The sequence below is a fragment of the Adlercreutzia muris genome (genome assembly GCF_041223505.1).
Lineage (GTDB): Bacteria > Actinomycetota > Coriobacteriia > Coriobacteriales > Eggerthellaceae > Adlercreutzia > Adlercreutzia muris.
In genome coordinates, this window is record NZ_JBCLQK010000007.1 from 57,053 (window position 1) to 158,811 (window position 101,759).

Below are 101,759 nucleotides of genomic sequence, written 5' to 3' on the forward strand. Positions count from 1 at the left end.
GCGCTTCGGCGTGACCGACATCATGATCAACTGGGTGGACCCGGTCATCGGCGCCCATTCGGGCCCGGGCACCATGGCCCTGTTCTTCCTGGCAAGCCAGCGCTAGCCTTTCCTCGCCCGCTTCCACCGGCCCCGACGGCCCCGATCCGCTCCTCCCCAGGGAGCCGCGGATCGGGGCCGCTTCTTTTTCGCCATCCCCTTCACTAGAACGGCTGTTCGATGCTACAATGGGGCCATGGAAGATTTCGACGACATTCCCCTACCGCCCTGGGAGGGCCCGGCCATCCTGCTCGTGGATCTGGACGCCTTCTTCGCCTCGGTGGAGCAGCTCGACCACCCCGGCTGGCGGGGCAAGCCCGTCATCGTGGGCGGCGATCCGCACGCCCACGGAGTGGTGTCCACCTGCTCCTACGAGGCCCGGGCCTTCGGTGTGCGCTCGGCCATGGCCGCCTCGCTCGCGCGGTCGCTGTGCCCCGATGCCATCTGGACCCACGGCAGCTTCCACCGCTACCGCCAGGTGTCGGCGGCCATTATGGCCATCCTGCGCGACGAGACGCCCCATGTGCAGCAGGTGTCCATCGACGAGGCCTTCATGGACGTGACCCCCACCGCCGTGAACACCGAGCATCCCGTGCGCATAGCCCGCCGCATCCAAGAGCGGGTGGCGGCCCTCGGGGTCACCTGCTCCATCGGCGTGGGGGCCACCAAGTCCGTGGCGAAGATCGCCTCGGACCGTGACAAGCCCCGGGGGCTCACCGTGGTGTACCCGGGCACCGAGCGGGCTTTCCTGGGCCCGCTGCCCGTGCGCACCATGAGCGGCGTGGGGGCTGCGGCCGAGCAGGCCCTCCTCGCCGCCGGCGTGCGCACCCTGGGAGAGATGGGGGCCGCCGACGGGTCGCTGCTGCGGCGCGTGTTCGGGAAGAACGGCGAGATGATGCGCGATCGGGCCCTCGGGCGCGACTGCTCGCCCGTGGAAGAGGACGACACGGTGAAGTCGGTCTCCAACGAGGTCACCTTCGCCGAGGATCTCACCGAGCGCGCCGATATCGAGGCGGCCCTGGCCACCATCGCCGCCAAGGTGGGGCGCCGCCTGCGGCGCAAGAGGCTCGCCGGGCGCACCGTGGCCATCAAGGTGCGCTTCGCCGACCGCACCACCCACTCGGTGCAGCGGTCGCTGGCCGCCCCTACCGACGACGACATCGCCCTCATCCCCCTGCTCCATGCCATGATCGACGACATTTGGCTGCCCGGGGCCCGGGTGCGGCTGCTCGGCGTGGCCGTGAGCAACTTCCATGCGGACACGATGGTGCAGGAGAGCCTCTTCGATGGGAGCGCGTTCGGGGAGGACAGGGCCGAGGCCGCACCGCTCATCGGGGACGCGACCAAGCGCCGCGATCTTTTGCGGGCCACCGATGCCCTGCGCGACCGCTTCGGAGACGACACGGTGCGCTTCGGCTTCGAGCTGCGCAACGCCGGCAACACCACGGGCAGCTCGTCGAAGAACGTGGAAGATTACAAGTAAGCCCCCGCCCGCACGCCCCGAAAGCCCCGAGCGGGCGGCGAGATCGCCCACGAAGGGTCGCGAAGCGCCCCGCGGCGGCCCGACGCGGGGCGGCGCCTAGGAGCGGTTCAGGCCGTAGAGCTCCACAAGGCCGCGCAGGCCCAGGCTCTGGTCCACGGCCGCCTCGTGGGCCATGAGGACGGCGATGGCCTCGGCGCCGCGGCCCGTGAGCACCACCGGCGTGGTGTAGCCGGCCTCGGCCCAGATCATGTCGATGAGGCCGTCGATGCGGGCCACCTCCCCCATGACGATGCCCGACCGCATGGCCGCCTCGGTGGTGCGGCCCAGCAGCGTGCGGGGAGCGCGCAGTCCCACGGCGGGCAGCTGGGCCGCCCCCTGAGCCAGGGCCGCGGCCCCCAGGCCCATGCCCGGCGCGATGATGCCGCCCTTGAAGGACCCCTCGCGATCGAGCAGCTCGAAGGTGGTGGCGGTGCCCAGATCCACCACGAGCACCGGGGCGCCCCAGGCGGACTTCGCGGCCACCATCTCGGCCACGCGGTCGGCTCCCACGGAGGCCGGATCGGCGAAATCCATCTTCAGGCCGCTCTTCAGCCCGGGCCCTACGGTGAGGGGCCGCGTGCCCGTCAAGCGCCGAGCCGCCTCCACCCACACCTCGGTGAGGGCCGGGAACACCGAGGCGATGATGGCCCCGTCGGCCAGGGGCGCCCGCAACGGCAGGGCCGCTCCGTCGAGAACGGCTCCCGGCTCCATGGTCGCCAGGCCGCGGGTCACGGCATCGAAGAAGGCCGCCACGGAGGCCACGGCCTCGTCGGGGGTGTAGCCCGCATCGGTGCCGACCGACCACTGGGCCGCCAAATCCCCATCCACGGCCAACCCCAACCGCGTGCGGGTGTTGCGAATGTCGATGGCGAGCACGAGCGACGACATGGCCCGGAACCCTTAATTGAATTTGAAGATCTTCTGGGCGATCTGGTAGCCCTTAAGCCCGATCTTCTCGCCGGCCTCGGTGGGCAGGTTAGTGGCCAGGTTCAGCGCGTTGGAACGCACGCGACGGTACAGCGAGGGGTTCTGCTCCTTCAGGTAGGCCCAAATGCCCTTCAAGTCCTCCTCGTCCTGCTCGCCGCCGCGCATGCGCAGAAACACCGAGCAGATGCACATCATCATGGACAGGTAGTTGCGCAGGTAATGGCGCAGGTGGCGCTCGCGCACCGCCTGGGGATCCACGTTGTCAATCATCTGGCGGGTGACGCGCAGCTGCTGGTCCATGCGGCCCATCATCACCTTCTCGTTGACCGACTGGTCCTCCCGCCCGATGAAGTAACGGTAGGCGTCCACATTGAAGTAGCGGATGGTGCGCACGTGCACGAGGGGCTCGTAGACGAAGATGTTGTCCACGTAGAACGTGTGCTCCGGCAGGACGAGGCCCATCTTGCGCAGCATGTCGGTGCGGTAGTACACCGAGTGCATGAGCAGATACTGGGACGGCAGGAAGGTGCCCACCTCGTGCCAGCCGAACTCATAGCCCTCGGGCAGAACGTTGGCGTAGCCCATGACCTTCTGCACACCCTCGTCCACCTTCTCGTAGACGTAGTTGGCCACCACCATGTCGCAGGGCACCGGCGCCTCAACTTGGCTGCGCATGTACTCCATGAGCGGGAACATGGCGGCCGTATCGAGCCAGTCGTCGGAATCCACCACCTTGAAGTAGAAGCCCGTGGCCTTGGCGAGTCCCGTGTTCACCGCGCCGCCATGGCCCTTGTTGGGCTGATGGATGGCCCGCACGATGCCCGGGTGTTCCGCCTCCCAGCGATCGGCGATCTGGGCGGTGTCGTCCTTCGTGGAGCCGTCGTCCACCAGCAGAATCTCGATATCGTCGCCGCAGGTCAGAAGCGTCTCCACGCAATGATCCATATAGGCGGCGGAATTGTAGCAGGGAACGGCGAAGGTGATGGTCTTCACGGCGAAACCTCCTAGAGGGCGGGCGTGGCGGACGAGACGGCGTCGGGGACGGCCGCATCGGGATGGTCGAGGGACCACAGGATGCGGTCGGCGGCGGCCAGGGCGTCCACGACCACCTTGTCCATGTTGAAGTAGCGGTACTCGGCCAGACGACCCAGCGGATAGAAGTTTGGCAGGGCATCGGTCAGGCGGCGGTAGCGCCCGTAGAGGTCGGCGTTGTCGCCGTTGATGATGGCGTAGTAGGGAATCTGGGTCGCGGGATCCTCGTAGGCCCGGGAGTACTCCTTCATGATGGTGGTCTTCGAGCCCTTCTGCCCAGTGAGCCACTTGAACTCCGTGACCCGGGTGTAGTCCTCGGTCACCGTGTAGTTCACGGTGCCGGCGGGCAGATGGTAGTCTTCCTCGAAAGTCTCGTAGACGAAATCCAGGGAGCGGTAGGGCAGCCGTCCGAAGCGGGCCAGGAACAGCTCGTCGAGGGGACCGGTGTACACGATGGGACCCTCGAAGGCCTCGCCCTTGATGCGGATGGCGGTCAGGGGCGCGTCCTCGTCGCCGCTGGCGAACACGAGTTCGAAGACGGACTCGGCCTCGGTGCCCAGGCATACGGTGATGAGGTCGTGGCCGAGCATCGCCTCGAACAGGCGCGTGTAGCCGTCCACGGGCATGCCCTGGTAGGTGTCCTGGAAGTAGCGGTCGTCCCGGGAGATGAACACGGGCACCCGCGCCGTCACCGACGGGTCCACTTCCTCGGGGGTGAGGCCCCACTGCTTCTGGGTGTAGTAGAGGAACACGTTCTCGTACACGAAGTCGGCCACTTCCGCCAGTTCCGGATCCTCCTGGGCCCGCAGCTCGTTGATGGTCACCTTCCGCTCGTCGCCGAAGGTGGCGATGAGCTTCTCAATGAGGCGGGCGGCCTTCTCGGCGCCGAAGGCGATCTCCATGGAGTTCTTGTTGAAGGGCACGGGCATGTAGGTGCCGAACCAATCGGCGAGCACCTTGTGCTGGTAACCCGACCATTCCGTGAAGCGGGCCAGGTAATCGTAGGCCTCCTGGCTGTTGGTGTGGAAGATGTGCGGCCCATAGCGGTGCACGAGGATGCCGGCCTGGTCATACTCGTCGTAGGCGTTGCCGGCGATGTGATCGCGCTTCTCGATGACGAGCACGCGCAGCCCCCCTTGCTCGGCCAGCTGGCGAGCCGTCACGGCTCCGGCGAACCCGGAACCGACGACCACCGCGTCGAAGTCGGCGATGTCGATGGCGCGAAAATCGGCGTAGGTCACTGCCATGGGGGTAACTCCTCGCTCTGGATCGGTGGATGATGGCGCACCCGGCGCCCCATAGATTAGTTCGCCCGTTATTGTACTCAACCCCCCGCCATCGGCGGAAAGGTTCACATACAAACCGAATATATGAACCTCACGCCGGCCGGGCCGGCCCGCGGGCCGGCATGGGCACCCGACGGTGCCCTATGATGGGAGCCGTCACATTCCCCGGGGAGAAAGGACCCGCCGTGAGCGCATTCCTCGATACCATGATCGCCCAGGCCAAATCCGACAAGAAGACCATCGTGCTGCCCGAGGGCAACGATATCCGCACCCTGAAGGCCGCCGAGGCCATCCTCGCCGACGATATCGCCGACGTGATCATCCTCGGCAACCCGGCCGAGATCGCCGCCGCCGGCTGCAACCTGAATGGCGCCCGCATCGTGGACTTCCGCACCTCCGAGCTGCGGGCCCCCTACGCCGAGAAGCTCGCCGAGCTGCGGGCCAAGAAGGGTATGACCGTGGAGGCCGCCCTCGAGCTCATGGACAACGAGCTGTACTTCGGCATGATGATGGTGAAGATGGGCGAGGCCGACGGCCTGGTGTCCGGGGCCTGCCACTCCACCGGCGACGTGCTGCGCCCGGCTCTCCAGATCCTGAAGACCGCCCCCGGCGCACAGATGGTGAGCTCCTTCTTCGTCATGAACGTGCCCGACTGCGATTTGGGGCACGCCGGCACCTTCCTGTTCTCCGACTGCGGCCTGGAAGTGCAGCCCGATGCCGAGCGCCTCGCCCAGATCGCCATCAACGCCGAGGCTGCCTGGCGTTCGCTCATCGACGGTGCCGAGCCGGTGGTGGCCATGCTCTCCCACTCCTCCTACGGGTCGGCCAGAAACGATGATGCCGACAAGGTGGTGCGGGCCACGGCGCTGGTGAAGGAACTGGCGCCGGAGCTGGCCGTGGACGGCGAGCTGCAGCTGGATGCCGCCATCGTCCCCGAGATCGGTGCGGCGAAGGCCCCCGCCTCGCCCGTGGCCGGCCGCGCCAACGTGCTCGTGTTCCCCGACATCGATGCCGGCAACATCGGCTACAAGCTCGTGCAGCGCCTGGCCAAGGCCGAGGCCTACGGTCCCATCCTCCAGGGAATCGCCGCGCCAGTGAACGACCTCTCGCGCGGATGTACGGCCGAGGACATCGTGGGCGTGGTGGCCATCACCGCCGTCCAGGCCCAGGGCCGCTAGCCGCCGGGATCCCCCCCCCGCACCCCGCCGCCGCTCCAACATCGGAAGGCACCCGGTTCTCTTACGCCCCTTTTCTGCGTTGCGCACGGTCGAAGCGTGGAAAGGGGGCGCTCTGTCTTTCATTGTGCGTTCTCTCTGGGTACAAGAAGCCCCGAATCGCCGATGCGCACGGCCGCATCGCGAAAAAGGAGCAGGTTTCTTCCCCCACGCAGCCTTTTGAAGCGGCTCCGCGTCCCGAATCGCCGATGCGCACGGTCGCATCGTGAAAACGGGGCGCTCTGTCTTTTATTGTGCACCCTTTCTTGGTACAAGGAGCCCCGAATCGCCGATGCGCACGGCCGCATCGCGAAAAAGGGGCGCCTCACCTCTAGCGGCCCTCGTCCGCGTCGATGCCGAACAGGGCGAACAGCTCGGCGCGGCTGTGGACGTCGAGCTTCTTGTAGACGTGGCGGATATGGGACTTCGCTGTGCCGTTGGCAATGACGAGCTCGGCGGCCACGGCGCTGGCCGACTTGCGCTGGAGCAGCAGGACGAGCACCTCCTTCTCCCGCTCTCCCAAGTTCCGCGCAGCTGCCATGGCATCCACGGCATCACGGCAGGAGGCCCCCAGATCCCCGTCAGAACACCCGTCGTCACCGGCTCCGAACAGCTCCTCGGAGCGGCGGGGCGTGGCCCACCGGTCCTGCGGCCGCCGCCCGAAAAGTCCTCAGGCGCCCTGGGTCCGGACACATGAGAGCGCCCCCGCCAAGCCTGGGCCTGACGGGGGCGCGCGGGGTCAGCCTCAAAGCGGCGCGAGGCTACATCTCGGTGATCTCGAGAGAGCCTTCCTTCACGAGCTGATAGGTATCGCGGGCGATCATGTACTCCTCGTTGGTGGGGATGACCACGATGCGCACGGCCGAGTCGTCGGTGGAGATCTCGCGCTCATGGCCGCGCAGTTTGTTCTTCTCCGGGTCGATCTTGATGCCGAGAGGCTGCAGGCCCGCGAAGATCATGCGGCGCATCTTCTCGCAGTTCTCGCCCACGCCGGCAGTGAGTACGATGGCATCCACGCCGCCCATGACGGCGATGTACTGGCCGATGTATTTCTTCGCGGAGTTCGAATACATCTCATAGGCCAGCTGGGCCCGCTCGTCGCCGGCCTCGGAGGCCTCCTTCACGCTGCGCAGGTCGTTGGAGATGCCCGAGATGCCCAACAGCCCGCTCTTCTTGTTCATGAGATCGTTCACCTCTTGGGTGGTGAGGCTCTCCTTCTCCATGATGAAGGGCACGATGGCCGGGTCGATGGCGCCGCAGCGGGTGCCCATCATAAGGCCGTCCAGGGGCGTCAGGCCCATGGAGGTATCCACGGCCACGCCGTGGTCGATGGCGGAGATAGAGCAGCCGTTGCCGAGGTGGCAGGTGATGAGCTTCAAGTCCTCGATGGGCTCGTCCATGAAGACGGCGGCCCGCTCGGAGATGTAGCGGTGGGAGGTGCCATGGGCCCCGTACTTGCGGATGGCGTACTTCTCGTACAACTCGTAGGGCAGGGGGTACATGTAGGCCTTCGGCGGGATGGACTGGAAGAACGAGGTGTCGAACACGGCCACCATGGGCTTGCCGGGCATTTGGGCACGGCAGGCCTCGATGCCCATGAGCGCCGCCTTGTTGTGCAGGGGCGCCAGCTCAGCCAGCTCGTCGATCTTGGCGACGACGTCGTCGTCGATGACAACGGAGCGATCGAAGTACTTACCGCCCTGCACCACGCGATGCCCGATGGCGTCGATGTCGTCGAGGGAGTCGATAGCCTTGTTCGGACCGGAGGTGAGCGCCTCGAGTACGACGGCCATGGCGGCGTTGTGGTCTTCCATGGGCTCGTCGATGACGAGCTCGTTTTCATCGATGCCGTGCTTGTGGAAAGCCTCGGCGGAGCCGACCCGCTCGCAGATGCCCTTGGCGAGCACCTCATGGGTCTCGACATTGACGAGCTGGTACTTCAACGACGAGGAACCAGCGTTGATAACGAGGACGTTCAAGACTTACCTCCTAATCAATGGGTATTGACCTATTCTAGGAGTACGGGCAGGGCGCCCCGAGTGCGGGCGGGCCCTCATCGGCGAGCGGGCTGCCGCTGGCCGATTGCCCTAGGACAGAGTGGTGTCGCGCTCCTCGTCAGTGGGGGCGGCCACAAGCTCGCCCATGAGCACCTCCACCTGCTGCTCGGCGCCGGCCAGGCGCTTCTGGAGCGACCCCAAAAGCGCCACGCCGCGCTCGTAGGCGGTCAGGCTGTCCTCCAGCTCCAGAGTGTTGCTCTCTAGCACGGCCACAATGGACTCCAGCTCCGCCAGGGCCTCGCGAAACGTCAGCTCCCCGACGGCGCGGGGGGCGCCCTCCTCGGCGATCTTCTCGGTATCGGTCATCGTTCTTCCTTTCTGAGCGAAGGCTCTCTCGCCTCATCGCGGCCTCCGGGCGCGGGCCGGGGCGGCGAGTCGGTATCGGGCATCAGCGGGTTTTCTCCACCACGCAGTCGATGGCGCCGTCGGCCACGGTCACCGTGAGGGGTGCCCCGGGCTCCACCTGGGCCGTCGAGCGCACCACGGCCCCTTCCCCATCCCGGGCGATGGCGTAACCGCGGGCCAGCACCGTAAGCGGCGACAGGTCGTGCAGGCGGGCGGCGCTCACCGACAGGGCGCTGCGGAAGGGATCGGCCATATGCTCGGCCGCTCCTAAGAGGCGCTGGCGGTCCGCCGCAAGCTGCCCGGCGAAGCGGTCGGTCAGAGTGGCACCCCGCACGGCGAGGCGATCGCGGGAGGCGGCCACGGCGGCCTCGGGGGCGGCCAGGGCGCTGGGCAGCATGCGAGCGAGCCCCTCGGCCAGAAGCCCCACGCGATGGCGATCCTCCCGCAGCATCGCAGGCAGCGCCCGGGAGAGGCGGCCGGCCAGATCGTCCAGGGCCAGGGCCTCGCCGTCGAACAGGCGCTCCGGCTCGCGGAACAGCGAAAGGGCGGCGATGCGCTCCACCGAACGGGCCGCCCCGGTCAGGCGAAGCTCCATGCTGCGGCCGAGGCGCTGACCGAGGCCCGCGAGCCGGCCGTCGGTCTCCTGGCGGGTGGGAGCCACGGCCTCGGCTGCCGCCGTGGGCGTGCTCGCCCGCACGTCGGCCACCAAGTCGGCGATGGTGGTATCAGGCTCGTGGCCGATGCCCGTGACCACGGGCACGGGACAGGCGGCGATGGTGCGAGCGAGCCGCCGGTCGTTGAAGGGCATGAGGTCCTCGAAGGAGCCGCCGCCGCGACCCAGAAGCACCAACTCCGCACCGCCGAACACCACCTTCGCCAAGCCGTCCACCATGGCATCGGCGGCGCCAGGTCCCTCCACGGGCACGCCGGCCACGAGCACCTTCGCCAACGGGTACCGGCGGCGCAGGGTGCGCAGCATATCGTGGATGACGCTGCCCCGGGGCGAGGTGACGATGCCCACGGTCTGCGGATAGGCGGGCAGCGGCCGCTTGCGCTCGGGGGCCATGAGCCCCATGGCCTCCAGCTCCCGGGCCAGATTCGCCACCTGGAGGCGCAGCTGCCCCTCCCCGGCCAGGGCGATGGTGAACACGTCGAAGCTCATGCGCCCCTTGGCCGCGTACAGCGAGAAGCGCCCCGTCATCTCCACGAGCGAGCCCACGGCCACGGGCACGCCGGCGGCCTGGTAGCGGTTCATCCACATCATGCAGGGCAGGGCGGCCTTCTCGTCCTTCACCGTGAAGTAGACGGCCTTGTAGCCGGGCTTGTCGCTGAGCTCGGAGACCTCGCCCACCAGGCGCACGACGACCGACTCCAGGGCGCCCTTGGCAAGCCCCATGGCCGCCGATACCGACAAGGCGGCAGGGGCCTCCCCGCTCGGCCCCTCGGCACCCGGGACGTCCGTCGTATCCCGCTCAACCACGGCGATCCCCCAGGCCCGCTAGTCCTCGCGCTGGTTCAGCAACCAGAGCAGCTGGAGCACCGAGGTGAGGGCGGCGGCCAGGTAGGTGAAGGCGCAGGCGCGCAGCACGTCGAAGGCGCCCTTGCGCTCGGCGGCCGGCAGGCCGATCTGGCCCATGTACACCATGGCCCGCTGGGAGGCGTTGAACTCCACGGGCAGGGTAACCAGCTGGAAGAGCACCACCACGGCGTACATGATGATGGCAGCCGTGGTCAGCCCCGAGATGTGCAGGAAGATGCCGGCCATGAGCAGGAAGATCCAGGCATTGGAGGCCAGATTCACCGCCGGAACGATGGCGCCGCGAATCTTCATGGGGGTGTAGTCCTGGGCGAACTGGCAGGCATGGCCCACCTCGTGGCAGGCCGTGGCCGTCGCCGTGATGGTGCGGCCGTCGTAGGCCTCCGGCGACAGGGTCACCGAATTGCTGCGCGGGTCGAAGTAGTCCTGGCCCGGACCGCCGCGGAACACCTGCACATTGGTGATGCCGTAATAGGCGAGCATCTGGCGGGCGGCCTCGGAGCCGGTGAGCCCCGTGGAATTGGCCACGTGGTTGTAGGCCTTCAGCTTGTGGTTCACGTACCACTGGGCCCCTAAACCGATGATGAGGGTGACCACTACGAGCATGAGGTAGCTGCTGTTCATGGGCATTATAGGCATAGTCTCTCACTCCTTGGGAACATGCGTCCGAATTATTTGGAGGCTATTATAGGGAAGGAATCAGCCGGCGAGGCCCCTCGCGCCGAAATGTGTGAAACCTTCGTAACCGATGGCGCAAAGAGCCCCTACTCCCCTGCGCGGGTCACGACGAGGCCATCAGGACCCAGGGAAAGGGCGAGCTTGCCGGCGAGCAGGTCGAGCAGCTCCTCCCCGATGATGGCCCGGCGCCAGCCCTTGAGCACATCGACGTCGGTTCGGTACCCCCGAGCCACGCGGGCGAGCTCTCCGTGGCTCGCCAGGGTCTGCATGGCGATGTCGTTCTCACGGGCCCGCAGGCGCACGAGGGCCTCCATGAGGTCCAGCTCGGCATCCACGTTGGGCTCGCTCTTCAGGGACTTGTCCAGCTCGGGCCACTGCTCGGGCGGCGCGTCCAGGCCGCGCACGAGAGCGGCCACCACGGCCCGGGCATCGCGGGTGCACAGCTTCTCGCGCATGCCGCGCACCATGAACAGCTCGTCAATGGTGCGGGCCTCGCGGCGGCAGGACTCCACCACCTGCTCGTCGGTAAGCACCCACTTGCGGGGCAGATCGCGGGCCTGGGCCGTCAGCTCGCGCCAGGAAGCCACTTCCCGGGCGGCCGACAGCTGGCGGCGGCTCAACTGCCCCACCCGCTTGAGCCGCTTGAAGCGGGAGGCAACGTCGCAGACGTAATTGGCCGGGTCGGACAGGGCGGCGAAATCGTTGTCGAGCCAACCGAGGCGCCCCTTCGCCTCGAGGCGCTCCCGCATGACGCGGTACATCTTCGGCAGGTAGATCACATCGTCGGCCGCGTAGTCCAGCTGGGAGTCGGACAGGGGCCGCCGCGACCAATCGGTGAACGAGTCGCTCTTCTTCAGGCTCACCCCGCACAGACTGTGCACGAGGGGCCCGTAGCCGATCTGCTGGGTGTGGCCGAGCAGCGCCGCGGCCACCTGGGTGTCGAACACGGGGCTCGGCAGCACGCCGAGCTCGCGGTAGATGATCTCCAGATCCTGGCCGGCGGCATGGAAGAGCTTCACGATGGTGGGATCCTCCATAAGGGGCACGAGCACCGAGAGGTCCTCGATGGCGAAGGGGTCCACCACGGCCACCTCGGTATCGGTGGCCAGCTGCAGCAGGCACAGGTTCGCGTAGTAAGTCTTCTCGCGCAAGAATTCCGTATCGACGGCCAGCACCGCCGAAGAGCGGGCGCGGCGGACGAAGGCCTCGAGGTTTTCTTGGTTCGCAATGTATTCCACGTCGGTCCTTGTTCCTTGGGGTCTGCGTTGTAGTACCATCCCATGATAGCAAAGGGAAAGGAATTGTGTGAAACTGCTCATCGTTAACAATCTGTCCTCGGGCTTCCGCGACGGCGCCATCTACGACTTCATGCGCGCCTTCAGCGAGGACGGCGACGAGATCTGCGTGCGCTGCACGAGCGGCTGCACCGATCTGGCCGGGTTCCTCCACGATGCCGAGGACTTCGATGCCGTGGTGGCGGCCGGCGGCGACGGCACCGTGGCCACCGCAGCCTACCTCTTGGCCGAGACGGGCATTCCTCTTTTGCCCTTCCCCGCCGGCACCGCGAACCTGTTGGCGCTGAACCTCGCCTCTCCGGCCGAGCCCCATGCCCTGGCGAAGCTCATGCGCCAAAGCCTGCTCATGGACTTCGACATCGGCGAGATCGAACTGGCCGACGGCCAGCACTTCGGCTTCACCATGATCGCCGGGGCCGGCTACGACGCCACCATCATGCAGGGAGCCGAGGCCTCCAAGAAGCTGTTGGGACCCATGGCCTACTTCACCTCGGCCGTTGCCAACCCGGCCCCGCAGTTCTCCCGGATCACGCTGGCCATCGACGGAGAGACCATCGAGACCCAGGGCGTGGGCGTGCTCGTCGTGAACTTCTCGAAGATCCAGTTCGACATCTCCCTCATCCACGAGAACAAGCCCCGGGATGGCATGTTCGACATCGTGGTCATGAACACCCACGACGCCGTGGGGCTCATCCCCGCCCTGCTCAGCTGCATGCTCGACCGCGGCGGCGAGTTCCCCGCCCGACCGGGAAGCTTGGAGGTGCACCGCGGCCGCGAGGTGACCGTAGTCGCCGACCCTCCCCTGGCCGTGCAGTTCGACGGTGAGGTAACCGGCACCACGACCCCCTTCACCGCCCGGATGCTCCCCGAGGCCGCCCGCTTCGTCGTGAGCGAGGAGTGCCTCGCCCTTTACGGAGAAGAGAGCGCCGAGCCCCTGCGCCTGGACGACTAGGGTCGTCGGCCCCGCCCGGCCCCCGCAATCCCCTTGCGCAACCGCTACCGAACGCAAACGCGGCCCCGACGAGACATCGGGGCCGCGTTTCGTTGCACGCTGGAAGATGCGCCGAAGGCCTACACGAGACCCGGCGTGGTCGCGAGCAGGTAGATGGACAGGCAGGCGGCCAGCACCATGATGGCGAGCACCACCTTGTCGAGCGTGCTCTGGAAGTACTTCTCGCCGCGCTCCCGCTTTCCCCAGATGTACATGATGACGCCCGGGACGTAGAGCAGGCACATGAGAATGACGCCGAGCACACCGGCGGCCCAGGAGAGGAACAGGCTGTAGACAACGCCCACGCACCCCAGGATGCGCCACAGGAACAGCGGGCCGCTCAGGCGGCCGCGGAAGGCCTCGGGCTCCTTGAAGGCCACTTTCGCGAAGTAGGCCGCCGACAGCAGGTACGGCAGCAGGATCATGCCGGCCGACAGCGTGTAGAAGAACTGGTAGGTGGAATCGGTGAACAGCCAAGTGATGAGGAAGAGCTCGATGATGATGTTCGTCACCACGAGGGTCACCACCGGGGCGCCCTTCTCGTTGGTCTTGGTGAAGGCCTTAATGAACACGCCCTCCTCGGCCGCCTCGAAGGGCGACTCGCTGGCCAGCACGGTGTAGCCGAGCATGGCGCCGATGAGCGACAGGGACACGGCGAAGTTGATGAGGATGGCGCCCCAATCTCCCACGGCCGCCTGCATCACGTAGGCCAGGGCCGGGTTCTCCAGCGTGGCGAGCTCCGAGAGGGGCATGACGCCCATGGAGAGAATGGAGACGGTCAGATACAGGGCGAGCACGCAGCAGAAGGCGATGATGGTGGCCTTGCCCACGTCCTTGGCCTTCTTGGCGCGGCCGGAGATGGCCACGGCCCCCTCGATGCCGATGAACACCCAGATGGTGACCATCATGGCCGTCTGCACCTGATCGACGAAGGCCAGCGACGGGTCGGCGCCGGTCGTGAGGTTCGCGATGAAGATATCGGGCTTGAAGGCGCCGATGAAGATGATGGCGACGATGCCCACCAGAAGCGGCACGAACTTCGAGATGGTGATGATCGCGTTGATGAGGGTCACCTCGCTGATGCCGCGGCTCACGAGGAAGGCGTAGAACCAGATGATGCACGAGGCGCCGATGACGGCGTAGATGTTCGTGCCGTTGCCGAAGATGGGGAAGAAGTAGGACAGGGCCCCGAACAGCAGGGCCGAGAAGCTCACCGTGCACAGCAGGGCCGAGATCCAATAGCCCCAGGCGCTGCTGAAGCCGAGGAAGTCGCCGAATCCCGTGGCAGCGTAGGTGTAGATGCCGCCCTTCAGATCGGGCTTCACGCGGGACAGCGCGAAGAACGTCAGGACGAGGCAGAGCACGCCGACGGCGGAAATGCCCCAGGCCGTGAGAATGGCCCAGCCGCTCGCGCCCCCGGCCGCCGCATCGCCGGACAGCGAGAACACGCCGGCGCCGACGATGAGGGTGATAACGGTGGTGACCATGCGGAACAGGCCGATGCCGTTCGGGTTGGTCACGCCATCCTGGGATTGGGGCGCCTCGGCCCCGGCGGATACCACTGCTTCCTTGCTCATGGTGATGCAGCTCCTTGATAGGGGTAATCAGCATTGCCATCCATAATACCCGACCCTTCGGGCAAACGGAGGGGGATTTTCCCTCCGTAACAGCTGCGTTACAAATTGGGCAGCGAAAGGCGCCGTCGGCCCGCTTGAGCAAAAAAAGCCGGTGGCACAGTGCCACCGACTTCTGCATTCAATGGTGCGCGATACAAGATTTGAACTTGTGACCCCTACCGTGTCAAGGTAGTGCTCTCCCCCTGAGCTAATCGCGCATTCAGGGTGCGCTGCCCGTCTCCGTTGCAGCGAGTTAGTAGTTTATCAGAAACCACCGTGCCGTCAAAGGGAAATTTCGACGAATTCTCAGCGGGCATCCGTCTCCACAACTTCCCCAACTTCCTCCCCCGCCGCCAGCTCGGGAACGGAGGGAGCGATCTTGTCGTAGTTCCAGCCGTTAGCGTACTTGGGCGGCAGTGTGACCGCGTAACGGGCGCCGCACTTGCCGCAGACGACCACCTTCCCCCACTTGGGGCGCACCATCCACCATACGACGCCCGCCGTTGCCGCCGTGACGGCCACAGCCAGGAGCAGCAGCATATCCATGAAGCCGGCCTCGGCCTCGTTGCCAGTCGTGAGCCCCGCGAGGGCCACGAGCACCCACAGGCCCGCCACATAGATGGCGATGCCGGCGACGAGCACCTTGGCAATGCCCGCCGTAGGCAGCATCCCCTCGTACTGGGTCGCCCGCGTCTTGCACTCGCGGCACTTCACCTTGCTCGTCTCCATAGGGCACCGCCTCTCTCGGCCAATCGGTTCGTCTACCGCCATAGTACCACAGAGCCCCTCTCTTTTTTGTGCACGTGAGCAAGGGAGCCGAGCGCCGCCGCGTCCCAAAGCCCCCAGGGCCGTCGTCCCGCGCATCCGAGAGACGCAAAAGAAAAGCTCCCCGCAGGGAGCTTGGAAGTTCTGGAGCGGACAACGGGATTCGAACCCGCGACCCTCACCTTGGCAAGGTGATGCTCTACCAGCTGAGCCATGTCCGCATTGAGTGCAAGGTTGGAGGCGACGCCCGGATTCGAACCGGGGGTGAAGGCTTTGCAGGCCTCTGCCTTACCACTTGGCCACGTCGCCATTTCCTTGGCGGCTGTCATTGAAAAGGCCGGTCAAACAAGTGCCTGACCGGCCTTCTGATGACAATGGAGCGGACAACGGGATTCGAACCCGCGACCCTCACCTTGGCAAGGTGATGCTCTACCAGCTGAGCCATGTCCGCATCGCGAGGAGATACTATACGGTATCGCACCGGAGGATGCAAGCCCTTTTTTGAAAAAACTTTCAAGCGGGCCCAAGGGGCACCTATTCCACGCGCTCCCCCGTCTCGATGGCGGCATCCACGCAGCGCTTCGCCCGCTCGCCCACCTCGGCCGGGGCCTCTCCGGCCTCGGCCCGGGCCACAGCCGTATCGATGGCGGCGTCGGCGAGCTCCTTCTTCCAGCGATTCAGGTTGGAATTGAACCGCATCTGGATGAGCTCCAGCGCGACGGCGAAGATCATAGCGAAGTACACCATGAGCTTCTCCATGTGCATGTCGAGCACCTCGATGGAGGTGTGGATACCGGCGGAATCGAGGACGAGCAGCACGCCGATGGCGCAGATGAACACCAGGGCGAGGATCTTCATCTCGGGATGGGCGTTGATGAAGTTAGAGATGGGATCGATGAACACCATCATAATGATGACGGCGATCATCACGGCCAGGATCATGATGATGAGGTGCTCGGCCAGGCCCACAGCGGTGATGACCGAGTCGATGGAGAAGACGAGATCCATGACCATGATGGTGCCCACGGCCTGGGGCAGCGAGATAAGGTGGCGCGCCTTGTGCTCCTCGGAGGTCTCGGCTTTGATCTCGGTAAGGGCGAGCACATCGATGAGCTCGCGGATGCCCTTGTAGATGAGGTAGGCGCCGCCGATGAGCATCACGATATCGCGCACGGAGAAGCCGTGGCTGAAGAAGCCCCAATCCACGGTGAACAGCGGCGTGGTCATGTGCACGAGGTACGAGGCGAAACAGAGGAACAGGACGCGCATTACCAGGGCGCCAGCCAAACCGAGCTTGCGGCCGATGTGGCGCTTATCCTCGGGCAGGCGGTTCGTGGTGATGGAGATGAACACCAGGTTGTCCACCCCCAGCACGATCTCCAGAAAGATCAGGGTCAGCAGGCTGATCCAAGCCTCCGGGGTGGCGAAAATCGACAGGTCCACAGACATTCTCCTCGTCTCATCGGGGCCGCAAGGCCCGCTCTCGTCTCGGCGGGGTGCGCAAGGCGGCAACAAAAAAGACTCATGGTGCAGCCGGCTCCCTAACGGGTCAGTCTGCACCATGAGTCTCGCTATTTAAGGCTCGCCAGGCCACCGTTGCCGCCTGCGCGGAAAACTGTGACCACGATGTTGAACGAGCCGCGCACCGCGCCAGCTACTCCCCCATGGGGTTTCCCTATCCTATCAAAGGGCACAGGGCGGGGCAATGGTATAATCGGCAACGATACCGTGACTGCTCAGAAGCACCATAGGAGTACCATTCATGACCCGTGAATCCGCGAACCACGCGCTGCCCCCCGCCGATGGGCCCGAAGAGGCCCCTCGCCCCAGCTCGCCAGGGACCGGCCGCCGCTCCCACGCCCGCGCCGACGCGAGCCATTCGCGCTTGAATGCGGAAGACGTATGGGAGAGCATCAAGAACTCGCTGTTCCACCGCGAGAAGAGCACCGTGCGCATCGGCGACGTGCGCTACCACGATGGCGCCGAGCTCTCGCGTCCCCTGGAGATGCCGGTGCGCGTGAAGGCGGTCATGCTCGCGGCCATGGCCGTGGCGGCCGTGGCCGGCGGCCTGTTCCTATCGAAGTACTTCGACCAAGTGATGAACGAGCCTTTGCGCCAGCAAGAGGCCCTCCAAGAGAACCTTGCCCGCGAGGTTTCCTACGACCTGCCCTCCCTGGCCGCGCTCATGCCGTTGGACGACGAGGCCATGATGGCGTCTCTCACCGAGGCCGGCTACACCCTCTACGAGCGCACCCCCGTGGGCACCAATCCAGAGGGCGGCTTCGAGGTCATCAAGCTGCCGGCCGACCTCACCGTGGAGGAAGCGGGGCTCATGTACATGACCGGCATCGACAAACTGTCGGCCGCCGATGCCGTGCGGCTGCTCAAGGGCGCCTGGACCTTGGATGTGTCGCGCAAGGCCGGCGAGAGCATCCGTCTGCGCTACGCCGATTTCGACTCCGGCACTATCGAGAAGGCCGTTCAGGGCGCCATGCAGGCCGAGGGCCTCGAGAGCGCCGAGATCACCGACAACGGCGTGGACGATTCCGGCAACACCTTCCAGGCCGGCACCGTGGCCACCGACAGCGGCACCTACAACTGGCGCGTGTCGGCCATCGAGCTGTCTGAGATGTACGACATCTCGGGGCTGCCCAACACCGCCTTCTTCGTCGGCATCCGCTTCGGCGCCGCGGCCTAAGCCAGCGTCCGGCACCCCCCCGAACGACCAGGGACGCCCGCGGGCGTCCCTTTCTCTTCCACGGAAGGCTGCGACCGGAAGGCGCGGACGACCGGGATCTCGGAGGAGCCCGAAGACGACTCGGGGAGGAGCCCGGGCCCTAGGAGGCCTCGGGCTTCTCCCCTGCCCCGCGATGCTCCTCCGCCGCGCTCTCATCGGCCCCGGCGGGCTCGATGTGCACGAGCATCTCCTTCAGCTCAGGGAAGGCCTCCTGAAGCCGTCGCTCGATCTCGTCCCCGAGGCAATGGGCGGCCAGCACCGTCATGGCCGGGTCCACGAGGGCGTGCATGTCGCCGTACACCTCCCCCTCGGTACCGCGGGTGCGCACGCAGTGCACCTCCACAATGCCGGGAACCGCCTCGGCCACGGCCACGATGTCGGCGGCCGGGATGCGGGCGTGGTCGGACAGGGTGCGCAATCCCGTGCGGAATACCCCGGCGGCCGAGACCAGAATGGCCCCGGTCACGAGCAGGGCCATGATAGGATCGGCCATGGGAAAGCCCACGGCCACCAGGCCGAGACCGACAATGACGCCGATGGACACGAAGGCATCCGACAAAGTATGGGCGGCATCAGCGGCCAGGATCTCGCTCTTGAGGCGCCGGGCGGCGCGGCGCTCGCAGAAGGTCACGCCGAGGTTCACTATCAACGTGCCCACCATGACCACGAAGGAGACGGGTGTGACCTGGGCGGTGTAGTGCTGGCTCACGAGCTTCTCCACGGCCCCGGAGCCCACCTCGAAGGCGGCCAGGAGCAGCAGAACCCCGATGGCGAGCGACCCGTAGGTCTCGAACTTCGAATGGCCGTAGGGGTGCCCGTCATCGGCCGGCCGCGCCGCCAGGGAGATGCCGATAAGGCCGATGACATTGCCGAGGGAATCGAAGACCGAGTGGATGCCGTCGGCCTGCATGGAGGCCGATCCCGAGGCCAGGCCGTAGAAGTACTTCGCCGCGGCAACCATCAAATTCAAGACGAGGACGACCCAGAGGACCCGCTCCACCTGCCGCCCGTGGGCCTTCTTCGCCGTCATGGCCGTCATGGGAACCTCCTATACGAAAAGGGAGCCCTTAGGCTCCCTGTCTCTGTTCTGGTGTCGGAGGCGGGATTTGAACCCGCACACCCGGTAAATGGGCACTAGCACCTCAAGCTAGCGTGTCTGCCGTTCCACCACTCCGACATGCGATTTGCAGCGACGATTATTCTAACAGAACCGGCCGTCGATGCAAGGGGTAATTTTCCCTTATTGGGAAATGGTCCCGTGGGGGTACACGATCATGAGCACGACCAGGGAAAGGAGGAACACGATGGCGCAGCCGATGGTGATGCGGTCCAGGTTCTTCTCGATGATGCTCGTACCCGTCTGGGTGGAGTACATGGAGCTGGCGATCATGTCGGAGATGCCAGTTCCCTTGCCCGAGTGCATGAGGATGAAGATGATGAGGCCGATGCCCGAGAGCACCAGCAGAACCAAAAAGACGATTGCCAAAGGACTCACTATGTCACGCTTCTTTCGTAGGTGTGTCGGTGTACGCAAGTTATTCAGTATACCGTTCCCGCCCTCCTCGCGCAAGAAGGTTGCGGGAACGGTTCTCCTCGGACCCCGGGGCCCTAGGCCAGCAGGCTCTCGCCAGTCATTTCCACGGGCTGTGGCACGCCGATCATGGCCAGCAGCGTGGGGGCGATGTCGGCCAGGCGCCCCTCGGCCCCCGACAGGCGCAAGGCCGCCCCCGATGCGTCCACCAGCGCGAGGGGCACCGGAGCGGTCGTGTGGGCCGTGAAGGCGCCTCCGTCATCGGCGATCATCTTGTCGGCATTGCCGTGGTCGGCGGTCACGAGGGCCACGCCGCCCTTGGCCGCAATGGCCCCGAGCACCGCGCCCACGCCGGCGTCCACGGCCTCCACGGCGGCCCGGGCGGCATCCACCACGCCGGTGTGGCCCACCATGTCGCAGTTGGCGAAGTTCACGATGTACACGTCGGCCTCGTCGGCCTCGATGGCCGCCACCAGGGCGGCGGCCACCTCGGGCTCGCTCATCTCGGGCTGGAGGTCGTAGGTGGCCACCTTCGGGCTCGGAATGAGCTTGCGGCTCTCCCCCGGCCGCGGCGCCTCGACGCCGCCGTTGAAGAAGAACGTCACGTGGGCGTACTTCTCCGTCTCGGCGATGTGGTACTGGGCAAGCCCCGCCTCGGCCAGCACGTCGGCCAGCACATGATCGGGGAATTCCTTGGCAAAGGCCACCGGTGCGGGAATGGCCGGGTCGTACTCCGTGAGGCACACGAAATGCACTCTGGGGAAGCGCGGCCGCTCGAAGCCGTCGAAGGCGGGATCCACTAGGGCCCGGGTCAGCTCGCGGGCGCGATCGGGGCGGAAGTTGAAGAACACCACCGCATCGCCATCCTGCACGCCGCGCGGGCGCAGGGCCACAGGCTCCACGAACTCGTCGGTGACCCCGTCGGCGTAGGAAGACTCCATGGCGGCCACAGCCCCCAAATCGCGGCAGGGTTCGGCGTTCACGACCGCCTCCCAGGCGCGGCCCACGCGCTCCCAGCGGTTGTCGCGGTCCATGGCGTAGTAACGGCCGCATACCGAGGCCACCTCGATGGTGACTGGCGCGCCATCTGCGCGACCGGCGGCCCGTTCGATGTAATCGACGAGTTCGGCCATGTAGCCGGTACCGCTTGCGGGGGGCACGTCGCGACCGTCCATGAAGCAGTGGATCATGATATGGCCCACGCCGGCGGCCACGGCCGCATCCACCAGGGCGTAGAGGTGCTCGTTGGAGGAATGGACGCCCCCGTCCGACAGAAGCCCCATGAGGTGCAGGGCACATCCCGGCTTCCGGGCCGCGGCGAAGGCCTCGGACAGCACGGGATTGGCAGCCAGCTCGCCGGAGCGGCAGGCACGGTTGATGCGAGTGAGCTCCTGGAACACCACACGGCCGGCGCCGATGTTCAAATGCCCTACCTCGGAGTTGCCCATCTGCCCCTCGGGCAGGCCCACGGCCTCGCCGGACGCGGCCAGGCGCGTCGTGGAGGCCTCGGCGAACAGGCGATCGAGGTTCGGCGTGTCGGCCAGGGAGATGGCATTGCCCGCGCCGGGCGCCTCCAGGCCGAAGCCGTCCATGATAATGAGGCAGGCCGGCAGTCGCAGGGCCGCCTTCTCCGCCGCGCTAGCAGCGCGAAACGTCGCGGTCATCTACAGAGCCGCCTTCACGATCTCGGTAAAGGAGCCGGCCTTGAGGGCGGCGCCCCCGATGAGGCCGCCGTCGATGTCGGCCTCGGCCAGCAGAAGCGCCGCGTTGCCCTCGTTCATGGAGCCGCCGTAGAGCACGCGCACCGTATCGGCCGCCTCGGCGCCGAAGAGCTCCGCCAGGGTGGCGCGAATGGCAGCGCACACCTCCTCGGCCTGCTCCGGCGTGGCCGTGCGGCCCGTACCGATGGCCCACACCGGCTCATAGGCCACCACCGTGGCCAGGGCATCGTCGCCGTCGATGCCGGCGTAGGCGGCCCGCACCTGGGCGCAGACGAAGTCGAGGTAGGCACCCTCGTCGCGCACGGCCAGAGACTCGCCCACGCAGATGATGGGAGTGACGCCGGCCTCGATGAGGGCGCGGGCCTTGCGATTCACGTCCTCGTTGGTCTCGCCGAAGATATTCCGGCGCTCGGAATGGCCCACGATGCAGTAGGCGCAGCCGATCTCCTTGATCATGGGGATGGAGATCTCGCCGGTGAAGGCGCCGGCCGGCTCCCAGTACACGTTCTGGGCGCCCAGGGCGATATCGACGCGATCGAACTCGAAGACGGTCTTCACCGGCTTCAGATCCACGAAGGGCGGGCACACGGCCACATCCACCATCTCCAGCCAGTCGCGCTCCATGAGGTTGGAGATCTCCTGGGCCAGCACCACGGCCTCGGGGATGGTCTCGTTCATCTTCCAATTGCCGGCAATCAGATGCTTTCGGGTCATGGGACTTCCTTTCTTCCCGCTAGCGCAGGGCCTCGACGCCGGGCAGGGCCTCGCCCTGGACCAGCTCCATGGAGGCGCCGCCGCCCGTGGAGATGAAGGTCATGGCGTCCGCCAGATCGAACTTGTTCACCGCGGCCACGGAGTCGCCGCCGCCGATGATAGTGTCGGCCGCCTCGTTGGCCGCCACGGCCTCGGCCACGGTGCGCGTGCCGGCCTCGAAGGAGGGCATCTCGAATACGCCCATGGGGCCGTTCCAGAACACGGACTTCGCCTCGCCGATGGCCTGGGCGTAGGCGGCCGCGGTCTCGGGGCCGATGTCCAGCCCCATCATATCGGCGGGAATGTCGTCCACGGACACGATGGCGGTGCGGGCATCGTTGGCGAAGCTGTCGGCCGCCACCACGTCGGTGGGCAGCAGCAGGGCCACGCCGCGCTCGCGGGCCTTCTCGATCATGGCCGCCGCGCGCTCCACCCAATCCTCTTCCTTAAGCGAGGTGCCCACGGCCTTGCCCTGGGCCAGCAGGAAGGTGAAGCACATGCCGCCGCCGATGATGAGGGTGTCGGCCTTGTCGAGCAGGGCGTCGATCACCTTGATCTTGTCGGAGACCTTCGAGCCGCCGAGGATAGCGACGAAGGGGCGGCGCGGCTCGTCGAGCATGCCGGTGAGCGTGGCTACCTCGCGCTCCATGAGGTAGCCGGCGTAAGAGGGCAGGTAGGCCGCCACGCCGGCCGTGGAGGCGTGGGCGCGGTGCGCCGTGCCGAAGGCGTCGTTCACATAGACATCGGCCAGATCGGCCAGGGCACGGGCGAACGCGGGGTCGTTCTTCTTCTCGCGCGCGTCGAAGCGGATGTTCTCCAGCAGCAGCACATCGCCGTCTTCCAGGGCGTCTGCGACTTCCTGGGCATCGGGGCCGACAAGGGCGCGGGAGAGCACGATGTCGCGACCGAGCAGCTCCTGCAAGCGGCGGGCGATGGGGCCGAGGCTGAAGGACTCCTCGAAGCCCTCCCCCGCCGGACGGCCGCGGTGGCTCGCGAGGATCACCCGGGCGCCGTCGCCGATGAGCTTGTTGATGGTGGGCAGCGCCGCGCGGATGCGCGTATCGTCGGTCACGTTGCCCTCGGCATCTACCGGCGCGTTGAAATCGACGCGCACGAGCACCCGCTTGCCCGCGAAGTTCTCGTCGTCGATGGTCTTGATATCGGCCATGTCTCATCCTTTCCTTCTATACGGGAAAACCCAGCTCGAGATGGGAGCTGGGTTTTCGAAGTCAATGCCGGGTTGAACCTTAGGGCAGCAGAATCTTGACAAGATCCTTCACGCGGTTGGAATAGCCCCACTCGTTGTCGTACCAGCTGATGCACTTGACGAAGTTGCCCTCGCCGCCGAGCACCATGGTCAGCTGGGAGTCGAAGATGGAGGAATGGGCGTTGCCCACGATGTCGATGGACACGATGGGGTCCTCAGTGTACTCCAGGATGCCCTTCAAGGGGCCCTCGGCCGCGGCCTTCATGGCGGCGTTGATCTCCTCGGCGGTCACCGACTTCTCCAGCTCCACCGTGAGGTCCACCATGGACCCGTCGGGGGTGGGAACGCGGGTGGCGAAGCCGTCGAGACGGCCCTGCAGCTCGGGGAGCACGAGCGACACCGCGCGGGCGGCGCCGGTGGTGGTGGGGATCATGGACACGGCGGCAGCGCGGGCGCGGCGCAGGTCCTTGTGGGGAAGATCGAGAATCTTCTGGTCATTCGTATAGGAATGGATGGTGTTCATGTAGCCGCGTTTGATGCCGAAGTTCTCCAGCAGCACCTTGGCGAAGGGAGCCAGGCAGTTGGTGGTGCAGGAGGCGTTGGAGATGATGTTGTGCACCGCCGGATCGTACTGATCGTCGTTCACGCCCATGACGATGGTGATGTCCTCGTCCTTGGCCGGGCAGGTGATGACGACCTTCTTCGCGCCGGAATCGAGGTGCTTGCGCGCCAGCTCGCCGGTCTTAAAAATGCCCGTGGCCTCGACGACCACGTCCACCCCGAGCTCGCCCCAGGGCAGATTCGCCGGATCGCGGTCGGAGAGCATGGTCACATGCTTGCCGTCCACCACCAGACCGTCGTCCACCACTTCGATGTCGAAGTTGCGGATGCCGTGGATGGAGTCGTACTTCAGCAGGTGAGCAGCGGTGGCCTTCTCGCCCAGGTCGTTGACGGCGATCACCTCGATCTCGGGATCGTCGGCCATGGCGCGGAACACGAGGCGGCCGATGCGGCCGAATCCGTTGATGCCTACCTTGGTTGTCACGGGTATCTCCTTTCACAAGATGCCACAGATGCCGGAAAACTGGCGTTGATATGCCGTGAGGCCCTGCCAGTGTACTACGAACGTCACCCTTCCGTAACGATTCTCGGTCAGACGGCCCCTAAAAGCGTCGTACCTGCACAAAGCAAAAAGGCCTCATCGTCATTGACGGATTGACCGTTCACAGAGAAAGGGCCTCGTCATCGGTTTGGGTGCCCTCTGCGCGGCCATGCTCGCCGTCATTGCCGTGGCCACCGCCCTTACTTCCCCGCCTCGATCTCGGCGGCCATCTGCTCGATGCGGCGCACGCGGTGGTAGACGGCGCTCTTCGAGAGCGGCGGGTTCGCCCGCTCCCCTAGCTCCTTCAGGGAGGCCTCCGGGTAGGTGACGCGCAGGCGAATGAAGTCCTGCAGGGCCGGAGGCAGCTCCTCCATGCCGTAGTGCTCCACCACGGTGCGGATGGTGTGGATCTGGCCCACAGCGGCCCCGGCGGCCTTGGCCTGATTGGCCATCTCGGCGTTTATCATGCGGTTCACGTCGTTGCGCACGCTCTTCACCACCCGCTCCTCCTCCATGGACAGGGCCGCCTGATGGGCCCCGGTCCAGGCGAGGAACTCGAGGATGGAAGCGCCGCTCTTGAGGTAGACCATGTAGGAGTTGCGCCGCTGCATGATGCGGGCGCCGATGTCCTTGCGGGCCAGGAGCTCCACGAGCCCCGCAGCCAGGGACTCCGACTCCACGGTGATCTCGAAGTGGAAGTCGCTCTTGGGGTTCGAGATGAAGCCGCTGCCGAGGAAGGCCCCCCGCAGGTAGGCCGCGGCACAGCAGGGCCGGGCCACGAGGGACTCTTTGATGCCCATTTCCAGGCCGCCCTCAGCCGAGAGCACCCCCATGTCCCGCAGGGAGTCGGCCAGATGGGCCTGGGCCGGCACCTCGATAAGGTAGTTCGGGGTCTTGTGCAGCACGCTGCGGCGCATGGTGAGGTTCGTCTTCAGGCGGTAGATACTGTGCAGCAGGCGCACGACGAGCCGGGCGGCGGCCGGCGCGTCGGTGGCGATCTCCACCCGATAGCGGTCCGGACCGCTCACGAACAGCGTGCCCTCGATGCGCACGAGGGCCGCCAGCGTGGCCTTCTCGCAGGCGGCACACCCGGGAACAACCCGGGCCAGCTCGTCTTTCACCTGAGCCGTGAACGACATGGCCTATCCCCGCCGGGCCCGCGAGAGCTTGATGACGCTTTGGAAGGCATCGCGCAGGGCGAAGGGCGAATGCCACGTGGGACGCTCGGCATCGACGAGGTTGCGGCTGATGACGATGGGCCCGCGGGACTGGATGGCCAGCATATCCCCGTAGTTGATGGAGATGGGCCGCACGCCGCAGGTGAGCTGGCTGTCGTTCAGGTCCGATGTGGAAGCGTGCTCCAGCTCGGCCCCCGACAGAGCCGCGAAGCTGCCCGTGGCGGGGCTTTCGGCCCGCAGGGGCACCTTCGAGTGCACGAGCATGTAGTCGATGAGCCCCTCCATGCCGTGGGAGGCCAGGGCCTCGAAATGCTCTCGGGCCGTGAGCCCCCAGGTCTCTCCCTGCACGTCGGCCAGGGCGCACACGAACAGCACCCGCCCCCGGCTGGCGCGGATGGCGTCCACGATGCCGGGAATGAGCAGGTTCGGAATGATGGAGGTGAAGAGCGAGCCGGGCCCCAGCACGATGAGGTCGGCCTCGCGGATGGCCTGGCAGGCCGGCTCGTAGGGGGCCGGCGGACGGCCGTCCTCGGCGGCGAGCCGCACCGATTCCAGGGCCGTCTTGGAATGACACGCCACGGCCTGGCCATCGAGCACGCGGCCGTCGCACGTGCGGGCCGACAGCACCACGTGGTCCAGCGTGGAGGGGTACACGTGCCCCTGGGCGTTCACGAGCCGCTCGCAGATGGCGATGGCCTCGGGGAACGACCCGCAGGCATCTTCCAAGGCGGTGAGCAGGAGATTTCCCAGAGCATGGTCGCGGGCTACGGCAAAGCGGTACTTCAGCGCCCGCACGAGCGGGTCGGACGGATCCTGGGCGAAGGCCACGAGGCACTTGCGGATGTCGCCGGGGGGCGTGGCATCGGCCTCCTCCCGCAGCACGCCGGTGGAACCGCCGTCGTCGGCCATGGCCACCACAGCGCTCGTCTGCACGCCCAAGGACAGCAGGGTGCGGATGGACACCGGGGCCCCGGTGCCGCCGCCGATGACCACGGCGCGCAGGGCCCGGTCGTCCTCATCGAGCCCCCGCAGGTTCGGCAGGGCGCTCTTCAGGGCCGAGAAGGCCGCCGTGGCCGCCGGGTCCACGCGGAAGGCGTCGGTCTTGCGAATGCCCATCGCGACCTACGCTTCCTTCCCCGCGGCCGCCGCGGCGCCGTCGCCGCGCTCGGCCAGACGCAGATCGCGATGGGCCACGCTCACGCGGTAGCCCTTGGACTTCAGGTAGTCGCCCGTGGCCTCGGCCAAAGCGACGCTGCGGTGCTGGCCGCCGGTGCAGCCCACGCCGATGGCCAGCTGCTGCTTGCCCTCGGCCACATAGCCCGGCATCACCACGTCCAGCAGGTCGTGCCAGCGGCGCTCGAACTCGATGGTCTCCTCGCGCAGGCGCACGAAGTCGCGCACCGGGGCGTCCAGCCCCGTCAGAGGCCGCAGCTCCGGATCGTAGTAGGGGTTCGGCAGGAAACGCACGTCCATCACCAGATCGGCGTCGTAGGGCGCTCCGTGTTTGAAGCCGAAGGAGTACACGGTGACGGCCAGGCCCTTCCGCTCGCTGCCCGTGGAGAACAGGCCGCGGATGGTGCTGCGCAGCTTCTGGGGCAGCATGTCCGTGGTGTCGATGACGAAATCGGCCTTATCGCGCAGGCCCATGAGCAGGTGGCGCTCCCGTTGGATGCCCTGCCAGATGGTGGTGCCGTCGGTGCACAGGGGGTGCCGGCGCCGGCTCGACTTGTATCGGGCGATGAGCTTGTCATCGGCCGCATCCAAAAAGAGCGTCTTGTAGGAGATGCCCCGAGCCGCCATGGCGGACAGCTCGGCGTCCAAGTCGCCGAAGAAGTCGCCGTTGCGCGAGTCGCACACCACGGCCAGACGGCGCCGGCCGCCTGCGGCATCGGTCTCGTCGTTCACGCGCACGAGCTCGCCCAGCAGACTGGAGGGCAGATTGTCCACGCAGAAGTAGCCCAAGTCCTCGAAGACGTGCATGGCCTCGGTGCGCCCCGCCCCGGACATGCCGGTGACGATGACGAAGTCGGGCATCCGGTCGATCTCAGTTGGCTCCTCGGCCATCTTCGCTCCCTTCCGCGGCGTCGGCGTCACGCGCCCCCGCGTTCTCGTCGGTACGGGCGGCCCGGGCGAGCCGCGCCTCCTTGGCTTCTTTCTGCCCATTATACTGCGCCAGCACGGCCACCAGCTCCTCGGCCACCTCTTCGGGAACCACCCGGGCTGCCTTTATCTCGTCCAGGGTGGCCTCCTTCAGGTTCCTGAAGGACTTGAAGTGCGCGAGCAGGGCCTTCTTGCGCACGGGGCCCAGGCCGGCCACCTCGTCCAAAATGCTCGCCGTCATGCCCTTGCCGCGCAGCTCGCGGTGGAAGGTGATGGCGAAGCGGTGGGCCTCGTCGCGCACCTGCTTCACGAGGTACAGCGAGGCCGAGCCGCTCGGCAGTACCACAGGCCCCGTGTCCTGCCAGGGCACGAACAGCTCCTCGTCGCGCTTCGCGAGGCCGCAGATGGCGATGTCGTCGATACCCATCTCCTCGAACATGGCCAAGGCCGCCGTGAGCTGGGGCTTGCCGCCGTCCAGAATGATGAGGTCGGGCTTGCTGCCGAAGCGCTCGTCGTTCAAGCGCTCCGGGGCGTAGCGCCGCCGCATCACCTCCTGCATGGAGAGGAAGTCATTGGCCTCGGAAAGCGGCGTCTTTATCTTGAAGCGGCGGTACTGGTTCTTGTCCGGCTTGCCGCCGGTGAACACCACCATGGAGGCCACGGTGTAGGACCCGTGGATGGTGGAGATGTCGAAGCACTCGATGCGCATGGGCGGCGCGTCCAGGGCCAGGGCGCTCTCCAGCTGCAGAAGGGCGTTGTTGATGCGCTTGTCGTCGTAGTTGGTGCGCACCTTGTAGCGCATGAGGGCGTGGCGGGCGTTGGTCTCGGCCATGGCTAGAAGATCGGCCTTCTCCCCCTTCTGCGGGGCGGTGAAGCGCACCTTCGCGCCGTGAGCCGAGTCCAGCTTTGCCGTGAGCCACTCCCCCATGGCCTCGGCGTCCTCGGGCAGGGTGCGCACGATGACCTCGCGGGGAATGGTGGTGGTGGCGTCGTAGTAGCGCATGAGGAAGTTGCGTAGCAGGTCCTGGTCGGGCACGTCGGTGCCGCGGTTCAGCACGAACTCGTTGGAGTTCACGATGCGCCCCTCGCGGATGACGAGCACGTGCACCCCGGCCACGGTCTCCTCGCGGAAAAAGCCGATCACGTCGGCGTTCAGGTCGCGACAGCACACCGCATGCTGCTTGTCGGTGAGCGAGTTGATGGTGCCGATGCGGCTCTTCAAGCGGCCCGCGCGCTCGAAGTCGAGCTCCTCGGCGGCGGCGCGCATCTCGGCCGCGAGCTCATCGACGAACTCGCGGTGGCCGCCCGCCAGGAAGCGCTCGATGCGCCGGACGTTGACGGCGTACTCCTCCGGCGTGATGGCCCCGCAGCAGGCCCCGGGCCCCAGACCCACATGGGCGTCGAAGCAGGGGCGAACGTCCCGCTTCATGAAGGCGAGGGGGTCTTTCTCCAGAGCCCGCGCCAGCTGGCGCCAATCGGCGCAGGTGGCAGCGCACAAGGGCACCACCCGCCGGGCGATGTCGATCATCTCCCGGGCGGCCCGGGCATCGGTGAAGGGACCGAAGTATTTGGTGTCGGAGCGGTGCCTCTCCCGAGTGTATTTGATAGCCGGGAACACGTCGCCCTTGGTGAGCGCGATGAAGGGGTAGGACTTGCCGTCCTTGAAGTCGGCATTGAAGAAGGGGCTGTACTGGTTGATGAGGTTCTTCTCCAGCACGAGCGCCTCGTGCTCGTTGTCTACTACGATGTAGTCGAAGCTGTGGATGGCCTCCACGAGCAGGGGGATCTTCGCGCGGTCGTCCTGGAAGTTCACGTACTGGCGCATGCGGGCCCGCAGTTGCTTGGCCTTGCCCACGTAGATGACCTCGCCGGCTGCATCCTTCCACAAGTACACACCCGGCTCGGCGGGCACGGCCGCCAGCTCCCGCTTGATGCGCTCGATCTTCTCCTGTTGGGTCTCTTTTTCCATGGGAACAGTATAGCGAGCCTGTCCCGCCGATGGGACGCGGGGTCGGGGGCGTCCCCCAATCTACACGGCCCCCTGCCTCCGCAGGCGCCCCTCGGTCCGCACGGTTCCTGCCTCCGCGGGCGCGCGGGCGAATCACGGCTCCTCCGCACGATCCCCTTCCCGCGACGGATGCCACCCTAAAAAGTCTCAGATTTTGACGAGAAGGCCTATCTTGCTTGCACGAGCGCAGCCCGTGACCGCTCGGCTCGCGCGGACCGTCCCGGGACCATCCCGCGGCCGCACCGAGAGCGCCCAACGCCCGTCCCGCCGCCATCGCAAGGCCAGCCCGTGACCGCTCGGCTCGCGCGGGCCGTCTCGCGGCCGTACCGAGACTCTCGGGCCGCCATCAGCGGGGCAATCGCGCGGTTGGATCTGCCCGACGGTCATCGTCGAGCGGGGCTTCTTCTCACCCCAAACATGAAGAAGTGCTGGAAAATGGCCGGTACGCGGCCTATTCGCGCCTAATGGTGCCGACGATCGACTGTGGGCGTGCTATGTTGTGCAGCTGCAATGCTTTCAATACTCGGAGGGTCGATGGATACAGGGACAACGGCGGGCGGCGGCCGATCGCGCAAGCGAAACGATGCTACTCAAAAGCCGATCGGCGACGCAACTGGCAATCGGGACGACCGAGCCGAAGCCGCGGGCGACGCATCAACTGCCGGCAGCGCAGCCGATGCGACCCGCACGGTCGCCCATCGGCCGCGCGGGCCCTTTTCCGCATCGCTAGTTGGCACGAGAACCGCCTTTGCGCGCCTCGCCTTCTTCTGCGGTGCGGTACTACTCGGCTTCTGTCTGCTGGAAGCGCCTTGGAACGCCGAATTCCTTGCTATTCCCCGTTCCCACATGATACCGAATCTGCTGATCCTCGCCCTCGGCTGCGCCATCGTCTTCCTCGTCGGCCAGCGCACCCGCGCCTCCCTGGCGGTGTTCGTCGGGCTGTGCCTGGCCGCCGGCACGGCCAACTTCTTCCTCATCGAGTTCAAGGGCCAGCCCATCGTGCCAGCCGATCTGTTTGCCCTGTCCACAGCCGCCTCGGTGGCCGGCGGCTACAGCCTGTTCCTCACACCGCGCCTGGCCGCGTGCCTAGGGGCCTTCGCCGCCTTCTCCGTCGCGCTCGCCCTGGGCTGCCCCCAACGGAAGGTAACGCGGTGGGATGCGGCGGTGAACTGCCTCGGCGCCATACTGCTTGTCGTTGCGGGGGCGCTCCAGTTCAACGCCGTGGATATCCGCGAGCAGTGCGCCGTGAAGGTGGACGTGTGGGACGTGCGGGGCTCCTACGGCACCCAAGGCACCGCGCTGTGCTTCCTGTCCCGGGCCCAGGAGCTCACCCCCAAGCCGCCGGAGGGCTACTCGGCCGAGGCCGTGGACGCTATCCTCGCCCCCTTCGCCGACGGGCCCGTGGGAGCCCCTCCCGACATGGCGCCTCCGAACGGGGACATCCCCACCCTCCCCGCAGCGGCGACCGACGACGGGGAGACCGCAGCAGTCGAGGGCATGCTCCCCTACGACGGCCCCAACGTCATCGCCATCATGAATGAGACCTTCTCGGACCTGTCCAGCTACCCCGGCCTGGAGGACGCCAACGCCGCCCCTCCCTTCTTCCGCGAGGTGGCCGCCGATGCCCTGGCCAGCGGCGATGTGTACGTATCGGCCATGGGCGGGGGCACCTGCAACAGCGAGTTCGAGTTCCTCACCGGCGCCTCCATGGGCAACATGGGCGGCGGCGTGTACCCCTATGTGCTCTACGATCTGGAAGGGGTGGACAACCTGGCCGCCGCCTTCCGGGCACTGGGCTACGGCACCCACGCTATTCATCCGGCCGAGGCGTCGAACTGGCGCCGAGACCGCATCTACGAGCAGCTCGGCTTCGATGACTTCGACGACATCACCACCATGGAAGGGGCCGCCACGTTCCGCGACCTCGTGACCGATCGGGTCACCTACGAGCGGGCGCTCCAGAAGATCGACGAGGGTGAGGCGCCCCAGTTCGTCTTCGATGTGACCATCCAGAACCACGGCGGCTACGACACCGGCCTCGTGCCCCCGGCCGATGCGGTGCACCTGGAATCCGAGCAGGTGGAAAGCGCCGAGGTGGACGAGTTTCTGGCCGCCATCCGTCAGTCCGACGAGGATCTGCGCTGGCTTGTGGACGAGCTGAACGCCCGGGACGAGCCCACCATCGTCGTGTTCTTCGGCGACCACCAGCCCGGCTTCGCCGATTGGCTGTTCCTGAAGACCTACGGCCATAGCGTGGATGGATCGCCCTTGGAAGAGGTGCAGCAGCGCTACCGCACCCCCTACTTCATCTGGGCGAACGCGGCGGCCCGGACTCAGTACGGCAACCGGCTCGCCAAGATCGCGGATGCCGACGTGACGAGCCTGAACTACCTGCGCAGCCTGCTCACCGAGGCGGCCGGCCTGCCCGAAACCCCGCAGGACCGCTACCAGCGGGCCCTGCGCGGGGTCCTGCCGGCCATCAATTTGAATGGCTATCGGGACGGCGAGGGGGCCTGGCACTGGTTCGGCGAGGCCGTCGAGAGCGACGTCCAGCAGCGGGCCGAAGACGCCCTCAAGAGCTACCGCATCATCCAGCACGCCCAGCTGTTCGGGGAGTAAGCCGAGAGACGCGCCACGGGCCGCGCCGTTGCCCTACGGGTTGCACGGCACCCCCCCCTCGGAGCTGGGATGATCGGCCGACGGGTTACAAATTCTCGCGCACCCAGGCGATGTTGCCCATGGTGGTTTCGATGAGCTCGTCTACCGTGGGGAAATCGATCATGGGGCGCAGCCATTCGATGAATTCCACCTCGATGGGCTGACCGTAGATATCCCGGTCGAAATCGAGGATGTGCACTTCGATGTTGGCGGTGGTGCGGTCGGCGAACATAGGGGCGACGCCTGTGGACACAGCGGCCTTGTAGCGGGCGCCCTCCACCATGGCGTAGCAGCCGTAGACTCCCGGCCCGATGACGTTCAGCATCGGCGGGATCTCCAAGTTCGCCGTGGCGAAGCCGAAGTCGCGGCCGTCGCCCCGGCCCGGGCGCACGATACCGGTCACGCTGTAGGGACGGCCCAAAAGCTCGGCGGCCTCGGCCACGCGGCCCTGTGCCAGCTCCCCGCGGATGCGCGTGGCCGTCACCGGCTCGCCGCCCTCGGCCACCAGGTCGTGGCCGTGCACCTCCATATTGCGCTCGGCACCCCATGCCCGCAAATCGGCCACGTTGCCCGAGGCGCGGTCTCCGAAACGGAAATCGTGGCCGATGTGGATGTGGCGGGGAGCGCCGCCCCCGAAGCACGCTTCCAGAAAATCGGCCGGCGCCTGGGCCGCGAACTCGCGGGAGAACGGCAGCAGCACCACCGCATCCACATCCAGCTCGGCGAGCTTGGCGATGCGGGCCTCGTTGGTCATGAGCTTCTTCAGCCCGCCGGGGGCGAACATCTCGTCCGGGTCGATGTCGAAGGTGATGACGGCGCTTCGGGCCGCCTCCTCTCGCGCCGAGGCCACGGCCTCGCCGATGATGAAGCGATGCCCCTCGTGCACGCCATCGAACACGCCGAAAGCCACGGAGGCTCCGGCGAGGAAGGCCTCGTCGTAGGCAGGATCGTTCCTAGAGATCACTATGGCCACGGATGACTCCTATCGGAAAGACGCAGCGCGGCGCCAGGCGGCGGCGATCGGCGTCGTATGTGTACAGGGCGATGACCCGGTTATCGTACACCAAGGCGATGGTCTCGTCACGGGTCAAGGGCTCGCAGCTCTCGCGCACCCCAGCCGTGCAGGCGCACAACTCTGAGGCGGCATCGGCGCAGCGGCGCTCGCAGATCGTGAGCCCGGCAGCGGCCACAGCGTTGCCGTTGCGCACCTTGGCGGCCAGCTCGTCGCCCACATAGGCGAAGCGGCACCCGAGGGCCCGCAGCGGGTCGAGGGCCGCCCGCAGGCCGATATCCTCCAGCGTCTCCAAGCTCACGCACTCGTCCAGGACGATGGCCCCCACGGCCGTGCGGCGCAGGGCCCCCACGTGGGCCGGGCAGTCGAGGGCATTGCCCACATCGCGGGCGAGCGAGCGGATATAGGTGCCCGCCGACACGGTGAAGGCCACGTCCCAGCGGGGCGCCTCGGTGCCGTCGGCCCCCCAGATGCCGAGCAGCTCGGCGGTAAACACCTCGATGTCGCGGGGCGTCAGATCGATGATGCGGCCGCGGCGTGCCTCGTCGCAGGCCTTCTTGCCGCCCACCTTGATGGCGGAGTACACCGGGGGCAGTTGCTTAGACTTCCCCACCAAGCTGGCCACGAAGGTGGTAGCGAAGAAGGGGTCGAACACCTCCTCGGGCACCTCGCCGGTGCGGATGACCTCGCCGGCGGCATCGTCGGTATCGGTAGCGGCGCCGAAGACGATGGACACCACGTAGGACTTCTCGTGACCCACGAGGTAGTGGTCCAGGCGCGTGGCCGGCCCGATGCATACGGGAAGCACGCCCGAGGCCAGCGGGTCCAGGGTGCCGGTGTGCCCCACCCGGCGCTCGCCGAAGATGCGGCGCACGCGGTTCACCACGTCGTGGGACGTAAGCCCCGAGGGCTTGTCCACAGCCACCATGAGGGACAGGTCGGTCGTTCCGCGCTTGGCCATCTAGCGCACCCCTTCGCCGGGGCGCACGGGGCATTCGATGCCGAGCCGCTCCGCCAGGGCATCGACGGCCTGGACGAGGGTTCCGGCGAACGTGAAGCCGGCCGCGGCGGTGTGGCCTCCCCCGCCGAAGGCGCGGGCGATGGCGGCCACATCGGCGTCGCCCTTGGCCCGCAGGCTGCCGCGAATCTCGCCGTCGGGCTGCTCCCGCAGCATGCAGGCCACTTCCACACCGTCGATGGCCCGCAGCACGTCCACCATGGGCTCGGCGTCGGCCTTGCACGCGCCGCACGCCTCGAAGTCGGCCTGGGACAGCCAGGACAGCGCAGCCGAGCCACCGGCCGAGAGGGCCATGTGGTCCACGTTGCGCCCCTCCAAGAGGATAGAGGCGAGCGAGCGGCTCTGGTAGATGCGGCGGGAGATGACCGCGGGCTCGGCGCCGGCGGCCACCATCTCGGCAGCAGCGGCGAAGGCGGCCGCGTCGGCGTTCTGATACTGGAAGCGACCCGTGTCGGTCATGAGCCCGGTGTAGCAACAGGTGGCGACGATGCGGTCGCGCTCGGCGCCCAGAACCGCCGCGAGCTCCCAGACGAGCATAGTCGTGGAAGCGACGTCCGGGTCGGTGTAGCTGAGCACGCTCATGGCCTCGGGCACCGCGTGGTGGTCTACCGTCACCGTGAGATCGGCGGCCGCCTGCAGCCGCGCTGCATCGCCCACGCGCTCGGTCGTGGGCACGTCCACCGCCACGAACACCTCGCAGGGGCCCTCGTAGCGGGCAGCAGGCACCAGCCCGTCGAAGCCGGGCAGGAAGGCCAGGTCGCGCGGCGGCTCCTCGTCGCGGGCGAGCACGCAGGCGCACTGCTTGCCCGCCTGACGCAGAGCGGCGGCCAGGGCCAGCTGCGAGCCGAGGCAGTCGCCATCGGGGCTCACATGGCCGCAGATCACAAAATGGTCCCGCTCTCGCAGGGCGCAGGCGATGGCGGCCAGGGTGGTGTTGGTCTGGGGAGTTACTGCCATCGGTCTAGAACTCCCGATCCTCGCCGATGGTCTCCTCCACGATGCGCTGCTGCTGGTGTTCGCGCTCAGAGGCCAGGGCGGCGCCGATGGCCTCGGCCTGGTCCACCGACTTGTCGCGATGGAAGCGCAGCTCCGGCGCCACGCGCCAGGACAGCTTCTTGGCCATGAGCGAGCGGATGTGCCCGGCGGCCTGCTCGAAGGCGGCCTGCACGTCGGCATAGCGCTCGGGATCGGTGGTGTAGTACACGTTGCAGGCCGAGCGGTCGTAGCTCACCTCGCAGCCGGTAATGGTCACCAGATGCAGCCGCGGATCGGACACATCGAACAGCAGAATGGAGGCGATCACCTCGCGGGCCTGCTCGTTCACCTTGCGATTGGAAGCGCTCTGTTTCATAACGCCATCTCCTTAAGTAGTGGCGGACAGATAGTTCTAGTATAGACAAAGGCTTTCCCGAGCCTTGTCGACTCGGGAAAGCCGCAATGAACTGTAAGATTTGCCTACTCGGTGCGCTCGACTTCCTTGACCTGATAACCCTCGATGGTGTCGCCCACCTTGAGGTCCTGGAACTTCTCGATGCCGATACCGCACTCGTAACCTTGCTTCACGCTCTTCACGTCGTCCTTAAAGCGGCGCAAGCTGGCCATGTGGCCCTCGAAGATGACCGTGCCGTCGCGCACGATGCGCACCTTGTCGTCGCGGTTGATCTCGCCCTCGATGATGTAGCAGCCGGCGATGGTGCCCACCTTCGGCACCTTGAAGGTGTCGCGGACCTCGGCGATGCCGGTGTCCACCTCCACGATGTCGGGCGAGAGCAGGCCCACGCGGGCCGCGTTGATATCCTCGATGGCCTGGTAGATGACGCGGTACAGGCGGATATCCACCTTCTCCTTCTCGGCCTGGACGCGGGACTTGCCCGTGGGGCGCACGTTGAAGCCGATGATGATGGCATCGGAGGCGGCGGCCAAGGTGACGTCGGTCTCGGTGATGCCGCCCACGGCCGAGTGCACGATGTTGATGCGCACCTCGGACTGGTCCATCTTGTCGAAGGCGTCGCGCAGAGCCTCGATGGAGCCCTGGACGTCGGCCTTCACGATGAGGTTCAGATCAGTCTGCTTGCCCTCCTCGATGCGGCTGAACAGGTCGTCCAGACTCATGTGGCTCTTGGTCTCCTGGGCGGCCAGGCGGGCGCGCAGGGCACGCTCCTCGGCCAGCTTGCGCGCGTCGCGCTCGTCCTCGAACACGCGGAACTCGTCGCCGGCGGTGGGCACCGAGTTCAGGCCCAGGATCTCCACCGGGTCGGCGGGCTTGGCCTCGTTCACGTGCTCGCCGCGGGGGTTCACCAGGGCGCGCACGCGACCGTAGCTCGTGCCGGCCACCACCACATCGCCGGTGTGCAGGGTGCCGCGCTGGATGAGCACCGTGGCCACGGGACCGCGGCCCTTGTCCAGGTTCGCCTCGATGACGAAGCCGGAGGCCTCCGCGTCGGGGTTGGCCTTCAGCTCCAGCACGTCGGCCTGGAGGATGATGGTCTCCAGCAAATCGTCGATGTGCAGCTTCTTCTTGGCCGACACCTCCACGAACATGTTGGAGCCGCCCCACTCCTCGGGGATGACGCCATACTCGGTGAGCTCCTGGCGCACGCGATCGGGGTTGGCGCCGGGCTTGTCGATCTTGTTCACGGCCACCACGATGGGCACCTCGGCCGCCTTGGCGTGGTTGATGGCCTCAATGGTCTGGGGCATCACGCCGTCGTCGGCGGCCACCACGAGCACGATGACGTCGGTGACCTGGGCGCCGCGGGCGCGCATGGCGGTGAAGGCCTCGTGGCCCGGGGTGTCGATGAAGGTGATCTGGCGATCGCCGATGTTCACCACGGAAGCGCCGATGTGCTGGGTGATGCCGCCGGCCTCGCTGGCCACCACGCCGGTGTCGCGGATGGCGTCCAGCAGCGAGGTCTTGCCGTGATCGACGTGTCCCATGACGGTGACCACCGGCGGGCGCGGCTTCAGGTCGGCCTCGGAGTCGTTGTACACCACGGCGTACTCCTCCTCCGGCGACACGACGCGCACCTTGCGGCCCATGTCGTCGGCGATGAGCTCCATGGTCTCGTCGTTCATGGACTGGGTGAGCGTGAGCACCTGGCCCAGCATGAACAGGCGCTTGATGACGTCGTTGGGCTGCACGCCCAGAAGCTCGGCGAACTTGGCCACGGTCGCGCCCTGGGGAATCTCTACCACGGAGTCGTCCAGCACCAGCGTCGGGTCCAGGCCCCGCTCGATGGCCTCGGCCTCGGCGCGCTCGCGGGCCTCGGCCTCGCGCTTCTCCTTGCGCTTCTTGCGGCGCCCCTCCCCCTCGTGGGTAGTGGCGGCGGCCACGGCGGCGCGAGCCTCGGCGAGCACCTTGTCGCGCTGAAGCTTCTCAGCCTGGACGGCCATCTGGGCGTAGCGATCCTCGGGCATGGCGGCCTGCTGGGCTTCCAGCTCGGGCACCACCTGATGCCCCGAGCCCTTCTTGCCCTTCTTGCCGGCACCGCGGCCAGAGCGACGGGCCTCGGCCTCGGCGCTCTTCTGGGCCTCCATGCGCTGCTTCTCGGCCTCGATCTGCGACAGCAGCGAGTCGAAGTTGGCCTTGCGGGCCCCAGGGGCCGGCGCCGGCGCGGCCTTGGGAGCCTCGGCGGCCGGGACGGCCTTCGCGGGCTTCTTGTGGCCGCGGCGCAGAGCCTCTTCCACAGCGCGCTTCTTGGCCACCTCGGCGGCGGCCTTCTCGGCCCGAGCCCGGGCCCGGGCGGCCTCGCGCTCGCGCTCCACGCGCTCCTTCTCCGAGGCGATCTGCTGCTCGAGGCTCGCGAAGGCAGAGCTGGGCGCCGGGGCCTTGCGTACCGGCTGCCCCTCGGCGGCCGGCTCGTCGGCGCGGGCGCTCTCGCGCTGGGCACGGGCGGCCTCGCGCTCGGCCAGCTCCTTCTCACGGGCAGCCTTGCGGGCGGCCTCTTCCTCGGCCCGCAAGCGGGCGGCCTCTTCCTGCTCAGCCGCGAGGGCCGCAGCCTCCTCGGCGGCCAGGGCGCCGGCGCGGGCGCGAATCTCCGGCTCCAGGCTCTTGCGAATCTTGTCCACGTAGGCCTCGTTGAGCATGCTCGCGTGGGACTTCGCGGGGATCTTCATATCTTTCAGGCGGTCGAGCAGATCCGCGCTCGACATATCGAATTCCTTCGCCAACTCATGGACACGCATGCTGGCCATATATCACTCCTCATTCTGTTCCGACGCCTCGGCGAGAGCAAGCTCGCGAAGAACGCGATCGTAATCCTCATCGGTCACTTTGCAGCGCAGGGCGCGCTCAAGCTTCCTGGTCTTCCTCGCGGCGGCGAGGCATGCTCCCGAGCAGACGTAGGCGCCGCGGCCGGAGCGGCGGCCCGAGCCGTCGAAGGCCACGGGGCCCTCAGCCGGGCGCACGATGCGGAAGAGGCCGCCCTTTTCCCGGGTAGCCCCGCAGCTGATGCAGGTGCGCTGGCGCTTGTTCGTCTGGATGGGCATCGGTCGTGCTACTCTCCCGCTCGCGGCTACTCGTCGCCGTCGGCGTGCACGCCGCAGTACTGGCTGCCCGGACGGGCGTGGTTGCGGCAGCGGGTGCCGTCCTCGCCGACGAAGATGCAGAAGTCGTCATCTTCCTCCACCTCATCGATGAGGGCATCGCTCACCAGGGACGCGCCCTCGAAGCTCGCGGGCTTGATGTCGATGTGCCAGCCCGTCAGGCGAGCAGCCAAACGCGCGTTCTGACCCTCCTTGCCGATGGCCAGGGACAGCTGGTCGTCCGGCACGATGACCGTGGCGTAGTTGTTGTCCTCGTCGATGGTGACGCGGGACACCTTGGCCGGGGACAGGGCATTGGCCACGTAGACGGCCGGGTCGGCGTCCCACTGGATGACATCGACGCGCTCGTTGCGCAGCTCCTCGACCACCATGCGCACACGGGAGCCCTTCGGACCCACGCAGGCGCCCACCGGATCCAGGTTCGGCTCGCGGGAGGCCACGGCCACCTTGGAGCGGGCACCGGGCTCGCGAGCCACGGACTTCACTTCCACCACGCCGTCGTAGATCTCGGGGACCTCGATCTCGAAGAGGCGGCGGATGAGATCCGGGTGGGTGCGGGACACCACGATGGCCGGGCGGGCCTGCTCGCCGCGGGCGCGGGGGCTGTCGGCGTTGGGATCGCGCACCTCGATGATGAGTACCTTCAGGCGCTGGTTGTGGCGGTAGTGCTCGTTGGCCGGGCGCTCGTTGCGCTCGCCGGGGTTGCGCTTGGCGTCGTAGTGGGGCAGCTCGGCCTCCACGCCATCGCGGATCTTGATGATGGTGAAGTCCGGCGTGCCCTGCAGCACGGTGCCGGTCACCAGATCGCCCACGCGGTTGCGGAACTCGTCGTAGATGGACTGGCGACCCGCCTCGCGCACGAGGGAGGAGATGACGCCCTTGGCGTTCTGGGCGGCGATGCGGCTCACATCGGCCGGGGTCACGTCGCGCTCCTCGAACTCGCTGTACTCGCCGGTCTCTTCATCGGGCTCGCCCACGGGCACGAGCTCGTAGACGTAGATCTTGCCGGTCTGGCGGTCGATGGTCACGCGCGCGTCCCACTCCAGGTCGAGAATGCGCTCGTAGCTCTTGGCGAGCGACTGCTCCAAGCGCTCGATGAGGTAGAACTCGTCGATCTTGCGCTCATGGGCCAGCGCCTGCAATGCCTCGATCAACTCTGAACTTGCCACTTTCTCTGTCTTCCTTTCCCTAAGAGCTGAAATCAACGGAGCCCTTGAGCCGGGCTCGTTTGATCTGGTCGTGCGGAATGGCCATGGTCTCGCCCTCCACGATGAGGCGCACAGCCCCGTCGGAGAAGCCGGCCAGCTCGCCGGTGAACGAGCTGCGCCCCTCGATGGGCCCGCGGGTCTTCACGTTGGCGGTCTGCCCCGCAAAGCGGTTGAAGTGCTCGGCCGTGCGCAGGGGCCGGTCGATGCCCGGGGAGGACACTTCCAGCATGTAGGCGCCAGGGAACGGGTCCAGCTCGTCCATGAGATCGCCGATCCACGACTGGGTGCGGGCCAGCTCGTCGAAGCTCACGCCGCCCTCCGCGTCGATGTACACGCGGATGGTGGGGGCCTTCTTCGACCCCACGATCTCCACGGTGACGATCTCGACGCCCTCGGAGGCAGCGCGCGGCTCCAGGGCATCCAAGAGCATCTGCTCCTTACCGGTCAGCATGGGGCCTCCTTTCGCCTTCCGTCGCCTCTGCTATCGGCTTCCGCGCCGGCCGTTTGGGGCCTAACAACAAAAGAAAGCGGGACATGCCCACTTTCTCGAACGCGAAAGTATGTCTGCGCGGCTCTTTGCACAGTGTGCATTGTTTATACCACACCGGGCCAACCTTGGCCAGTATCGCCCGCAATTTCCCCATCCAAGGCCCAAAACTGCCGCCAGCGGATGCAAGGCGGAAGGTGGCGGAGCGGCGGCGGGCGCAGCGGCCGGCACAGCGCGGAGGGACGTCCGGAGACCGGGCGCCACCGTGGCAGCTGGCCGCGGGCGCAATACTATATATAGTAGCGGAGCCGTCCCGCCCTTGGCAGGGAGGCCGCTCCTCTTGGGATGACGGCTTTTTCTTGCGATGAGGTGGCCGAAGGTGTACACTCGGCCACAGTATGCTGACAGATCGGCAACGCTTCGCGTATCCAAGTGCGGGCGGGGCTGTGCTCACCGAGAGAAGGAGCAGGATATGAAGGCAAACCAAAAGGGGCGTCTGCTGCGAGGAGCCCTCGCGGCCGTGCTTGCCTGGGGTCTGATGATGCCCACAGCGGCCCTGGCCGCAGGCAGCGAGAACAGTGAGACCCCCCCCCATGACGCGGTAACTGAATTCTCCGAGGCTCCCCGCGAGGCCGTCGTCCCCGACGGGAGCCCGGACGACCCGTCGGCCGCGGCCGACGGCTCCCCCTCCCCCGCTCTCGCCACCCCCGCGAGCGCCCTTCCCGCCGCTGATGCGGCCCCGGCGGCCGACTCGACCGACCGCCACCAGTTCGGCATCACCGTCACCGGCGGCACTCCCGGCGTCGACTTCGAGTTCGAGGAAGTGGACTACGTCAGGCACGCCTTCGAGGGTTCGGGAACCCGTTCCGACAAGCTGCACAAACTCGTCATCAAGGGAACAGCCGAACTCACCCTGACCACCGATGGCTTCCCTACCGCCACGCAGAACGTCACCATCTGGGTGAACCCGGGCGTGCAGGCGAACATCACGTTGGACAACGTGAGCATCGACTCCCCTATCCCCGTGCACATCGAGCGCAACCGCAACGACGACGGCACCACTGCCGAGCCCAAGACGCGGCTTCATATCACCCTTGCCGAGAATTCCGACAACACCATCACGGCCACCGATGGTCAGCGCGGCGCGGGCATCCACTGCGGCGAGGGCACCGAGCTGGTCATCGACGACCACATCCCCAACGTCACCACTGCCGGCGAGCCCATCAAGATGGACCCCGCCAACTATCCGGGCAAGATTCCCGCCGGCACCACCTTCATCGGCAACGACGGCGTGACCCGCACCGCCGGCACCGAAGATGGCGACGACCGCCTGTCCCTGCTCGAGAACGCCAACCGCAACCCCGACGGCTCCCTCACCACGGGCAAGCTCACCGTGACGGGCAATACCCTGGAAGCCGCCATCGGCAGCGTGCAGTACGAGGATGCCGGCGATATGACCTTCAACGGCGGCATCATCACCACCCATGCCCGCGGAGCCGGCAACGGCAGCGCCTACACCGCCTCCATCGGCGGCGGCAGCTGCGGAAGCGGCGGCACCATGACCTTCAACGGCGGCGTCATCGAGAGCTGGACCTCCTACCACGGCGCCTCCATCGGCGGTGGCGGATGGGCCATATGCGCCAAGTCGGGGGCCTACCATTTCGAGGACACCCTGCCCAACAAACTCGTCTACACGAGCCATGGAAGCCCCGACACCGTCGCCCCCGAAAGCAAAACCTGGGCCGGCGACATCTACATCAACGGCGGCGTGCTGAAGCCCCACTCCGACAAGCACGGCAACGCCATCGGCCAGGGTTGCTGCTCCTGGAACGAGGGGCACGAAATCGTCATCGCCGGCGGTACGGTGCTCCCCGACACAAGCAGGGCAGAGGCTGATAAAACCAATCCGAAGCCCCTCACCTCCTGCGTCTCCATGGCCATCGGCGCCCAGGGCGGGGCCGTCAGCGTCATCGGCGGCTCCGTGCGCATCGGCGATGTCAACGGCAGCAAGGAGCTGTTCCAGGCCTTCATCAACGGCGATCACAGCTACGATTCTGCCTTCGGCATATGGCCCGTGGACACCGACCGCACGGACAACCCCGCCGTGTCCATGATCGCCATCGACCTGTCCGCCGAGGTCATAAAGAAAGATGAGACCGGCAAGCCCATCACCGACGGCAACAACGCCATCATCGACTGGGAGCTCACCGTGGCCGGCGAGCCCTACGAGTACGGCGCGCCCGCCCAGTTCACCGACGGCAAGCTGTACCTGTGGCTGCCGCCCGCGGCCACCAACAAGCAGGTGTCGGTCACCTTGTCCTACCTGGACGAGAACGGCAAGGTGCAGAAAGTAAACCCCCTGTTCCGCAACCCCGGCGAGGGCGACATCCTGAAGCGCTACGTCGACTTCGAGCTGCCCACCCAGTACACCGACAAGCTGACGAAGTACTATGACGGCACCCCCTTCGCCGCCTACGACCTGGACGATAAGGACAACTGGATCACCACCGACGAGGAGCTCCCGAAGGTGCTGAACATGAAGAGCGCCGTCTCCTACAAGTACCAGCGCTTCACCAAGCGCCCCGCCTTCGAGGGCGACGAGAGCTCCCAGGCCATCGGCCCGGAGGTGAGCACCGGCAACGACATGCCCTCGGATGTGGGCACCATGAAGTTCACGATGATCTCCACCCAGTATTCCAATTCCGACGACCCCGCCCTGGCCGGCTTCCGCGAAAGCTACTGGGGGCATCGCGCCATCGGCTGGTGCGACATCATGCCCATCGGCTCGAAGGTGTCCCTCATCAACGCCGAGTGGGTCGACGACAAGGCCCCCGGCGCCGAGCACCACAACTCCGATCTGGAGCTGGCCCTGCATGCCACCATCGATCGCGCCGACACCCAGCCCGACGGCAAACCCACCCAACCCACGTGCAAGGCCCCTGAGGGCTATGTGCAGCTGTACATGGACGGTAACAAGGTAGGCGACCCCATCGAGATCGTCTTCCCCGAGGCTGCCGCCCCGACCACCCGCGCGGCCCTGACGAGCGCCGTGGCGACCCTGGCAGCCGGCGACGGAGCCGACAGCGGCGACGCCGATGGCGACAAGCCTGCCCCCAATGCCCGCCGCGTCGACAACGGCAAGGGCGGCTCCTATACCGACTTCACCTACACCTTCAAGCCCTCCGACGCCGACTTCCTCGTACCCGATGCCACCACCGACGGCAAGCACGTGGTATCGGTGCAGTACCTGCCTCCCGACCACGAGGACGTGGCCGATCTGGACAGCACGGCCCCGGCCAACTATCTGGAGAGCGTGAACCCCGCCGACAACCCCGAGGACGCCCCCAAGGCCGAGGTGGCCATCGACCCCATCGACCCGAACCCCACCGTGGATCTGCCCGCCGACCCCGATGCCGATCCGGACAAGTCGCAGCCCTCCCTGGACACCGACTACGACAATCCCGAGGCCGACAAGCCCGGCGCCGACCCCGCCAAGCCCGGCGACAAGACCTATCATGGCAGTCTGAACCTTATCTACGAGAAGCCCACCCCCGGCGCCGACGAGAACCCCGGGGCCGTGGACATCAAAATCAAGACGCCCTCTTCCGGTGCCATCACCGTCACCACAGCCGACGGCACCATCGTTGAGGCCGAGGTCGTGACCGACGAGAACGGCAACCCCGTGCGCGACGACGACGGCAATATCACCGTGCGGGTGAACCCCGAGGGCGTGGGCAAGACCGAGCTCGTCATCAAGCAGGAGCCCAACGGTGCCTACACGGGCACCACCTTCGAGTACGACGTGACCGTGAAGGCCGACCCGGCCATCGCCCCGGCCCCGGCCGTGACCAAGGTGGCCGAGAACCTCACCCATCCGAACGGCCCCACCCAGCCCGGCGATCGCATCCGCTACACCGTCACCGCATCGAACAGCGCCGCCGGCTCCGCTTGGAACAACGTGGTGGTCACCGACGATCTGCCCGCCTGCCTCGATCTGGTAGAGGACACCGTGTTCCTGAAGAATGCCGCCGACGGCTTCAACAAGAAGCTCTCCGCCGCCACGGGCACCCCCAAGCTCGGCGAGTACGGGCTCGGCACAGCGGGTGCCGACGGCAAGCGCACTCTCACCGCCCCCGCCGGCACCGTCTGGGGCGCCGCAAGCGCCGTTCTCACCTTCGAGTGCACGGTCAAGCAGGGCATAACCGGCCGCGACGAGGCGGCAGCGCCCCTGGCCAACACCGCCGAGGCGGAGGGCACCCGCGACCACCCCACCGACCCCAAGGGCGACCAGCAGCCGGTGGATCCGGTGGAATCGAAGCCGGCCGTGCCCGAGGGCGGCGACACCGTGGCCCCGGCCGATCCGGCCGAGGGGGCTCTTGCCCTGAGCAAGGCCGTGGAGAACACGACGAGCCCCGACGCCAAGGTCACGCGTCTCGGCGACGTGCTTCGCTACACCATTACCGTGAAGAACACCGGAGATGCGGGCAGCTGCCTCGTGAACGCCGTCATCTCCGACCCGCTGCCAGCAGGCCTGGAGCCGGTGCCCAACAGCTGGCGGCTGACGCTGCCCGGCACCGATAAGCCCGTCGAGCTGACGGATGACCTCTACGACAGCACGTCGCGCACTGTGGCCGTCTTCGCCGGCAACCTCTGGGGCGGCGAGGAGGCCACCCTCACCTTTGAGTGCACCGTGACCGACGAGGCCCTGGGCGCCGACATTGCCAACGTGGCCGCCCTGACCGGCACCGTGCCATCCCAGACGCCCGATGTGGACGTCTCCGAGGAAACTCCCGGCGAGCCGGCGCCCGCACCCGGAGCGGACGAGCCTGTGCAGGCCGATAATCCGCCCGCGGAACCGGCCGTAGTCATCCCCAACGACCCGGCCGACGGCGACGTGAGGGTGGCCAAGACCGCCGAGAACGCCACGAGCGCCGACGGCAAGACCCGGGTGGGCGACACCGTGCGCTACCGCATCGTGCTTGCGAACGACGGCCCGGGCACCGGCTGGATGGACGCCGTGATCCGCGACGACGTGCCCGCGGGCCTGGAGCCGGTGAGCGAGAGCATCCAGATGACCCTGGCCGACGGCACGGTCGTCCCCGTTTCCGACGAGGCCTACGACGAGAAGACGCGGCGGCTGTCCGTGTCGGCCGGGCGCCTCTACGGGGGCCAGGAGATCGCGCTCGCGTTCGACGCCCTCGTCACCGAGGAGGCCGTGGGGGCCGACATCGGCAACGTGGCCGCCGCCCTGGGCACGCTGCCCTCCCAGTGGGACCCCGACGCCGACGGGGGCTTCCCCGCCGCCGGCGAGCCCTTCGACCCGCCCGCGGGCTGGGAGGCCTTCGACCGCGCGAGCGAGAAGGTGGAGAGCCCGGCGGCCTACCCGCCCGGCACCAATGAGAAGGGCGGCGTGATCCCGGCCGAGGGCGACCCCGACGAGGGCACCACCATCCGCGCCAAGCGCCTCGCCCAGACCGGCGACGAGCTGGCGGCCGGCTTCGCCCTGGGGGCCGGGGCGGCCCTCGCGGCGGGCACCGCCCTCCTCCTCGCCCGCCGGCGCCTGCGCCGCGCCCGCTAAACGTTCCCTCGGGGCTTCTGCCGTTCCCCCAACCGGCGGGAGCCCCTCGACATACCAAGGAGATGCACCATGACGAGAAGAGCCCTAAGACCCCTGCGAGCGGCCCTGGCTGCCGTGCTCGCCTGCGGCCTCATGCTTCCCACGGGCGCCCTGGCCGCCGAGGCCAGAGCTGGCGAAGCCGCCTCCGCGGCAGCAATCTCCCTGGCCGATGCCACCACCGCCTTCGCAACCGGCGGAGAAGGCACCGCAGTCATCGCCTCTGAAGAAGGACCTACGGCTTTCCCGCTCGACGCGACAGCGCAAGCGGCGGTCGCTCCAGGAGCCGGCTCGTTCACCATCGCCGACTTCACCATCTGGGGAGTGGACGGCGACACGGTGACCGCCGGCGACTTCGCCTACGACGAGGCAGCGAAGACCCTCACCGTTAACACGGATAAGCACTTCGCCATCCGAAACTCCGACCAGACCGCCGACGCCCAGGGCTGGCCGGCGGCGAAATCAGCAGTGGGCATCTTCATTCCCGCCGAACGTGACGCGCACATCACCTTGGCCGGCATCGGCATTCTGGGGAAGGCGCCCCTCGACTTGGAAACAGGAGCCTCCTGCTCCCTGGTGCTCGCCGACGGAGCGAAAAACATCTTCCAGGCCAATTATCCCAGCGGCGATGCCACCACCGACAATCGCGCCGTGCTTCATTGCGGCACTGGATCGTCCCTCTCCATCGATGACGCCGTGGCCAATCGCACGGACAAGGGCACGCTCATAACTCCCGTCGACGGCCTCATGCCGAAGAATCCCGATCTCGACCCCGACGACCCCGCGGCCCTCGAGCCCTATCATCTTGAGAACGGCACGGAGGTGCAGGTGGGCGATCCGCTCACGAAGATGGACGGCGCCAATCCCGGCGAGCTGCACGCCGAGCACGTCGGCAACGGCATGGGGGCGGCCATCGGCTCGCCCTATGGCGAAGCAGGCGGCAACATCACCATCAACGGCGGCATCATCACCGCCATCGGAGGCCGCAACGACCGATCGGGTTCGGGCACCCACGACTGGGCGGCGGGCATAGGGTCGGCCGGCCCGGAAGGCGCCGACGGCACCGGTCCCGACGAGTGGATCACCATTAACGGAGGCCGCGTTGCCGCACAGGGCGCCTACCACGGCCCCGGCATCGGAGGCGGCCCCGTGCAAGCGAAGACCGGGAACATCCGTATCAACGGGGGCTACGTCATCTCGAATGGCGGCGACCACGGCCGCGGCTTCGGCACCGGCTGCGACGGCGGCAACAGCTCAGAATACGAGATTATCCTCACGGGCGGCACGCTGTTGCCCACCGGAGGCCGCGCCTACAAGCCCGCCGACATCGGAGCGCCGGGCGCCAAGGTGACCATAACCGGCGGCTCTATCGGCAACAGCCTGGGGGCGGGCTCCTTCATCTTCGACGGCAGCGCCACCAACGACCAGGGCGAACCCATCAAGATGGTGGAGATCGACCTCACGAGCGATGTGGGCGCCGAAACCTACGCGCTCACCGATTGGCAGCTGAAGGTAGACGGCAAAGAGTACGACTACGGCGCCCCGGCCGAGTTCGACAAGGGGCACCTGTACCTGTGGCTGCCCGAGCAGGTCATCCAAAACAGCGAGATCACCGTCGACTTCACCTACCTGAATACCGACAAGCTGGACGAGAACGGCAAGCCCACCGAGATCACTCCTCTCCCCCTCTTCCGGCCGCCCGGAACCGGCACCGACGGCAAGCTGCGCCGCTACGCCGATTTCGAACTGCCCCAGAAGTACCTGGAGAAGCTGAAGAAGTACTACGATGGCGAGCCGTTCAAAGCCTATGTCATCAGCGACGAAAACAAGCTAGCCACCCTGGAGGAGATCGGCAAGGACCCGGACACGGGCGAGCCGATCTACCGCGAGCTCACCAACGGCGACGCCGTCACCTACAAGTACCAGCTGTTCGACCGCCTGCCCGGCGGCGACACGGAGCCCCAGGCCATCGGACCCGAAGTGGACAGCGACAAGGACATGCCCACGGACGCGGGCATCATGAAGTTCACCATGACCTCCACGGAATTCTCGAACACCGAGGGCTTCAAGGAGAGCTACTGGGGCCACCGCGCCACGGGCTGGTGCGTCATCGAGCCCACGAACTCCGCCGTGGCCCTCGTTGAGGCCCAATGGGTGGAAGACTCGGCCCCCGGCGAAGAGCACCACGACTCCGACAAGGAGCTTCAGGTAAACGCCCGCATCAGCCGCGCCAAGACCGACCCGGTCGGCGTGGCCACCAAGCCCACCTGCGCCGCACCGGAGGGCTACGTGCAGCTGTTCGTGGACGGCGAGGCTGTGGGAGAGCCCATCGAGATCCTCTTCGAGGACAAACCCGCCACCACCCGGGCCGCCACCGAGGCCGGCAAGAAGAACGCCGAGCGCAAGGGCGACGACACCACGGGCCATTACACCGATTTCACCTACGTGTTCAAGCCCTCCGACGCCGACTTCCTCGTACCGGACGCCACCGGCGACGGCAAGCACAAGGTGTCGGTGCAGTACCTGCCGCCGAAGAGCGGCGACACGGCCCCGGCCAACTACCGGGAGAGCGTGAACCCCGCTGACGACCCGGAGAGCGCCCCGAGCGATACTGTGGCCATCAACCCCATCGACCCAAAGCCGTCGATCGTCCCCGACGACCCCTCCAATCCCGCCGACACCGAGATCGAGGTGAACCCCGATCCGAAACCGGTTGACCCCTCAAAACCGAGCACCACCGTGTACACCGGCACCATCGAGACGGTCTATCAGAAGCACGGCGAGGACGAGCCAAATCCCGGCCGCGTGACGCTGAAGCTGGATACCCCCTCTTCCGGCCCCATCACCGTGACCACTGAGGACGGGCGCATCATCACCGCCGATGTCGTGCGGGACGACGAGGGCAACCCCGTGCGCGATGCCGATGGGAAGATCACCCTGGTCGTCGATCCCGAGGCCATCGGCAACACGAAGCTCACGGTAAGCCAGGCCCCCAATGGCGCCTACACCGGCACCGTGTTCGAGTTCGACGTGACCGTGAAGCCGAACCCGCAAATCGCCCCCGAGACGGCCGTGACCAAGACCGCCGAGAACCTCACTCACCCGGACGGCCCCACCCAGCCCGGCGACCGCATCCGCTACGTCGTGAAGGCCACGAACAGCGCCGCGGGCTCTGCCTGGAACGACGTGGTGCTGGTCGATCCCCTGCCGAGCTGCCTGGAATTGGACAGGGGCACCGTGCACCTGACCAATCCCTCGCAGGGCTTCAACAAGGAGCTCGCGAGCGCCACCGGCGCCCCGAAGCTCGGCGAGTACAAGCTGGAAGCCGCCGGGGCGGACGGCAAGCGCACCCTTACGGTACCCGTCGGCGCGGTCTACGGCGAAGGCGAGGCGACCCTCACCTTCGAGTGCACCGTCAGAACCGATGCTGCCGGGCGCGACATCGCCTCTGACCTCGCGAACATCGCCAGCGCCACAGGCACGCGCCCCGACCCGGACAAGCCGAGCCAGGAGCTGCCCGAGAACCCCGATCCCTCCGATCCAGCGCTGCCGGCCGGACCGGCCACGGTGGCGCCGTCCGACCCCTCCACCACGCTGTCCAAGACGGTGGAGAACGTCGCGAACCCCGGAGCCAAGGTGACGAAGCCCGGCGACGTGCTGCGCTACACCGTGTCTCTCAAGAACACCGGCGCCGCCCACAGCTGCCTGCTGAACGCCGTCATCGCCGACCCGCTGCCGGCAGGCATGGAACCGGTGGCGAAGTCGCTCAAGCTCGTCCTGTCCGACGGCCGCGAGATCGCCGTGGACGACAGCGCCTACGACAGGGCATCCCGCACCATCGCGGTGACCGCGGGCGATCTGTGGGGCGGCGAGGAGGCACGGCTCACCTTCGAGGTGACCGTCGGTGCCGACGCCCTGGGCGCCGACAATGCCAACGTGGCCTTCGCCCATGGCACCGTGCCCTCGATCGGGCCCGACAGCGTGCCCGCCAATCCCGATCCGGGAAAGCCGACCACGCCCCCGGCTGGCGAGCCGACGGAGGGCACTGAGCCGGTAGAGCCGCCCGTCCTCGTGGGCACCGATCCCGCCGAAGGCGACATCACCCTGGCCAAGGAGGCCGAGAATACCACCCGCAGCGACGGGAAAACCTATGTGGGCGACATCGTGCGCTACACCGTGACGCTCAAAAACGACGGCCCGGCCACCAGCTGGATGGACGCCGTCATCCGCGACGACGTGCCCGCGGGCCTGGAGCCGGTGAGCGAGAGCATCCAGATGACTCTGGCCGACGGCACGGTCGTCCCCGTTTCCGACGAGGCCTACGACGACAAGACCCGCATCCTAGCCGTGGCCGCGGGGCACCTCTACGGCGGGCAGGCAGTCACGCTCGTCTTCGACGCGCTGGTGACCGAAAAGGCCCTGGGGGCCGACATCGGCAACACGGCCCAGGCCCTGGGCGTACCGCCCTCAGCCTGGGATCCGGACGGGACGCACCCCGAGGCGGGGCAGCCCTTCGACCCGCCGGCGGGCTGGTCGTCCTTCGAGCGCGAGAGCGAGCGCGTGGTAAGCCCCACCGCCTACGCCCCCGGCACCAATGAGAAGGGCGGCGTGATCCCGGCCGAGGGCGACCCCGACGAGGGCACCACCATCCGCGCCAAGCGCCTCGCCCAGACCGGCGACGACCTGGCGGCCGGCTTCGCCCTGGGGGCCGGGGCGGCCCTCGCGGCGGGCACCGCCCTCCTCGCCCGCCGGCGCCTGCGCCGCGCCCGCTAAACGTTCCCCCGGGGCTTCCGCCGTCCACCCAACCGGCGGGAGTCCCTCGACATACCAAGGAGATGCACCATGACGAGAAGAGTCCTGAAACCCTTGCGAGCGGCCCTGGCCGCCGTACTCATCTGCGGGCTTATGATGCCCGTGCAGGCCTTCGGCGCAGTGCCCGATGGGTACGCCCACCCCGCCGACGCCTGCGCCATCGCCGTCACCGGCGGTACCGAGGGCGTCGACTACTACTATGAGAACGTCGACTACGTGCGCGAGCACCCGGCCAACGGCAACCCGGCCGCCTCGACAGGCCCCTTGACTTCGCATCTCAAGAAACTCGTTATCTGCTCCGATACGCCCCTGACCCTCTCCACCTCAGGTACCCCCACGGATGGCACCATCTGGATTGCGCCCGGCACCCAGGCCGACCTCACCTTCGATAACGTGAACATCGAATCGGACGTTCCCGTCCATATCGAACGCAGCCGCAACGCCGACGGCGCAACCGTCTCCCCCGAGACGAGCCTGCATATCACGCTGAAGGACAACTCGACCAACACGCTTCAAGGCACCCCCGGCGGCTACTCCCCCGGCATCCATTGCGGTGAGGGCACTCATCTCGTCATCGACGATGCGGTGCGCAACGTCGATACCAGCGGCAATCCCATCACACCCCAGGACGGCCGCATTCCCGCCGGCACCACGTTCGTAGACAACGAGGGCATCCAGCGCACCGCCGTCCATAACAGCTATGATAGTCTCACCCTCCTGGAAACCAAGGAGGTGGGGGGCAAAACCGCCGGCAGCCTCACTGTGCGAGCCGGGCACCAGGCCGCCGGCATCGGCAGCACGAGCTTCGAGAACTCCGGCGACATGACCTTCAACGGCGGCGTTATCGACACCAAGGGCTTCGTCGTAACCGGCTCGAGCGCCGATGACGACCATTACGGCGTCGGCGCCGGCATCGGCTCCGGCGAGGGCGGTGGCGGCACGTACACCACCATCAATGGCGGCCGCATTACCGCCCAAGGCGCTTACCACGGCGCTGCCATCGGCACGGGCCTGGCCGCCTGGTACAACACCAGCTGGTGGGGCCGCAAGCAGGCCTATCTCTTCCAAGATTCCATCGACAGCGGACGGGTGGAGAGCAACGCCAGCGCCCCCGACTCACAGTTGAGCACCGGCACCATACGCATCAACGGCGGCTGGATCAACGCCATCGCTCCCGTGCACGGCAACGCCATCGGCCGCGGCTGCGCTACCGACAACCGCAATGGCGCCATCATCATCTCCGGCGGCACCATCCTGCCCGACAGCTCGAAGAGCGCGGCCAGCTTTGTGGATATCGGCGGCCGCAACGGGTACGTCGTCGTTACCGGCGGCTCGGTGCAGACCGTGGAGGACGGCTCCAAATTCGAGAACAAGGATGCCTACGGCTATGCCTATGGCAGCTTCTCCCACAACGATGACGGCAGCCTCGTCGTGGACGAGAGCGACGACAACAAGGTGTTCATGATCACCATCGACCTGGGCAGCGAGATCGCGAAGCGCAACAACGAGGCCGGCATCACCGACAGCAACCTGGACGAGCGCATCACCGACTGGAACCTCAAGGTGGGCGGCGCCGACTACCCCTACGGCGCCCCGGCCCGCTTCAGCAACGGAAAGCTGTTCCTGTGGCTTCCCAAGACGGCCACCGAGAAGGAGATCACCGTCAACCTCTCCTACACCGACAAGAACGGCACGGTGCAGAAGATCGAGCCTTTGTTCCGCGACCCCGATACCGGCCAGGGAGGCACCACCCTCAAGCGCTACATCGACTTCGAGCTGCCCGAGGACTACCTCGCCAAGCTCACGAAGTACTACGACGGCACCCCCTTCGGCGCCTTCGAGCTGAGCAAGCAGGACCCACCGCTGACGGGCCTGGTCACCGACAGCAACGGCGACCGCGTGAGCGATGGCAAGGAGCTCACTGACGAGAGCGCCGTCAGCTACAAGTACCAGCTCTACGACAAGCGCGGCGGCACCCCGCTCGGCACCGAAAGCGAGATCGTAGACGAGATGCCCTCGGATGTGGGCGTCATGAAGTTCACCATGGACTCCACCCAGTACGCCACCCCCGGCTCCGACTTCGCCGTCAGCTACTGGGGCCACCGCGCCACGGGCTGGTGGGAGATCAAGCCCACCACCTCCTCGGTGGAGATCGTGGAGGCGAAGTGGGTGAACGGCCAGGCCGGTAGCGTGCAGCACCCCTCCGACATGGAGCTCGCCGTGACCGCCCGCATCAACCACGGCGAGAAGGATCCCGACGGCAAGGCCAACAAGGACAGCTGCAAGCCGCCCGAGGGCCGTGTGCAGCTGTACATGGACGGCAAGAAGGTGGGCGAGCCCATCGAGATCCTCTTCGAGGACAAGGCCGCCGCGCCCATCACCCGCGCCCTGGAGGACGACCCCATCCGCGCGGCCTCCCGCGCCGTGACCCAGCCCGGCCAGAAGAATGCAGATCGCATCGTGAACGGCAACGGGGGCGGCCACACGCTGTTCACCTACACCTTCAAGCCCTCCGATGCCGATTTCCTCGTGCCGGACGCCACCACCGACGGCAAGCACGTGGTGTCGGTGCAGTACCTGCCGCCGGCCGAGGGCAGCACCGCCCCGGCCAACTACCTGGAGAGCGTGAACCCCGCCGACGATCCCGAGGAAGCCCCCAAGGCCGACGTGGCCATCGAGCCCATCGACCCGAAGACCGACATCGGGGCCGCTGGCGAGCCCGGGGCCGATCCCACCCTGCCGCCGCCCTCGGCCACCCTGGACCCCGACCCCACCCCCGACGACCCCGACGCCGACCCGACCAAGCCGGGCGATAAGACCTATGAGGGCGATATCGCCACCACCTGGGACAAGCCCACCGATGACAATCCGCACCCCGGCCGCGTAACCCTGACCATCAAGACCGACTCCTCCGGCCCCATCAGCATCGTCGGCGAGGACGGCAGCCTGTTCGACGCCGACTTCATCCGCGACGAGAAGACCGGCGAGCCGGTGCGCAACCCCGACGGCACTTACACCATCGTGCTGGATCCGAAGACCGTGGGCGAGGGCAAGCTGACCATTCAGCAGAAGCCCAACGGCGCCTACACGGGCACCACCTGGGATTTGGATGTGACCGTGGGAGCGAACCCGAAGATCGCCCCTGCCCCCAAGCTCGCCAAGAAGGCTGAGAACCTCACGCACCCGGACGGCCCCACCCAGCCCGGAGACCGCATCCGCTACACCGTGGAGGCCTCCAACGGGGCGGCCGGCTCGGCATGGACCCAGGTGCTCATCACCGACCCGCTGCCGGCCTGCATGGTGCTGGACGAGGCCACGGTGAAGCTGGATAACCCGCGGGACGGCCTCGCGAGCAAGCCCCTCGAGCGCGCCGCGGCGGTGACCGCCGCCGACACGGGCAAGTTCTCGCTGTCGGACCCCGGCGCCGGCAGCCGACGCACCCTCGCGGTGCCGGCGGGCATCGTCTGGGGCAGGTCCTCGGCCACGCTCACCTTCGAGTGCACCGTGGCCGCAGGCCTGGACTTCTCCGACGCCGACGCCGTGGACCTGGGCAACGTGGCCTCTGCCGCGGGCAAGCGCCCCAACCCCGACGACCCGGCCGGCCCCGATGTGGATTTGGACCCCGACCCGGGCGCGAAGCCCGGCGAGGGCCCGACGCCCTCCACTCCCCCGGCCTGCCCGGCCGGCCCCGAGACCGTGGCCCCGGCCGACCCGGGCACGGGGGCCATCGAGACCGACAAGGCCGTGGAGAACCTCACGGATCCAGCCGCCAAGGTCACGCGCTCGGGAGATACGCTCCGCTACACCATCACCCTGAAGAACAAGGGAGAGGCCGACAGCTGCCTGCTGAACGCCGTTATCGCCGACCCGCTGCCGACGGGCATGGAGCCGGTGGCGAAATCGATGAAGCTAACGGTGGGAGACCGCGAGATCACCGTGGATGACGCCGCCTACGACAAGGCCTCGCGCACCATCGCGGTGACCGCTGGCGACCTGTGGGGCGGCCAGAGCGCCGTGCTCGTCTTCGATGTGATCGTCGGGAAGGAGGCTGTGGGCGCAGACAACGCCAACGTGGCCTTCGCCCACGGCACGGTGCCCTCCGTCGGGCCCGATTCCATTCCCACCAACCCCGAGCCCGGCCATCCCACCACCCCGCCGACCGACGAGCCCGTGGCCGGCACCCCGTCGGCCGAGCCGCCCATCCTCATCGGCGACGACCCGGCCGACGGCGATGTAACGGTGGCCAAGACCGCCGAGAACACCACGAGCGCCGACGGCAAGACCCGGGTGGGCGACACCGTGCGCTACCGCATCGTGCTTGCGAACGAGGGGCCGGCCACAGCTTGGATGGACGCCGTCATCCGCGACGACGTGCCCGCTGGCCTGGAGCCGGTGAGCGAGTCCATCCGCATGACTCTGGACGATGGAACGGAGATCGCAGTGCCCGACAGCGCCTACGATGACCGGACACGGCGCCTGTCGGTGGCCGCGGGCCATCTGTACGGGGGTCATGAGGTCGTTCTCACCTTCGACGCCGTGGTGACCGAGGAGGCTGTGGGGGCCGACATCGGCAACGTGGCCGCTGCCCTTGGCACGCTGCCCTCCCAGTGGGATCCCGACGGGACCCACCCCGCCGCCGGCGAGCCCTTCGACCCGCCCGCGGGCTGGGAGGCCTTCGACCGCGTAAGCGAGAAGGTAGAGAGCCCGGCGGCCTACCCGCTCGGCACCAATGAGAAGGGCGGCGTGCTGCCGGCCGAGGGCGACCCCGACGAGGACACCACCATCCGCGCCAAGCGCCTCGCCCAGACCGGCGACGAGCTGGCGGCCGGCTTCGCCCTGGGGGCCGGGGCGGCCCTCGCGGCGGCCCTTGCCCTCCTCCTCGCCCGACGACGCCTGCTCCGCACCCGCTAGAACCGGGACGAAAACGGGCACCCGCACCGCAACTGCCCGGCACCCTGGGCCGTATGCCCAGCCCCAGACGTAGGTGCCCGGCAGCTGTCCACCCGGCACCACGCCCCTCGCGAAGCCGCCCTCGGGCGGCTTCGTCCCTTTTCGGGTCGAAATATGCCGGCCCAGGGCCCGTGGGGGCATCGCCCCCGCCCGCGTTCTCATCCCTTCCCCACCCTGTAGCACGATGAGGCCCGCGTGCAGAGACAATTTCATAACGCACGTTTCAAGATAGGAACACATAATATGCACATGCACAACACTGATCTATTGACATAGGGTTATATCGCCGTGACGCCTTAAAGTCTACCCAAGGCATTCGCCTGGGCTCTCGGCGAATTGAAACCACGGCTGGGTCGAGCGGCTTTCCGGATGCTGACAATCCGCAGTGCCGATATAAGGAGGCAACGATCATGACCCGCACATCCGCCCACGTTCCCACAAACGGCATCTCCCGCCGCACCTTCTGCAAGGGCGCGGCCGTGCTCGGCATCTGGGGAGGCCTGGCGAGCTTCGGACTTTCCGGTTGCGCACCGCACACCGGCAGCGAGGAGGCAGCTGCCGGCGGTTGGAAGGCCGGTACCTACACCGCCGAGGTGACAGGTCACAACGCCCCTTACACCATGACCGTGACGTTCTCCGACGATGCCATCACCGCCATCGACACCACGGCCAATCAGGAATCCCTCGGCGTGGGCGCCGATGCCCTGAAGGCCCTCTCCGACCAGGTTGTCGAGAACCAGACCATCAACATCGACACCGTGACCGGCGCCACCCTCTCCTCCATGTCGCTTCAGGAGGGCCTGGCCGACTGCGCCGAGCAGGCCGGCGCTCTGGAAGCCCTCCAAGCTGCCGACGCCCCGGCCAAGCCGGCCGTAGAGGCCACCTACGACACCGACGTGTGCGTCGTGGGCGGCGGCGGTGCGGGCCTTGCCTCGGCCATTGCGGCCGTGCAGGCCGGAGCCAACGTCATCGTGCTAGAGAAGTGCGGCATCACTGGCGGCTCCACGAACGTGTCCGAGGGCGCGCTGAACGCCGTGGATCCCGAACGCCAGGGCAAGCAGGGCATCGAGGACTCCATCGAGGTGTTCTACGACACCACCATCAAGGGCGGCCACGAGCAGGGCACACCGGAGCTGGTGCACTACCTGACCGACAACGCTCTCGACTCCGTCCACTGGCTGGAGAGCCTGGGCGTGGAGTTCAAGGACGAGTGCGGCAGCGCCACGGGCTCCCTCGGCGAGCGCAGCCACTACCCGGCCACCCCGTCGGGCAACACCTACATCCGCTCGTTCCAGCAATTCATCGCCGACAACGCCGACAAGATCACCCTGCTCAACGACATGCAGGCCACCGAGCTCATCACCAACGAGGCCGGCGACGTGGTGGGCGTGAAGGCCCTCTACGACGGTACCGGCGAGGTGACCGTGAACGCCAAGGCCACGGTCATCGCCACCGGCGGCTTCGGCGCCAATGTGGAGTACCGCCAGTCGGTCAACGACGGCGTGTGGAAGGAAGTCGTGCTGGATGATTCCATCGGCTGCACCAACATCAAGCCCTGCGCCCAGGGCGAGGGCCTGGCGCTCGCCGAAGGGGCCGGCGCCGAGCTCATCGGCCTGTCCGACATCCAACTGCACCCCTGCGGCACTCCGGGCACGGGCCTCATGGAGGATATCCGCACCTCCGGCCGCAACCGCATCTTCGTGAACAAGGAGGGCAAGCGCTTCGTGAACGAGGGCGCCGAGCGCGACGTTTTGTGCAAGAACATCTTCGCCCAGCCCGATGGCACCTACTGGGTGGTCGTGAACACCCTGCGCTACCCCGACCCCGACGAGCCCGATGCCAACGGCGCCACCATCAACAACATGCTGGCCCTGCAGCACATCGTGACCGGCGAGACCGTTGACGAGCTCGCGAAGGCCATGGATGTGGACGCCGCGAACCTGCAGGCCTCCATCGACGCCTACAACGCCGTGGTGGGCGGCGCCGAGGACGAGTTCGGGTTCGTGGCCGACAACACCGCCGATGCCGAGATGGTGGACGGCCCCTGGTACGCCTGCCGCAAGGTGCCCACGGTGCACCACACCATGGGCGGCATCCACGTGAACGTGGAGTCCGAGGCCGTCTCCGCCGACGGCAAGGTCATCCCCGGCCTCTACGCCGCCGGCGAGGTCACGGGCGGCATCCACGGAAGCAACCGCCTGGGCGGCAATGCCATCGCCGACTGCATGACCTTCGGCCGCAACGCCGGCACCAACGCCGCGAAGTACGCGCTGGCCTAAGTTCGGTCGGATCAGCCTCATTTTCATTCGGGAACACGGAAGGCGCCCCTCGGGGCGCCTTCTGCTCATTGACGGCAGAGACCGCGAAGATCCATACCCCTAGCGCTGCGCCTCCGCCAGCTCGGCGTAGCGGCGGCGCAGGGCCTCGGCCGCAGCAGGGGTGACGAACTGCGACACATCGCCGCCCAGGGACGCGATCTCGCGCACGATGGACGACGACAGGTACATGTGCTGGGGCGTGGACATGATGAACAGCGTCTCCAACTCTTGGTCGAGCTGGTAGTTCAGGGCCGTCATCTGGAACTCGTACTCGAAGTCGGTGATAGCCCGCAGGCCCTTGACGACCGCCTGGGCCCCCATGCGATGGGCGAAATCCACGAGCAGCTCATCGAAGGGCTCCACGGTGACGTTGGGCAGATGCGCCGTGGCCTCCCGGGCCAGGGCCACGCGCTCGTCCAGGGACAGCAGCGGTCGCTTCTTCGCCGATACGGCCACGGCCACCACCACCTCGTCCACCAGCTGGGCGGCCCGCGTGATGACATCGAGGTGCCCCACCGTGATGGGGTCGAAGGTACCGGGGGTGAGCGCACGCTTCACAGCAGCTCCTTTTCTCGGGAGACCATCCCGCCGCAGCGGGTTTTTCGCACGGCCCAGTGTACCTGATTTGCCGGAAGCGCCGACTTCAATCCAGCGAAGAGAGCGATGCGGGCCGGCAGAAAGCCCGCCGGACGAGCCAGAGCCCGCGGCTCTGACGAAGAGGAGCGGCCCCGAGGGCCGCTCCCGTGCGGGTGACTTTGAGCAGAGAGGCTCAGCCTCAGGAACGGCGCAGACGGAGCCGAGCGCCCAGAGCCGCCCCTACGCCGAGAAGGGCCATGGCGCCGGCCGCCACGGGCCATGCACCATCATCGCCCGTAGCGGCGAGCAGCCTCAGGCGGGTGGTGCCGTCGGAGCCGCCAGCCTCCTCCCCTGCCGGCTCTTGAGGGGCCGAAGGATCGCGCAGGGCCTCGTCAGCGCCCACGATGTAGGTGCGTCGCACGATGCTCACGTTGCCGTCATCGTCGATATAGGTGGCCGTCACCACATAGGTGCCCGGACGGCTGGGGTCGATGGCATCGACCTCCTCACCGTCGCGGGTGATGGAGATCACCGGATCGGTCTTGGGGATGTCGGGCCGGTCGCCGAACTCCTTGCCTATCGGCGCCCTGCGGTGCGAAAAAGCCGCCCCGATAACGCAGAAGGGCCCGCGAGCGAACCGCGAGCCCTTCTTTGCGCGGGTGGCGCAGGAAGCCCGTTTTCCGCCGAGTGCCAGCTACTTCCCGGTCTTCACCAGCTCCTCGGCCATTTCGCGCAGCTTGAACTTCTGCACCTTCATGGAAGGGGTCATGGGGAAATCGTCCACGAAGAACACGCGCTTGGGCACCTTGTAGCGGGCGATGCGCGGGATGGCATACTCGCGCACGTCATCCTCGGTCATGGCCTCGTGGCCCGGCCGCACGCGAATGAAGGCGCCGACGATCTCGCCGTACTTCGCATCGGGGATGCCCACCACCTGGGCATCCAGCACGCCGGGCATGGTGAGCAGGAAGTTCTCCACCTCAAGGGGGTAGATGTTCTCGCCGCCGCGGATGATCATGTCCTTGATGCGGCCCGTGACGCGGAAGTAGCCGTCCTCGTCAACGGTGCCCATGTCGCCGGAATGGAGGAAGCCGTTCGCATCGATGGCCTTGGCCGTCTCCTCGGGCATCTTGTAGTAGCCCTTCATGACGTTGTAGCCCTTGCAACACAGCTCGCCATGCTCGCCGGGGCCGCAGATGTGCCCGTCGTTCGGGTCCAGGATGCGCACCTCCACGGGCGGGTGCGCCCGGCCCACGGTCTCGCACTTGTGGGGAATGTCGTCGTCCACCGAGGTCTGGGTGAACACGGGGCTCGTCTCGGTGAGGCCGTAGCAGATGGTCACATCCCGCATGTTCATGCGCTCCATCACCTCGCGCATGGTCTCGGGCGGGCAGGGGCTGCCAGCCATGATGCCCGTGCGCAGATGGGACAGGTCGAAGGAGTCGAAATCCGGGTGGTTCAGCTCGGCGATGAACATGGTGGGCACGCCGTAGACCGCCGTGGCGCGCTCCTTGTGCAGGGCCTGCAGCACGAGCCCCGCGTCGAAATCCTCCACGATGATCATGGTGCAGCGGTGGGTGAGCGAGGCCATGACCCCCAGCACGCAGCCGAAGCAGTGGAAGAAGGGCACCGGCAGGCACACGCGGTCGCACGCGCCCAGCTTCTGCCCCTCGCCGATGTAGAAGCCGTTGTTCAGGATGTTACGGTGGGTGAGCATGACGCCCTTGGGGAAGCCCGTGGTGCCGCTCGTGTACTGCATCATGACCACGTCATTGTTGTCGAACTGGCCCTGGGCCCACTCCAGGGAACTGTCGGGCTTGTGCTGGCCGAGCAGCAGAAGCTCCGGCACGCTGTAGAAGCCGCGGTGCTTCTCGGGTCCCATGTAGATGAGGTTCTCCAGGAAGGGATACTCCTCCGAGCGCAGGAACCCGCGCTGCACATTGAGCGATTCGGGCACCAGATCGCGGATGATCTTCAGGTAGTCCACGTCGCGGTAGGCATCGATGACGCACAGCGCCTTCATATCCGACTGCTTCAGCACGTAGTCCAGCTCGTGGGACTTGTACACCGGGTTCACCGTCACCATGACCACGCCGATCTTGGCGGAAGCGTACATGAAGGTGAGCCAGTCGGGGATGTTGCGCGCCCACACACCCAAGTGATCGCCCGGCTTCATGCCGATGGCCAAAAGACCCTTGGCCAGATTGTCGGTGCGCTCGTCGAAGTCGCGGTAGGTCCAGCGCAGGTCGCGGTCGGGATACACCACGAACTCGTGGTCGGGGTCTTTCGCCACCTGCTCTTTCAGGTAGGCGCCAAGGGTCAGTTCCGAGTGCAGCGGGTAATCCGGAGACCCGGGCACCGGCGCAGCGTTCTGCTCTTCAGTCATTGCGCCTCCTAAAAGGGGGTATATACACAAGCAAGGAACTTCGCGTTCTGGCCCTCGTGGGCGCGCACCTGGTGGGGCACGATGGAGTCGTAGTAGATGGACTCGCCGGGGCCGAGCACGTAGGTCTCGCTGCCGTACTCGATCTCGATGGAGCCCTCCATGCCGTAGAGCCACTCCTCCCCCTCATGGGAATCCAGCTTGTGCGTGGCCTCGCCGGTGGGGGTCACCGTGATGATGAAGGGGTCCATATGGCGGGACGGACGGCCCGCGGCCAAGCTGAAATAGGCCAGGTCGCCGGCGTCCTTGGCAGTCTGGAGCGATTTCACGCGCTCCACCTCGGCCATGGCCTCGGCGCTGATATAGGCCGGCCCGAAGTCCTCGTCGTCATCCATCAGAGTACCCAGGCGTACCCCGAGGGCGCGGGTCAGCTTGATGAGGGGCGCGAGCGACGCGGGCACTTCCCCGCCTTCCAGCTGCTCGATGAGCGCCACGTCGCAACTGCAGCGATCGGCCAGATCCTGGGCCGACAGGTGGTGCGCCTCGCGCAGGGTCGTGATCTTGCGCCCGAGCTTGTTGTCCTCAGCCATAGCCTCTCCTTCTCCTAGGGTATCGGCGTATCATACACGAAAACACCTGGGAAAAGAAGAAGCCGACGGACGGGCCGTCGGCTTCGCGGAGCCAAGGGGCGCGCTTTCCGGCGCGCGACCGCGCCGCGCCCTAGCGCTTCTCGGCAAGCAGGCGGTTGAGCGCGTTCAGATAGGCCTTGGCCGAGGACACGATGATGTCCCCGTCGGCACCGCGGCCCACGTACACCTCGCCGCCGGCGGCCTTCACGCGCACGGTCACCTCGCCGAGCGCGTCGATGCCGCGGGTAACGGCCGTCACCGCGAACTCGGACAGGTCGTTGTCCACCTGCACGATTTGGTCGATGGCCTTGTACACCGCATCGATGGGGCCGGTGCCCCAGTCGCACACGGTGCGCTCGTCGCCCTCGGGCCCGCACAGGGTGACGGTGGCCGTGGGCTTCAACGGGAAGCCGCAGCTCACCTGCACGCCCTCCAGGGTGTAGAGCGCCGTCAGCTCGCGGTCGCTCTCGTTGACGAGGGCTTCCAGATCCTCGTCGTAGACTTCCTTCTTCTTGTCGGCCACATCCAGAAAGGCGGTGTAGATGCGGTCGAGCTCATCGCCCTCGTAGACATAGCCCAGCTCCTCCAGGCGGTGCTTCAAGGCCGCGTGCCCGCTGCGGGCCGTCAGCACGATCTGGCTGGCCCCCACGCCCACCTCGGCCGGGTCGATAATCTCGTAGGTGTCGCGCTTCTTCAGCACGCCGTCCTGGTGGATGCCCGAGGAGTGCGCGAAGGCGTTGGCTCCCACGATGGCCTTGTTGGCCTGCACGTTCATGCCCGTGATAGAGCTGACCAGACGGCTCGCCTTGATGAACTCGCGGGTATTGATGTCGGTGTGGGCATCCAGCTCGGCACCGTGCATGCGCATGGCCATGACCACTTCCTCCATGGCCGTGTTGCCCGCACGCTCGCCCAGGCCGTTGATGGTGCACTCGATCTGCGTGGCGCCGTTGCGCACGCCCGCGAGCGACAGCGCCGTAGCCATGCCCAGGTCGTTGTGGCAGTGCACCGACACCGTGACGTTCTCGATGCCCTTCACATGGTCCATGAGGTACTTGATGCGGGCGCCGAAGTCCTCGGGCAGCGAGTAACCCGTGGTGTCGGGGATGTTCACCACCGTGGCGCCGGCGGCGACGACCGCCTCGATGACCCGCGCCAGGAAGGCGAAGTCGGAACGACCCGCGTCCTCGGCGTAGAACTGCACGTCCTCGACGAACTTCTTCGCGTAGCTCACGCACTTCACGGCGCGCTCGACGCACTCGTCCTCGGTGATGCGCAGCTTGTCGCGCATGTGCGAGGGCGACACGCCGATGCCGGTGTGGATGCGGGGGCGCTTGGCGTAGCGCAGCGCGTCGGCGGCCGAGTCGATGTCCTTCTCCACCGCGCGGGTGAGGGCGCACACCGTGGCGGCGTCACCTGCCAGCTCGGCGATGCGGCGCACGCTCTCGAAGTCGCCCGGGCTGGAAATGGGGAAGCCGGCCTCGATGACGTCGACGTTCAGGCGAAGGAGCTCACGCGCGATGACCAGTTTCTCCTCGGTGTTCATGGAGGCGCCGGGCGACTGCTCGCCGTCGCGCAACGTGGTGTCGAAGATGTCGATCTTGCGTGTCATGCCGTTCCTTCTTTCCTTCCGTGGCCCCGCGTCGCGCGGCGCGGGCAAAACTGACCGAGAGCATCATAGCAAAACGAGCGGCGCCACCTCGCGATGGCACCGCCAAAAGCAGTTAAAAGTTCCGATGGCCTATCATCGGCGCGCCCGATGGCGCCCGCCCCACCGCGGCGCCGCCGCGCGGAAAACGGGATGGCACCGAGCCGGAAGCGCGACGGGCGGGGCGGCTCTTCGGGCCGAGAACCAGCGCACAGGATGCCCCTACAGGATTATCTTCCAGAGATTGCGCAGGTCGATGGCCTCCCGCAGGCGATCGAGCACGGCCCCGTCCACATCCCCCTCCACATTCATGTACACGAGCGCACAGGAGTCCTCGGGCTTCGTGCCGATCTGCATGGTGGTGATGTTGGCGCCGGCCTCGCCCAGAATGGTGCCGATGGTGCCGATACGGCCCGGGGCGTCCACATACTCGAACACAAGGGAGCAGCGGGCCGGGGCGATATCGATCTTGTAGTCGAGCAGCGAGATGATGCGCGGGGTGTGCTCGGTGCCAAACAGCGTGGCCCCTACCTCGATGCCGTCGGCGGTCAGGCGCACCGAGCTGGCGTACTCCTGGGCATCGCGCACCGCCGACGTGGTCAGGGCGATGCCGTGGCGGGCGGCCACGGCATCGGCGTTGGCCGCGGTGAACGAGCCGATGCGGCGGTAGGACAGCCCCCCGTCCAGCACGGCGGCCACGAGCGGGGCCGGGTCGGCGTCGCAGATGGCGCCGGCCAGCTCCACCTTCAGGGACTTCGGCGTGCGGCCGAGGATCTGGCTGACCATGGTGCCCATCATGCGGCAGGCGGGCACGTAGGGCCCCACGGCGTCGAGCACCTCCGGCGGCAGCGGCGAGAGGTTCACCGCCGTGGCCACCATGCCGCCGGCCAGGCCGGCCACCACGGCCTCGGCGATCTGGGTGCTCGCCCGGCGCTGGGCCTCGTGGGTCATGGGCGATAGGTGCGGCGTCAGGATGGCGTTGGGAAACTCGTGCAGCGGCGAGGCCGTACAGGGCTCCTCCTCGAAGGAGTCCAGGGCCACGGCGGCCACCTTCCCCGCCGCCACGAAGTCGGCCAGGGCCGCCACGTCGAAGATGCCCCCGCGGGCGGCGTTCACGAGCACCACGCCGTCCTTCATGGCGGCGAACTCGTCGGCGCCGAACATGCCGCGGGTGCCCACGGTGCGGGGCAGGTGCACGGTGATGAAGTCGGCCTGGGCCAGCACTGGGGCCAGATCGTCGTAGAGGGTGACGCCCAGATGCAGCGCCCGCTCCGGCGAGCAGTAGGGGTCGTGCCCGATGAGGTTCATGCCGAAGGCCGCGGCCCGCTCGGCCACGAGCCCTCCCACGCGCCCCAGGCCGAAGATGGCGAGCGTCTTGCCGTACAGCTCGCTGCCCATGAAGTCGGCCCGGCGCCACTGGCCGGCGTGCATGGAGGCGCTCGCCTCGGGGATGCGCCGCGCGGCGGACAGGAGCAGGGCCATGGTGTGCTCGGCGGCCGAGATGACGTTGGAGTTCGGGGCGTTGCACACGATGATGCCGCGCTCCGAGGCAGCGTCGATGTCGATGTTGTCCACGGTCACGCCGGCCCGGCCGATGATCTTCAGGTTCTCGGCCGCGGCCAAAAGCGCGGCGTCCACCACGGTGTTCGGGTGCACGATGAGCCCGTCGTAGGGGGCAATGGCCCCGGCCAGCTCATCGGCCGTGGGGTCGATGAGGAAGTCCACCGTGCAGCCGTGCTCGCGCAAAAGGTCGATGCCCTCCTGCACCAAGTCTTCCGTGACCAGGATCTTCTTCGTCATGGCTTCCCTTTCAATTCGGAGTGCCTTGAGGGGGCCCGGCCCGTCACGCGATCCGCCCGGGAGCAGACGGCAGCGTCCCCTTCCGCTCCTACCGGACCGCGCGATGCGATGCCGAGGGCCCCGTGCCCTGCTTGCTAACCGTTGTTCTCCTCGAACTCGGCCATGAAGGCCACGAGCGCCTCCACGCCGGCCTTCGGCATGGCGTTGTAAATGCTCGCGCGCATACCGCCCACGGAGCGGTGGCCCTTGATGGACTCGATGCCGTGGGACTTCGCCTCGGCCACGAACAGGGCGTCCAGCTCGTCCGAACCGGTCACGAAGGGCACGTTCATGAGGGAGCGGTCCTCCTTGCGGGCGGTTCCGCAGAAGAGCTTGCTCTGATCGAGGTAATCGTAGAGGATGGCGGCCTTCTCGCGGTTGCGCTCGGCCATGACGGCCAGACCGCCCATCTCCTTCAGCCACTGAAACACGAGCCCGCAGATGTAGATGCCGTAGGCCGGCGGGGTGTTGGACAGCGACTTCGCCTTCACCTGGGTGGTGTAGCGCATGATGGAGGGGGTGAAGGGCAGCACGTCCTCGCGCACCAGATCGTCGCGGACGATGACGATGGTCACGCCGGCCGGGCCGATGTTCTTCTGCACGCCGCCGTAGATGAGGCCGAACCGGGACACGTCCATGGGCTCGGAGAGGAACATGGAGCTCACATCGGTCACGAGCGGGATATCGCCGGTGTCGGGCAGCGCGGGGTACGTGGTACCGTAGATGGTCTCGTTCTGGCAGATGTAGACGTAGTCGGCCTCGACGTCGAAAGCGAGGCCCGTCACGTCGGGCACGTAGGAGAAGTTCTCGTCCTCAGAGGAGGCCACGCAGCGCGCCTCGCCGTAGAGCTGGGCCTCCTTGAAGGCCTTCTTAGACCAGGAGCCGGACACGATGTAGTCGGCCTTCTTGTTCCTCATGAGGTTCATGGGGATGGCGGCGAACTGCTGGGTGGCACCGCCCTGGAGGAAGAGCACCTGGTAGTTGTCGGGAATGGCCATGAGCTCGCGCAGGTCGGCCTCGGCGGTCTCGATGATGGAGGCGAAGGGCTTAGAGCGGTGGCTCATCTCCATGACGGACATGCCGGTGCCGTTGTAGTCGAGCATCTCGGCGGCCGCCTGGCGCAGCACCTCCTCGGGCAGCACGGCGGGACCGGCGGAAAAGTTGTAGACCCTACCCATGTTCTCGTTCTCCTTCGTCGTAGGCCCGCATCGCCGCGCGGGCGCATGACCCGGGCTACCTGTTGCTTGCCCGGCCATTGTACCCCCAACGGTGAGCGGAAAGCCCCACGTAAGGGCCGAGCGGCACCTTCACCATGCGCCACCCGCTGGCCCGTGCCGCTCCCTTCAGCAGTGGCGAGCACATTTAGATTTTATGGACAAAAAGTCGTCGAGTGAGCTCGCCATTCCCCCCGGAGAAGGAAAAAGCGACGGTTACGCTTTGTTTAAGGCCGAAAAACCCGTCTTTTCACCCGCAAAGCGACCTTTAGAATGCAGGTTGACCGCCTTGGCAGCTCACTCGACGGCTTTTTGTCCACAAAACCCGAAAGTGCTCTCCTCTTTGGGCGGAAACCGAGATCGCCAAACGAAAGGAGTCCGCCATGTATCTCGACAACATGGTTCTGTACTACAAGCCCACCTGCCCCTTCTGCCAGAAGGTGCTCGCCTTCATAGAAGAGGAGGATATCGCCCTGCCCATGCGCAACACCCTGGAGCCGGGCGTGAAGGACGATCTTATGCGCATCGCCGGCAAGGGCCAGGTGCCCTGCCTGATCGTGGACGGCGATCCGATGTTCGAGTCCGACGACATCATCCGCTTCCTCGGCGACGTCATCGTGGAGCGCGAGGAGGGCTAGCCCCGCCCAACCTGGGACGATGCTAGCGCCGGTGTCGCCCGCCACGGGCGGCACCGGCGCTTCGCGTTTGAAGAAGATGTCATTCTCGGCCCCGCGGCCCCGGGTTAGGGATACACTGTTCCCGCGCACAAAAAGCGCGTTCCACGGAGACAAGGAGTCATCTATGACCAAGTTCAGCAACGTCATCGTCCGCAAGCCGGGCCGTTCCCTCTGCGACGGCATCACGAGCGCCCCGGAGCTGGGCCAGCCCATCTACGAGCGCGCTGTGGAAGAGCACGACGACTACATCGCCGCCCTCAAGCAGTGCGGCGTGGAAGTGACCGAGCTGCCGGCCCTGGAGGCCTACCCGGACTCCTGCTTCGTGGAGGACCCGGCGGTCATCACCCGCTGCGGCGCCATCATCACCAACCCGGGCGCTGACTCCCGCAACGGCGAGAAGGACGAGATCGAGCCGACCATCCGCCAGTTCTTCGACGACGAGCACGTGGCCCACATCGTGGCCCCAGGCACGCTGGACGGCGGCGATGTCATGATGGTGGGCGACCACTTCTTCGTGGGCCGCTCGGCCCGCACCAACGAGGAGGGCATCCGCCAGTTCATCGAGATCCTGGAAGGCTGGGGGCTGTCCGGCTCCGAGGTGCCGCTGGAGGAGGTGCTGCACCTGAAGACCGGCGTGAACTACCTGGAGGACGGCAACATGCTCGTGTCCGGCGAGTTCATCGACAAGCCGGACTTCGCCGAGTACAACAAGGTGATCGTGCCCGAGGACGAGGCCTACGGCGCCAACTGCATCTGGGTGAACGGCACCGTCATCGTGCCCGAGGGCTATCCCACCGTGCTGAAAGCGGTGCAGGACCTCGGCTACAAGACGCTTGTGGTGGATACCTCCGAGTACCGCAAGGTCGACGGCGGCCTGTCCTGCCTCTCCCTGCGGTTCTAGAAGCGGAAAAGCCCGAGCACATGAGGGAGCCCCACGGGGCTCCCTCTTTTATCGCATCAACGATGCCCTCTCAGGAGAGGCAGTCGTTCCGGGCGATAGAGCACCGAGGCGCCTAGAAGGGCTTACTCCACCGTGCCGTAGACCTGGCCCCAGGCGTGGCCGGCAATGGCGCTGTTCAGCTGGGTGCACAGGCGGGCGCGAGTGTAGTCGCCGGGCGGCAGCAGGGCGACGATGCGGTACAGCTCCTCGGGCAGATCAGCCGCCTCGGCGGCCACCACCACGTCGAGCCGGCGCACCTTAGCCCCGATGGCCTCGGCGATGGTCGGGTCCATATCGCCGTACTGCGCGAACAGCGCGTCCACGATGTCCTGGAGCGCGCCGTAGTACTCGCTGCGCTCGCGGTTGGTTCCAGTATGCTCACGGGCCACGAGGGGCCTCCTTGTCTGTCACGGGGCTTGCGCCCATGGGGTTGCGCTAGGTTGTCGCTTCTTTCTGCTTGCCGATTATAAGGGCTTCCAAGGCGGGCAGGTCGGTCGTTTCGAAACGGTAGGGCACGATCTGCGGATCGCGGGGGTTTTCGGCCGAGGGGCGCTCGATGCGCAGGAAGTGGGCCTCCACCGAGGTGTAGCCCGCGCGCATGAGCGCGTAGGCGTAGCAGCTGGCCTGCAGGCGATGCTTGGCATCCAGCTCCGCGGCGGTCTCGTCGTCGCGGCCGCCGGTCTTGTAGTCGATGAGGAAGGCCGTGCCGTCGCCGTTGTCGGCCAGGCCGTCGATCTCGCCTTCCAGGAAGAAGCTCTCCCCCACCCCGGCGGCCGAGCCGTCGGAGGGGGAGGCGGGAACCTGCACGATGAAGGGCACCTCAGCGGCGCGGTTTTCGTAGGCGGCGAAGCGGGCGGCCTCGTCGCTGGCGAGCCAGCGCGCGAGGGCCGTGCGCAGGCGCTTCTGCTGGTCGGCAGACAGGCCCTCCTTCTGGATCTGAGCCGCTATGGCCGCCTCTCCCGGCGTAAAGAGCGCCCCCTGCTCGCTGCGCTCGATGGCCTGCTGGGCGAGCCGATGGAAGGCGGTGCCCAGGGCCGTAGCGCTCTCGGGGGTGGCATCTGCGGCGGCTGCAGCGCCGTCTGCGCCTTCGGCGTCGGGCGCCCCCGCACCCTCGGGCGACCGCACGTCGGCGTCAGACGATTCGGAGGCGGCGTCCCCCTCCTGCTCCGCGAGAGCCCCGGCCGCGATCTCCGCAACGGGCACCGCACGGCCCGCCTCGTCCTCGGCCGCCGGCTCGTCGCTGTGGGCATGGGTGCCCGAAAGCGACGTGTAGGAGTACAGCTGCGCCCGGGCGAAGTTGAAGGGAAGCAGCACCGGCGCCGACAGCTCCTCGCGCACGGCAACGACGAAGGCGTCGCCGGGGTTCTCGCCGCCCCCGTCTTCGCCGCCGACGCCGGCACGGGCGGCCCCTTCCCCGTCGCAAGCGCAGGGGACGCCAAGGTCGCCCGCGTCCGCCGGCGCTTCCGCATCTTCCGCATCCTCCTCGGCGCCAAGCTGGCGGAAAACCACCCGGGCCGGGGCGCTTCCGCCGTAGTCGAGCTCGCTTACCGCGCGCATCCCCTCGCAGCTCCAGGGCAGCGCGCCGTGAATATCCTCGAAGATGCCCGTGTCCCCGTAGCCCTTGGCCGGATCGCGCTTGAACACCATGGATACGAACAGCGAGCGGCTCGCACGGGTGAGCGCCACGTACAGCAGGCGTCGCGCCTCGGCCAGGGCCTGGGCGCGCGCATAGGCCGCTAAGGCCCCGTAGCGGCGGCCGCAGGTAAGCCCCCTCAAGCGATCGGGGGCCGATGCCGCGTCCTCGAAGAGCGCGAGCAGCTCGTCATCGTCGTCGAGCCCGAGCTTCTTCGCCTGGCGGTCGTACTTCGCTGCCGCGTCGGCCCACGGGCCGTCGGGAGCACGGCTCGCCGCCGCGAAGCTGAGCGAGCCCACGTTCTCCACCACAAGGGGCCCGGCGCTCTCCCGGCCGTCCTTCAGGTCAGCCACGGCCACATGGGGAAACTCCAGGCCCTTGGAGGCGTGCACGGTCATGATGCGCACGAAATCGCCCTCGGCGGCGGCCAGCGCGCCCGGTGCCTCCTTGGCGCAGGCCAGGTGCGCGTCGAAAGCGGCGGCCAGGGAGGCGATGCCCTGGCTGGCCGCTTCCATATCGGCCACGAGCCTCAGGGCCTTGGCGAAGTTCGCGCCCTGGGCCAGGCCGTCCACCCCTGCGTCCTGCAGACGGTCGAGCAGCCCCGAGCCCACGAGAAGCCCGCGCAGGGCGCCGGTCGCATCACCAGTGCGGGCGCGGCGGGCGAAGGCGAGAAGCTGGCGCCGGGCCAAGGCGAGGGCCGCCAGATCGTTCTCCGAGAGCCCGAGCGCGCGGGCCTCTTCTTCCCCCCGGGAAGAGAGGAAGCCCGCCGACAGCCGCCGCCGGTGCACAGAGCCGTCGTCGTCTGTCGAGGATGCCAGCGCCAGGAGCACATCGTCCGACACGGCGAACAGCGGCGAGGCGAGCACCTGGTAGAGCGCCTCGTCATCGGAAGCGTTCACGGCCCAGCGCAGCAGCGCCGAGACGAGCGCCGGCTCGGGCAGGCGCGAGAACACCGAGCCGCCGGCGATCATGGAGGGAATGCCGCGCGCCCGCAGGGCCGCGGCGTAGCGGTGGGCGTGGGTCATCTTCCCCAGTAGGATGACCATCTGGCCGGGGCGTGCCCCGGCGGCCGCAAGCTCGGCGAAGTGCTCGGCCACCGCCTCGGCACCGGCGTCGCGCGCCCGGGAGGCGTCGAAGCCCCGCGCCGGGTAGTGCACCGCCGACAGGCAGACGCGCGGGCGGGCACCGCCGTCGAAGAGCGCGTCGGGCTCCTTATTGACCGCGCCCTTCGCCTCCAGGCGCAGGAAGTCGTCGCCGAACACCGTCGGCTGGGAGAAGATACGCTCCACAAGGGCCAGCACGTCGCCGTGGCTGCGGAAGTTCCAATCAAGCTGCACGAGGGCATCCGCACCGGCACGGGCCGCCAGATCCGACCGGTACTCGGTGAACACGTTCACGTCGGCGCCGCGGAACCGGTAGATGGACTGCTGGGCATCACCTACCGTGCACACGTTCGCGAAGCCGGGCCGCGCGATGCGGCCGATAATGTCCACCTGCAAACGGTCGGTGTCCTGGAACTCGTCCACCATGATGATCTTGAAGCGCGCCCGCAGGCTCTCGGCGATGGAGGGGTGCTCAGAAAGCGCCGCGGCGCAGCGCGTGAGCAAGTCGCCGTTGTCGAGGCGCGAGGGCCCCTTGACGCGGGCGAACTCCTCCTCGATCTCGCGGGCGAGCATGGTCACCGCGGCCTGCCAGCGCACCGAGAGGGCCGCGCGCACCTCGCGCTCCAGCTCCACCATGGTTTCCTGCCACGCCTCGAAGGCCGGCGCGTCGGCCTTGCCTACCGCGGCCCCCGTGGTGAGGGGAAAGCCGTAGAAGACGGCACCAAACCCGTCGGCGTCGAAGCCCGCATCGGCGAAACCGGCGGCGGGCGCATCCGCGAGCCACGCCTCGGCGGCTTCCACGGCCGCTTCCAGACGCTCGAGGAAGGTCACCTTGGTCTTCGATGGCTTCGACCACGCCTCGGCGGCCGCGCGCATCTCGGCGGCGGCCTCGCAGGCGCAGCGCACCACGAGCGAGGGCGAGACGGGCGCAGGCGCATCGGCGAGCCCGGCGAAGCCGCGGGGCATGGCGTGCACGCGCTCGGCGATGGCCAGGGCGAAGTCCACCGCCCCCCGGTCGTTGAACGAGGAGCCCGAAAGCTTCTCGCGGGACAGGAGCTCATGCACCGGCCCGGCGGCCGCCTCCCGCGCCCGGGCAACCACGCGCTCGGCGGCCTCGGCCAGAAGCTCGTCGGCCTCCACCTCGCCGATCACCTGGAAGGCCGGATCGAGCCCCACCTCCAGCGCGTGCTCGCGCAGGATGCGGGCGGCCATGCCGTGGATGGTGGACACCCAGGCGTCGTCCACCTTCAGCGCCTCGGCTTCAAGCCCCTCGGACAGAAGGAGCCCCTTGATGCGCCCCTTCAGCTCGGCGGCGGCCTTGGTGGTGAAGGTGATGGCCAGAAGCTCGTCCACCGACGTGAGGCCGGCCCCTCCCGCCTCGGAAGAAAGGGCGAAGGCCACCCTTTGAGTGAGAGTGAAGGTCTTGCCGGAGCCGGCGCCGGCCGACACCATGAGCGGCGCGTCGAGTGTCGTCACCACCGTGCGCTGGCCTTCGGTGCAGCGGTCGAGATTCACGAGAGCCTCCTTTCGCAGCCCACGGCCGGGCAGTAAGAGCAGATGCCGGCAAAACGCGGGTCGGGGGCGATGTCCCCCGCGTACAGGCGGCCCACCCGCTCGGCCACGAGCGCCTCCACGGCATCCAGGTAGGCGTCGAAGTTCATGGGCACCATCGAGGAGCGGCCCACAAAGGGGTCCTCGCCGAAGACCGCCGTGTCGGCAGCGCCCGCCACCATGTCCTTCTCGGTGCGGGCGCGATAGGCCAAATACAGAGCGCCGGCGCAGTGCAGGCCCGCAAGGGTGGGGCGCAGCGCCTGGGCGTAGACGAGCCCCTGGATGCGCTTGGGCAAGGGAGGCGCCTCGGCATCGTCGCCCATGGCCGCGGCGTACTCGGCACTCACCGTACCCTTGTAGTCGATAACGGCGAAGCGGCCGGCGGTCTCGTCCACATCGATGCGGTCCACACGGCCGTTCACGCGCACGCCGGCGTAGTCCACACCGTCTTCCGCAGCTATGACGTGCTCATGGGCCCTCACCGCGAACGAGGGCGCGAAACGGGCCTGGCGGCGCAGGCTCTCGCGCAGCTGCGAGCGCAAACGCGCAAGCTCCAGCCCCTCGGCCTCGGTAAGCGCCACCAAGCGGCCGCTTCCCGGATCGAGGGTGGCCTGTTCGGCGGCCACTCCGTCGAAGGTCGCCTCGAACAGCGGCTCCCACGTTGCGGCGCAGGCGTCGTCAAGGCGGGCGATGCCGCGCCGGGCGGCCTCGTCGTAGAAACGCGCCAGCACGCTGTGGGCGAAGCTGCCCTTCTCCAAGGGGCCGAACCCCTCGTCGAGGGCCGCCGCGCCGACACGCCGATCCAGGAACCACGCGTAAGGGCAGCCCACATACAGCTCAAGCGCCGAAGGGGACAGCACGACGACGGCGCGCCCCTCCTCGTCGGCCGTGCGCAAGAAGCGCACCAGATGGAGCCGGTCGAGGCGGCCGCGGCGCACCGCCCGCAGGGACACGCGCTCTGCAACAGGCGCGAAGGCGGCACCGACCGAGGCCGGCAGATCGTCCTCGCCGAGACGATGCGCGCCGCGCAGAAGGGGAACGGGAAGGCCGAAGGCGTCCTCGTCGCACTCGTCCCAGGAGGCCGCCTCGTCGGCATTCCCCGCAGCCCGGGCGGCCGCACGGGCATCGTCGACCACCGCCGCGGCGAACTCCTTCAAGAGGAAGGCGGGATAGGCCTCCTCTCCCCCAGCGGTGCGCTGGACCACAACGAGGCCGAGGCGGCGGCGCGCGGCGTCCTTCCCGGCGCGGAAACGGCGACGCTGCCGCTCCAGGGCATCGGCCGGGGCGGGAAGTCCCAGCTTCCGGGCCAAGCCGTCCAGCGCCGTACGCGTCTGGGCGGCGGGGAAGGCGGCGTCGGTCATATCGGCCAGAATCACCGCGTCGTAGCTTTCCGGCAGAAGCGATGCCAGGCGGTCGAGCTCGGCGAACTCCACGTGCACGCCGTCGCAACCCGCAGCGCGGGCGTTCACGGAAACCTGGCGGGAAGCGAGAAGAGCCCCGGCATCGGCGAGCGGAACGCCGAGAGACCAGGCAGCCTCGGCCAGTTCGGCAACGACGGCGGCAGAGGCGAGCTCACGCGAGCGCTCGACGGGCGCGAGCCCCCGCACCTCGCGCACCGCCTGCACGAGCGCCTGGAGGTCGGCGGCGATGGCCGTGCGTCCGACAGCGTCGCCGCTGGCGGAGAAGGCGCGCTGCAGCCGCCCGAAGACGGCGAAGGTCGGAGAGGCCTCGCGCAGAAGCGCAGCAGTTGCCGGGCCGTCAGCGAGACGGTCGCTGCGCAGCGCGCCGTTCAGGCGGCGGGCGCCCGCGCCGTCCATGCCAGAGAGCGCATTGTAGGCGAAGTCGGTGGCCGCCGCGGCGGGGCGCGCCGAGGAGCCGAGGCGCCCCACGGCGCCCCACGCCCGCCCAACCAGCGTCTCCTCCCACGGCACGGCGCAGCGGAGGTCGCAGCCCGCGCCGTCAGCGGCCAGAGACGGCGCCAGCAGATCGTAGAGCGAGCGGGCATCAGGGCCGCACACGAGGGCCGTCGCCGCGCCCTCCCCCCACGTCCGGCGCAGCTCGCCCAGCACGAGCGCTGGCGTGGCTGCCGGACCCGCGGCCAGAAGCACCGAAAGCTCGACCCCCACGGGCAAGCCGCCGACGGCGAAGGGCTCTCCGCCGCCCGCGTCCGCGCAGCCGCACTGGCCCAGCAGCGCCATCACACCCGGCCCCGCGTCCACCGGGTCGGACGCGACGACGGAGGGCAGGCGCACCTCCCCTGTGCGGGCTGCCTCCGCCAGAAGAAACGCCGCCTCGTCGGCCTCGACGAGAGCAGCCTCCCCAAGGGCGGTGCGGTAGTCGGCACCAACCCGCAGCACCGCGCGCTCCCGCTCGGTCAGGGAGGCGTCCTCGCCGCAGCGGGCCAGGGCGCTTCCGTACCGGGCGAAGAACCGCGCAAGCAGCTCGGAGGTTCCCGCCGAGGCCACCAGGGCTTCCTGGCGCCGCAGCGCGGTGCCCACGAGCAGCTCCCGCTGCGCGCGGCTCACGAGCGCGCGCCCGTCGCCCCACAGCTCCCACAACTCGGCCACAAGCGTGGTCGGCGTCGCCCGGGCGGTGCCGAGCGATGCCGCCTCGCCGACAGCTGCGGCGCGCTTGGCGGCCCCATGGGCCTTCTCGATGGTCGCGTAGAGCTCCGTGACGGATTCGCGCACGCCCGTTCCTTCCTCGTAGGTGTTCCGACCGCCCATTGTACCCCAACCGCGAGCCGTCTCGGCACTCCCCTCCTCCCGCGAACCCGCGCAGCCGACGTGAGGGCGCGGCGATGGGCGCGTTGCGTCTGCCCGACCGTCGCTTCCCCGCTGCGGCCCTCGCGCGCTCAGTAACAGCCGGCCAGCTCCTGGGCCATGCGGGCCACGCCGCGGCGCGCCTCCAGGCGCTCGCGCTTGAAGTGCCACTGTCCGGCATCGAAGGCAGCCCCGAGGGCCACGGCGGCCACCCGGTACCACGTGCGCGCCCGGCGGAAGCTCTGCTCGCAGCCGCGCCCGAGCTCGAAGGCCCGGGCCAAGCGCAGGGCGGCGTTGCCCGTCTGGGCGCGGTCCTCGTCGATGCGCCCGTTCTCCACATCGAAGGCTTGACGGTACAGCGAGACGGCCCGGGCCTCATCGGCCGCGCATCCGCGCCCGGCCGCCACCAACTCGCCGAGGCGCCACGCGCACTCGCCGTGACCATGCAGGGCGCCGAAGCTGAAATGGCAATAGGCCCGCTCGTCCAAAGGCGTGTCGACGGCATGGAGCGCCCGGCACTCCAGCAGCCCGCGCCAGTACTCCCCCTCGCACAGATCGTCGGCGTAGATAATGCCGAGGCGGCAGTGGGCCCCCACGCTGCCCCGGGCCGCCGCATGCAGAAGCAGGATCTCCGCCGCCCGGTAGCAGTCGATGCGACGGCGGCGGTGCTCCTGCCCCACCAGCCCCAGCGCCTCGGCGAAGCATGCCTCGGCCAGCTCCATGGCGCGCCAGCCGCCCCGGTCGGGACCGGCGGGGTAAGATGCCGTGAACACTCGGCCGGGGCCTTCCTGGGCAGGCTCGCTCACCCAGATGCGCGGCAGGCGCTCGGCGGCCTCCGCGCCCTGCCGGTCGATCGCGAACACGCCGGCATCGGCCTGGCGGCACCGCCAGCGGGGCCCGCGCAGCACCTGGGGCACAAAGCTCGTTTTCGCCCCGCCGTTGGCCCGGCGCGCGCTCGGCGAGCCGAACACGGCGCGGGCAGTGCGCTGAGCAAGCGTGATGGCGCCGTCCCGGCGCCCCAAGGCAGCGACGGCGCTAGTCATTGAGACGCACCTCCATTACCAGGCGGCACCAGGCGCCCACCTGCTCGCGGGCCGTGAGGCGCCCTTCCACCGACTTGCCGCCGTCCAACAGGCGCCCCACGAACTCGTTGCACTCGCAGGACACATACCCGATGCGCCGATCCCGCCCGTCGCGCACCTCCACGGCCCAAGGGTCGAAGCGGTTCGCGGCGTCGCGCACGAGCGAGAAGCGCTCGCCTTTCGCATAGCCCTCGGCTATCTCTGCCACTCCGGGCACGTGCCTCGTGCCCGCCACCGTCGTCTCTTCCACGACGCAGATCGATGATGTTGTGTTTGCCATGGCGTCCTCCGTTTCGTCGAATGCGTTGAGAGCATCTTACGCCGCAGCCTCATCTAACGTGTACCCTTTCTGGTACAGCTATGAATTCTTACGCCAAGACGGCATCATATTGTTAGCCATGGTTGATTATCTGGCGGGACCCATGGTACACTGCCCGCCATTCAAACAGGCAACTGCGCCCGATGACGAGGAGAAGCCCCGTGAAGAATCCCAAGAAGAAGGACAAGAAGCACCGCAAGGCCGACAGCGACAAGAAGGCCGCCGCGCTCAAGCGCAAAAAGAAGCACACCGGCTGCAAGGGCGAGAAGGGCGCCGCCGGCTGCAAAGGCTGCGAGAAGGCGAAAGCCGCGCTTAAAATCGAGCACTGCACCTGCTGCAAGAAGCACTGCCCGCTTTCCAAACCCAGATGCGGCAAGGGCCGCCGCCTGGCCGCCGCCCTCAAGCTGCGGGAGAAATAGCCTCAAGGCGAGCCGCTTCGGCACCGTCGTCTTCGCGTACTGCAGAAATCGCTCTTTTGAGATGTTCTCCGCTGTTCCAGCGCTTGGGTTCGGTCCTTCTACGCCGAAATTATCCTCATAACATCTCGATAGGCCTCATCGAGCACCCTCCCCAGAGCCTCCAAATATGCAGGTCGGTTTGCTGTTTTCTCCCAAAGTTTCGGAGGAAGGAATCGGCTCATCTGAGCGACGAACGCCTCTGACCGCACGCACTCAACCGCGCGTCGCCTACCATCGGCGAGTAGCTCTTCTGACGATTTTCCTCCACCATAGTCGTACACCTTGCGCAGCGTCAGATCCGCCACGATGGGCAGATCGACACTGGGCTGATGCAGTATCCAAGGAATATCCCAGAGATCGCGATATCGCGGCGTCTTCACCTGCTGCGAGAACGAGATGAGCTTATCGGCGAGAATCTCACCGAGCGATTGGCAACCGACGGGAATGCTGCCGTACATGCCTTGAATTTCTGGGTAGTTCTCCGTGACAAGCCTTATCTCGCGCGTGTAAGAGGGAACCCGCGCGATCTCTATCTTGATCTTCTGAGAAGGCAAGTCCGGTCGCTCGGGTGCGGTATCTACCACCACCTGCCAGCGCTTCATGGAACCGCCGCCTTCGAACTGCTTGATCTTCTTCGGATCCTTCACTCGGACGTCAACGCCGAACTTCCCCTTAAGGCTATCGCGGATAATATCCCTGAATCCTTCAAGGTCCGTCGCGTTCAAGTCTTCCCGCGTATTGAAGTCCAAGTCCTCGCTGTAGCGCGCAGAGCCGTAGCAGAGCCTGAGGCAAGTGCCTCCTTGAAAGTTCAGACGAGAAAGCCATTTAGATTTTCCAAGCGCCTCAAGAATCTCATAGTGAATGAGCTCTTTCTCAACAACGGGCAGCAATCCCTCGATGCCATTTCCCTTCGCTACACTCAACGAGAATGCTTGAAACTCACTCATCGTCTTCAACCTCCTCCCAATCAATCAGCTCAATCGATCGTCCCGCGCGAAGAAGGTCTTCGACGACCTTCTTCTTTGTAGCGAGCCTCAGAGCATGGCCGGGATAATCGACCGTATTCTCTAGCACATATTGCCGGCTTCGTGCCGTATGGATGAACTCAACCGTCCCAAAGGGAGTGGGAAACTCCCCCTCTTTCCCCGTTGTGACGATCGTGATCCTGCCTACCGGGATCTGGGAGATAACACTCCACAGAGAGGCGGCGCTCTCCATGCTTATGTAGTTCATCTCCCCTGGCCTGAGGGCGACGGCAATCTCCTCGATAGCCGGCACCATACCCCCCTCCGCGTTGTTGTGCCAATACAAATCGCGGGCAATATGGAGCAGGCTTTTCGCTTTCACCAGCCGGGCGATAGTGCCGCGGAGTTTCCCCCCTTCCTCGCCGAACACCAAGGACAGCTCGTGCGTTCTAAATGCACGCTTTCGGCTTTTGAACGAGACCAGCGCTCTATCCGCGTCGTATAGCTTCATAAGAATCCTTATCTCTACCGTTATAGAGTAATTTTACTACACAACAGTAGAGATAACTATAGATGAAAGGCTCTAAACATCCCCGTCCAAGGGCTCGGCGTCTACGACCTCGCCATCGGGCGCCTCGTCGGCGCGAGCAGCCGCCTTCGCATCGCGGGCCTCATCTAACAGGGCCTTCATGGTAGGGTTCTTGCGGGTGAGCTTCTTCACCGTGAGGTCCTCGGCCTTGTCGTTGGCCAGGCGCAGCTGGTTCTCGCTGCCGATCAGGTTGTCCTTGATCTTCTGCAAATGGTCGATGGACTTGTCGATCTCCTCAATGGCCTTGCGGAACTTGTCGGAGGCGATGCGGTAGTTGCGGCCGAACTTGTCCTTGAAGTCGGCCAGCTGATCCTCGAAGTTCGTCACGTCGATGTTCTGCTGGCGCACGAGCGCGAGCTCGCGGCGGTACTGCAGCGACGAGAGCGCCGCGTTGCGCAGCAGCGTGATGAGCGGGATGAAGAACTGCGGGCGGATGACGTACATCTTATCGTAGCGGTAGGACACGTCGGTGATGCCGGCGTTGTACAGCTCGTTGTCCGGCTCGAGCAGCGACACGAGCACCGCGTACTCGCAGCCCTTCTTCGCGCGGTCGGCGTCCAGCTTCTTGAAGTGCGACTCGTTGGTCTTTCGGTGCGTGGAATCGTCGGCCTCGTTCTTCATCTCGAACATGATGGAGACGATCTCGTTGCCCTCCTCGTCGAAGTCGCGGAAGACGAAGTCGCCCTTGGTGCCCTCCACCACCTCGTTGTCCTTCTCGAAGTAGGCGCGCGGGAAGGCCGTGGGGCGCAGGCGGTTGAACTCGATCTCGCAGTGCTGCTCGAGCGATTCGCCGAGCATCTTGGTGGACAGTCGCGCCTTCATGTCCTGGATGCGCTCGATCTCGCGCTCGCGGTCGGCGATGAGCTCGTCCTTCATCTTCAGCTTCTCGGCGAGCTCCACCTTGTGCTCCGCCTCGGCCCGAGAGAGCGCCTCGCGCTCGCGTTCCACCTGGGCGCGCAGCTCGTCACGCTCGCGCTCCACCGCCACGCGAGCGTCCTTGGCGGCGGCGTTGGCCCGCTGCACCGCCAGCTGGGTTTCCATAGACGCCTGCTGCCGCTGGCTCTCCAGCTTCTGGGCCAGCTCATCGCGCTCACGCTCGGCGGCCCGCAGCTGCTCGGCGCCGGCGGCCTCGGCCTCGCTCACCGCCAGCTTGCGGGCGATCTCGGCCTCGCTCGCCTGGGCGGACAGCTTCGCCCGGAGCTCATCGCGCTCCTTGACCAGCGCCGTTTGGTCGGCCGCGGCGGTCAGGCGAAGCGTTTCCTCCTGCGCCGCCAGCTGGGCGCGCAGGGCCTCCACCTGCTTCTCCAGCTCGGCCTTCTCGCCCTGCGCTGCTATCTGGAAGTCCTTCGCCTGGGCCTTGAAGCGCTCGGTCTGGGCGGCCAGCTGTCCGTCGCGCTCGGCAATTTGGGCGCGCAGGGCCTCCTCGGCCTTGGTCACCGCGAGGGCCACCTCCTGCTCGCGGGACTTCTCGGCCAAGGAGACGCGGGCGTCCACCTCGCGTCGGAACTCCTGATCGCGCACTTGGCTGAGGATGGCGGCGTATCCGCTTTCGTCTACCGTGAAAGCCTCGCCGCAATGGGGGCATTTGATCTCGTTCATCATCGTCCTTTCAGGGGAGCGCCTCCAAGGCGCAGAGCTCGTCGAAGGGAATGCGCTCGCGTACAATCCATAAGTCATGATAGATCATATCTACCTGGCTGACTGTCCCAACAACGGTTCGGTAAGCGTCATTTTCGTAGAAAGTGGCCCGAACGAGCTGCCCGCGGCGCACCTGGGCCAATGCCTCGCCGAGCTCGCGGGCCTCCACGTCGGACAGGGGCCGGCGCGGCTCGACGACGCGCTCCCGCTCCCGCACCAGATCGTAATAGCCGCGCAAGGCGGCGAAGGGCGAGAACTGCCGGGCCCGGTCGGGGTGGGGCCGCCCCAGCCCTGCGGGGACGGGCCGGTCGATGTCGGACGGAACCGGCAGATCGCCCCGCAGCCCCGCCACCGGCACGCAGGCGCCTCCGCCCGCAGCGCCTCCGTCGGGCGCGGGCACCTCTTCCCACACAAGCCCCTCGAAGGCACCTTCCCTAGCCATGATGGCCCCCGACCATCTCGTTGCGCTCGCGGCCGAGCGCGCGCTCTTTCAGGCTCGTGCCCTTGATGAGGGCGTTCTTCCCGAACTTCCCCTTCACGGCCAGCACCGCCTCCTGGCGGCGCCGCTCGCGCGCGGCCGCCTCCACATCGGTGAACAGATCCACCGTGGCCAGATCCTCGTCCACCAGGTTGCCGAAGCCGACGCTGATCTTGCGCATGGTGCGCGTCGGGTCCACCGTCTCGTGGAAGAGCGCCTCCACGTATCTGAACAGCTTCGCGAATGAGTTCGTGCGCTCGGGAATCTTGCGCGACCCTCCCCCGTGCGGGCCGCTGCGGCCGTCGGCCCTCCGCAGACCGTGGCCGCCCTCGAAGAGCTCGCCTGTGGCCGCGCCATCGCGCAGGACGTCGCGCACGTAGCTCACATGCAGCGAGATGTGGTCGGTTACCAGGCGCTTGTCCACCAGATCGAGCACCGTGTCGTCCACCATCTCGCGCAGGACCACGAGGGTGTCGCCGAAGGAGTAGCCGCAGGGCAGGATCTGCCCGTTCATGAGCGAGCTCGTCTCGGGCTCGTAGGCCTTGATCTCGGCGATAGTGCAGGGCTCCAGGCCCCAGGCATGGTCGATGAGGTACTCGGCGTTCACCCCGAACTCGCCGTAGAGCACATCGGGATCCATCTCGGTCACGCCGCGCAGATCGAACACGCGGTACCTCGCCAGCCTCCGCGCGATGCCCGGGCCGATATTCCAAATGTCGGTAATGGGCCGATGGGGCCAGATCTGCTCGCGGAAGGAACGCGCATCCAGCTCGCCGATGCCGTCGGGTGCGTGCTTGGCGGCAATATCGAGCGCCACCTTCGCGAGAAACAGATTCGGCCCGATGCCCGCCGTGGCGGGAATGCCCGTCTCGGCCTTCACGGCGGCCCGCAGGGCATCGGCGAAGCTGCGGGCACCCATGGCGTAGAGCTCCATATACGGCGTCGCATCGATGAAGCACTCGTCGATGGAGTACGGATGAATGTCGTCGGGCGAGACGTAGCGCAGGTAGGTGGCGTAGATGTCCGCCGACACCTGCATGTACGTTTTCATGCGCGGGCGCGCGGTGATGAACTCCATCCCCTTCGGAATCTCGTGGAGCCGGCAGCGGTTGCGCACGCCGGCCGCCTTCATGGCAGGGCTTACCGCCAGGCAGATGGTCATCTCCGAGCGCGTGGGGTCGGCCACCACGAGCTTGGTCGTCATGGGATCGAGCCCGCGCGCGACGCACTCCACCGAAGCGTAGAAGCTCTTCAGATCGATGCAAACGTATGTGCGCTCTTGTCCCATGCTCGCAGTATACCATGGAACATCGGTTCGCCTCTTATATTCTCGGGTATTTCGGCGCGGCGCACGCGGAAGCCCGTCCGCTCAAGAGAGCCGCCGCCTCAGGGCGCGCAGACGCTCCTTCTGCTCGGGGGAAATGCGGCGGCTCTCCACGGCCTTCTGGATGGCCTTGTTGTGCGTCCATACGTCGAGAGCCGCCGAGACGATAACCTCCTCGGCGGCAGCGGGCTGCTTCGCCAGCGCCTCGGCAAAGTACCATGCCCGCATCATGTTCACGTAGTACTCCGAGCGGGAAACCCCGACGACCCATGCGAAGAACTCTGGCCGAAACCGCTCGTCGAGGAACAGCTGCATGAGCACCCCGATGGCGAAGCGCACCGTGTACTCGCGGTCGCTTTCCAGCCACGAGCGCACCTTTACCAACGTGGCATCGGGATCGGCGGCAAGGCCGCGGCAGGAGAGCTGATCGCAGGTGGCCCAGTTGTCCACGAGGGGCAGGAAGTTCTCGATGGCCCCGACAAGCCGGTCGAAATCGCGCTCCCGTGCGATGACGAACGAGTGCAGCTGGTTCTCTTCGAAGGTGCCGTGGGGCAGCGCCGCCAGAAACTCCCCCGCATCCCCGCGCCGGGCAAGCCCCTTCGCGAACTTCCGCAGATCCGGCGTGCGCACGCCCACAATAGTGGCCGCATCAATATTCGGGATGAGCTTCGCCTGGAACGCGCGGTACCCCTCATCGGCATGGGAGGTGAGAAACGCCTCGATGTCTTCCTGAATCGCCATCGTGCCCCCTCTTCCGTAACCAAAACCCATTCTAGCACACAAAAAAAGAACCCCAGCTCGCACCGGGGTTCTTTACGCAACTCACAGGTCGTTCGTAAAGTCAGCGAGCGGCTCTGACACGTTTCGCATTGGCTCGTCTTTGGGTCAAGTTGGCTTCGCCAACGCCGTGCCCAAAACAAGGGGCAAGGCGAAATGCGCCAGAGCCGCGCAGCGTCGGCGGGTCCGTTCGTCCCGCCAGGGCGAACGAAACTCCCTTACACGATGCCCTGGGCCATCATGGCGTCGGCGACCTTCTCGAAGCCGGCGATGTTGGCGCCCATGACGTAGTTGCCCTCGTGGCCGTAACGGCGGGCGGCGTCGTCGATGGCGTGGTAGATGGACACCATGATGCCGTTGAGCTTCGCGTCCACTTCCTCGAAGGTCCAGGACAGGCGCTCGGAGTTCTGGGACATCTCCAGACCCGAGGTGGCCACACCGCCGGCGTTGGCGGCCTTGCCGGGGAAGAACACGACGCCGTTTTCCTGAAGGTACTCGGTGGCGTCCAGGGTGGTGGGCATGTTCGCGCCCTCGGCGAGGATCTGGCAACCGTTGGCCACGAGCGCCTTCACATCATCGATGAGCACCTCGTTTTGGGTGGCGCAGGGCAGCGCGATGTCGCAGGGGGTGACCCACACGCCACGGCCCTCGTGGTAGGTGACGCCTTCGCGACGGGCGGCGTACTCGGAGATGCGGCCGCGCTCCACTTCCTTGATCTGCTTGACCAGCTCCACATCGATGCCCGCCGGATCGTAGATCCAGCCGGTGGAATCGGACAGGGTGACCACCGTGGCGCCGAGCTGCTGGGCCTTCTGCGTCGCGTAGATGGCCACGTTGCCGGAGCCGGAGATGCAGACGGTCTTGCCCTCGAAGCTGTCGCCGGTGCACTTCAAGTGCTCCTGCACCAGGTACACCAGGCCGTAGCCGGTGGCCTCAGTGCGGGCGAGCGAGCCGCCGAAGGAGAGGCCCTTACCGGTGAGTACACCCTCGAAGACGTTCTTGATCTTCTTGTACTGGCCGAACATGTAACCGATCTCGCGGGCGCCCGTGCCGATGTCGCCGGCCGGCACGTCGGTGTCGGCGCCGATGTGGCGGGCCAGCTCGGTCATGAAGGACTGGCAGAAGCGCATGACCTCCATGTCGGACTTGCCCTTCGGGTCGAAGTCGCAGCCGCCCTTGCCGCCGCCCATGGGCAGGGTGGTCAGGCTGTTCTTGAAGATCTGCTCGAAGCCGAGGAACTTGATGATGCCCAGGTTCACCGACGGGTGCAGGCGGAGTCCCCCTTTGTAGGGGCCGATGGCGCTGTTGAACTGCACGCGGAAGCCGCGGTTGACCTGCACCTTGCCGCTATCGTCCACCCAGGGCACGCGGAACATGACCACGCGCTCAGGCTCCACGATGCGCTCGAGGAGGGAGGCCTGCTCGTATTCCGGATGGGCCTCGATGACCGGCTCCAGGGACTGGAGCACCTCGGTGACAGCCTGGATGAACTCGGGCTGCTCGGCGTTCTTCGCCTTCACCTGCTCAATGACGTTCTCGACGTAACTCAATGCGGACCTCCTTGACGTGTCGGGGTGCCGCGGCGCGCGCACGCCCGCTGGCTTCTGGCCGCATTATAGGACGCGGCTTTTCCAAAACGGTGAGTTATTAACTGACAGGAAACAAAGGGGGCCGCCGGGCGCGAACAGCGGCGGTGAACGGAATCAGAGGGAGGCATAGACTTTGGAGGAGGGCACGTTCAAAGCCGTCAGCAGCACGACCCCCACCGAGCCCCGCTCGGGGGCGTAGACGATGTGGGCCCCTTCGGCCCCCTCCCCGAGCCCCGGCTCGGCCTGGTCGTCGTCGGTGACGATGACCGCCTGGAACCCCTCGATAGTGGCCAGGCACGACAGACGGGGCACGAGGCAGACGAGAGACTGGGCCCCGGTGTCCGTCAACTCGCGACGCACTTTCTCCAGCTGCTTCTTGGAGGCGTAGTAGTCGATGGCCACGACGCCGATCTTGCGATCGCCGGCCATGAGGATGGTGGGTTTCTCGTAGCGGCGCAGATCGGCGGCATCCAAGGTGATGACACCGGCCCCCTTCTCCTCATAGAGCGAGCGCACGTCCGAGGCGTACACGGGCCGCTCTCGCATGGACAACGGCAGCCGCGAGAGCTCGGAGAGCACCATGGCCCCCAAGCTCGCAGGCTCCTCGGCCCCGATGGCCTCGGGATCCATGGCCGGGCGCAGGGCATCGAGGCTGTCGAAGGTGCCGTCGTAGACGATGGCGGTGTAGCCCTTCATCTGCCCGAAGGCGTCGTCCACCACCGAGGCGGCCACGTTCCAAGAACGGCCCGTCTCGAAATAGCGCAAGAGCACGCTGCCGCCGAGAACGACGAGCAGCGCGAAGACCAAGAGGGCCACTTTTTCCCGCGTGCGTTTCTTCATAGCCCTTAATTATAGCGAACCCCCGCCAGGGCGAACCCGACGGGGGCCGATGTCCACGAGATGGGCGCGGCAGCCCTAGGCCACGGGAGGCCTCTTCGCCTCTTCCAGCATGCGCTTGACGAAGTGGCCCGTGTAGGAGCCCTCCACCTCGGCCACTTGCTCGGGCGTGCCGCTCGCGATGATGGTGCCACCTCGGTCGCCGCCCTCCGGCCCCAGATCCACGATGTGGTCGGCGCACTTGATGACGTCCAGGTTGTGCTCGATGACGAGCACCGTGTTGCCGGCGTCCACCAGACGCTGCAGCACCTCGAGCAGCTGGCGCACGTCCTCGAAATGCAGGCCCGTGGTGGGCTCGTCCAGGATGTAGAAGGTCTTGCCGCTCTGGCGCTTCTGTAGCTCGCTGGCGAGCTTCACACGCTGGGCCTCGCCGCCCGAGAGCGTGGTGGCCGGCTGGCCCAGGCGGATGTAGCCGAGGCCCACGTCGAAGAGCGTCTGCAGCTTCCGCTTGATGCCCGGGATGTTCTCGAAGAACGCCAGCGCATCCTCCACGGTCATGTCGAGTACCTCCGAGATGTTCTTACCGCGGTAGGTGACCTGCAAGGTCTCGCGGTTGTAGCGCTCGCCGTTGCACACCTCGCAGGGCACGTACACATCGGGCAAAAAGTGCATCTCGATCTTGATCTGGCCGTCGCCCTTGCAGGCCTCGCAGCGGCCGCCGCTCACGTTGAAGGAGAAGCGCCCGGGCGCATAGCCGCGGGCCTTGGCCTCCTGCGTGCTGGCGAACAGGGCGCGGATGTCGTCCCACAGCCCGATATAGGTGGCCGGGTTCGAGCGCGGGGTGCGGCCGATGGGGCTCTGGTCGATGTTGATGACCTTGTCGAGCTTGTCCAGCCCGGTGATTTTGCGGTAGGGCCCCGTGCGGCGATGGGCGTGGTTCAGGCGATTCGCCAGGGCCGGGGCCAGGGTGTCGGTGATCAGGGAACTCTTGCCGGAGCCGGACACGCCCGTGATGACCGTCAGCGTGCCGATGGGCACCTCCAGCGTGACGTTGTTCAGGTTGTTCTCCGTGGCGCCGGTCATCTTCACCGAACCGCGCTTGGGGCGGCGCCGCTCGGCAGGCACCTCGATGCGGCGGCGGCCCGCCAGGTAGTCGGCGGTGATGGAGCCTTCCGTGGCCATGACCTCGGCCGGGGTGCCCGCGGCGATGACCACACCACCGTGCTCGCCGGCGCCCGGCCCCATGTCCACCACGAAGTCGGCGGCGCGGATGGTGTCCTCGTCGTGCTCCACGACGACCACGGTGTTCCCCAGATCGCGCAGGCGCTCCAAGGTGGCGATGAGCCGCTCATTGTCGCGCTGGTGCAGACCGATAGAGGGCTCGTCCAGGATGTAGAGCACGCCCATGAGCCCGGCGCCGATCTGGGTGGCGAGCCGGATGCGCTGGGCCTCGCCGCCCGAGAGCGTGGCCGTGGCCCGCTCCAGGGTGAGGTAGTCGAGCCCCACGTCCACGAGGAAGCGCAGACGCTCGCGGATCTCCTTCACGATGGGCAGGGCGATGACCGCCGCCTGGCCGGTGAAGTGCAGGCCCTCGAAGAAGGCCAGCGACTCGGCCGCCGACATCTCGGTGACATCGTGGATGGACCGGTCGTTCACCGTGACGGCCAGAATCTCCGGCTTCAGGCGCTGGCCGCCGCAGGTCTCGCAGGGCACGGTGGCGAAGTAGGCGGCCAGCTTCTCGCGCTGGGCGTCGGACTGGGCCTCGGTGTAGCGGCGCTTCACGGCGCCCAGCACGCCCTCCCACTCGATGTACCAGTAGGTGTCACGGCCGTCCACGGTGCGGTAGTCCACCCGCACCTTCTCATTCCCCAGGCCGTTCATAATGGCCTTCTGGGCCTTCTTGGGCATATCCTCCCAGGGGGTATCGGCATCGGTGCCCACGTGCTCGGCCACGGCGCGCAGCACCTGGGGATAGTAGTTGCCGCTCTTGAACGGCGCGATGACCCCCTCGTTCAGGGTAAGGGACGGGTCGGGCACCACAAGCGACGCGTCCACCTCATCACGGCTGCCGATGCCGAGGCAATCGGGACAGGCACCGTAGGGGGCGTTGAAGGAGAAGTCGCGGGGCTGCAGCTCGTCCATGGAATGGCCGTGCTCCGGGCATGCTAGCGCCAGCGAGAAGAGGTGCTCCCCCTCGCCTAAGCCGCCCGTGGCCCCCGATGAGGTGCCGCCGGCCTCGCCGAGCGGTGCGCCGTCGGGCCCGAGCACCTGCACGAGCACGCGCCCGCTCGCCAGCTTGCAGGCGAGCTCCACGGCCTCGGCGATACGGCTCGTGGCCGACTCCTTCAACGTGACGCGATCAACGACGACATCGATGAAGTGCTTGATCTTCTTGTTCAGCGTGATGGGCTCGCCGGTCATCTTCACGATCTCGCCGTCGATGCGCACGCGGGAGAAGCCCTCCTTCTGCAGATCGGCGAAGAGCTTGGTGAACTCGCCCTTGCGGCCGGCCACCACCGGTGCCATGAGGATGGCCTTCGTAGCCTCGCCCTGGGCCCCGTCGCCCAGGCGCAGAATCTCGTCGGTCACCTGGTCGGTGGTCTGCTTCTTGATCTCCCGTCCGCACTCGGGGCAGTGGGGCACGCCCACCCGCGCGAACAGCAGGCGCAGGTAGTCGTAGATCTCGGTGGTGGTGCCCACGGTAGAGCGGGGGTTCTTCGAAGTGGTCTTCTGGTCGATGGACACGGCCGGGGAAAGCCCGTCGATGGAGTCCACATCGGGCTTGGACATCTGGCCTAGAAACATACGGGCGTAGCTGGAGAGGCTCTCCACGTAGCGGCGCTGGCCCTCGGCGTACATGGTGTCGAAGGCGAGGCTCGACTTGCCCGAGCCGGACAGGCCCGTGATGACCACGAGCTCGTCGCGGGGTATGGTGAGATCGACGTCCTTCAGATTGTGCTCGCGGGCGCCCTTGATCACGATTTCATTTGCCATGGATCGCTTCGTTTCCTTCGCGACGTAGCGCAGCGGGCGCCCTGAGGGGAGGCCCGCTGCGCAGCTTCTAGTTTTCGCTGGCTATTTTAGTGGGCAGCGGGCCGTGGCGCCAGCCTTAAAGAGAACTTTTGTTCGCCTCCATGGAATCTTCGCAGGCTCGCGCCGTAGCAGCGGGCAGAACGGCACAGCCTGGCAGCCTCAGCGGAGGCCGGCGCGGCCGACTGCCCGGTTCGAACACCCCTAGGCGAGGGCCGGCGCGGCGTCCTCGGCGATCACCTCGGGCGGCACCTCGTCCAAGGCGGCCAGCTCGGCATTGCGCTTCTTGTGGAAGCGGCGCAGGGTCAGGCGCTTCGACTTCTTGCGCGCCCGGGCCGTGCGCACCGTGGCCACAACGAAGGCGCAGGAGACGGCGAGCACAAGCGTCATCACGGCGAACACGACCACGTAGGAGGTGGCGCCGAGCAGCGCTCCGCACAGAAGCCCCGTCACCGCCGAGCCGGCGTAGGCCACGAGGTTCACCGAGGAGAGGATGGCCGACACCTGGAGCACGTTCACCTCCAGCAGCAGCATGCGCAGGGCCGTGGCCAAAGCCGCGCCCATAGCCACGCTGAACAGCCCGCAGGCCACCATGAAGGCCCCCTCGGCGCCGGTGGCCACGAACAGGGCCAGAGCCGCGACCGAGGCCGTGGTCACCCCCATGGAGACCACGAGCGTCCGCTTGGGCCGGAAGCGCTGCACGAGGGGGCCGCCGAGCACCGAGGGCGCCATGGCAAGAGCCAGGATGACCGAGCCGGGCAGGGGCGAGGTGGCGCCGAAGCAGCCGTAGGCGATGGGCGCCGAGAACGACTGGAAGAAGCAGCCCACCATCCACGTGGACAGATACACCACCGCCACGGCGGCGAATAGGCGGCGGCAATCGCGGGGAATGAAGACGCGCGGTCGGATGGAGGCCCGCAGCGAGACGGTGCGATCGAGGGGCTCGTGGACGAAGTTCACGAGGAACAGGCTCAGGACCAGAATCGCGATCATGACCCCGTAGATGGCCGTCAGGTCGGGCACGAGGTCGTACAGGATGCCCACGCCGATGGAGCCGACCATGATGCCGAACATGGCGCCGCAGCTGGCCACGGTGGATCCCCAGCTCAGGTGCTTCTCCCCCACGCAGTCGATGACCAGCGACGATACGGCGCTCATGCCGAAGCCAGCGGCCAGCCCCTGCACGAAGCGGGCCGCGAGCACATCGGCGCCGCTGCCGGCCCGCAGGAACATGATGCAGCCGAACACGGCCAGCATAACGGTGAGGCTGGCCACGGGCACGCGGCCGAGGGAATCGGACACGCGACCGGCCAGGAACAGCGTGAGGCTCACACCCGTGAGGTAGGTGAACATGGTGTTGGAGATGTCGGCCGTCGTGAGCCCGATGGTGACCTGGTAGTCGGCATACAGCGGAATGGGCACCGCCGTCGATGCGAAAATAGCCAGAAAGGCGAAGGTCGCCAGGATAAAACCGCGCAGGGACTGAGCGTCCGTCAAGTGCGCCTTGTGCATTGCCATCCTCCATGGGTCAAACGTGCCAGCCGTAGAACCTTTCGGGAGGTCACCCCCGAGAAGGTGCGAGCAGTATGAACCCCCGGGCCACGGAATTCAAGGGGAAACGCGAAGTTCACCGCTCAGCGATGAAACGGCCCCATTGGGCGCGGGAACGGTGATCCCCCGCAACCGCCCGCCGTCGGCGGGCGGTTGCGGGACGGCGGCATCGTGTGGGAGTGGCCGGCCGCCCTCGACCGCTAACCGCCGGAAGCAGAGAAAGACGGGTGCCGCCCCACCCAACCGTCAACCATGGCGAGAGGCTGTTTCGACGGCCGCTCGGCCGACCGCTGACCGTGGGGAACGGACGCGCGACCGGGCAAACACCGATTTATGTTTCTTCTGGCATACGTCAAAAGGGGCATAACCATAAGATGAACCCATGAACAGAGCAGCGACACGGGAACGTATCATGGAATTGGGCGCCGAGATCCGTCGGCAGCGCAAGGACCAAGGTCTGTCCCAAGACAAGCTCGCCAAGATGATCAGCACCGATCAGGCCCATATCCACCGCATCGAAAAGGGCCAGCACAATCCCAGCATCGCCATGTACATAGCTATCGCCGATGCCCTCGATATGGAACTGCGCGATCTCATCACATTCTAGCCGGGCCACCGCGCGGCACTCCCCCGCCCCCATCCCGCACCGGCGATTCTCCGCGCGGGTCATTTCGACTCAGCCGCTGGGCCGCGACATCTTCCTCCGCTCGCTCCTCGCACCGGCGATTTTCCGCGCGGGTCATTTCGACTCGGCCGCCGTCTTCCGCGGAGAGGGAGATAGGTCGTCCAGGGGGATTCCGGAATCGAGATCCGCGCTACAGGACAGCGTGCCCGGCGGTCTGCATGAGATAGGGAATATAGGCGAGCACGACGAGGGCCGCCCAAAACAGCATCTTCGCCTTCTTGCGACTCATGGCTCCTCCCTTCAGCGGAGGCCCGGCTCAAGGTCGGGCCCTTGGCAACCTTTGGGAAAATCTTCCCACGGATGCAGCGCAGAGCGCCTTGCGCAGGGAAACCGTAGGAAGCGGGCAACCGCATCGAAACATCCGCGCCACAGGGCCGTTTTCACGCCGTAACGGAAGGGAGGCGCCCTGCGAACAGGGAGGAGGGGGCCGCCTTGACAAAGGATGCGCCCGCGACGGCCCGAAGGGAACGGTGCGCACGGGAGTGTAGCCCCGAACGGAGCTGCACGCAGAGCGGCTGAGATCGAGGCCGTCGACGGGCGGCGCGAGCTCAGGCTCGAGGATGGGCGAGGCCGTGGACGCGCTTGAGGCGATCGGGGCTCACGTGGGTGTAGATCTGGGTGGTGGACAGGCTCGCGTGGCCGAGCATGTCCTGGACGCTGCGCAGGTCGGCATCGCCATCGAGCAACTCGGTGGCAAAGGAATGGCGCATGGCATGGGGCGACAGGCTCTCGTCGAGGCCGGCGGCCCGCAGGGCGCGCTTGAACATCTTGCGGATGCCGTCGGCGCTCAGGGGACGCCCGCGATTCGACACGAAGAAGAACTCGCTGGCCTGCCCCTGGAGCAGATCCGACCGCGCCTCGTTCAGATAGCGCTCCATGGCCCGCGCCCCCTTCCGGGACAGGGGCACGATGCGCTCCTTGGACCGCTTGCCGAACACCTTTACCTCGCCGGCCGGGAAATCGACCCAGGCCAGACGCAGCCCCGCCGCCTCGGACACGCGGGCGCCGCAGGAGAAGAGGAACTCGAGCAGGGCCGCGTCCCGCATCTCCGCCGCCGTCTGCTCCCGTGGCGCACCGTCGGCGTCTACCTCGCCGTAGACGGCCAGCAAGGCCGCCATGTCATCCCGGGCGATGGTCTTGGGCAGCCGCCGCGCGGCTTTGGGGGCTTGGACGACCCCGGCCGGGTCGCTGGCGGTGACGCCGGCCCGATTGGCCCAGCGGAAGAACGAGCGCAGCGAGGACAGGTGGCGCTTAATGGTCGTGCGAGCGTAGTGGGCCTGGTCGAGCTCGGCCAGGTAGCGGCGCAGCTGGCGATAGGACACCTCCCAGGGGGAAAGGCCGCTTCGGCGGGCCCATGCCAGATAGGCCCGCAGATCCTCGCGATAGGCCCGCACCGTGTGGGCCGAGGCCCCCTGCTCCACGGCCAGAGCGGTGCAGAACCGCTCCACCTCCCCGGCACCGGGCAGCTCGGACAGCTCCTCGCCCGTCATGGCGCCATCAGGCCCGCAGCCTCGAGGGCGATGCGGTAGCCGTCGAGGGCCTCCGAGGCCCGACGGGCGTAGGCACCGTAGCGCTCCCGCTTGTTGCGCACCGGCGGGTCGAGGGGCCTCAGGATGCCGAAGTTCACGTGCATGGGCTGGTAGTCCGTCGTGGCCGGATCCGTAGCGTAGGCCAGAAGCGCCCCCCATACCGTGTCGTGCGGCAGCGGCGGAAGGACGCGCCCGCGCAGATCGGCCGTCACAGCCAGGGCAACATGGAGCCCCGAGCGGATGGCCTCGCAGTACCCCTCAGTGCCGCCCAGCTGACCCGCCACGTAAATCGGCGCGCCCAGGGCCCGGGCCTCATCGGAGACGAGGCGCCCGTGGTCGTCCAGCAGGCGCGGCGCGTCGAGAAACGTGTTGCGGTGCATCACGCCGTAGCGGGCGAACTCGGCCTGCTCCAGACCGGGGATGAGGCGGAACACGCGGCGCTGCTCTGGAAAGGTGAGGTTGGTCTGAAAGCCCACCAGGTTGTAGCTTTGACCGCAAGCGTCCTCGGCCCGCAGTTGGAGGGCGGCCCAGGGGCGGCGTCCCGTGCGCGGATCGGTGAGGCCGACCGGCTTGAGGGCCCCGAAGCGCGGCGCGTCGCGACCGGCCCGGGCGATCTCCTCAATGGGCTGGCAGGCCTGGAACAGCTCCCGACTCTCGAAGTCCTTGGCGATGACCCGCTCGGCGCAGAGCAGCTCGTCGACGAAGCGCTCGTACTCCTCCCGGGAGAACGGAGCGTTCAGGTAGTCGCCGCCGGCGCTGGCATCCTCGTAGCGGCTCTGGCGGAACACGCGCTCCCGATCGATGGAGTCCGCCATCACCACCGGGGCCGCGGCGTCGTAGAAGGCCAGGGCGTCGCGGCCGGTCAGGGCCATGAGAGCCGAGGAGAGCCCGTCGGAGGTGAGCGGGCCGCTCGCCAGGACGACCGCGTCGGCCCCGCGGGCGAGCGCGGCGATATCCGTCGCCTCCCGACGCACCACCTCGATGAGGGGATGGGCCTCCACGCGCTCGGTCACCGCCCGGCTGAACAGCGTCCGATCCACAGCCAGGGCACCGCCGGCCGCCACAGCCGTGGCCCGGGCCTCCTCCATGAGCGGCGAGCCGAGGGCCGCAAGCTCCTCCTTCAGCAGTCCCGCCGCGCTGTCGGGCTTGGTGCTCTTGAGGGAGTTCGAGCAGACGAGCTCGGCCAGCCCTCCCGTATGGTGCACGGGGGTCCGGTGCTCGGGGCGCATTTCCCACAGGCTCACCGCAATGCCGCGGTCCGCCAGATCGAGGGCCGCCTCGCTGCCCGCCAGACCGCCGCCTACTATGTTCACATGGTATGTCATGGCTCAACAGGATACCAAATAACGGCACGGTCACCCCCGTCAATCCGGCGGCGCTCCCCCAGGACGTCACGATCGCGCGGCTCATGGCCGGCCTCCTTCCAGTGCGGGCAGCCGCGGCCCGTAGCGGCCGTCCGGGTACTGGGCGACGAGGCCATCCCGCTGGGCCGTGGCAAGCCAGACCATGAGCCACGGCAGCTCCCCGCCCGCCGGGCCGTGGGCCCGAGCCAGTTCGCGCAGCTCCTCCATGCCGAGGGGCTCGGCGGCCAGGGCGGCGAGCAGGGCCTCCTCAGCTGCCCGTCCCGCGAGCGGCGCATCGGCTCCTTCCCCCTTCCCTCCCTCCGCTTCAGGCTCCCTCAGGCACCCGTAGGTGAGGAACAGGGCATCGGCGAAGCTGTTGTCGTCGATGATGGGCAGGGCGCCCTGGTAGAGCAAGCGGTTGGCGCCGCGGGAATTCTCGGAGGTGATGGCCCCCGGCACCACCCACACCTCCCGTCCGGCCGCCAGGGCCTCGTCGGCCGTGGAGAAGGTGCCCGAGGGCAGGCCGGCCTCCACAATGAGCGTGGCCCGCGCGAGCCCCGCAATGAGCCGGTTGCGTTCGCGGAAAGTGTAGGGCTGGGGCGGGAAGTCCCAGGGGCGCTCGGACACCACGGCCCCGCCACCATCGACGATGCGCTGGAACAGCCCGGCGTTCTCGGCAGGATAGAGTTGGTCGCAGCCGCCGCCGAGAAAGGCCACGGTGGGACAACCAGCGGCCAGGGCCGCCTCGTGGGCAACCGCATCGCAACCCCGGGCGCCCCCGGACACGATGGGGATGCCCCGGACGGCAGCGGCCGAGGCGAAGCGCCGGGCCGCCGTGCGGCCGTAGGGCGTCGCCCGACGCGCCCCCACCACAGCGAGCCCCGGTCGCAGGGCCGAAGGATCGCCCACCCCGTAGAGACGCTCCGGGGGCCGCGGGGAAGCCTTGAGCAAGGGTGGGAACGCTCTGTCGTCTCCAGCGAGCTCGAAGCGCTCGCCGGAGAGCCTCATGGATAGCACGGGCATGTCAGCAACCTCCTATTCCGTCGCGGACGCGGTAGCTCACCGCCTCGGCCAGGTGCTCGCACCCCACCGTCTCCGCCTCGTCCATATCTGCGATGGTGCGCGCCACCGACAGGGTGCGCACGATAGCCCGGCCGCTCATGGAGTGCAGCTCCGCCATGGACACGAGAAACGACCGCGCCCCCTCGTCCAGGGCGCACCCCTCGACGCTGAACGGCGCCCGACGGCTCGCCGTCCCGGCCGCGCGTCGTGCCGCGAAGGCGCGGCCCCGGAGCACCCCCTCCCGCAGGGTGGCCGAATCGAGGCCGCCCTGGGGCGAGAGCACGACGCTCGGCGGCGTGCGCCGCACATCGAGGTGAATGTCGATGCGATCCATGAGCGGGCCGCCGATGCGGTTCTGGTAGGCCCGTATCTGGGGCACAGTGCAGGTGCACTCGTGGCGGTCGTCGCCGAAGTAGCCGCAGGGACACGGGTTCGCCGCGCCCACCAGCATGAAACGGGCCGGGAAGACCACGTTGCCGTCGGCCCGGGTGATGGTGACCGCCCCACTCTCCAGCGGCTGGCGGATGCCCTGGAGCACCGATGACCGAAACTCCGGCAGCTCATCGAGGAAGAGGACGCCATGATGGGCCAGGGAGATCTCCCCCGGGCGGATGGGGCTGCCCCCGCCCACGAGCCCCGCGAGGGAGGCACTGTGGTGCGGGCTGCGGAAAGGGCGCTCGCCGGCGATGACGGAGGCGATGGGCTCGCCGGCCACCGAGTGCACCACCGCCGCCTCGAGGGCCTCATCGGGATCGAGGGGAGGCAGGATGGAGGGCATCCGAGAGGCGAGCATGGTCTTTCCGGCCCCGGGCGGCCCCATCATGAGCAGGCCGTGACCACCGGCCGCTGCGATCTGAAAGGCGCGCTTCGCCCCCTCGTGGCCCGACACCTCGCGATAGTCCGGCGCACCCGACGGCCCTGAAGCACCCCGGCCCCGGCCGTGGAGGCTCAGACATCGGGCCGCGCCGCCCTCCCCCGCCGCCGCATCGAGGCGGTCGATGGCAAGGATGCGCACGCCCTCCAGGGGCACCGGGTCGCTGTCCCGGGCACAGACGAAATCGAGCTCGCAGGAACGGGCGCAGATGCCACAGGCCAGGGTTCCGGCCACAGGCCGCACGGTGCCGTCCAGCGACAGCTCCCCCACGTAGAGAGTATCCCGGGCCCAAGCCGGATCGATCTGCCCGGTGGCCACAAGGATGCCCAGGGCGATGGGCAGATCGAAGCCCGAGCCCGTCTTGCGCAGATGGCTCGGCGCCAGGTTCACGACGATCTTCTCCCCCGGCATTTTGAAGCCGGCGGCGCGGATGGCCGCCCGCACCCGCTCCCGGGCCTCTTGGATGGCCGCATCCGGCATGCCGACGATGGCCATGCCCGGCAGACCCCCGGAAACCACCACCTCCACGGTGACGGGCACCACATCCACCCCGCGCACGGTGGCGCTCATGACTGCGCATTGTCCAAAGGCCATGGCTCAGCCCGCCGAGTAGGCGCCGACATGATGGCTCACGAAGGCGCGGTCCTCGGGCAGCACGGTAATGGCCACCACGTCGAAACGCACCACAGCCTCATCGAAGAAGTGGTCGGTCACGTAGGCGAGGGCGATCTTCTCGTAACGCTCGCGCTTGGCCCGGCCCACGGCCTCGGAGGGCAGCCCGTGGGAATCGTCGCGGCGCGTCTTCACCTCGACGAAAACGAGAGTCGTCCCGTCGGCGGCGATGATGTCCGCCTCGCCGGCGAAGCAGGTCCAGTTGCGCTCGAGGATATGGTAGCCCCGGGCCTCGAGAAATCGGACGGCTGCATCCTCTCCGCGAGCCCCGAGGGCCCGGTTGCGCCGCCCGCGCGGCTCCCGGACCGTGGCAGGCGCCGATCCGCCCACAGCCGTCTTCCCCTTGGACGACGACCGCCGCGCGGCAGTTCCGACAACCCCTGGCGATGCCTTTCGCGAGGAGGACTTGCGCTTTCGCGGCTTGTTATCGCCCTCGGTCGGGGCCGCATGTTTTCCTGCGGCGGCGTCTTTGGCCTGTCGGCGCTTTTTCGTGGGCGCCGCAGCGCGGCCGACGGCCGCTTCCTCTATCGTGACCATGAGGTGTGCTCCTTTCTCGGTAGGAGCATCCTACTCTCCCAAAGTCGCACTTATGTCGCGGGAAAACCGCCGATAACCCCCGCCGCGCACCGCCCCGGCACCGTCGCCGAACCGCCCGCAGGGCGCTGCTGTGCCGTCCCCGCGCCGCCAGCGAAACGCCACGGCGCCGCCTTGTTAGCGGTCGCAAGCCGTCGCTGTGTCGCCCCCTCGCCCCTCGGGTCGCTAGAAAAGGCTCTCTTGGGTGAAGGAGGTGCAGAAGCTGCGGCGATGGATGGGGGTGAGCCCCCGCTCGCGAATGGCAGCCAAATGCCCCTCGGATCCATAGCCCTTGTTCCCCGCGAAGCCGTAGCCCGGGTACTCGGCGTCGTAGGCCTCCATGAGGCCGTCGCGGGCCACCTTGGCCACGATGGAGGCCGCGGCGATGGAGGCGCACTTCCCGTCGCCCTTCACCACGCTCACCTCCCGCTCGTCCAGACGAAGCGGGTTGCCATCCAAGAGCACCACGTCCACGGCCACGCCGGCCGCCTCCACAGCGGCGATGGCGGCCCCAAACGCCCGTCGCAGGGAGGCGGTCATGCCGTCGCGGTCGATATCGGCCGGCTCCACGTACTGCACCGTCCACGCCCGGGCCCGCTCGCGCACGGCGTCGGCGATGGCCTCGCGGTCCTCCGGCCGCACCTGCTTGGAGTCGTTGAGCCCGGCGATGACCTCCTCCCCGAGGACGACGCCGCCCACGGCCAAGGGGCCGGCCAGGGGACCGCGCCCCACCTCGTCGAGGCCGAGGATCACCCGGCCGCCCCGCTCGGCGGCCAGCTGTCGCTCGAAGGCGTACATACTCGCCAGCCGCTCCGCCTCGGCGGCCTCGGCCTCGAGACGGCGGCGCGCCACCTCCACGGCCTGGCGCACCCCCTTGCGGGTATCGGCCACCAGCGAGCGCTCCAGCACGGCGAAGGCGGCCGCGTCGGCGTGCTGGAGCTTGGCGCGTATCTCGGGGACGGTCAGGTCGATCACCAGGCTCTCCTCTCATCGTCAGCAGGGCTGGAGCCTGCGATAGTCACAGGTCAACCCAAGAAAAAGGGCCCCCGAAGGAGCCCTTGGCAGTACACGGAAGTTGCGTCCTAGCGGAACGACTTCTCCTTGATCTTGGCGGCCTTGCCCACCTTGTTGCGCAGGTAGTACAGCTTGGCGCGACGCACGTCGCCGCGACGGGTCACCTCGATCTTCTCGATCTTCGGGGAATGCACCGGGAAGGTACGCTCGACGCCGATGGAGAAGCTGATCTTGCGCACGGTGAAGGTCTCGCGGACCGAAGCGCCCTGGCGGCGGATGACGTCGCCCTGGAACACCTGGATGCGCTCGCGGTTGCCTTCCTTGATGCGGTAGTGGACCTTGACGTTATCGCCCACGTTGAACTCGGGGAGGTCCTGCTTGATCTGCTGCTGCTCGATAGCGCGAATGATATCCATTGCCATTTCCTACTCTATACTTCCAGTGGTCTTGCGATTTCATCTAGTTATGGACGCGATTTGACAGTATATCGCCACTACCGCGCCCGCGCAAGGAAAATTTCCCCGCCATTCCGCGAAAATCCACGGGAACGGTTGGGGAACGCCGGTTAGGCGCGGCGGAGCCAGCCCTAGGCGCGGCCGGGCGCCTCTTCCTCCACGATGACGAACTCGTCATCGCCTTCCGTCTCCTGGGCCACGAGCATCTGCTCGAACATGGACGCCGTCTGGGAGAAGTCGCTCGGCAGCACCACCGTGGACTGGCGGCCGTTGCGGGCGAACTCGCTCATCATATCGGTCCACTGGGTGAAGATGAACAGCTGGTTGGCCTCGGCCGCCGACACGCCGGAGCTCTTGATGACCGCGAGCGACTCGGAGATGCCGTCGGCGATGGCCTTGCGCTGGGCGGCGATGCCGCGGCCGGCCTGCTCCATGGCCTCGGCGCGGGCACGAGCCTCGGTGACCACCTTGATGCGCTCGGCCTCGGCGAGGGACTGGGCCGCCTCCTTCTCCCGCTGGGCGGAGTTGATGCGGTTCATGGACTGCTCCACGTCGGCCGGCAGGTCGATGGCCGTGATGAGCGTGCTCACCACGTCGTAGCCGTAGGCCACCATGAGGCCCGATACCGTCTGGTTCACATCCGAGGCGATGGCGTCCTTCTTGTCGAACACCTCGTCCAGCGTGTACTGGGGCACGCTAGAGCGCAGCGCGTCGATGAGGTAGGAGCGCATCTGGGCCGTGGGATTGGCCAGCATGTAGTAGCTGCGCCACACGCCCGAGGGCTGCCCCTGGGCGGCCGGCTGGGCGCTCACACGGTACTGGGCGGCGATGGCCATGGTGACGGTCACGTTGTCGCGGGTCTTCGCGTCGATAGTGAACTGCTCCTGGCGCGTGCGCATGTCAACCTTGGCGGCGACGGTCTCGAAGAACGGGATCTTGATGTTCAGGCCCGCGCCCACGGTGCGGTTGAACTTGCCGAGCCGCTCGATGATGTAGACATTCTGCTGCGGCACGATGAAGAAGATCTGCGGCGCGAGCAGCACGAGCAGCACGATGAGGATGCCGAGGAGGATCATGGGGTTCCCTTTCTCTCAGTTGCACGGTGAGAATATTGGTGGCAGTATAGCACTCTCGCACTCGTCGCCGGTCGGAGGTGCAGGACATCCTGATTCGCTCAGACAGTCCTCGCTTGCAACATGCTACGTATGTTGCAGCTGCGAAACTTGCTCGATCAGAGCATCCCGCGCCCCCTCTACGCGTTGACACCGTTGAAAGAAGGAGCTCCCATGACCGACGCTGCCCGCACCGCGCTGATCCTCATCGACATGCAGAGGGGCTTCATCAACCCCGCCTCGCCCCTGTGCATCGCCGGCGCCGCCGCCACGATCCCCGCCTGCGAGCGCGCCCTTGCCGCGGCGCGGGACCACGGGCTGGCCGTCTACCATGTGCGCCGCGAATACGCCGCCGACGGCAGCGATGTGGAAGCGGTGCGCCACGGAACATGGGCGGAAGGCGGCCGACCGTTGTCAACCGCGTGGCCCGAGAGCCTCGCATGCCCGCCCGAACTGGAGCCACGCGAGGGCGAGCCTGTCATCGTGAAGCCGAGCTGGTCGGCCTTCTTCGGCACCGATCTGCACGAGCGGCTGCAGGCACGCGGCATCGGCACCATCGTGCTCGCGGGCACCACGACGCCGAACTGCGTGCGCTCGACGGCCTACGACGGGATGGCGCTCGGCTACAACGTGGCCGTGCTCGCCGACGCCACCTCGTCGCGCACGCCGGAAGTGCAGCGGGCGAACCTGGCGGATATGGCACACGTCGGGGTGCAGGTTCTGACCGCCGACGTGCTGGCAACCACGGGGACGGCGAGCCTTACGGACATCGAAGGCACCGCAGCGGCCGCTTCCCCCGCCCGACAGGCCGCGACAGCGGCCAGCGTCGCGCCCGAAGACGCAGCCGAGTCCCGCGAGGCCCTTCCCTCCTTCCCCGCCACACCAACCCCAGAGCTCGCCTCCGTCGAGACCGTGTCCACGGGCTGGATCAACAAGTACCACCTGCACTACACCATGCCCGACGGGCGCCCCTACGCCTACGAGGGCGTCTCGCGCAAAGAGCCCAAGGCCTACCGCGCAGCCCTGGCCGCACTCGGCGGCGGCGAGCCTCCCACGCCCGATGCCGTCTGCATCGTGCCGATCCTGCCCGACGGATCGGTGCTTCTGGAACGCGAGTTCCGCTACCCGCTGAACAGCTGGTGCGTCTCGCTTCCCGCGGGATTGGTGGATGCCGGCGAATCGCTGGAGGAGGCCGTGGCCCGCGAGCTCTACGAGGAGACCGGCTACCGCCTGCGCGGTGACGTGAACGCGCCAGTGCGCCCGCTTCCCCAGCCGGGATTCTCGTCCACCGGTCTCGCCGAGGAGAATGTGCATGTCGTATTCGCCCAGGTAGAACTGGGCGGAGCAGCCGCGCCCGAAGCCGCCGAGCTCATCGAGCCCTTCGTGCTTCCCCGCCACCAGATCCGCGCCTTCCTGGACGCCAACACCACCCCCATCGGCACCCGCTGCCAACTCATCTTAGAGCTGCTGGCCCGCGCCTGACCCCCCTCTCGTCAAGAGGCCCGGGCATTTACGCGCCCGGGCCCCCAATGCGCTGAACCGTAGGAAATAGGCTATCCCGCGAACAGCGGGGTGGAGAAGTAGCGCTCGCCGGTATCGGGAGCCAGCGTGACCACCGTCTTGCCCGGGCCGAGCTTGGCCGCCAAGCGCAGGGCAGCTGCCACGTTGGTGCCCGAGGAGATGCCGCAGAGCAGGCCCTCCTCACAGGCAAGACGCCGGGCGCAATCCAGGGCCTCCTCGTCGGTCACCACGACGATCTCGTCGATAAGCGAGGTGTCCATGATAGCGGGCATCACGCCGTCGCCGATGCCCATCTGCACGTGAGTGCCGATGGCTCCGCCCGAGAGCAGCGCGGCATGCTCGGGTTCGGCCGCCCAGATCTGCACATCAGGGAATACGCTCCGCAGCTCGCCGCCCACACCTGTGATGGTGCCGCCCGTGCCGAAGCCGGAGCAGAAGCCGTCCACCGCGATGGCCGCAGCCTGGACGTCGACCAGGATCTCGGCGGCGGTGCCCTGAACATGGGCCGCCAGGTTGTCGCGGTTCTCGAACTGCTGGGGCACGAACACGCGCGCATCCTCGGCGGTCATGGAAGCGGCCAGCGCGATGCACTTCTGAATGCAGGCGCCGATGTCGCCCTCATCGTGCACGAGCACCACCTCGGCCCCGTAGTGCTCCATGATGCGGCGGCGCTCCTCGGAGCACGAGTCCGGCATGATGATGCGGGCCGCATAGCCCTTCACGGCCGCCACGAGCGCAAGGCCCACACCCTGGTTGCCGCTCGTCGGCTCCACGATAATGGAATCGGGCGCGAGCTCGCCACGCTCCTCGGCGCGCTCGATCATCTTCAGCGCCGTGCGCGTCTTCACTGACCCGCCCACATTCACGCCCTCGAACTTCACGAGCACCTGGGCATCCTCGGGCCCGGTCATGCGCTGCAGGCGCACGAGCGGCGTCCCTCCCACCGCCTGAAGCACGTTATCGCAAATCATCGCTTCCCCTCACCTTGATCGTGTGCCCAATGTTGGTGTAACGGTCGTTTCCCCTGATGCATGAGGAACGGCCATCGCCTAGAATCTTCAATT

At 67.3% G+C, this 101,759-nt stretch carries 76 protein-coding genes and 5 tRNA genes (1 of these 81 cut by a window edge); 15 read left to right on the forward strand and 66 right to left on the reverse strand.

All coding sequences use genetic code 11. From position 1 onward, the window contains the following. Window positions 1-106 carry the end of a DegV family protein gene (locus AAK988_RS07880; RefSeq protein WP_369880593.1) on the forward strand. Its footprint begins 767 nt before the window's first position, so only the last 106 of its 873 coding nucleotides appear in the window; its start codon lies beyond the left edge, outside the window; its stop codon occupies window positions 104-106. A 129-nt stretch (window positions 107-235) separates the two neighbouring features. Beyond that, a complete protein-coding gene (dinB, locus tag AAK988_RS07885) occupies window positions 236-1,522 on the forward strand; it encodes a DNA polymerase IV (RefSeq protein ID WP_369880594.1) in 1,287 nt (428 codons plus the stop codon). A 96-nt stretch (window positions 1,523-1,618) separates the two neighbouring features. On the opposite strand, the gene AAK988_RS07890 is transcribed toward dinB, so the two are convergent. From AAK988_RS07890 to glf, 3 genes are read right to left on the reverse strand one after another with little or no spacing between them, the layout of a single operon-like run. Then, a complete protein-coding gene (locus AAK988_RS07890) occupies window positions 1,619-2,449 on the reverse strand; it encodes a type III pantothenate kinase (RefSeq protein ID WP_369880597.1) in 831 nt (276 codons plus the stop codon). Window positions 2,450-2,461: 12 nt separating this feature from the next. Further along, window positions 2,462-3,481 (reverse strand): glycosyltransferase family 2 protein, encoded by a 1,020-nt coding sequence (locus tag AAK988_RS07895; RefSeq protein WP_369872449.1) that lies wholly within the window; start codon window positions 3,479-3,481, stop codon window positions 2,462-2,464. A gap of 11 nt (window positions 3,482-3,492) precedes the next feature. Beyond that, window positions 3,493-4,767, reverse strand: coding sequence for a UDP-galactopyranose mutase (gene glf, locus AAK988_RS07900; protein WP_242369973.1), 1,275 nt, complete (start codon window positions 4,765-4,767; stop codon window positions 3,493-3,495). A 224-nt stretch (window positions 4,768-4,991) separates the two neighbouring features. On the opposite strand from glf, the gene pta reads away from it, so the two are divergent. Further along, on the forward strand, window positions 4,992-5,984 hold the full coding sequence (gene pta, locus AAK988_RS07905) for a phosphate acetyltransferase (RefSeq protein ID WP_369872450.1): 993 nt from the start codon (window positions 4,992-4,994) through the stop codon (window positions 5,982-5,984). Between the two features lie 367 nt (window positions 5,985-6,351). Here pta and AAK988_RS07910 read toward each other — a convergent pair whose 3' ends face one another. The 6 genes from AAK988_RS07910 to rnd all read right to left on the reverse strand — a co-directional run bounded on the left by AAK988_RS07910 (window position 6,352) and on the right by rnd (window position 11,875). Beyond that, window positions 6,352-6,561, reverse strand: a complete 210-nt coding sequence (locus AAK988_RS07910; RefSeq protein ID WP_135971482.1) for a response regulator transcription factor — start codon at window positions 6,559-6,561, stop codon at window positions 6,352-6,354. Window positions 6,562-6,781: 220 nt separating this feature from the next. Further along, window positions 6,782-7,999: an acetate/propionate family kinase gene (locus tag AAK988_RS07915; RefSeq protein ID WP_369880598.1), complete on the reverse strand. Its 1,218-nt coding sequence runs from the start codon at window positions 7,997-7,999 to the stop codon at window positions 6,782-6,784. A gap of 108 nt (window positions 8,000-8,107) precedes the next feature. Continuing rightward, complete coding sequence (gene xseB, locus AAK988_RS07920; RefSeq protein WP_135971480.1) at window positions 8,108-8,383, reverse strand: exodeoxyribonuclease VII small subunit; 276 nt, start codon at window positions 8,381-8,383, stop codon at window positions 8,108-8,110. A gap of 82 nt (window positions 8,384-8,465) precedes the next feature. After that, window positions 8,466-9,902: an exodeoxyribonuclease VII large subunit gene (gene xseA / locus AAK988_RS07925; protein ID WP_369880599.1), complete on the reverse strand. Its 1,437-nt coding sequence runs from the start codon at window positions 9,900-9,902 to the stop codon at window positions 8,466-8,468. Between the two features lie 18 nt (window positions 9,903-9,920). Then, window positions 9,921-10,598: a zinc metallopeptidase gene (locus tag AAK988_RS07930; protein ID WP_321194226.1), complete on the reverse strand. Its 678-nt coding sequence runs from the start codon at window positions 10,596-10,598 to the stop codon at window positions 9,921-9,923. Window positions 10,599-10,723: 125 nt separating this feature from the next. Beyond that, window positions 10,724-11,875 (reverse strand): ribonuclease D, encoded by a 1,152-nt coding sequence (gene rnd, locus AAK988_RS07935; protein WP_369872454.1) that lies wholly within the window; start codon window positions 11,873-11,875, stop codon window positions 10,724-10,726. Between the two features lie 67 nt (window positions 11,876-11,942). Between rnd and AAK988_RS07940 the strand changes: the two genes are divergently transcribed. Continuing rightward, on the forward strand, window positions 11,943-12,884 hold the full coding sequence (locus AAK988_RS07940; RefSeq protein WP_151429927.1) for a diacylglycerol/lipid kinase family protein: 942 nt from the start codon (window positions 11,943-11,945) through the stop codon (window positions 12,882-12,884). 119 nt (window positions 12,885-13,003) lie between these two features. Here the strand turns inward: AAK988_RS07940 and AAK988_RS07945 are convergent, their stop codons facing one another. From AAK988_RS07945 to AAK988_RS07975, 7 genes are all read right to left on the reverse strand, one after another. Beyond that, window positions 13,004-14,500 (reverse strand): basic amino acid/polyamine antiporter, encoded by a 1,497-nt coding sequence (locus AAK988_RS07945; protein WP_369872455.1) that lies wholly within the window; start codon window positions 14,498-14,500, stop codon window positions 13,004-13,006. A gap of 182 nt (window positions 14,501-14,682) precedes the next feature. After that, window positions 14,683-14,757: transfer RNA gene (locus tag AAK988_RS07950), tRNA-Val, on the reverse strand. An 88-nt stretch (window positions 14,758-14,845) separates the two neighbouring features. Continuing rightward, on the reverse strand, window positions 14,846-15,268 hold the full coding sequence (locus AAK988_RS07955; RefSeq protein ID WP_369872456.1) for a hypothetical protein: 423 nt from the start codon (window positions 15,266-15,268) through the stop codon (window positions 14,846-14,848). A 181-nt stretch (window positions 15,269-15,449) separates the two neighbouring features. Then, window positions 15,450-15,525 (reverse strand) — tRNA-Gly (locus AAK988_RS07960). A 14-nt stretch (window positions 15,526-15,539) separates the two neighbouring features. After that, window positions 15,540-15,613 (reverse strand) — tRNA-Cys (locus tag AAK988_RS07965). A 66-nt stretch (window positions 15,614-15,679) separates the two neighbouring features. Next, window positions 15,680-15,755: transfer RNA gene (locus tag AAK988_RS07970), tRNA-Gly, on the reverse strand. 83 nt (window positions 15,756-15,838) lie between these two features. After that, a complete protein-coding gene (locus AAK988_RS07975; protein ID WP_135971507.1) occupies window positions 15,839-16,747 on the reverse strand; it encodes a TerC family protein in 909 nt (302 codons plus the stop codon). Between the two features lie 319 nt (window positions 16,748-17,066). Between AAK988_RS07975 and AAK988_RS07980 the strand changes: the two genes are divergently transcribed. Then, a complete protein-coding gene (locus tag AAK988_RS07980; protein WP_135971508.1) occupies window positions 17,067-18,002 on the forward strand; it encodes a teichoic acid transporter in 936 nt (311 codons plus the stop codon). A 139-nt stretch (window positions 18,003-18,141) separates the two neighbouring features. Here the strand turns inward: AAK988_RS07980 and AAK988_RS07985 are convergent, their stop codons facing one another. The 11 genes from AAK988_RS07985 to uvrC all read right to left on the reverse strand — a co-directional run bounded on the left by AAK988_RS07985 (window position 18,142) and on the right by uvrC (window position 29,602). After that, window positions 18,142-19,080: a cation diffusion facilitator family transporter gene (locus tag AAK988_RS07985; protein ID WP_369872457.1), complete on the reverse strand. Its 939-nt coding sequence runs from the start codon at window positions 19,078-19,080 to the stop codon at window positions 18,142-18,144. A gap of 49 nt (window positions 19,081-19,129) precedes the next feature. Next, a tRNA-Leu gene (locus tag AAK988_RS07990) sits at window positions 19,130-19,218 on the reverse strand. Window positions 19,219-19,281: 63 nt separating this feature from the next. Then, window positions 19,282-19,536 (reverse strand): preprotein translocase subunit SecG, encoded by a 255-nt coding sequence (gene secG / locus AAK988_RS07995; RefSeq protein WP_135971699.1) that lies wholly within the window; start codon window positions 19,534-19,536, stop codon window positions 19,282-19,284. A gap of 113 nt (window positions 19,537-19,649) precedes the next feature. Beyond that, window positions 19,650-21,236: a 2,3-bisphosphoglycerate-independent phosphoglycerate mutase gene (gene gpmI, locus AAK988_RS08000; protein WP_369872458.1), complete on the reverse strand. Its 1,587-nt coding sequence runs from the start codon at window positions 21,234-21,236 to the stop codon at window positions 19,650-19,652. Then, window positions 21,237-22,007: a triose-phosphate isomerase gene (tpiA, locus tag AAK988_RS08005; RefSeq protein ID WP_369872459.1), complete on the reverse strand. Its 771-nt coding sequence runs from the start codon at window positions 22,005-22,007 to the stop codon at window positions 21,237-21,239. A 19-nt stretch (window positions 22,008-22,026) separates the two neighbouring features. After that, the gene (locus tag AAK988_RS08010) at window positions 22,027-23,214 is read right to left on the reverse strand and encodes a phosphoglycerate kinase (RefSeq protein WP_369880600.1); all 1,188 of its coding nucleotides are present in this window, start codon (window positions 23,212-23,214) and stop codon (window positions 22,027-22,029) included. A 79-nt stretch (window positions 23,215-23,293) separates the two neighbouring features. Further along, complete coding sequence (gap, locus tag AAK988_RS08015) at window positions 23,294-24,298, reverse strand: type I glyceraldehyde-3-phosphate dehydrogenase (RefSeq protein ID WP_135971460.1); 1,005 nt, start codon at window positions 24,296-24,298, stop codon at window positions 23,294-23,296. A gap of 257 nt (window positions 24,299-24,555) precedes the next feature. Further along, entirely contained in the window at window positions 24,556-25,494 is a 939-nt protein-coding gene (whiA, locus tag AAK988_RS08020; protein WP_160324441.1) for a DNA-binding protein WhiA, read from the reverse strand. 3 nt (window positions 25,495-25,497) lie between these two features. Further along, the gene (locus AAK988_RS08025; RefSeq protein ID WP_151429935.1) at window positions 25,498-26,649 is read right to left on the reverse strand and encodes a gluconeogenesis factor YvcK family protein; all 1,152 of its coding nucleotides are present in this window, start codon (window positions 26,647-26,649) and stop codon (window positions 25,498-25,500) included. A 6-nt stretch (window positions 26,650-26,655) separates the two neighbouring features. Next, complete coding sequence (gene rapZ, locus AAK988_RS08030; RefSeq protein ID WP_151429936.1) at window positions 26,656-27,597, reverse strand: RNase adapter RapZ; 942 nt, start codon at window positions 27,595-27,597, stop codon at window positions 26,656-26,658. Continuing rightward, entirely contained in the window at window positions 27,578-29,602 is a 2,025-nt protein-coding gene (gene uvrC / locus AAK988_RS08035) for an excinuclease ABC subunit UvrC (RefSeq protein WP_369880601.1), read from the reverse strand. The genes rapZ and uvrC overlap by 20 nt, the downstream gene beginning before the upstream one ends. An 885-nt stretch (window positions 29,603-30,487) precedes the next feature. Here uvrC and AAK988_RS08040 point away from each other — a divergent pair. Then, window positions 30,488-32,260 carry an LTA synthase family protein gene (locus AAK988_RS08040; protein WP_369872467.1) on the forward strand — a complete coding sequence of 591 codons (1,773 nt, stop codon included), beginning with the start codon at window positions 30,488-30,490 and terminating at the stop codon, window positions 32,258-32,260. An 85-nt stretch (window positions 32,261-32,345) separates the two neighbouring features. On the opposite strand, the gene ribF is transcribed toward AAK988_RS08040, so the two are convergent. From ribF to rimP, 8 genes are all read right to left on the reverse strand, one after another. Next, a complete protein-coding gene (gene ribF / locus AAK988_RS08045; RefSeq protein WP_262999722.1) occupies window positions 32,346-33,272 on the reverse strand; it encodes a riboflavin biosynthesis protein RibF in 927 nt (308 codons plus the stop codon). Further along, window positions 33,253-34,272 carry a tRNA pseudouridine(55) synthase TruB gene (truB, locus tag AAK988_RS08050; protein ID WP_369872468.1) on the reverse strand — a complete coding sequence of 340 codons (1,020 nt, stop codon included), beginning with the start codon at window positions 34,270-34,272 and terminating at the stop codon, window positions 33,253-33,255. Before truB ends, ribF begins: the two co-directional genes overlap by 20 nt. Further along, window positions 34,273-35,286, reverse strand: coding sequence for a DHH family phosphoesterase (locus tag AAK988_RS08055; protein ID WP_369872469.1), 1,014 nt, complete (start codon window positions 35,284-35,286; stop codon window positions 34,273-34,275). It abuts the gene before it with no gap. 4 nt (window positions 35,287-35,290) lie between these two features. Beyond that, a complete protein-coding gene (gene rbfA, locus AAK988_RS08060) occupies window positions 35,291-35,680 on the reverse strand; it encodes a 30S ribosome-binding factor RbfA (protein ID WP_151429942.1) in 390 nt (129 codons plus the stop codon). A 104-nt stretch (window positions 35,681-35,784) separates the two neighbouring features. Continuing rightward, window positions 35,785-38,523: a translation initiation factor IF-2 gene (gene infB, locus AAK988_RS08065; RefSeq protein ID WP_369872470.1), complete on the reverse strand. Its 2,739-nt coding sequence runs from the start codon at window positions 38,521-38,523 to the stop codon at window positions 35,785-35,787. A gap of 3 nt (window positions 38,524-38,526) precedes the next feature. Beyond that, the gene (gene rnpM, locus AAK988_RS08070) at window positions 38,527-38,817 is read right to left on the reverse strand and encodes an RNase P modulator RnpM (protein WP_135971704.1); all 291 of its coding nucleotides are present in this window, start codon (window positions 38,815-38,817) and stop codon (window positions 38,527-38,529) included. A 26-nt stretch (window positions 38,818-38,843) separates the two neighbouring features. Further along, complete coding sequence (nusA, locus tag AAK988_RS08075; protein WP_160324448.1) at window positions 38,844-40,043, reverse strand: transcription termination factor NusA; 1,200 nt, start codon at window positions 40,041-40,043, stop codon at window positions 38,844-38,846. 19 nt (window positions 40,044-40,062) lie between these two features. Continuing rightward, entirely contained in the window at window positions 40,063-40,533 is a 471-nt protein-coding gene (gene rimP / locus AAK988_RS08080) for a ribosome maturation factor RimP (protein ID WP_369872471.1), read from the reverse strand. A 508-nt stretch (window positions 40,534-41,041) separates the two neighbouring features. Between rimP and AAK988_RS08085 the strand changes: the two genes are divergently transcribed. The 4 genes from AAK988_RS08085 (at window position 41,042) to AAK988_RS08100 (ending at window position 58,224) form a co-directional block, all read left to right on the forward strand. Then, window positions 41,042-46,147, forward strand: a complete 5,106-nt coding sequence (locus tag AAK988_RS08085) for a hypothetical protein (RefSeq protein WP_369872472.1) — start codon at window positions 41,042-41,044, stop codon at window positions 46,145-46,147. 69 nt (window positions 46,148-46,216) lie between these two features. Continuing rightward, a complete protein-coding gene (locus tag AAK988_RS08090; protein ID WP_369872473.1) occupies window positions 46,217-50,956 on the forward strand; it encodes a hypothetical protein in 4,740 nt (1,579 codons plus the stop codon). 69 nt (window positions 50,957-51,025) lie between these two features. After that, window positions 51,026-55,906, forward strand: a complete 4,881-nt coding sequence (locus AAK988_RS08095; RefSeq protein WP_369872474.1) for a hypothetical protein — start codon at window positions 51,026-51,028, stop codon at window positions 55,904-55,906. 449 nt (window positions 55,907-56,355) lie between these two features. Further along, window positions 56,356-58,224 carry a flavocytochrome c gene (locus AAK988_RS08100; RefSeq protein WP_369872475.1) on the forward strand — a complete coding sequence of 623 codons (1,869 nt, stop codon included), beginning with the start codon at window positions 56,356-56,358 and terminating at the stop codon, window positions 58,222-58,224. 99 nt (window positions 58,225-58,323) lie between these two features. On the opposite strand, the gene coaD is transcribed toward AAK988_RS08100, so the two are convergent. The 7 genes from coaD to serC all read right to left on the reverse strand — a co-directional run bounded on the left by coaD (window position 58,324) and on the right by serC (window position 66,516). Continuing rightward, entirely contained in the window at window positions 58,324-58,821 is a 498-nt protein-coding gene (gene coaD / locus AAK988_RS08105) for a pantetheine-phosphate adenylyltransferase (RefSeq protein WP_151429948.1), read from the reverse strand. Window positions 58,822-59,038: 217 nt separating this feature from the next. Continuing rightward, entirely contained in the window at window positions 59,039-59,371 is a 333-nt protein-coding gene (locus AAK988_RS08110; RefSeq protein ID WP_135970863.1) for a DUF5011/hyalin repeat domain-containing protein, read from the reverse strand. Window positions 59,372-59,533: 162 nt separating this feature from the next. Next, the gene (locus AAK988_RS08115) at window positions 59,534-61,225 is read right to left on the reverse strand and encodes an AMP-binding protein (protein ID WP_369872476.1); all 1,692 of its coding nucleotides are present in this window, start codon (window positions 61,223-61,225) and stop codon (window positions 59,534-59,536) included. A gap of 8 nt (window positions 61,226-61,233) precedes the next feature. Then, window positions 61,234-61,812 (reverse strand): helix-turn-helix domain-containing protein, encoded by a 579-nt coding sequence (locus AAK988_RS08120; RefSeq protein ID WP_369872477.1) that lies wholly within the window; start codon window positions 61,810-61,812, stop codon window positions 61,234-61,236. A gap of 130 nt (window positions 61,813-61,942) precedes the next feature. Continuing rightward, a complete protein-coding gene (locus AAK988_RS08125; protein ID WP_369872478.1) occupies window positions 61,943-63,463 on the reverse strand; it encodes a 2-isopropylmalate synthase in 1,521 nt (506 codons plus the stop codon). Between the two features lie 258 nt (window positions 63,464-63,721). Then, the gene (serA, locus tag AAK988_RS08130) at window positions 63,722-65,299 is read right to left on the reverse strand and encodes a phosphoglycerate dehydrogenase (RefSeq protein WP_135970859.1); all 1,578 of its coding nucleotides are present in this window, start codon (window positions 65,297-65,299) and stop codon (window positions 63,722-63,724) included. A 134-nt stretch (window positions 65,300-65,433) separates the two neighbouring features. Further along, on the reverse strand, window positions 65,434-66,516 hold the full coding sequence (gene serC, locus AAK988_RS08135) for a 3-phosphoserine/phosphohydroxythreonine transaminase (protein ID WP_369872479.1): 1,083 nt from the start codon (window positions 66,514-66,516) through the stop codon (window positions 65,434-65,436). A 419-nt stretch (window positions 66,517-66,935) separates the two neighbouring features. Here serC and AAK988_RS08140 point away from each other — a divergent pair, with 419 nt between their 5' ends. Together AAK988_RS08140 and AAK988_RS08145 are read left to right on the forward strand one after the other, a co-directional pair. Then, a complete protein-coding gene (locus AAK988_RS08140; RefSeq protein WP_242369605.1) occupies window positions 66,936-67,190 on the forward strand; it encodes a glutaredoxin family protein in 255 nt (84 codons plus the stop codon). Window positions 67,191-67,353: 163 nt separating this feature from the next. Then, window positions 67,354-68,130, forward strand: a complete 777-nt coding sequence (locus AAK988_RS08145; protein WP_369872480.1) for a dimethylarginine dimethylaminohydrolase family protein — start codon at window positions 67,354-67,356, stop codon at window positions 68,128-68,130. A gap of 122 nt (window positions 68,131-68,252) precedes the next feature. On the opposite strand, the gene AAK988_RS08150 is transcribed toward AAK988_RS08145, so the two are convergent. From AAK988_RS08150 to AAK988_RS08170, 5 genes are all read right to left on the reverse strand, one after another. Next, window positions 68,253-68,558, reverse strand: coding sequence for a hypothetical protein (locus AAK988_RS08150; protein WP_369872481.1), 306 nt, complete (start codon window positions 68,556-68,558; stop codon window positions 68,253-68,255). A 46-nt stretch (window positions 68,559-68,604) separates the two neighbouring features. Continuing rightward, window positions 68,605-72,420: a UvrD-helicase domain-containing protein gene (locus tag AAK988_RS08155; RefSeq protein ID WP_369872482.1), complete on the reverse strand. Its 3,816-nt coding sequence runs from the start codon at window positions 72,418-72,420 to the stop codon at window positions 68,605-68,607. Then, entirely contained in the window at window positions 72,417-75,146 is a 2,730-nt protein-coding gene (locus AAK988_RS08160) for a PD-(D/E)XK nuclease family protein (protein WP_369872483.1), read from the reverse strand. Before AAK988_RS08160 ends, AAK988_RS08155 begins: the two co-directional genes overlap by 4 nt. 164 nt (window positions 75,147-75,310) lie before the next feature. Then, on the reverse strand, window positions 75,311-76,261 hold the full coding sequence (locus AAK988_RS08165) for a tetratricopeptide repeat protein (RefSeq protein ID WP_369872484.1): 951 nt from the start codon (window positions 76,259-76,261) through the stop codon (window positions 75,311-75,313). Beyond that, window positions 76,254-76,580 (reverse strand): HIRAN domain-containing protein, encoded by a 327-nt coding sequence (locus tag AAK988_RS08170; protein ID WP_135970851.1) that lies wholly within the window; start codon window positions 76,578-76,580, stop codon window positions 76,254-76,256. The genes AAK988_RS08165 and AAK988_RS08170 overlap by 8 nt, the downstream gene beginning before the upstream one ends. Window positions 76,581-76,780: 200 nt before the next feature. Here AAK988_RS08170 and AAK988_RS08175 point away from each other — a divergent pair, with 200 nt between their 5' ends. Continuing rightward, entirely contained in the window at window positions 76,781-77,038 is a 258-nt protein-coding gene (locus AAK988_RS08175; protein WP_369872485.1) for a hypothetical protein, read from the forward strand. Window positions 77,039-77,136: 98 nt separating this feature from the next. Here the strand turns inward: AAK988_RS08175 and AAK988_RS08180 are convergent, their stop codons facing one another. The 10 genes from AAK988_RS08180 to AAK988_RS08225 all read right to left on the reverse strand — a co-directional run bounded on the left by AAK988_RS08180 (window position 77,137) and on the right by AAK988_RS08225 (window position 89,816). Further along, the gene (locus AAK988_RS08180) at window positions 77,137-78,024 is read right to left on the reverse strand and encodes a nucleotidyl transferase AbiEii/AbiGii toxin family protein (protein WP_369872486.1); all 888 of its coding nucleotides are present in this window, start codon (window positions 78,022-78,024) and stop codon (window positions 77,137-77,139) included. After that, entirely contained in the window at window positions 78,017-78,553 is a 537-nt protein-coding gene (gene abiEi / locus AAK988_RS08185) for a type IV toxin-antitoxin system AbiEi family antitoxin (RefSeq protein WP_151429959.1), read from the reverse strand. Before abiEi ends, AAK988_RS08180 begins: the two co-directional genes overlap by 8 nt. A gap of 72 nt (window positions 78,554-78,625) precedes the next feature. Beyond that, window positions 78,626-80,230: a DUF2130 domain-containing protein gene (locus AAK988_RS08190; RefSeq protein ID WP_151429960.1), complete on the reverse strand. Its 1,605-nt coding sequence runs from the start codon at window positions 80,228-80,230 to the stop codon at window positions 78,626-78,628. Between the two features lie 10 nt (window positions 80,231-80,240). Then, a complete protein-coding gene (locus AAK988_RS08195; RefSeq protein ID WP_369872487.1) occupies window positions 80,241-80,711 on the reverse strand; it encodes a YolD-like family protein in 471 nt (156 codons plus the stop codon). Further along, window positions 80,704-82,035: a Y-family DNA polymerase gene (locus tag AAK988_RS08200; protein WP_369872488.1), complete on the reverse strand. Its 1,332-nt coding sequence runs from the start codon at window positions 82,033-82,035 to the stop codon at window positions 80,704-80,706. The genes AAK988_RS08195 and AAK988_RS08200 overlap by 8 nt, the downstream gene beginning before the upstream one ends. Window positions 82,036-82,116: 81 nt before the next feature. Then, window positions 82,117-82,812 carry a DNA alkylation repair protein gene (locus tag AAK988_RS08205; protein WP_369872489.1) on the reverse strand — a complete coding sequence of 232 codons (696 nt, stop codon included), beginning with the start codon at window positions 82,810-82,812 and terminating at the stop codon, window positions 82,117-82,119. Window positions 82,813-83,066: 254 nt separating this feature from the next. Then, window positions 83,067-84,398 (reverse strand): NADP-specific glutamate dehydrogenase, encoded by a 1,332-nt coding sequence (gene gdhA, locus AAK988_RS08210; RefSeq protein WP_369872490.1) that lies wholly within the window; start codon window positions 84,396-84,398, stop codon window positions 83,067-83,069. A gap of 153 nt (window positions 84,399-84,551) precedes the next feature. Further along, window positions 84,552-85,277: a hypothetical protein gene (locus AAK988_RS08215; protein WP_369872491.1), complete on the reverse strand. Its 726-nt coding sequence runs from the start codon at window positions 85,275-85,277 to the stop codon at window positions 84,552-84,554. 75 nt (window positions 85,278-85,352) lie between these two features. Then, a complete protein-coding gene (gene uvrA, locus AAK988_RS08220; protein ID WP_369872492.1) occupies window positions 85,353-88,268 on the reverse strand; it encodes an excinuclease ABC subunit UvrA in 2,916 nt (971 codons plus the stop codon). A gap of 240 nt (window positions 88,269-88,508) precedes the next feature. Next, window positions 88,509-89,816 (reverse strand): MFS transporter, encoded by a 1,308-nt coding sequence (locus tag AAK988_RS08225; protein ID WP_369872493.1) that lies wholly within the window; start codon window positions 89,814-89,816, stop codon window positions 88,509-88,511. A 451-nt stretch (window positions 89,817-90,267) separates the two neighbouring features. Here AAK988_RS08225 and AAK988_RS08230 point away from each other — a divergent pair, with 451 nt between their 5' ends. Beyond that, window positions 90,268-90,462 carry a helix-turn-helix domain-containing protein gene (locus tag AAK988_RS08230; protein ID WP_160324383.1) on the forward strand — a complete coding sequence of 65 codons (195 nt, stop codon included), beginning with the start codon at window positions 90,268-90,270 and terminating at the stop codon, window positions 90,460-90,462. Window positions 90,463-91,088: 626 nt separating this feature from the next. Here the strand turns inward: AAK988_RS08230 and AAK988_RS08235 are convergent. From AAK988_RS08235 to AAK988_RS08270, 8 genes are all read right to left on the reverse strand, one after another. Then, window positions 91,089-92,030 (reverse strand): tyrosine recombinase, encoded by a 942-nt coding sequence (locus AAK988_RS08235; protein ID WP_369872494.1) that lies wholly within the window; start codon window positions 92,028-92,030, stop codon window positions 91,089-91,091. Further along, window positions 92,027-93,382 carry a methylenetetrahydrofolate--tRNA-(uracil(54)-C(5))-methyltransferase (FADH(2)-oxidizing) TrmFO gene (gene trmFO / locus AAK988_RS08240; RefSeq protein WP_369872495.1) on the reverse strand — a complete coding sequence of 452 codons (1,356 nt, stop codon included), beginning with the start codon at window positions 93,380-93,382 and terminating at the stop codon, window positions 92,027-92,029. The genes AAK988_RS08235 and trmFO overlap by 4 nt, the downstream gene beginning before the upstream one ends. A 93-nt stretch (window positions 93,383-93,475) precedes the next feature. Beyond that, window positions 93,476-94,435, reverse strand: coding sequence for a DNA-processing protein DprA (gene dprA / locus AAK988_RS08245; protein ID WP_369872496.1), 960 nt, complete (start codon window positions 94,433-94,435; stop codon window positions 93,476-93,478). A 1-nt stretch (window position 94,436) separates the two neighbouring features. Further along, window positions 94,437-95,918 (reverse strand): YifB family Mg chelatase-like AAA ATPase, encoded by a 1,482-nt coding sequence (locus AAK988_RS08250; RefSeq protein WP_236650611.1) that lies wholly within the window; start codon window positions 95,916-95,918, stop codon window positions 94,437-94,439. A gap of 27 nt (window positions 95,919-95,945) precedes the next feature. After that, entirely contained in the window at window positions 95,946-96,557 is a 612-nt protein-coding gene (locus AAK988_RS08255; RefSeq protein WP_369872497.1) for a YraN family protein, read from the reverse strand. A 222-nt stretch (window positions 96,558-96,779) separates the two neighbouring features. Continuing rightward, window positions 96,780-97,565, reverse strand: a complete 786-nt coding sequence (gene rnhB, locus AAK988_RS08260; RefSeq protein WP_151429980.1) for a ribonuclease HII — start codon at window positions 97,563-97,565, stop codon at window positions 96,780-96,782. A 110-nt stretch (window positions 97,566-97,675) separates the two neighbouring features. Continuing rightward, the gene (rplS, locus tag AAK988_RS08265; protein WP_135971576.1) at window positions 97,676-98,023 is read right to left on the reverse strand and encodes a 50S ribosomal protein L19; all 348 of its coding nucleotides are present in this window, start codon (window positions 98,021-98,023) and stop codon (window positions 97,676-97,678) included. Between the two features lie 170 nt (window positions 98,024-98,193). Continuing rightward, on the reverse strand, window positions 98,194-99,138 hold the full coding sequence (locus AAK988_RS08270; RefSeq protein WP_369872498.1) for an SPFH domain-containing protein: 945 nt from the start codon (window positions 99,136-99,138) through the stop codon (window positions 98,194-98,196). A gap of 210 nt (window positions 99,139-99,348) precedes the next feature. On the opposite strand from AAK988_RS08270, the gene AAK988_RS08275 reads away from it, so the two are divergent. After that, a complete protein-coding gene (locus AAK988_RS08275; protein WP_369880602.1) occupies window positions 99,349-100,656 on the forward strand; it encodes an isochorismatase family protein in 1,308 nt (435 codons plus the stop codon). Window positions 100,657-100,727: 71 nt separating this feature from the next. On the opposite strand, the gene AAK988_RS08280 is transcribed toward AAK988_RS08275, so the two are convergent. Then, window positions 100,728-101,666: a PLP-dependent cysteine synthase family protein gene (locus AAK988_RS08280; protein ID WP_369872500.1), complete on the reverse strand. Its 939-nt coding sequence runs from the start codon at window positions 101,664-101,666 to the stop codon at window positions 100,728-100,730. Between the last annotated feature and the right edge of the window lie 93 nt (window positions 101,667-101,759).

What these genes read in the sequence shown, in the direction of transcription:
- dinB (WP_369880594.1), top strand. Translation starts at nt 236, where the DNA reads ATGGAAGATTTCGACGACATTCCCCTACCGCCCTGGGAGGGCCCGGCC.
- AAK988_RS07890 (WP_369880597.1), bottom strand. Translation starts at nt 2,449, where the DNA reads ATGTCGTCGCTCGTGCTCGCCATCGACATTCGCAACACCCGCACGCGG.
- glf (WP_242369973.1), bottom strand. Translation starts at nt 4,767, where the DNA reads ATGGCAGTGACCTACGCCGATTTTCGCGCCATCGACATCGCCGACTTC.
- AAK988_RS07910 (WP_135971482.1), bottom strand. Translation starts at nt 6,561, where the DNA reads ATGGCAGCTGCGCGGAACTTGGGAGAGCGGGAGAAGGAGGTGCTCGTC.
- xseB (WP_135971480.1), bottom strand. Translation starts at nt 8,383, where the DNA reads ATGACCGATACCGAGAAGATCGCCGAGGAGGGCGCCCCCCGCGCCGTC.
- AAK988_RS07930 (WP_321194226.1), bottom strand. Translation starts at nt 10,598, where the DNA reads ATGCCTATAATGCCCATGAACAGCAGCTACCTCATGCTCGTAGTGGTC.
- AAK988_RS07945 (WP_369872455.1), bottom strand. Translation starts at nt 14,500, where the DNA reads ATGAGCAAGGAAGCAGTGGTATCCGCCGGGGCCGAGGCGCCCCAATCC.
- AAK988_RS07955 (WP_369872456.1), bottom strand. Translation starts at nt 15,268, where the DNA reads ATGGAGACGAGCAAGGTGAAGTGCCGCGAGTGCAAGACGCGGGCGACC.
- AAK988_RS07980 (WP_135971508.1), top strand. Translation starts at nt 17,067, where the DNA reads ATGACCCGTGAATCCGCGAACCACGCGCTGCCCCCCGCCGATGGGCCC.
- AAK988_RS07985 (WP_369872457.1), bottom strand. Translation starts at nt 19,080, where the DNA reads ATGACGGCCATGACGGCGAAGAAGGCCCACGGGCGGCAGGTGGAGCGG.
- gpmI (WP_369872458.1), bottom strand. Translation starts at nt 21,236, where the DNA reads ATGACCGCGACGTTTCGCGCTGCTAGCGCGGCGGAGAAGGCGGCCCTG.
- tpiA (WP_369872459.1), bottom strand. Translation starts at nt 22,007, where the DNA reads ATGACCCGAAAGCATCTGATTGCCGGCAATTGGAAGATGAACGAGACC.
- AAK988_RS08010 (WP_369880600.1), bottom strand. Translation starts at nt 23,214, where the DNA reads ATGGCCGATATCAAGACCATCGACGACGAGAACTTCGCGGGCAAGCGG.
- whiA (WP_160324441.1), bottom strand. Translation starts at nt 25,494, where the DNA reads ATGTCGTTCACGGCTCAGGTGAAAGACGAGCTGGCCCGGGTTGTTCCC.
- AAK988_RS08025 (WP_151429935.1), bottom strand. Translation starts at nt 26,649, where the DNA reads ATGGGCATTCGCAAGACCGACGCCTTCCGCGTGGACCCGGCGGCCACG.
- rapZ (WP_151429936.1), bottom strand. Translation starts at nt 27,597, where the DNA reads ATGGCCGAGGAGCCAACTGAGATCGACCGGATGCCCGACTTCGTCATC.
- uvrC (WP_369880601.1), bottom strand. Translation starts at nt 29,602, where the DNA reads ATGGAAAAAGAGACCCAACAGGAGAAGATCGAGCGCATCAAGCGGGAG.
- AAK988_RS08040 (WP_369872467.1), top strand. Translation starts at nt 30,488, where the DNA reads ATGATACCGAATCTGCTGATCCTCGCCCTCGGCTGCGCCATCGTCTTC.
- truB (WP_369872468.1), bottom strand. Translation starts at nt 34,272, where the DNA reads ATGGCCAAGCGCGGAACGACCGACCTGTCCCTCATGGTGGCTGTGGAC.
- AAK988_RS08055 (WP_369872469.1), bottom strand. Translation starts at nt 35,286, where the DNA reads ATGGCAGTAACTCCCCAGACCAACACCACCCTGGCCGCCATCGCCTGC.
- rbfA (WP_151429942.1), bottom strand. Translation starts at nt 35,680, where the DNA reads ATGAAACAGAGCGCTTCCAATCGCAAGGTGAACGAGCAGGCCCGCGAG.
- infB (WP_369872470.1), bottom strand. Translation starts at nt 38,523, where the DNA reads ATGGCCAGCATGCGTGTCCATGAGTTGGCGAAGGAATTCGATATGTCG.
- rnpM (WP_135971704.1), bottom strand. Translation starts at nt 38,817, where the DNA reads ATGCCCATCCAGACGAACAAGCGCCAGCGCACCTGCATCAGCTGCGGG.
- rimP (WP_369872471.1), bottom strand. Translation starts at nt 40,533, where the DNA reads ATGCTGACCGGTAAGGAGCAGATGCTCTTGGATGCCCTGGAGCCGCGC.
- AAK988_RS08085 (WP_369872472.1), top strand. Translation starts at nt 41,042, where the DNA reads ATGAAGGCAAACCAAAAGGGGCGTCTGCTGCGAGGAGCCCTCGCGGCC.
- AAK988_RS08090 (WP_369872473.1), top strand. Translation starts at nt 46,217, where the DNA reads ATGACGAGAAGAGCCCTAAGACCCCTGCGAGCGGCCCTGGCTGCCGTG.
- AAK988_RS08095 (WP_369872474.1), top strand. Translation starts at nt 51,026, where the DNA reads ATGACGAGAAGAGTCCTGAAACCCTTGCGAGCGGCCCTGGCCGCCGTA.
- AAK988_RS08100 (WP_369872475.1), top strand. Translation starts at nt 56,356, where the DNA reads ATGACCCGCACATCCGCCCACGTTCCCACAAACGGCATCTCCCGCCGC.
- AAK988_RS08115 (WP_369872476.1), bottom strand. Translation starts at nt 61,225, where the DNA reads ATGACTGAAGAGCAGAACGCTGCGCCGGTGCCCGGGTCTCCGGATTAC.
- AAK988_RS08120 (WP_369872477.1), bottom strand. Translation starts at nt 61,812, where the DNA reads ATGGCTGAGGACAACAAGCTCGGGCGCAAGATCACGACCCTGCGCGAG.
- AAK988_RS08125 (WP_369872478.1), bottom strand. Translation starts at nt 63,463, where the DNA reads ATGACACGCAAGATCGACATCTTCGACACCACGTTGCGCGACGGCGAG.
- serA (WP_135970859.1), bottom strand. Translation starts at nt 65,299, where the DNA reads ATGACGAAGAAGATCCTGGTCACGGAAGACTTGGTGCAGGAGGGCATC.
- serC (WP_369872479.1), bottom strand. Translation starts at nt 66,516, where the DNA reads ATGGGTAGGGTCTACAACTTTTCCGCCGGTCCCGCCGTGCTGCCCGAG.
- AAK988_RS08140 (WP_242369605.1), top strand. Translation starts at nt 66,936, where the DNA reads ATGTATCTCGACAACATGGTTCTGTACTACAAGCCCACCTGCCCCTTC.
- AAK988_RS08145 (WP_369872480.1), top strand. Translation starts at nt 67,354, where the DNA reads ATGACCAAGTTCAGCAACGTCATCGTCCGCAAGCCGGGCCGTTCCCTC.
- AAK988_RS08165 (WP_369872484.1), bottom strand. Translation starts at nt 76,261, where the DNA reads ATGACTAGCGCCGTCGCTGCCTTGGGGCGCCGGGACGGCGCCATCACG.
- AAK988_RS08170 (WP_135970851.1), bottom strand. Translation starts at nt 76,580, where the DNA reads ATGGCAAACACAACATCATCGATCTGCGTCGTGGAAGAGACGACGGTG.
- AAK988_RS08180 (WP_369872486.1), bottom strand. Translation starts at nt 78,024, where the DNA reads ATGAGTGAGTTTCAAGCATTCTCGTTGAGTGTAGCGAAGGGAAATGGC.
- abiEi (WP_151429959.1), bottom strand. Translation starts at nt 78,553, where the DNA reads ATGAAGCTATACGACGCGGATAGAGCGCTGGTCTCGTTCAAAAGCCGA.
- AAK988_RS08190 (WP_151429960.1), bottom strand. Translation starts at nt 80,230, where the DNA reads ATGAACGAGATCAAATGCCCCCATTGCGGCGAGGCTTTCACGGTAGAC.
- AAK988_RS08195 (WP_369872487.1), bottom strand. Translation starts at nt 80,711, where the DNA reads ATGGCTAGGGAAGGTGCCTTCGAGGGGCTTGTGTGGGAAGAGGTGCCC.
- AAK988_RS08200 (WP_369872488.1), bottom strand. Translation starts at nt 82,035, where the DNA reads ATGGGACAAGAGCGCACATACGTTTGCATCGATCTGAAGAGCTTCTAC.
- AAK988_RS08205 (WP_369872489.1), bottom strand. Translation starts at nt 82,812, where the DNA reads ATGGCGATTCAGGAAGACATCGAGGCGTTTCTCACCTCCCATGCCGAT.
- AAK988_RS08215 (WP_369872491.1), bottom strand. Translation starts at nt 85,277, where the DNA reads ATGAAGAAACGCACGCGGGAAAAAGTGGCCCTCTTGGTCTTCGCGCTG.
- uvrA (WP_369872492.1), bottom strand. Translation starts at nt 88,268, where the DNA reads ATGGCAAATGAAATCGTGATCAAGGGCGCCCGCGAGCACAATCTGAAG.
- AAK988_RS08225 (WP_369872493.1), bottom strand. Translation starts at nt 89,816, where the DNA reads ATGCACAAGGCGCACTTGACGGACGCTCAGTCCCTGCGCGGTTTTATC.
- AAK988_RS08230 (WP_160324383.1), top strand. Translation starts at nt 90,268, where the DNA reads ATGGAATTGGGCGCCGAGATCCGTCGGCAGCGCAAGGACCAAGGTCTG.
- AAK988_RS08235 (WP_369872494.1), bottom strand. Translation starts at nt 92,030, where the DNA reads ATGACGGGCGAGGAGCTGTCCGAGCTGCCCGGTGCCGGGGAGGTGGAG.
- dprA (WP_369872496.1), bottom strand. Translation starts at nt 94,435, where the DNA reads ATGCCCGTGCTATCCATGAGGCTCTCCGGCGAGCGCTTCGAGCTCGCT.
- AAK988_RS08250 (WP_236650611.1), bottom strand. Translation starts at nt 95,918, where the DNA reads ATGAGCGCCACCGTGCGCGGGGTGGATGTGGTGCCCGTCACCGTGGAG.
- AAK988_RS08255 (WP_369872497.1), bottom strand. Translation starts at nt 96,557, where the DNA reads ATGGTCACGATAGAGGAAGCGGCCGTCGGCCGCGCTGCGGCGCCCACG.
- rplS (WP_135971576.1), bottom strand. Translation starts at nt 98,023, where the DNA reads ATGGATATCATTCGCGCTATCGAGCAGCAGCAGATCAAGCAGGACCTC.
- AAK988_RS08270 (WP_369872498.1), bottom strand. Translation starts at nt 99,138, where the DNA reads ATGATCCTCCTCGGCATCCTCATCGTGCTGCTCGTGCTGCTCGCGCCG.
- AAK988_RS08275 (WP_369880602.1), top strand. Translation starts at nt 99,349, where the DNA reads ATGACCGACGCTGCCCGCACCGCGCTGATCCTCATCGACATGCAGAGG.
- AAK988_RS08280 (WP_369872500.1), bottom strand. Translation starts at nt 101,666, where the DNA reads ATGATTTGCGATAACGTGCTTCAGGCGGTGGGAGGGACGCCGCTCGTG.